The 115,343-nt window shown below is 44.4% G+C and carries 91 protein-coding genes, 2 tRNA genes and 1 riboswitch (1 of these 94 running past the window's edge); of the genes, 67 read left to right on the top strand and 26 right to left on the bottom strand.

Annotated elements, in window-relative coordinates; genetic code table 11:
* The 3 genes from Q1A18_RS15410 to Q1A18_RS15400 all read left to right on the top strand — a co-directional run.
* Positions 1–12: the end of a bifunctional riboflavin kinase/FAD synthetase gene (locus Q1A18_RS15410; protein ID WP_299582503.1), read on the top strand. Its footprint begins 942 nt before the window's first position; the window shows 12 of its 954 coding nt (coding positions 943–954); its start codon lies off the left edge, out of view; it ends in the stop codon at positions 10–12.
* 110 nt (positions 13–122) lie between these two features.
* Positions 123–1,544, top strand: coding sequence for an adenosylhomocysteinase (gene ahcY, locus Q1A18_RS15405; RefSeq protein ID WP_363322894.1), 1,422 nt, complete (start codon positions 123–125; stop codon positions 1,542–1,544).
* Positions 1,545–2,030 carry a hypothetical protein gene (locus tag Q1A18_RS15400; protein WP_299582497.1) on the top strand — a complete coding sequence of 162 codons (486 nt, stop codon included), beginning with the start codon at positions 1,545–1,547 and terminating at the stop codon, positions 2,028–2,030.
* Here the strand turns inward: Q1A18_RS15400 and Q1A18_RS15395 are convergent, their stop codons facing one another.
* Positions 2,031–2,465 carry a hypothetical protein gene (locus tag Q1A18_RS15395; protein ID WP_299582494.1) on the bottom strand — a complete coding sequence of 145 codons (435 nt, stop codon included), beginning with the start codon at positions 2,463–2,465 and terminating at the stop codon, positions 2,031–2,033.
* 76 nt (positions 2,466–2,541) lie between these two features.
* Between Q1A18_RS15395 and Q1A18_RS15390 the strand changes: the two genes are divergently transcribed.
* From Q1A18_RS15390 to Q1A18_RS15380, 3 genes are all read left to right on the top strand, one after another.
* Positions 2,542–2,976: a hypothetical protein gene (locus Q1A18_RS15390; protein WP_299582491.1), complete on the top strand. Its 435-nt coding sequence runs from the start codon at positions 2,542–2,544 to the stop codon at positions 2,974–2,976.
* Between the two features lie 151 nt (positions 2,977–3,127).
* The gene (gene greA, locus Q1A18_RS15385) at positions 3,128–3,601 is read left to right on the top strand and encodes a transcription elongation factor GreA (RefSeq protein ID WP_299582488.1); all 474 of its coding nucleotides are present in this window, start codon (positions 3,128–3,130) and stop codon (positions 3,599–3,601) included.
* A gap of 3 nt (positions 3,602–3,604) precedes the next feature.
* A complete protein-coding gene (locus tag Q1A18_RS15380; RefSeq protein WP_299582485.1) occupies positions 3,605–4,000 on the top strand; it encodes an HIT family protein in 396 nt (131 codons plus the stop codon).
* Between the two features lie 118 nt (positions 4,001–4,118).
* Here the strand turns inward: Q1A18_RS15380 and ruvC are convergent, their stop codons facing one another.
* From ruvC to Q1A18_RS15365, 3 genes are all read right to left on the bottom strand, one after another.
* Positions 4,119–4,673 carry a crossover junction endodeoxyribonuclease RuvC gene (gene ruvC / locus Q1A18_RS15375; RefSeq protein ID WP_299582482.1) on the bottom strand — a complete coding sequence of 185 codons (555 nt, stop codon included), beginning with the start codon at positions 4,671–4,673 and terminating at the stop codon, positions 4,119–4,121.
* The gene (locus Q1A18_RS15370) at positions 4,673–5,965 is read right to left on the bottom strand and encodes a S41 family peptidase (protein WP_299582479.1); all 1,293 of its coding nucleotides are present in this window, start codon (positions 5,963–5,965) and stop codon (positions 4,673–4,675) included. Before Q1A18_RS15370 ends, ruvC begins: the two co-directional genes overlap by 1 nt.
* Before the next feature lie 144 nt (positions 5,966–6,109).
* Positions 6,110–7,993 (bottom strand): tetratricopeptide repeat protein, encoded by a 1,884-nt coding sequence (locus Q1A18_RS15365; protein WP_299582476.1) that lies wholly within the window; start codon positions 7,991–7,993, stop codon positions 6,110–6,112.
* A 116-nt stretch (positions 7,994–8,109) separates the two neighbouring features.
* Here Q1A18_RS15365 and lipA point away from each other — a divergent pair, with 116 nt between their 5' ends.
* Both lipA and lipB read left to right on the top strand, forming a co-directional pair.
* Entirely contained in the window at positions 8,110–8,973 is an 864-nt protein-coding gene (lipA, locus tag Q1A18_RS15360) for a lipoyl synthase (RefSeq protein ID WP_299582473.1), read from the top strand.
* Between the two features lie 45 nt (positions 8,974–9,018).
* Positions 9,019–9,687 (top strand): lipoyl(octanoyl) transferase LipB, encoded by a 669-nt coding sequence (gene lipB, locus Q1A18_RS15355; RefSeq protein WP_299582470.1) that lies wholly within the window; start codon positions 9,019–9,021, stop codon positions 9,685–9,687.
* Between the two features lie 129 nt (positions 9,688–9,816).
* On the opposite strand, the gene Q1A18_RS15350 is transcribed toward lipB, so the two are convergent.
* The 4 genes from Q1A18_RS15350 to Q1A18_RS15335 all read right to left on the bottom strand — a co-directional run bounded on the left by Q1A18_RS15350 (position 9,817) and on the right by Q1A18_RS15335 (position 13,765).
* Positions 9,817–11,814 (bottom strand): monovalent cation:proton antiporter family protein, encoded by a 1,998-nt coding sequence (locus Q1A18_RS15350; RefSeq protein WP_299582467.1) that lies wholly within the window; start codon positions 11,812–11,814, stop codon positions 9,817–9,819.
* A gap of 189 nt (positions 11,815–12,003) precedes the next feature.
* Positions 12,004–12,624: a class I SAM-dependent methyltransferase gene (locus tag Q1A18_RS15345; RefSeq protein WP_299582464.1), complete on the bottom strand. Its 621-nt coding sequence runs from the start codon at positions 12,622–12,624 to the stop codon at positions 12,004–12,006.
* Positions 12,625–12,719: 95 nt separating this feature from the next.
* Positions 12,720–13,049, bottom strand: coding sequence for a multidrug efflux SMR transporter (locus tag Q1A18_RS15340; protein WP_299582461.1), 330 nt, complete (start codon positions 13,047–13,049; stop codon positions 12,720–12,722).
* A 50-nt stretch (positions 13,050–13,099) separates the two neighbouring features.
* Complete coding sequence (locus Q1A18_RS15335; RefSeq protein WP_299582458.1) at positions 13,100–13,765, bottom strand: Crp/Fnr family transcriptional regulator; 666 nt, start codon at positions 13,763–13,765, stop codon at positions 13,100–13,102.
* 122 nt (positions 13,766–13,887) lie between these two features.
* On the opposite strand from Q1A18_RS15335, the gene Q1A18_RS15330 reads away from it, so the two are divergent.
* Positions 13,888–14,337, top strand: coding sequence for an OsmC family protein (locus Q1A18_RS15330; protein ID WP_299582455.1), 450 nt, complete (start codon positions 13,888–13,890; stop codon positions 14,335–14,337).
* A 123-nt stretch (positions 14,338–14,460) separates the two neighbouring features.
* Here Q1A18_RS15330 and Q1A18_RS15325 read toward each other — a convergent pair whose 3' ends face one another.
* From Q1A18_RS15325 to ald, 4 genes are all read right to left on the bottom strand, one after another.
* Positions 14,461–15,336, bottom strand: a complete 876-nt coding sequence (locus Q1A18_RS15325) for a hypothetical protein (protein WP_299582452.1) — start codon at positions 15,334–15,336, stop codon at positions 14,461–14,463.
* Between the two features lie 23 nt (positions 15,337–15,359).
* Positions 15,360–15,566 (bottom strand): helix-turn-helix transcriptional regulator, encoded by a 207-nt coding sequence (locus tag Q1A18_RS15320; RefSeq protein WP_299582449.1) that lies wholly within the window; start codon positions 15,564–15,566, stop codon positions 15,360–15,362.
* 163 nt (positions 15,567–15,729) lie between these two features.
* Complete coding sequence (locus tag Q1A18_RS15315; protein ID WP_299582446.1) at positions 15,730–17,727, bottom strand: hypothetical protein; 1,998 nt, start codon at positions 17,725–17,727, stop codon at positions 15,730–15,732.
* A 319-nt stretch (positions 17,728–18,046) separates the two neighbouring features.
* Positions 18,047–19,159: an alanine dehydrogenase gene (gene ald, locus Q1A18_RS15310; protein ID WP_299582443.1), complete on the bottom strand. Its 1,113-nt coding sequence runs from the start codon at positions 19,157–19,159 to the stop codon at positions 18,047–18,049.
* Between the two features lie 248 nt (positions 19,160–19,407).
* On the opposite strand from ald, the gene Q1A18_RS15305 reads away from it, so the two are divergent.
* From Q1A18_RS15305 to Q1A18_RS15270, 8 genes are all read left to right on the top strand, one after another.
* On the top strand, positions 19,408–20,613 hold the full coding sequence (locus tag Q1A18_RS15305) for a pyridoxal phosphate-dependent aminotransferase (RefSeq protein WP_299582440.1): 1,206 nt from the start codon (positions 19,408–19,410) through the stop codon (positions 20,611–20,613).
* 318 nt (positions 20,614–20,931) lie between these two features.
* On the top strand, positions 20,932–22,437 hold the full coding sequence (locus Q1A18_RS15300; protein WP_299582437.1) for a glutamine synthetase family protein: 1,506 nt from the start codon (positions 20,932–20,934) through the stop codon (positions 22,435–22,437).
* A 42-nt stretch (positions 22,438–22,479) separates the two neighbouring features.
* Positions 22,480–23,868, top strand: a complete 1,389-nt coding sequence (gene glmM / locus Q1A18_RS15295) for a phosphoglucosamine mutase (protein WP_299582434.1) — start codon at positions 22,480–22,482, stop codon at positions 23,866–23,868.
* A 246-nt stretch (positions 23,869–24,114) separates the two neighbouring features.
* Positions 24,115–25,518, top strand: coding sequence for an efflux RND transporter periplasmic adaptor subunit (locus Q1A18_RS15290; protein ID WP_299582431.1), 1,404 nt, complete (start codon positions 24,115–24,117; stop codon positions 25,516–25,518).
* An 8-nt stretch (positions 25,519–25,526) separates the two neighbouring features.
* Positions 25,527–26,870 carry an ABC transporter permease gene (locus Q1A18_RS15285; protein WP_299582428.1) on the top strand — a complete coding sequence of 448 codons (1,344 nt, stop codon included), beginning with the start codon at positions 25,527–25,529 and terminating at the stop codon, positions 26,868–26,870.
* 20 nt (positions 26,871–26,890) lie between these two features.
* Positions 26,891–28,378 carry a TolC family protein gene (locus Q1A18_RS15280; protein ID WP_299582425.1) on the top strand — a complete coding sequence of 496 codons (1,488 nt, stop codon included), beginning with the start codon at positions 26,891–26,893 and terminating at the stop codon, positions 28,376–28,378.
* 5 nt (positions 28,379–28,383) lie between these two features.
* Positions 28,384–29,616, top strand: coding sequence for an efflux RND transporter periplasmic adaptor subunit (locus Q1A18_RS15275; RefSeq protein ID WP_299582422.1), 1,233 nt, complete (start codon positions 28,384–28,386; stop codon positions 29,614–29,616).
* A gap of 117 nt (positions 29,617–29,733) precedes the next feature.
* Positions 29,734–31,908: a DUF5916 domain-containing protein gene (locus Q1A18_RS15270; RefSeq protein ID WP_299582419.1), complete on the top strand. Its 2,175-nt coding sequence runs from the start codon at positions 29,734–29,736 to the stop codon at positions 31,906–31,908.
* Positions 31,909–32,026: 118 nt separating this feature from the next.
* Here Q1A18_RS15270 and Q1A18_RS15265 read toward each other — a convergent pair whose 3' ends face one another.
* The gene (locus Q1A18_RS15265; RefSeq protein WP_299582416.1) at positions 32,027–32,527 is read right to left on the bottom strand and encodes a thioredoxin fold domain-containing protein; all 501 of its coding nucleotides are present in this window, start codon (positions 32,525–32,527) and stop codon (positions 32,027–32,029) included.
* A gap of 14 nt (positions 32,528–32,541) precedes the next feature.
* Entirely contained in the window at positions 32,542–32,985 is a 444-nt protein-coding gene (locus tag Q1A18_RS15260; protein WP_299582413.1) for a helix-turn-helix domain-containing protein, read from the bottom strand.
* 981 nt (positions 32,986–33,966) lie between these two features.
* Here Q1A18_RS15260 and Q1A18_RS15255 point away from each other — a divergent pair.
* The gene (locus Q1A18_RS15255; protein ID WP_299582410.1) at positions 33,967–34,089 is read left to right on the top strand and encodes a hypothetical protein; all 123 of its coding nucleotides are present in this window, start codon (positions 33,967–33,969) and stop codon (positions 34,087–34,089) included.
* A gap of 395 nt (positions 34,090–34,484) precedes the next feature.
* Here Q1A18_RS15255 and Q1A18_RS15250 read toward each other — a convergent pair whose 3' ends face one another.
* From Q1A18_RS15250 to Q1A18_RS15240, 3 genes are all read right to left on the bottom strand, one after another.
* Positions 34,485–34,796: a hypothetical protein gene (locus Q1A18_RS15250; RefSeq protein ID WP_299582407.1), complete on the bottom strand. Its 312-nt coding sequence runs from the start codon at positions 34,794–34,796 to the stop codon at positions 34,485–34,487.
* Positions 34,797–35,205: 409 nt separating this feature from the next.
* On the bottom strand, positions 35,206–36,033 hold the full coding sequence (locus Q1A18_RS15245; RefSeq protein WP_299582404.1) for a hypothetical protein: 828 nt from the start codon (positions 36,031–36,033) through the stop codon (positions 35,206–35,208).
* 125 nt (positions 36,034–36,158) lie between these two features.
* Positions 36,159–37,103, bottom strand: coding sequence for a S41 family peptidase (locus Q1A18_RS15240; protein WP_299582401.1), 945 nt, complete (start codon positions 37,101–37,103; stop codon positions 36,159–36,161).
* Between the two features lie 942 nt (positions 37,104–38,045).
* On the opposite strand from Q1A18_RS15240, the gene Q1A18_RS15235 reads away from it, so the two are divergent.
* From Q1A18_RS15235 to Q1A18_RS15065, 35 genes are all read left to right on the top strand, one after another.
* A complete protein-coding gene (locus Q1A18_RS15235; RefSeq protein ID WP_299582399.1) occupies positions 38,046–38,624 on the top strand; it encodes a sigma-70 family RNA polymerase sigma factor in 579 nt (192 codons plus the stop codon).
* 56 nt (positions 38,625–38,680) lie between these two features.
* A complete protein-coding gene (locus Q1A18_RS15230) occupies positions 38,681–39,097 on the top strand; it encodes a zf-HC2 domain-containing protein (protein ID WP_299582397.1) in 417 nt (138 codons plus the stop codon).
* Positions 39,097–39,612: a periplasmic heavy metal sensor gene (locus Q1A18_RS15225; protein ID WP_299582394.1), complete on the top strand. Its 516-nt coding sequence runs from the start codon at positions 39,097–39,099 to the stop codon at positions 39,610–39,612. Before Q1A18_RS15230 ends, Q1A18_RS15225 begins: the two co-directional genes overlap by 1 nt.
* Before the next feature lie 489 nt (positions 39,613–40,101).
* Complete coding sequence (locus tag Q1A18_RS15220) at positions 40,102–40,599, top strand: hypothetical protein (protein ID WP_299582391.1); 498 nt, start codon at positions 40,102–40,104, stop codon at positions 40,597–40,599.
* 19 nt (positions 40,600–40,618) lie between these two features.
* Positions 40,619–40,810, top strand: a complete 192-nt coding sequence (locus tag Q1A18_RS15215) for a hypothetical protein (RefSeq protein ID WP_299582388.1) — start codon at positions 40,619–40,621, stop codon at positions 40,808–40,810.
* Complete coding sequence (locus Q1A18_RS15210; RefSeq protein WP_299582385.1) at positions 40,811–41,449, top strand: DUF2202 domain-containing protein; 639 nt, start codon at positions 40,811–40,813, stop codon at positions 41,447–41,449. It begins immediately after the preceding gene.
* 333 nt (positions 41,450–41,782) lie between these two features.
* Complete coding sequence (locus Q1A18_RS15205) at positions 41,783–42,964, top strand: hypothetical protein (protein ID WP_299582382.1); 1,182 nt, start codon at positions 41,783–41,785, stop codon at positions 42,962–42,964.
* Positions 42,965–43,364: 400 nt separating this feature from the next.
* A complete protein-coding gene (gene mdh / locus Q1A18_RS15200) occupies positions 43,365–44,291 on the top strand; it encodes a malate dehydrogenase (protein WP_299582378.1) in 927 nt (308 codons plus the stop codon).
* A 63-nt stretch (positions 44,292–44,354) separates the two neighbouring features.
* Positions 44,355–44,789 carry an aspartyl protease family protein gene (locus tag Q1A18_RS15195; protein WP_299582375.1) on the top strand — a complete coding sequence of 145 codons (435 nt, stop codon included), beginning with the start codon at positions 44,355–44,357 and terminating at the stop codon, positions 44,787–44,789.
* Positions 44,790–44,873: 84 nt separating this feature from the next.
* On the top strand, positions 44,874–45,281 hold the full coding sequence (locus Q1A18_RS15190) for a hypothetical protein (RefSeq protein ID WP_299582372.1): 408 nt from the start codon (positions 44,874–44,876) through the stop codon (positions 45,279–45,281).
* Positions 45,282–45,394: 113 nt separating this feature from the next.
* Positions 45,395–48,391, top strand: coding sequence for a protein translocase subunit SecDF (gene secDF / locus Q1A18_RS15185; protein WP_299582369.1), 2,997 nt, complete (start codon positions 45,395–45,397; stop codon positions 48,389–48,391).
* Positions 48,392–48,514: 123 nt separating this feature from the next.
* On the top strand, positions 48,515–48,955 hold the full coding sequence (locus tag Q1A18_RS15180; protein WP_299582366.1) for a twin-arginine translocase TatA/TatE family subunit: 441 nt from the start codon (positions 48,515–48,517) through the stop codon (positions 48,953–48,955).
* A 9-nt stretch (positions 48,956–48,964) separates the two neighbouring features.
* Entirely contained in the window at positions 48,965–50,002 is a 1,038-nt protein-coding gene (locus Q1A18_RS15175; protein ID WP_299582363.1) for a calcium/sodium antiporter, read from the top strand.
* Positions 50,003–50,034: 32 nt separating this feature from the next.
* Positions 50,035–50,688, top strand: a complete 654-nt coding sequence (locus Q1A18_RS15170) for an ABC transporter ATP-binding protein (protein WP_299582360.1) — start codon at positions 50,035–50,037, stop codon at positions 50,686–50,688.
* 127 nt (positions 50,689–50,815) lie between these two features.
* Positions 50,816–51,580 carry a TIGR02757 family protein gene (locus Q1A18_RS15165; protein WP_299582357.1) on the top strand — a complete coding sequence of 255 codons (765 nt, stop codon included), beginning with the start codon at positions 50,816–50,818 and terminating at the stop codon, positions 51,578–51,580.
* 83 nt (positions 51,581–51,663) lie between these two features.
* The gene (locus Q1A18_RS15160; protein WP_299582354.1) at positions 51,664–52,440 is read left to right on the top strand and encodes an NIPSNAP family protein; all 777 of its coding nucleotides are present in this window, start codon (positions 51,664–51,666) and stop codon (positions 52,438–52,440) included.
* Positions 52,441–52,721: 281 nt separating this feature from the next.
* Positions 52,722–54,020: a Na+/H+ antiporter NhaA gene (nhaA, locus tag Q1A18_RS15155; protein ID WP_299582351.1), complete on the top strand. Its 1,299-nt coding sequence runs from the start codon at positions 52,722–52,724 to the stop codon at positions 54,018–54,020.
* 235 nt (positions 54,021–54,255) lie between these two features.
* Positions 54,256–54,798, top strand: coding sequence for a DUF4251 domain-containing protein (locus tag Q1A18_RS15150; protein WP_299582349.1), 543 nt, complete (start codon positions 54,256–54,258; stop codon positions 54,796–54,798).
* Positions 54,799–54,888: 90 nt separating this feature from the next.
* A complete protein-coding gene (locus Q1A18_RS15145; protein WP_299582346.1) occupies positions 54,889–55,197 on the top strand; it encodes a hypothetical protein in 309 nt (102 codons plus the stop codon).
* 45 nt (positions 55,198–55,242) lie between these two features.
* The gene (locus tag Q1A18_RS15140; RefSeq protein ID WP_299582343.1) at positions 55,243–57,867 is read left to right on the top strand and encodes a beta-N-acetylglucosaminidase domain-containing protein; all 2,625 of its coding nucleotides are present in this window, start codon (positions 55,243–55,245) and stop codon (positions 57,865–57,867) included.
* A gap of 59 nt (positions 57,868–57,926) precedes the next feature.
* On the top strand, positions 57,927–59,222 hold the full coding sequence (locus tag Q1A18_RS15135; RefSeq protein ID WP_299582340.1) for a DUF3472 domain-containing protein: 1,296 nt from the start codon (positions 57,927–57,929) through the stop codon (positions 59,220–59,222).
* Between the two features lie 216 nt (positions 59,223–59,438).
* Positions 59,439–61,940 (top strand): glycoside hydrolase N-terminal domain-containing protein, encoded by a 2,502-nt coding sequence (locus Q1A18_RS15130; protein WP_299582337.1) that lies wholly within the window; start codon positions 59,439–59,441, stop codon positions 61,938–61,940.
* Positions 61,941–62,141: 201 nt separating this feature from the next.
* On the top strand, positions 62,142–64,046 hold the full coding sequence (locus Q1A18_RS15125) for a sulfatase (RefSeq protein ID WP_299582334.1): 1,905 nt from the start codon (positions 62,142–62,144) through the stop codon (positions 64,044–64,046).
* Between the two features lie 68 nt (positions 64,047–64,114).
* Positions 64,115–65,245, top strand: a complete 1,131-nt coding sequence (locus Q1A18_RS15120; protein WP_299582331.1) for a glycoside hydrolase family 43 protein — start codon at positions 64,115–64,117, stop codon at positions 65,243–65,245.
* Positions 65,246–65,272: 27 nt separating this feature from the next.
* A complete protein-coding gene (locus Q1A18_RS15115) occupies positions 65,273–66,808 on the top strand; it encodes an arylsulfatase (RefSeq protein ID WP_299582328.1) in 1,536 nt (511 codons plus the stop codon).
* Positions 66,809–67,074: 266 nt separating this feature from the next.
* Positions 67,075–67,614, top strand: a complete 540-nt coding sequence (locus Q1A18_RS15110; protein WP_299582325.1) for an RNA polymerase sigma-70 factor — start codon at positions 67,075–67,077, stop codon at positions 67,612–67,614.
* Between the two features lie 153 nt (positions 67,615–67,767).
* On the top strand, positions 67,768–68,676 hold the full coding sequence (locus Q1A18_RS15105) for a FecR domain-containing protein (protein WP_299582322.1): 909 nt from the start codon (positions 67,768–67,770) through the stop codon (positions 68,674–68,676).
* Positions 68,677–68,918: 242 nt separating this feature from the next.
* On the top strand, positions 68,919–72,338 hold the full coding sequence (locus Q1A18_RS15100) for a SusC/RagA family TonB-linked outer membrane protein (protein WP_299582319.1): 3,420 nt from the start codon (positions 68,919–68,921) through the stop codon (positions 72,336–72,338).
* Between the two features lie 12 nt (positions 72,339–72,350).
* Entirely contained in the window at positions 72,351–73,931 is a 1,581-nt protein-coding gene (locus tag Q1A18_RS15095) for a RagB/SusD family nutrient uptake outer membrane protein (RefSeq protein ID WP_299582316.1), read from the top strand.
* 24 nt (positions 73,932–73,955) lie between these two features.
* Positions 73,956–75,029 carry a LamG domain-containing protein gene (locus Q1A18_RS15090; protein ID WP_299582314.1) on the top strand — a complete coding sequence of 358 codons (1,074 nt, stop codon included), beginning with the start codon at positions 73,956–73,958 and terminating at the stop codon, positions 75,027–75,029.
* Between the two features lie 129 nt (positions 75,030–75,158).
* On the top strand, positions 75,159–75,947 hold the full coding sequence (locus Q1A18_RS15085) for a phosphatidylinositol-specific phospholipase C/glycerophosphodiester phosphodiesterase family protein (RefSeq protein ID WP_299582311.1): 789 nt from the start codon (positions 75,159–75,161) through the stop codon (positions 75,945–75,947).
* 153 nt (positions 75,948–76,100) lie between these two features.
* Positions 76,101–79,025, top strand: coding sequence for a GH92 family glycosyl hydrolase (locus Q1A18_RS15080; protein WP_299582308.1), 2,925 nt, complete (start codon positions 76,101–76,103; stop codon positions 79,023–79,025).
* 32 nt (positions 79,026–79,057) lie between these two features.
* Positions 79,058–80,209, top strand: a complete 1,152-nt coding sequence (locus tag Q1A18_RS15075) for an alkaline phosphatase (RefSeq protein ID WP_299582305.1) — start codon at positions 79,058–79,060, stop codon at positions 80,207–80,209.
* Between the two features lie 20 nt (positions 80,210–80,229).
* A complete protein-coding gene (locus tag Q1A18_RS15070; protein ID WP_299582302.1) occupies positions 80,230–81,690 on the top strand; it encodes a PA14 domain-containing protein in 1,461 nt (486 codons plus the stop codon).
* 82 nt (positions 81,691–81,772) lie between these two features.
* On the top strand, positions 81,773–83,404 hold the full coding sequence (locus Q1A18_RS15065; protein WP_299582299.1) for a trehalase family glycosidase: 1,632 nt from the start codon (positions 81,773–81,775) through the stop codon (positions 83,402–83,404).
* 180 nt (positions 83,405–83,584) lie between these two features.
* Here Q1A18_RS15065 and Q1A18_RS15060 read toward each other — a convergent pair.
* The 3 genes from Q1A18_RS15060 to Q1A18_RS15050 form a co-directional block, all read right to left on the bottom strand.
* Positions 83,585–83,659, bottom strand: a tRNA-Val gene (locus Q1A18_RS15060).
* A gap of 193 nt (positions 83,660–83,852) precedes the next feature.
* Positions 83,853–83,927: transfer RNA gene (locus tag Q1A18_RS15055), tRNA-Val, on the bottom strand.
* A gap of 87 nt (positions 83,928–84,014) precedes the next feature.
* Positions 84,015–85,316 carry a folylpolyglutamate synthase/dihydrofolate synthase family protein gene (locus Q1A18_RS15050; protein ID WP_299582297.1) on the bottom strand — a complete coding sequence of 434 codons (1,302 nt, stop codon included), beginning with the start codon at positions 85,314–85,316 and terminating at the stop codon, positions 84,015–84,017.
* 125 nt (positions 85,317–85,441) lie between these two features.
* On the opposite strand from Q1A18_RS15050, the gene Q1A18_RS15045 reads away from it, so the two are divergent.
* The 7 genes from Q1A18_RS15045 (at position 85,442) to Q1A18_RS15015 (ending at position 92,370) form a co-directional block, all read left to right on the top strand.
* On the top strand, positions 85,442–86,779 hold the full coding sequence (locus Q1A18_RS15045) for a PhoH family protein (protein ID WP_299582295.1): 1,338 nt from the start codon (positions 85,442–85,444) through the stop codon (positions 86,777–86,779).
* A gap of 60 nt (positions 86,780–86,839) precedes the next feature.
* Positions 86,840–88,141 (top strand): tRNA (N(6)-L-threonylcarbamoyladenosine(37)-C(2))-methylthiotransferase MtaB, encoded by a 1,302-nt coding sequence (gene mtaB, locus Q1A18_RS15040; RefSeq protein WP_299582293.1) that lies wholly within the window; start codon positions 86,840–86,842, stop codon positions 88,139–88,141.
* 26 nt (positions 88,142–88,167) lie between these two features.
* Positions 88,168–88,959: an inositol monophosphatase family protein gene (locus Q1A18_RS15035; protein ID WP_299582291.1), complete on the top strand. Its 792-nt coding sequence runs from the start codon at positions 88,168–88,170 to the stop codon at positions 88,957–88,959.
* A 110-nt stretch (positions 88,960–89,069) separates the two neighbouring features.
* The gene (locus Q1A18_RS15030) at positions 89,070–89,492 is read left to right on the top strand and encodes a hypothetical protein (RefSeq protein ID WP_299582289.1); all 423 of its coding nucleotides are present in this window, start codon (positions 89,070–89,072) and stop codon (positions 89,490–89,492) included.
* Between the two features lie 13 nt (positions 89,493–89,505).
* Complete coding sequence (locus Q1A18_RS15025) at positions 89,506–90,534, top strand: glycosyltransferase family 2 protein (protein ID WP_299582287.1); 1,029 nt, start codon at positions 89,506–89,508, stop codon at positions 90,532–90,534.
* Positions 90,535–90,604: 70 nt separating this feature from the next.
* Positions 90,605–91,570: a zinc transporter ZntB gene (locus tag Q1A18_RS15020; RefSeq protein WP_299582285.1), complete on the top strand. Its 966-nt coding sequence runs from the start codon at positions 90,605–90,607 to the stop codon at positions 91,568–91,570.
* Positions 91,571–91,728: 158 nt separating this feature from the next.
* The gene (locus tag Q1A18_RS15015) at positions 91,729–92,370 is read left to right on the top strand and encodes a hypothetical protein (RefSeq protein WP_299582283.1); all 642 of its coding nucleotides are present in this window, start codon (positions 91,729–91,731) and stop codon (positions 92,368–92,370) included.
* A 60-nt stretch (positions 92,371–92,430) separates the two neighbouring features.
* On the opposite strand, the gene Q1A18_RS15010 is transcribed toward Q1A18_RS15015, so the two are convergent.
* The gene (locus tag Q1A18_RS15010; RefSeq protein WP_299582281.1) at positions 92,431–92,865 is read right to left on the bottom strand and encodes an Hsp20/alpha crystallin family protein; all 435 of its coding nucleotides are present in this window, start codon (positions 92,863–92,865) and stop codon (positions 92,431–92,433) included.
* A gap of 246 nt (positions 92,866–93,111) precedes the next feature.
* Positions 93,112–93,209, top strand: a riboswitch (TPP riboswitch).
* 42 nt (positions 93,210–93,251) lie between these two features.
* On the opposite strand from Q1A18_RS15010, the gene Q1A18_RS15005 reads away from it, so the two are divergent.
* Positions 93,252–95,660 carry a TonB-dependent receptor gene (locus Q1A18_RS15005; RefSeq protein WP_299582279.1) on the top strand — a complete coding sequence of 803 codons (2,409 nt, stop codon included), beginning with the start codon at positions 93,252–93,254 and terminating at the stop codon, positions 95,658–95,660.
* Between the two features lie 68 nt (positions 95,661–95,728).
* On the opposite strand, the gene Q1A18_RS15000 is transcribed toward Q1A18_RS15005, so the two are convergent.
* Positions 95,729–96,271: a hypothetical protein gene (locus Q1A18_RS15000; RefSeq protein ID WP_299582277.1), complete on the bottom strand. Its 543-nt coding sequence runs from the start codon at positions 96,269–96,271 to the stop codon at positions 95,729–95,731.
* A gap of 139 nt (positions 96,272–96,410) precedes the next feature.
* Between Q1A18_RS15000 and Q1A18_RS14995 the strand changes: the two genes are divergently transcribed.
* Positions 96,411–96,755, top strand: coding sequence for a translation initiation factor (locus Q1A18_RS14995; protein ID WP_299582275.1), 345 nt, complete (start codon positions 96,411–96,413; stop codon positions 96,753–96,755).
* A gap of 242 nt (positions 96,756–96,997) precedes the next feature.
* On the opposite strand, the gene Q1A18_RS14990 is transcribed toward Q1A18_RS14995, so the two are convergent.
* Complete coding sequence (locus Q1A18_RS14990; protein ID WP_299582273.1) at positions 96,998–98,548, bottom strand: GH3 auxin-responsive promoter family protein; 1,551 nt, start codon at positions 98,546–98,548, stop codon at positions 96,998–97,000.
* Between the two features lie 290 nt (positions 98,549–98,838).
* Between Q1A18_RS14990 and Q1A18_RS14985 the strand changes: the two genes are divergently transcribed.
* On the top strand, positions 98,839–99,042 hold the full coding sequence (locus Q1A18_RS14985; RefSeq protein ID WP_299582271.1) for a transglycosylase: 204 nt from the start codon (positions 98,839–98,841) through the stop codon (positions 99,040–99,042).
* Between the two features lie 55 nt (positions 99,043–99,097).
* Here Q1A18_RS14985 and Q1A18_RS14980 read toward each other — a convergent pair whose 3' ends face one another.
* The 3 genes from Q1A18_RS14980 to Q1A18_RS14970 form a co-directional block, all read right to left on the bottom strand.
* Positions 99,098–99,319 carry a hypothetical protein gene (locus Q1A18_RS14980; RefSeq protein ID WP_299582270.1) on the bottom strand — a complete coding sequence of 74 codons (222 nt, stop codon included), beginning with the start codon at positions 99,317–99,319 and terminating at the stop codon, positions 99,098–99,100.
* Positions 99,320–99,538: 219 nt separating this feature from the next.
* Positions 99,539–100,459 carry a YihY/virulence factor BrkB family protein gene (locus Q1A18_RS14975; protein ID WP_299582268.1) on the bottom strand — a complete coding sequence of 307 codons (921 nt, stop codon included), beginning with the start codon at positions 100,457–100,459 and terminating at the stop codon, positions 99,539–99,541.
* Position 100,460: 1 nt separating this feature from the next.
* Entirely contained in the window at positions 100,461–101,561 is a 1,101-nt protein-coding gene (locus Q1A18_RS14970; RefSeq protein WP_299582266.1) for an AI-2E family transporter, read from the bottom strand.
* A 380-nt stretch (positions 101,562–101,941) separates the two neighbouring features.
* On the opposite strand from Q1A18_RS14970, the gene bamA reads away from it, so the two are divergent.
* The 4 genes from bamA to Q1A18_RS14950 all read left to right on the top strand — a co-directional run bounded on the left by bamA (position 101,942) and on the right by Q1A18_RS14950 (position 113,908).
* Positions 101,942–103,774 (top strand): outer membrane protein assembly factor BamA, encoded by a 1,833-nt coding sequence (gene bamA / locus Q1A18_RS14965; protein WP_299582264.1) that lies wholly within the window; start codon positions 101,942–101,944, stop codon positions 103,772–103,774.
* Between the two features lie 17 nt (positions 103,775–103,791).
* Entirely contained in the window at positions 103,792–107,676 is a 3,885-nt protein-coding gene (locus Q1A18_RS14960; RefSeq protein ID WP_299582262.1) for a translocation/assembly module TamB domain-containing protein, read from the top strand.
* A 710-nt stretch (positions 107,677–108,386) separates the two neighbouring features.
* Positions 108,387–110,789, top strand: a complete 2,403-nt coding sequence (locus Q1A18_RS14955; protein ID WP_299582260.1) for a glycoside hydrolase family 95 protein — start codon at positions 108,387–108,389, stop codon at positions 110,787–110,789.
* Between the two features lie 2,018 nt (positions 110,790–112,807).
* Positions 112,808–113,908 carry a hypothetical protein gene (locus Q1A18_RS14950; RefSeq protein WP_299582258.1) on the top strand — a complete coding sequence of 367 codons (1,101 nt, stop codon included), beginning with the start codon at positions 112,808–112,810 and terminating at the stop codon, positions 113,906–113,908.
* Positions 113,909–115,343 lie beyond the last annotated feature (1,435 nt).

Here is a 115,343-nt window from a genome sequence, read left to right as displayed (position 1 = left end):
ACAAAAATTTAAGCTACCCCGTACTTCCATGTATTAATCTGCGCTTAGACAACCGCAAACAATCTGGTTTCATTTGAGTTATTAAATGGAATAACTATCTTTGCGCCACAAAAATTGCACACATTATGACGATGATGACAGAGAAGAAAATTGATTATAAAGTAGCCGATATATCGCTGGCCGATTACGGACGTAAGGAAATTGAAATTGCCGAAAAGGAAATGCCCGGACTGATGTCTGTTCGCAAGAAGTTTGCGAAGGAACAGCCACTAAAAGGAGCACGTATTATGGGCTCTTTGCACATGACGATTCAAACGGCTGTTTTGATTGAAACCCTGGTTGAGCTGGGGGCCGATGTTCGTTGGGCAAGCTGCAATATTTTCAGCACCCAGGATCATGCTGCTGCCGCCATTGCTGCTGCCGGTGTTCCGGTATTTGCCTGGAAAGGCGAAACCCTGGCCGAATATTGGTGGTGTACGGAAAAAGCACTTGACTTTGGAAACGGGCTGGGGCCTAACCTGATTGTTGACGATGGGGGTGATGCGACTATTATGATTCACCAAGGATATGCCGCTGAGAAAGACCCATCCATTTTGGATGTGGAACTGGAAGCTGAAGATGAAATTGAACTACACAATACGCTAAAACGCATTCTGCAAGAAGATCCACAACGCTGGCATCGTACCGCTCCTGAAATCAAAGGGGTTTCGGAAGAGACCACCACAGGGGTGCACCGTCTGTATCAAATGATGGAAAAAGGAAGCCTGTTATTCCCGGCTTTCAACGTCAATGATTCGGTGACCAAATCGAAATTTGACAACTTGTACGGTTGCCGCGAATCCTTGGCTGATGGTATCAAGCGTGCCACCGATGTAATGATTGGTGGAAAAGTGGTGGTTGTTGCCGGTTACGGTGACGTGGGTAAAGGATGTGCCCGCTCTATGCGTGGATATGGTGCCCGTGTCATTGTAACTGAAATTGATCCTATTTGCGCCTTGCAGGCAGCCATGGAAGGTTTCGAAGTGAAAACCATGGAAGAAGCTTTGGATGAAGGAAACATTTTTGTAACCACCACCGGAAATAAAGATATTATTACGGCCGACCATATGGCAGGTATGAAAGACCAAGCCATTGTGTGCAACATCGGTCACTTCGACAATGAAATTCAGGTTTCCCGTTTGGAGAAATGGGCCGGAATTCAGAAAATAAATATCAAACCTCAGGTTGATAAGTATTTGTTCGAAGATGGGCATTGTATCTATTTGTTGGCTGAAGGGCGTTTGGTGAACCTGGGATGTGCCACTGGTCACCCATCGTTTGTGATGAGTAACTCATTCACCAACCAAACGCTGGCTCAAATTGAGTTGTGGAAAACCGACTACCCAACGGATGTTTATCGCTTGCCGAAGCACTTGGATGAAGAGGTTGCACGCCTGCATCTGGAGCAACTGGGTGTCAAGCTAACTAAACTCTCGAAAGAGCAAGCCGATTATCTGGGCGTTCCGCAGGAAGGTCCTTATAAACCCGAGCATTATCGTTATTAATTGATAGTACAGAAAGCAGCTTACGAGCTGCTTTTTTTTGTATCTTCGGACATGCCCGACAAAAAAGAACATGAAAACCAAGTTCTGCAGATCTTTCGAAATCTGATTTCCGACTTTCCAAAAGGGAAGGTGGTGCAAACAGAATCGCCTGATTTTTTGATTCGGCTCAACCGGAGAAAAGTCATTGGGATTGAACTGACCGAACTGCACGGTCAGACTTTTTTCGACAACCAAGGGTATTATAACGAGCCGGAACTGCTGTTGCAAAACATTGCGCATACCATCTCGGCCAAAGAAGAAAAAATTTACTTGTATCAGAAAGTCAAGCCGGTTGAATTGTGGTTGCTGATTCATCTGCGCTCGTTTCAGAACCAGTTAAGCTTTCATTATCGGAACAAGCTAAGCAACTGGGACTTCAACTCTTCGTTTGACCGCATATTTTTACTCGAAGAAACCAAGCGCGAACTACACGAAATAGATACCTGATTAATTGGTGATATGCAGCCTGCTTCCCGAAACACTCACGCGGTATTGCCGCAGGGGTTCTGTTGATGGCCCCGTTCCCGAGAGTACATAGCCACCATCAAGCAAATGGTATTGAGAGTCGCAACAGGAGCAGGTTCCGATCACATCATGGTCGTCTTTCAACCCACAGTTAAAGTCAATTTCGTACGGACAGGTCATGTCGTAGGCATAAAACGATACTCCGTTGTTAATCACCACAATACCTCCGTATCCTCCCTTGAAGTAGACGGGGTAGCCAACCGTATTTAAAGCATTGTTGTTGACCAGGTTTATGTAGAAGTTCACATCAACGTATGGAATGGAGGATTTAAAATCATCCTTACAGGCCGGAGCTGCCAGCAACAAAAGAAGTAGAAAAAAACTAAACCGGAGGGAGAGCCATTTTATGCCATTCATTTTTTATATCTTTATAAACCTAAACAAACGAAATGGCAAACTTATTTTGTCATTCCGCCAACAAAATTAAAAGAAAATGGAAGATTATATATTTATACTTATCGCCATCGTGCTTTCCATCTTTGGGGCTATGAACAAAAAGAAGAAGATGGCCCAAATGCATGAAGAGGAAGAAACAGATGATCATCAGCCATCTTTTTTTGAACATGTTTTTGATGATCCTGTTTTTAGAGATGAGCCTAAGCCAAAACCCAAACCGCAGCCGGTGGTGGTTGAGCAACCCAAAACAGTGACTCCGCCAAAGATGAAGGTGGAAAGGATTGAACGTCCTACATTACGGCCGACAACATTGAAAAAATCGGAAATCGGAGATGCGATTCATCGAAGTAAAATTGCTTCGGGTCCCATCACCGATGAATTGGACCCCGATGCCGAGAAGGACTCAATTTTGAATGATTTTTCACTGCGAAAGGCAGTTGTTTATGCTGAAATTCTGAATAGAAAGTACTAGAACGTTTTAGTTGATAGGTTTTTACGGCCTATTTCGTGTCGGAGTGCTCGTAAATACCAAATATTTTATATAGCTTTGCATAGCTAAAGAGTTCCGCTCGTTCGGAATTCTTTTTTCTTTTTATGTAGTCACACTAAAAAAGTGAATAACAATGGGAAAAGTGACCTTTATTACTCAAGAGGGCTTGAATAAATTAAAAAAAGAACTCGAACACCTCATGACTGTTGAGCGTCCTGCAATTTCAAAGCAAATTGGGGAAGCTATTGAAAAAGGTGATATTTCGGAAAATGCAGAATACGATGCGGCCAAAGATGCCCAAGGTATGCTGGAGGCAAAAATTGCCCAGCTCCGAGGCAAGATTGCCAATGCGCGTATTATTGATGAATCAAAAATTGATACGTCAGCCGTGCAGATTCTGAACAAAGTAACCATCAAGAACAAGAAAAATAATGCCATCATGCAGTACACCATCGTGTCGGAGCATGAAGCAGACTTGAAATCAGGAAAAATCTCCATTGAAACACCAATTGCTAAAGGATTACTGGGCAAAAAGGTGGGCGATGTTGTTGACATTCAAGTACCATCAGGTATCATTCCGTTCGAAATTATTGACATTGCACTTTAAGCTATGGCAAGCCTGTTTACAAAAATCATTTCAGGAGAAATCCCAGCCTACAAAGTAGCTGAGGATGAAAACTATTTAGCGTTTTTGGATATTTTTCCAACCGCCAAAGGACACACTTTGGTAATCCCCAAGAAAGAGGTGGATTACTTATTTGATCTGGATGATAACACCTACATCGGGCTAAATCAATTCGCCAAGAAAGTAGCTATTGGTCTGAAAAAAGCAATTCCTTGCCAAAAAATAGGTGTGATGGTGTTGGGCCTCGAAGTGCCGCACGCTCATATCCACCTGGTGCCGATGCAATCCGAGAAGGATTTGCTTCATTTTTCAGAAAAAGTGACAATGACTCCGGAAGAGTTTGAAGCCCTCCGGGAAAAAATTGCAAAAGAAATTGATTGAAAGAATCAATTAAAAAGATTGTACTGCCATTCTGTTTTCAGAATGGCTTTTTTTTGTCCCGAAGTAGAAGCCACATTGGAAGAAAAATGGTTGAAAACAAGAGCTAATGGCAGCTGCGTTATTTTATCCGACCGGGATTCTTTTTGACAAAATCGCCCCAGCCTTTGTATGATTTTCCTTTTGTCGGGCTGTTCAGTTGAAGGTAATGGCAAACAGCCACCGCTAAGGCATCGGTTGCATCCAGTTCGTCGGGCAGGTCATTTTCTTTAAACATATTCTTCAGGAAAAAAGCGACCTGCTCTTTCGAGGCCCGTCCCATTCCGGTAATCGCTTGCTTTACCCGAAGCGGCGCGTACTCAAACACCGGAATGTCTTTTTCCAGCGCAATGCCCATCACAATGCCTTGTGCTCGTCCCAACTTCAACATGGCCTGAATGTCTTTCCCAAAGAAGGGAGATTCAATGGCCAGTTCATCCGGCAAATATTCATCAATCAGATGTCGCGTTCGAATAAAGATTTGCTTTAAACGCAGGTAGTGATCCTTGAATTTTCCGGTTTTAACCACTCCGGTTTGAAGAATTACAGGCTTTTTGTTTACAATTTCAATTAAAGCATATCCCATGACCACTGTTCCCGGGTCAATTCCTAAAATCCGTTTCGATGTAACTCCCATTAATAAGCTCCTGTAATTTCTTGCAACCCACGTTTAAGTGGTAAGCCTTGCGGTTGTGTTTGTGTTGATTTGAGTGCGATGATCTCGTTGCCTGCAATAATATCGAGTGCTGTTTTTAAACAGGCTTCCGCCGGGTTCCCCCAGCCATGAAAAATGTCGTCGGCCACTTCATAGTTGACCGGAATGCCATTAAAGTAGTCGCCTTCGTTGTTGGCGTTGAGTATTTTTAAGGTAACCGGTGCCAGGGCCATGTTATATTCTTCGGATTCGAAAATATTCATGCCTACCGGTTTGCCGTATGTTCTTGAGCCGATGATTATCACTTCTTTGTAAGGAAACATGCCATTGATCACCATTTCGCTGGCAGAGGCCGATGCATCGGTCGTAATAAAGAAGAGTCGGTCAACATCAACCGATAAGTCGTTGCCACGGGTGCCGAAATTGAAATTGTCGTCGCTGTGCTTTTCATTGTAAATAACCTTCCCCAGGAGTTTATCTTCAACGGCGGATCCGCCTATTAATTCTTGCAGAAGAAAGGCAATTCCTGAATCGCCGCCACCGTTATAGCGCAAATCGACAACCAGTTCGTCAATCCCCTCAGCATTAAAAAACGTAAATGCCTCTTTCAATTCTTCTTCGGAGGGACTCAAGAAGCTTTCAAAAACCAGGTAGCCCACTTTCTTTCCGGCTGTTTCCTGAATACTGCGATGCAGGACGGTATTTATTTTATAATCGGTCCGGCTCATTGTGTGAGAAACAGTGCGGTTATCAGGGGTCGCAAAGGTAAATGTAATGGGGGCATCGGTATCAAAAGCAGCTCCCAGGTTGGAAATATTAGCAATCGGTACATCATTTATTTTCAGAAATTCCCAGCCGCGCTCAACGCCAGCCAGGCCCATGGGGGAGTTTTTGTAGGTGAAACGGACCATTAACCGGTTATCGGCTGTAAGGGCCATACCCACGCCAAATCCTTTGGTTTGCGCTTCTTCAAAAAGAGCCCGATAAGCATCGAGGTCGGTTACAAAACTCCAGCGGTCAAGTTCCTTGTAAACCAAGGCGTCAATCAAGCTTTCGTTGGAGCTGAAACTGTTTGGATCAAGTTCAGGAAGTTGGTCTAACCAAAAATACCAGTCCTGAAAAATATCGTAAATAAACGTTTTGCTGTTTTCAGTTGTCAGCTTCTCAACCGGTTCTATTTCCAGTATGGCATTTTCCTTGGTACAAGATAGCCCCAGAAGCAGCGCAACGACCAGAAAGACGCTTAGCAAACGCTTGATTTTTACAATTCTCATAAGATGATGTCTTTTGTTGATAAAAGGCAACCGGATTTTGCAAGTTGTACCCTTGCAGAACAAAGATGCCAAAAATTATTACGCCCCGTCCAGAAAAACAAACCAATAATCCGACTTGCTTTTAAAAACAAGTTCCAAGCTGGATTAGTTGAGTTCCTGTCCCTCCATCAAAAGCGTTTCTTTCGAAACTGACACATCGCCGCGCAGGCGGCGGTAACGCTCGCGGGCATCTTCCAAATAAATACTGCCGGGATACTGAACAAGCATTTGTTTGTAAAGTGCCGCAGCATCGCTCGCCCGGTTTAAGTGTTCCTCATACAGTTCAGCCAACAAAAACATCGCATCATCACCGAGCAGGTCGTAGGCAAATTCTGTAGTAATTTGTTCCAGCAAGCCGGCAGCTTGTTCAAAATCACCCCGTTCCATCAACATGCTGGCCTTTCGGAAGTACAGATCATCCAGCAGACTGTGATAGTTGTATTGGGCTTCAATGCTGTCCAGCACAGCCCATGCCAGCGAATCCTGTTTTCTGAATTGGTATAAATCTGCCCGGGAAAAAAGCTGCATGGGTGCTTCGGTGGTGTCCAGGGCGGTGTTGTTGCTGATAAAAACCGAGAGTTCCAAGGCATCATTGGCGATCAGCTTCGATGTGCTGGCTTTCAAAACATCCAGTTGCGCCTGGGCCCAACTCAGGTTTCCCATGTAATAGCCCAGCTTGGCTTTTTTCAACTTTACCTCATCTCCCAGCGGATTGTTTTTATTTGCGTCAATGATCTGCGAATAAAGTAAAACCGCTTCCCATAAGTCATCTTTCAATACATAAATGTCAGCCATTTCATTTTTCAACTGATCGCGCTGCAAAGGGCTAATGCCGTTTATGCCCATTTGATTTTCGATTAAGCTCAGGGCTTGCTCTGTGTTTTGCTGGTAGAAAGCCAAAAAGTGCGCATAATCAATGACTAGTGACGTGTTCTCGGGATGAAAGCCAATGATTTTAAATGTCGTTTCAAATTGGGTGGCGAGTTCGCTGGCATCGTGGAATTGGTTTGTCCGGCTCACAAATTGCTGATACTGCATTTTCATTTTTCCTTGATGAGCTTTGGTGTAAAATTCACCGGAAGAACCTTTTTCAATCAGGTAATCGTAAGCTTTGATTGCTTCTTCAATCCCATCATTGCCGGCAGCAATGCGCGCCAGGCTTGCAATTTGCGCATCACCCGAGCCAATCCGTTTGTCGAGCGCAATGGACTGCCGTAAAGCTTGGGGAAACTTTTTTTCCTGAATGAACAACCAAATCAGCAAATGATTGTAGCTCGTTATCTTGGGTTCCTGCTGAATCTGCCGCAGCAAAGCTACTCGAAATTCATTGCGAAGGGAGTTGTCCACATCCATCCGGAAAGCGGTTAACAGGCTGCTTTGTATTCTCCCCAGGTTGCTTTCATCCATTTTCAGTAAATCCAGGTATTCCTGAAACATCCGGCCATAGTTGCGTTGATAAAGGAAAATGCGTGCCAACTCAAAATGAAAGGATTCTTCGGGCAAACGTTCTCTGCCCAGCAGGTATACTTGTTGGGCATACTCGTATTCCTGACGACTTAAAAAGGCATTGGCCAGACGAATGTAGTCGCCCTTATTATTGGATACGAGCTCCAGAGCCTGTTTGAATTTTTGTTCCGCCTCTTTGGCTTGGGATTGCAGGGAAAGCAAATAGCCCCATTGCACCCAGAGGGACGGATCATTTTTTCGGTTTTTCAGTTGCGTTTTGATGGCTTTTTCAGCCTGTGGGTAATCCTTCAGTTCCAGCAGACAGTTCAGAAACATGTTGAAATAGTGCTCACCGCCCGACACTTCATAGATTTCGAAGTACAAAACAGCGGACTTGTCAAACTCCTGGTTCCGGTAGTATTGGTTGGCTAGCTGCAGTTTGTTGATATCCATCTTGAGTTGTTGCCCCAAGCTGGATTCGGGAACAAGCAGCATCAGGAAACAGCTTAAGATCAGTCCGTATTTGATTACCTTCACTTTCATTACTTACAAAAATAATAATCCATGGGGTATTGTGTTATTAAATCCGGAGTTTCTCTGCATTCTGCTTTTCAGCTCTTCAGGAAATCGCTAATTTTGAGCGAAAATTACCCAAAGACATGAGTGAATCAAGCCAAGCCCGGCCTCGTTTGCCGCGGTGGATGAAAATGAACTTACCCAAGGGGGAAAGTTATTCAAAGGTGAAAAACCTGGTGAACAAACATGAGTTACATACCATTTGCACCAGCGGAAATTGCCCCAATATTGGAGAATGCTGGAATCGGGGAACGGCCACCTTCATGATCTTGGGCGAAATTTGTACCCGCAACTGTAAGTTTTGTGGGGTAACCACCGGCAAACCATTGCCTCCTGATCCCAATGAGCCGCAGCGTGTGGCGCAATCCATCAAACTGATGCAGCTGAAACATGCGGTGATCACCTCAGTTGATCGTGATGACTTGCCAGACTTGGGTGCTGCAATTTGGGTTGAAACGATTCGGACGATCAAAGAACGGAATCCGGATACACGCCTGGAAGTTTTGATTCCTGATTTTCAAGGGAAGAAAGAATTGGTTTTACAAGTGGCAGCAGCCTGCCCTGAAGTTATTTCGCACAACATGGAAACCGTGGAACGCCTCACGCCTGCTATTAGGAGTGCGGCCAGGTATCGGCGCAGCCTTGATGTGATAAGCGCCATTGCCGAAAGCGATGCCGTGCCAAAGTCTGGAATCATGCTGGGGCTTGGAGAAACGGAAGCCGAAGTGCTGCAAACCATGGACGATTTGCTGACTGCCGGATGTAAGGTGATGACCATCGGCCAGTACCTGGCGCCAACCCAAAATCATATTCCGGTGGTGGAATACATTCAGCCCGATCAATTTGAAAAGTACCGAACAATTGGGCTTGAAAAGGGTTTTTCTTTTGTCGAAAGCAGTCCGTTGGTGCGCTCAAGCTATCGTGCCGAGCAGCATGTCACGGCTTAAAAAGGATTGATTCGGCCAAAACTGAATTTTGAAACATGAAATGCAATGGCAGATTTTAACTATGAAGATGTTGGTCTGAAAGACTATAAAGAGTGCTGGGATTATCAGGAGAGATTGCTGGAAGAAGTGCAGGCCGATAAGAAAGCAAGCAAGGCACCAAGTGAGCAAAATCATTTTTTGCTGGTGGAACACCCGCATGTTTACACTCTGGGCAAAAGTGGCGATGAGCATAACCTGTTGATTCATGAAGATTTCATGAGAAAAATTGATGCCACCTACTATAAGATCGATCGGGGAGGAGACATTACCTATCATGGACCGGGGCAACTGGTTGGCTACCCAATCATTGACCTGGAGTACTACAAGATTGGCGTGCGCGAGTACATTGAAAAAATGGAAGATGCCATCATCGAAACCATTGCGCACTACGGCTTGAAAGGTAGCCGGAAGGAAGGAGCAACCGGCGTTTGGTTGGATGCTGAGATTCCGGCTAAATCGCGAAAAATATGTGCCATGGGCGTACGTGTCAGCCGGTATGTGACCATGCATGGCTTTGCGCTTAATGTTAACACAGACCTGCGTTATTTCAATTACATCAACCCCTGTGGCTTTGTTACTTATGGTGTCACTTCTATCGAAAAGGAGCTTGGCCAAAAGGTGGACATGGATGAAGTGAAAGCCTTGCTGAAAAAAACGTTTAACGCCATTTATTGACGAGTTGATTTCAGAAAGCACGTTATGCACCGATTGCCACTGTGCGCTTATTTCGGAAGTGGTTTCCGACCTTCTGAGTTAAAAGAATTGCTTCGTTGGTCCTATGATTTTGGGAAATGACTTAAGCTGTTATTTCTGAATTTCAGGAATAGGCTCTTCCGAGCCAAACAGCTCAAAGGCCTTGGCGATCTGCTCCGGTCTTCCCATGATGTAAACGATATCGTCCATCTCCAGCTTCTTATTGCCATCGGGGTGCTCCAGCAGCTTATCCTTCCGGAGGATTGCAACCAGCGTTACGCCGAAGACTTTACGAAGCTTAATTTCCCGAATTGACTTTCCAATCACAAATGAACCTTCCCGAACTTTAAGGGCCATAATTTCCAGGTTGGGTAATTCCCGGAAAAGCTGATCGGACTTGTCGGTTTCCTCTCGGAAAATTCCATAATGTTCGTCCCGTATTTTGGCCGTTACCCGGTTGATTTCGCGTTGAGGAACGAGTCGTTGTTTCAGAATTCGTTCAAATAGCTCAATGGCTGTTTCAAATTCCTCCGGAATAACCTGGTTGGCTCCCAACTTATACAATTCTTCAATATCTACCACTTTCTTGGTGCGTACAATGATGAAAATGTGTGGATTCAGTTGCCGGATCCGGTCGACAATCGACATGGACACAATTAGGTTTCCAACAGAAATCACCGCGATGTCAGCCGTTTTAATGTGGGCTTTTTCCAGGATCGGTTCATTGGTGGCATCCCCGTAAATGACCATCTCGCCTTTTTCCTGTAGTTTTTTTACAATTCCCGGATCAAAAATAATGGAGATGTAGGGCATCTTCAGGTAGTTGGCCATTACCGATAGGTTTAACGAGCGGGAGTCTTTACCCACAAACACCACATGGTTCTCCAACTCCGGAACTTCAACCTGAGGAAGCGGGAATAAGCCGTCCACCCAAATTTTGGGTATGGGAAGTTTCAGCAACAGGTCAGCTGTTTGACGCGAAACCATCATCAACAGGGGTGTTACCGACATACTTATAATGGCAACAGCCAGAAACAGTTGGTAGTAGTAATCCGGAATGATTTCATACTTCAAGCCCGACTGCGCCAGAATGAACGAAAATTCTCCCACCTGGCAGAGGGCCAGCCCCACCATAATCGTTCCCCGAAAGGTATGCCCCAATACAAAGGCCGTTCCGGCCGCAACCAGCATTTTAATAAGCAAAACGAGCAAGACGGTGGAGAAAACCAGCAACGGATGGTTGGCAACAAAGCTGAGGTCGAGCAGTAAGCCAATACTGACAAAGAAAAAGCTGGTAAAGGTGTCTTTAAACGGAATGAGGTGCCCAAAAGCATTAGCACTGTATTCCGATTCCGAAATCATCAGCCCGGCCAGGAAAGCCCCAAAAGCCAGGGAAATGCCCATTTCGGAGGTTAGCAAAGCGACCGAAAGACAGATGGCGAAGATACTCATCATGAACAGCTCCTGGTTTTTGGTGTGGGCTACCAGCTGCAACACTTTGGGCATCAGCCAGCGGTTACCTACATAAACCAAGCCAACCAGTATGATTGTTTTTCCCAGAAGGGGAACCAGTTGAGAACTGGCATCGGAGGCCTCACTTCCGAGCATGGGCGTAAAAAGCAACAAGGGAATCAGAATAATATCTTGGAAAATAAGAATTCCCAATACGGTTCGGCCATAATTGGAGGTGATTTCAGAACGTTCCTGCATCAGTTTAAGCACCACAGCCGTACTGCTTAAAGCGGTGAGGAAGCCAACAAACAACGCTCCGGACCAGTTCAGGTTATAGAGCCGTGCCACCAGCATGGTAATGCCTGCCGTGAGGATGAGTTGCATGAAGCCGCCAAAAAATACGATTTTACGAATTCGTAATAAATGGTTGATGGAAAACTCCAACCCAATGGTAAACATGAGTAAAATAACGCCAATCTCAGCTAAAAGCTCAATCTGGTGATTAGAGCCAACAATACCCAGAAAATAGGGCCCCGTAATCACCCCTGTTAGCAAGTAGCCAATAATGGTAGGTATTTTAATCTTTGTAAATAAGAAATTTACAAAAGTCGACAAGGCAAAGATGATGACAATATCTTTTAATAGGGGGAGCTCCATGTTTCTAATTTTAATCTGAAAAAAAGGTGAAAGACACGCAGGCCAAACTTCAAGCTTTAAAGTACGACATTTTCTGAAAATATACTTTCTATCCGCTTGGCCGAAAATGGAATTTGGGTTTATTTTTTTTTATCTGAAAAACAATCATAACTATTTTGTGAATCAGAAGCAGTGTTCATTGGAGAAAGCTTAGACTTTTCGGAAACTACAAAAAACAAAATTCTGAACGGAGCTAAACGGTGTTTGGTGATCTACTGTAATGCATTTTATTTTTTCAAAAAATGTTTCCAGTCGTTCCGTCATTGCCTTTTCCGAATAACGCTTGATGGGAATACCGCTGCATCTATCGGGGCCTTGTTCCGAAAATGTACCAATAACCAAAACGCCGGAAGGATTAATGCTCTGCTGAGCTGTTTGCAGATAATTGGCTATTTCATCTTCCTGCGTCAGAAAATGAAAAGCTGCCCGGTCGTGCCAAAAGTCATAGCGCTCGGTTGGTTGAAAAGTCGCTGCATCGGCTACAATCCACTTCACCCGGGAGGCCCGTTCCTGCAGGCGTTCTTTTGCCCGGTTGATGGCTGCTTCCGAAATGTCCAGAATCGTCAGATTCTGATAACCGCGGTCGAGTAAGTGATCAACCAGCAAACTGTCGCCACCTCCGATATCAATAATTTTGGCTGTGAGCGGCACCTGAAACTGGCTGAAAAAATTCAGCGATGTTTGGGGGACCGATTCAAACCAACTGACTTCATTTGACGATTTGGTTTGATAGATGTGTTCCCAATGTTTTTTGCGGTCAAATCCATTCATGGTTATCTGGCGTCAGAATTTCAGCAAAAGTACGCATTTTGTTCAATAAATTAATTGGAGCTTCCCGCATTCTAGTCGGTAATCAGCGTGTTCGGTTAGCTTGAAACCACCTTTAACCCGATGATGGAGGCGATTAAGGTGCTGATAAAAAACAGGCGCCAAAAGGTGGCTGGTTCATGAAATACGAAGATACCGACCAGTACGGTGCCTACTGCTCCAATACCTGTCCACACCGCGTAAGCCGTTCCAATGGGCAAAGCTTGTGTTGCTTTGACCAGCAAAAACATGCTGATGGCTAAACAGACTAAAAAGCCCAGGTACCACCAGGCGGCTTCGTTGCCAGCGCTTTCTTTTGCCTTGCCTAAGCAGGCGGCAAATGCAACTTCAAACAAGCCAGCAATAATGAGTAGAATCCAGTTAATCATATTCGTTTTTCTTTTGTTTAATTCAAAAAAGACATGGGATGAAAACTTTGTTATCCGTAGTTGGAAATATCCTGAAGACGAACAGAATTCAATATTTCAATGGTGCGGCCTGTGCTTTTTACAAGGCCTTCTTTTCTGAAATCTGCTAAGTTTTTCAAAACACTTTCTTTGGAGAAACCAATCACTCGCGCAAGATCTTTGCGTGTCAGTGGAAGTTCGAAGGTGTGCTGTCCGTAACTTTTTTCAAATTCGCACAGCAAAAAGGCCAAGGCTCCTGCCGAGTTCTTCTCGGTCAGTTTCATGTGCCAGTTTAAAAAGTGCTCGTTGACTGTTGAAATGTATTGAATAAACAACATGGCAAAGTCCGTGTTCTGTTTGAGCAAACCGGAAAAGGTTTCGTAATTGAGGATGTCTACCGAACAATCCGTCAATGCTCTGGCGGAGAAACTGTAATGTTTGGTTGAATAGGCGCAGTTTATCCCGATAATTTCACCGGGAAAAAGAAGCATCAGTACCTTTTTGGTCTGGCCTTCATCCAAAGCTAACTCAACCGTACCAGTTTTTAGTAAATACAAACCATGAACAGGAGTTCCTTTTTTTACGACCAGCTCTCCGGCCCTAAAATCCAACTGTTTTGCTGTTCCTAAAAGTTCCTTTTTCTCGTCTTCCTGAAGTGCCCGAATACAGGCTTCTCCTGATGTATGTGTTGTGTTCATTGTTTTGCTTAATCCAAGGTGTAAAATTACATCTTCCTGTGTTTTCTAATACACTGCTACTTTTTTCCGCTGTGGTGCGTAAACCGGTAGCTTTGTAAAAATACAATTTTAAAACATTTCATATGGAAACGAGTCAGATTCCCACAATTGATTTTACGGTAGGCTCTACAACGAAATCAAATTCACAGTCAGAAATAAATGTGCGTAACTTCAAAGTTTTGGTCGACGAACCTTCAGATTTGGGAGGAACCGACAAAGCGCCCAATCCCGTTGAATACATTTTGTGTGGACTCACGGGATGTATCCATATTCTGGGTTTTAAAGTGGCTCAGGAACTGAATATGGAATTGGCGGACCTTCAAATCAGAGTGACTGGACAGCTCAACCCGATGAAGCTTTTTGGTATGCCAACCGAAGAGCGGGCGGGCTATCAAAAGATAGCTGTTGAATTGCACCCAACGACCAATGCCGATGAAGCAACCTTAGCACAATGGAAAACCATAATGGCTGAGCGGAGTCCTGTTCTGGATAACCTGCTGAATGAAACACCTGTTGAAATGAAGTTAGGTTAGCAACCGGCCAGTTTAGCTTCCCCTGTCCGGTGCTGGTTTGTCACGGAAATTCAGAAAACAAACCGGATTCAAACCAGCACCGGCAGGCTAGCCCATTCCGGACAAGAATTGTCTTTCTGTAAATTAATTGGAAGCAAAGTTATACATGGCTGAAATTGAAAAAATGAGCAGGACGATAAACAGGTAGAATGGCAACCACAGCATACTGATTATTCCTGTAATATTGTTGAAGTTGCTGAAAAACAAAACCAGCATGATGGGGATGGAGCTTAGCAGCGTAACAGTGGCTGACTTGTAAATGTCAAATCGTTGTTTTTCATCATACCAACCCGACTGCCGCCCGCGAACAGCATGGATGAACCAACCGATAAGAATCAACAGGTAGGGTAAAAATACAAACACACTGTATGGAATTACGATCCATTTGTAAGTTTGTGGATTGGTGCGCAAATAATATTCGGCAGTAACAAGCAACAGTCCTGTTAAACCGCAAACAATGCCGACAACATTTAAGGAGATAAACAGTTGTTCACTCGCTAAACTTAAGGATTGATTCTTGGATTTTTGCGCCTTTTTGAGTCTGATAAAATAAATCAGCGCATAGACGATAAATAGCCCGTGCAGGCTTTGCGCCATCCAAATGGCTTTCAGTTCTGAATTTATCGGGAAGCCTTGCGGGTATTCTTTGAGAATGTCAGTTAGTACTCCCCAATGGGGAAGTATGGCAATCAATGAGAGCGCGCCAATAATGAGTAAAAGGACTCCGGCTAAAAATGAATTTGCCTGCTTTTTTAGATTGAGAATAACGGACAGAATGATGGTGATATGGCTAAAGAACAACACCAGCAGGCCAATAAATAGCAGCATGACATAGGCTGCAGGTTGATCAAACCATTGGTCAATGTTAAAGTATTGAAAGGAGTTGTAGCTTAGCCAGCCTGCATTAATACTGCTTAAAAGTATGCTTGTCCAGATTGATGTATTCGCAAACTTTTTCATGTTGGTTTCTTTTAGAAGTAACCTTACTCTTCAGTGATGAAAAAAATATCTTCAACAGATTTATGAAAGAACTTAGCAATTTTTAGAGCTAACAGCGTTGATGGTACAAATTTCCCTTTTTCAATGGAATGAATGGATTGACGCGTTACGCCAACTTCGTTTGCCAATGCTTCTTGAGACATGTCGTCGTAATCAAAACGACAGCGCTTTAAATGATTTCCCAACTTCATTGTTGTCAATTATATGACAACAAAGGTAAAGTATACTTTACATTTATGCAAGAATAATTGACAAAAATAATTCAATATCTGATGAAGCTAAAAAGTTCCTCCAGAGGTGCTTAGGTTCTGCTTCCAACCGTTGCTGTTCAGAAGAAGGATGAAACTTTTGAGTTTATTTCGACAGCCAGTCTTTTAGTTTTCGGGCCAGGTGGAATACTTGCAAGCCCGCTTGCCCAAAGGTATAGGCCACGGAACCTTGAATCCATAAAAGCCCGGATGGCTTTTCGTTCGAATCGAATTTCGATTTCAGGAACTGAAACAGGATGCGGGGTGATAAATGGGTGATTATTTTTTCATTGTCATTGAGGTTGTTACCCACCTTGAATTTGTCGAAAATAATGGTTTCTCTTCTTTTAGGTTTTTCAATAAACAGGTAGAGCGAGTTGAGCCCGCAGGAGGTTATGGCTGATTTGGCATTGGTCATCAACCAATGAAACGTGGCGTACTCTTTAGCAAAAAAGACAATGTTCTCATACAGTTTATCAATGTATTCCTGGGCATACCTTCCCGAATTTTCTTTGGTATCAAATTCCGGATAAACCTTATCGTTTTTCTTTTTGTAAGCAATGGTGCTTCCATGAGTAGTCATAGCAAAAACCTGTTCGGCCACTGCCACAAAGCCACTGTTCAGTGACCGGTCGACTCTGGCCGACCATATAATTTCTTCCGGGAAAAAGCCAGCCATGTATTCACCGGCCTCGTCAGGAAGCAAACGGTCTTTGAAAACACCAAAATAATAGCCGAAAACCTGTTTGTCGCCAAGAATGGAATTAATTGATTTCTGGCAGGTTCTTGTCCAGCCTAAATCAACAATGGCAATGGATGAATCTTTATCCAGCATGCCTTCCTGGTCGAAATAGTCACGTGCAATTTCCCGCTGTTTTCTGGCTTCCTGAAGAATTTCAGGAAGGACATTTTTATGAGTCAGTAAGTCCAGGAAAAGCTCCACGTTTCCTTCGTTCAGCTTTTGGTCGTAAAAACTTTGGTCGATTGCAAAAGCATCCAGGCCGTCATTCAGCAAATGGACATCTATATTAATGCGTCGCATCATTTGTACGGGGGTTCGTCCAACAGCCCCACCCATAATTCGCCTGAATTCTTCTTTTGTTCCCTGATCAATTCCAGCCAGATAAAAGGTTCTTCGCGAACCGTACAAATAGGAGAATTGGATGTCAGGATAATTGGCACTAAACATTTTGGCTATTTGAAGGAAGATGTAGGCATCGCGCGCTAAAAAGTAAATTTTGTTGATTCCACGTTTGTGGGCATCTTCCAAAACCCCGGCAACAAAGGGCACAAAAAGAGGCGCAATCACATCTGAAACCATATCGGTGATGGCCGAGTTTTCAGAACAGAGGCGTATCGTTCGGGCAATTCCGGCCATTAGCACCCCTTGCAGCGGATTGTCAGACAAGGTTGCCGATTTTATCCATTCCAGCTCATAACGCGTATACTGAACTTGTCGTAACAGCTTGGTGCTAATCCCCTTTCGTTTCGGAACCAAATGATCGTTTTTTTTGTCGTCTCCGCAATGGAACCACTCCTTAAACCCGACGTTTTCTTTTTGTGCAATTAGCTCAAATAAGGCTCCGCTGTCTTTGGTCAGTCCAACTTCGTTTGAAACATAAAGTTTATCGCCTTCCTTCCAAAAACCATGTTCTACTAATTGTTTTTTTATGAAATTTGCTGGCAGGTACATGTCTGATATGTAGCAGACTGACTTGCCCTGATTGTGTAAGAAATCAATCGCCGACCGGGTTGACTGAATTGGACGCAATACTTTTTCTTCCAGTGAAAGTTCCAGTTGAATCAACCGTTCAAGGCCAAAGGATTCAAGAATGCCTGCGTTCAGCGAAGCGTAAATTTCCTGAATGGAAACATCTTCCCTGGACGAAGATTTCAGAGCGGCGAGAGCTTTCTTTTCTGCATTGATTCGGGCATTCACAAAGTCGTAAATAAGCACTTCGGGGGCGTCTTCGCCATACAATTCAAGCGCCATCAGGTAAAACACAATTCGTGGTTTTCCACAGGTTCGAATCAAGCAGGTGTCGAAAACATCAAACGAGTGAAATTTATAAGAGGCTTTTAAAAGATCTTTATTCTTTAGCATATTAGTCGGTGATAGAAAGTAAAAAAAATGTGTTGACGTGTTTTTTCAAAGGTTCTGTTTTTGGGGCGGTTCTTCTTTTTGGAAGCGAAGAACGGTTAACTTAAGTTTAACAAGGTATGCCTTTAAAAGTTTGTGTGAAAGGAAGAAAAATGAATGGAAAAATCAATTGGTTACAGGGCTGTTCGCTTTTCTGTTTGCGAATGATTATGTGCGGGGTAAACAACATTGGCGGGCGGTTCAAAAATGATTGATCGTTCCAAAAATAAAGGTGATGCTGAAAGCCAGCACCACCTTGCAAAATGAGATTGCCTTGTTGCTTTTACAAAACCGTTTCTACCGGAACGTGAGGAAGTTCAAAGGCTTCGGCCACTTCTTTGTACACAATTTTGCCTTCAACCACGTTTAGCCCTTTTCGCAACGGAAGATTGTCCTGACAGGCTTTTCTCCATCCTTTGTTAGCCAGCTGAATGGCGTTGGAAAGGGTGGCATTGGTCAGAGCCAGTGTTGAGGTGCGGGGGACAGCTCCCGGCATATTGGCCACACAGTAATGAATGACTTCATCAATCACAAAATTAGGATGGTCGTGGGTGGTTGGTTTGGTGGTTTCAAAACAGCCACCCTGGTCTACAGCAACGTCTACCATCACGGTGCCAGGGCGCATGGTCGACAGCATGTCGCGGGTGATTAGTTTAGGTGCTTTTGCACCCGGAATTAGTACTGCTCCGATGATGAGGCTGTGTGATTGAATCATTTCACGGATGTTGAATTCGTTGCTCATCATGGTTTTGACGTTGGCGGGCATGATGTCGTCCAGGTAGCGTAGACGTTTCAGGTTGACGTCCATGATGGTGACATCGGCCCCCAGTCCGGCAGCCATCTTTGCCGCTTCGGTACCTACAATTCCGCCGCCAATGATTAGCACCTTGGCGGGAGTTACTCCGGGTACTCCACCTAGTAAGACACCATATCCGCCATATGTTTTTTCGAGGTATTTCGCACCTTCCTGCACCGACATGCGCCCTGCCACTTCCGACATGGGAATGAGCAGCGGGAGCGAATGGTCGCTGAGTTCCACGGTTTCATAAGCCAGACAAACGGCTTCGCGTTCAATCATGGCCTGTGTCAGCACTTCCGACGATGCAAAATGGAAATAAGTATAGAGAATCTGCCCTTTTTTGATGAGTCCGTATTCCGGCTCAATGGGTTCTTTCACTTTTATAATCATCTCAGCAATGGCATAAACCTCTTCAATGGTTGGAAGTAGTTTGGCTCCTGCTGTCAGGTAAGTTTCATCGGAGAATCCGCTGCCAATACCTGCGGTGGTTTGCACATAAACCTCATGGCCGCATTTAATAAGCTCCGCCGTTCCGGCAGGAGTTAAAGCGACTCTGTTTTCGTTATTCTTAATCTCTTTAGGTACGCCAATTTTCATGTTTTTATCGTTTAGTTTGTGATTGTTATTTTCAAAAGTAAATGGTTAATTGCTTGAAAAACATGACAAAATCACAAGAAAACGCGCTGAATGCTCAACAACTTGCATCGCGTTTTAGCAGTTGGCAGTGAATTGACAATGTCGCACTCAAAAGATAGAAAAAATATCAAATTTCAACGAAAGGGGTTGTTTTTATTTAGGATTGATAATCGTACCTTTGGCGACTTAGCAAAAATAGTTTATTTAACATGCCAACAACATCAATTCGGGGAAACAGCATGCCTGACTCCCCAATCCGCAAGCTTGTACCACTTTCTGACCGGGCCAAGAAGCTGGGCCGAAAAGTTTATCATTTAAACATTGGGCAACCTGATTTGCCCACGCCGCAGCGAGCGTTGGATGCGATCCGGAATATTGACCGCAAAATTCTGGAGTACAGTCCGAGTGAGGGAATTTTATCGTTGCGCGAAAAGTTGGCGAAATACTATCATAAGTTTGTTATTCAGGTTGATGTGGAGGATATAATAATTACTGCAGGCGGAAGTGAAGCGGTTACTTTCGCGTTTATGTCCTGCCTTGATCCGGGCGATGAGATTATTGTTCCGGAGCCAGCCTATGCAAATTACGAAGCGTTTGCCATTGTTGCCGGAGCAGTGATCAAGTCTATTCCGGCTAAGATTGAAGAAGGTTTTGCCTTGCCCCCCTTGGAGGAGTTTGAAAAGCTGATTACCCCAAAAACAAAGGGGATCATGATTTGCAATCCGAATAACCCAACCGGCTACTTGTATACCCAGGAAGAGATGAATAAAATTCGCGACCTGGTTAAGAAGTACGATTTGTATTTGTTTTCGGATGAGGTATACCGGGAGTTTTGTTACACAGGAGCCCCTTATATTTCAGCTTTCCACCTGGAAGGAATTGAGCAGAATGTAATTCTGATTGATTCGGTTTCGAAGCGTTACAGCGAGTGTGGCCTTCGCATTGGTGCCTTGATTACCAAAAATGAGGAAGTGCGCAAAAACGTAATGAAGTTTTGTCAGGCACGCTTGAGTCCACCCTTGATTGGGCAAATTGCTGCCGAAGCCTCACTGGAAGAAACAGAGACTTACCTGATGGACTCGTACAATGAATATGTGAGCCGCCGTAAGTTCTTGATTGATGGGCTTAATCGCATCGAGGGCGTTTATTCTCCCATTCCGATGGGGGCTTTCTACACGGTTGCTCAATTGCCGGTTGACGACTCGGACAAGTTTTGCAGCTGGCTGCTTAGCGACTTTGAGTACGAAAATCAGACCATATTTATGGCACCGGCTTCTGGGTTTTACACAACGCCTGGCTATGGAAAAGACCAGGTTCGGATTGCCTATGTGCTGAACAAGGATGACCTTGGGAAAGCACTGAAAGTGTTGGAAGAAGCACTGAAGGTCTATCCGGGAAATACCCGCCGGAAGTAATTGAACAGCCTTGCTGGTTCCTGATCTCTGAAACTGATTTCTGTTAAATGCGCTGGCTTTTGCCCCTGGAGTTTGGTTTCAGCGATCCGGAACTGATTGTTTTTGAATACTTCCTTTTCTGGGACTTCCGATAACAGGAATATTATCTTTGCTTCTTCGTCCTTAGCTGTGCCTGCTGCGATTGGGAATACACGGCGTCATTTGATGCTTGATTCCTGCAACTCGTTTCCCGCAGGCTGCAATTGGTCATTCAAATTGATCTTCTGCTTTTTATTTCCAATTGGCATGACTACTTTTATGACTTAATTTTTGCATGCTATGTCATCAATTCAAAACAACCCCAACTTGTTGGTGCAATATCTTCAAAAGCCAGCTTCGGAATTTACCAAGGATGACTTGATTCGGTACATTGAAGAACGGGAAATTGAAATTGTTAATTTTCGCTATGTTGCTGAAGACGGTAAGTTAAAAACCATCAACTTTATGGTTACCGGGCATGACGAACTGGATATGATCTTATCTTCAGGCGAGCGGGTTGATGGAAGTAGTATCTTTTCATACCTCGAGGCAAATGCCAGTGATTTGTTTTTGGTGCCTCGTTATAAAACAGCCTTTTTAAATCCCTTTGCCAGCATTCCTTCGGTAGATATTCTGTGTTCGTTTTACGATAAGCATGGACAGCCGCTGGAAAGCTCTCCGGAAAATATTCTTCGCAAAGCGCAAAAACAATTCTACCGCGAAACTGGACTGACCCTTAAAATGATGGGGGAGTTGGAGTATTACGTGATCAGCGAGGCCGAAGAGGTGGTGGAATCATCGAGTAACGGCTATCATTGTGCCGAACCTTTTACCATGCATGAAAAACTTCGGGTGGAAGCCATCAAACTCATTGCGCAGTGCGGCGGTAAGGTGCGTTTCGTACATGCCGAAAATGGCCGGTTTACCCATGATGGAATACACTATGAACAGCATGAGATTGAATTTGCCCCCGTTGATCCCGAGGAAGCTTCGGATCAGTTGGTGATTGCCAAGTGGATTCTGCGCATGCTGGGTTTAAAATACAAGGTTAGTGTAACGTTTATTCCCAAAATTCAGCTAAACCAACCGGGAAGTGGCATGCACATTCACTTCTTGGCCGAGCAGAAAGGGCAGAACTGCCTGATTGAAAATGGTGAGTTAACCGCTACGAGCTTGCGCATGATGGCTGGTGTGTTGGAACTGGCACCGGCATTAACGGCTTTTGCAAACACCATTCCCATATCGTATTTATGCTCCATGCCCGGGCGGGAAGTTCCGGCATACGTTTGTTGGGGAAAGCAAAACCGGTCAACTTTGATTCGGGTGCCGCTGGGCTGGAACAACAAGCTGCCTTTGGGGGCTATGGTAAACCAGCAGGAACAGGCCAAGGTAGACTATTCGTTTCGGCAAACCATTGAGTATCGCGGAGCCGATGGATCGACCAATCCGTATTTGTTTTCAGCCGCTTTAATTGTCGGTTTTATCAACGGCTTGTCCGATCATGAGTCTGTTAAGAAGGCGGATGCTTATTACTGTTCTGAGAACTTATTTCTGACAAAAGGAAAGTCGGCAGAGGGAGAAAAACAGTTTGAACGCTTGCCTGGCTCGTGCTATGAATCGGCTTTGATGTTGGAGAAATTCCGGCACCATTTTGAAGCGGACTCCATCTTTCCCCAGTCAATTATTAATCATACCATATTAAAGTTGCAAGCCTTTGATGACCAGCATTTGATCGAAAACCTGCAACCATCTGAAGAAAATGAGGATTTGCAAAACTTGATTGGCGACTACTTGAATTACATGTAACTACATATTATCTCAATACAAAATTTTTCAAAATAGATTGGAATGACACTTATAAAATCGATTTCAGGAATTAGAGGAACTATTGGAGGAAAACCAGGCGATGGATTAAGCCCCCTGGATGTTGTTAAGTTTGGTGCTTCGTATGCCCGTTGGGTAAAAGAAGCAAGCGGCAAAGATAAACCAGTGGTGGTGGTCGGACGCGATGCGCGTATTTCAGGTCAAATGGTAGATGCTTTGGTTTGTGCTTCGTTAAACGGCATGGGATGCCAGGTTGTAAACATTGGGTTGGCAACTACACCAACAACCGAGTTGGCTGTGGTCAAAGAACAAGCTGACGGTGGTATTATTCTAACGGCTAGTCATAATCCTGCCCAATGGAATGCGCTGAAGCTTCTGAATGGCGATGGCGAGTTTTTGTCGGCTGAGGAAGGCGCTAAAATTCTGGCTTTTGCCGAAGCGGAGGATTTTAATTTCGCGGAAGTCTATGAGCTTGGAACGATTGAATATAAAGATTACCTGCAGGCACACATCGATCATGTGTTGAAGCTGGAATTGGTGGATACCGATGCGATTGCAAAAGCCAATTTTAAAGTCGCTTTTGATGCCGTTAATTCCGTAGGAGGAATTGCGATACCAGCCTTGCTGAAAGCGTTGGGTGTAAAGACCATTGTTCCAATCAACGAAGAAGCAACCGGACACTTTGCCCATGTTCCGGAGCCATTGCCCGAGAATTTGGTTGAAACCTGCAGTCTGGTTAAAGAAAACGAAATTGATGTTTGCTTTGTGGTCGATCCGGATGTTGATCGCTTGTCAGTTATTAGCGAAGATGGTTCGATGTTTAACGAAGAATACACCTTGGTGGCCGTGGCCGACTACATTCTTTCTGAAACTCCGGGAAATACGGTTTCCAACCTGTCGTCTACCCGAGCCTTACGTGATATTACCGAAAAACATGGTGGAAGCTATACGGCCTCAGCTGTGGGCGAAGTGAACGTGGTGAAGAAAATGAAGGAAACCGGTGCGGTGATTGGTGGTGAAGGCAACGGAGGCGTGATTTATCCGGCTTCACATTATGGGCGCGACGCGCTTGTTGGCATCGCCTTGTTTTTGAGTTTGCTGGCTAAGTCAGGCAAAACATGCACGGAACTTCGGAAAACCTATCCTGATTATTTCATCTCGAAAAATAAAATAGAATTGACTCCGGATATTGATGTGGATGCTGTTTTGGTACAGATGAAAGAAAAGTACAAAAACGAGCAGGTGAACGATATTGACGGTGTTAAAATTGATTTTGCCAATGAATGGGTGCACTTGCGCAAGTCAAACACCGAACCAATCATTCGTATTTACGCGGAATCAACAAAACCGGAAGCTTCACAGGAATTGGCCCAGCGAATCATTGGTGAAATCAAGGATATCATTTCCATTTAAACCTATCGGACAAATTGAAGTCTTATTACCTAAGAATGTAATCAACTATATTCTTAGGTAATATTAACTGATTTTAACGGCAAGTGGCATAATTGTTGTTAAATGAGATTATAGTCAGTAACTGATCCCTTTCTCATGAAAATGGAGAAAGGGCTATTTTTTTGCCATTAACCTACAATTGAATTCGTGAATTGAATAAAATCTCATCATAAAACTTACTGATAGACTGCTAATACATTTAGACTCATGAAAAACAAAAAAATCTTACTCATTGTCCTTATCCCGCTAGCATTAATTGTTGCCTATTTGGTATTTCAAGGCAGCGACAAGGTTGTTTCCGATATTACGGTAGAAGTTGCGAAAGGACCTTTCGAAATTCAAATTTATTCATCCGGTGAACTGGAATCCGAAAACTCGGAGAATATTACCATTCCCGAGAAAATGAAAGACCGGAACCTGCGGATTTATGAATTAACCATTACCGACTTAATTGACGAAGGAACCTATGTTGATTCCGGCGATTATGTTGGTACGCTGGATCATAAAGCCGTTGAGGAAAACATTAAAAATACGCAGGATCAACTGGAAACCCAGTTAACAGAACTTCAGGATGCGAAAATCGATTCGAACCTGAACCTGAGCAACCAGCGCGATGTAATTATTAATGCACAGCTGGATATGGAAGAGCGTAAAATTGTGATGGATGAATCCATTTACGAGTCGCCTTCGGTTCAGAAAAAAGCAGCGATGGATTATGATAAAGCATTGCGTAAATATGAGCAGGAAAAGAATGCCTATAAACTGAAGCGCGAGCAGGAAGAAAACCGCGTAACCCGGAGTTTTATCAACTACCGCCAAACCGAAGATCGCCTGAAAGAACTTCAGGTACTCTATAACTCATTGGAAATATTTGCTCCCAAGGCGGGTTTGCTTACCTACTACAAACATCCATGGGGCGAGGTGATTAAGGTGGGCTCGCGAGTAACCATGTGGAACCCGATTATTGCCACCATTCCTGATATGACCAACCTCATCTCCAGAACCTACATCAATGAAATTGATATTTCCAAAGTGAAAGTGGGCTTGCCTGTAAAAGTGGGTGTTGATGCTTTCCCGGACAAGGAACTTTCCGGCGAGGTGATCTCAATGGCCAACGTGGGGCAAAACATGCCTAACAGTGATGCTAAAGTATTCGAGGTGAAAATTAAAATTTTTGATGAAGATGCGGATTTACGTCCGGCCATGACGACCAGTAATGTGATTAAGGCGGTTACCCTGCAAGACACCTTGGCGATTCCATTGGAAAGCGTTTTTACCAACGACAGCCTTCAGTATGTTTACAAACTGCACCGGGGAGATGTACAAAAGCAAATTGTATCGCTGGGCGATGCCAATGAAAACTATGTGTTGGTTCAGGATGGCGTTGAGGAAGGCGATGTGGTTTACCTGGCCGCGCCTGAGGGTATTGATGAACTGGAGTACGAAGGCTTGGAGATTTATGCCCGCCTATTGAAGGAAAAGGAAGAGCGCGAGGCCGCGGAGAAATCGGCCAAGGATGATTTTGACAAAAAAGCAGGGGAGAAGAACTCGCAACCCGGCAATCCTTCCGCACGTGCCGGTGGTGTTTCATCAGGTTCAACCTCTAACTAGACAGCGCTATGTGGATAGAACGATATTTTCATGATGTGCTTATCGGGATCCAGGCAATCTTCGATAACCGCTTAAAATCAATGTTAACTGCTTTGGGGATTATTTTTGGTGTGGCCGCCGTAATTAGTATGATGGCCATCGGAAATGGTGCTGAGCAGGAAATTTTAGAGCAAATTAAAATGGTTGGAGTCAACAACATTGTGGTGACTCCTACCTCCGTAAGTATCGATGGCAGTGGATCGGGAGGCGAAGAGGATGGTGCTGCTGCCCGGTCAAAGTTCAGTAAAGGCTTGAGCCTGCTGGATGCGCAGGCCATCGCCGAAGTGATTCCGGCAGTCGATAAAGTCAGTCCGGTGATTTCGTTTAACTACTCGGCCATTCTGAATGGAAAGAGTAACCCCGTGGTGCTGGAAGGGGTTGATGCCAGTTATTTCGATGTCTTCAGCATCGGCTTGCAAAGTGGCGATGTGTTTAACCAAACACAAAGCGAACTGGGGCAGCCGGTGTGCCTTATTGGCGATAACATCCGGAATGTCTTTTTTAACCAGGAAGACCCGATTGGTAAAAGTATCAAGTGCGGGCAGGTTTGGCTGAAAGTCATTGGCGTTGTTGAAAAACGCGATTTTACGGCTTCAGCATCCGACGAAATGGGAATCAGCAGTTCGGACAACAAAATTTTTGTTCCGGTGCAAACCGTCTTACTTCGCTTTAAAAACCGCTCGCTGGTTCGGGCCGATGAAGTGGAACGTGCCAATTCGCGTCAGCGCAGTGCCGGCGGAACATCAGCCGATGAAGACAAGAACCTGAACCAGCTCAGTAAAATTATCATTCAGGTGAAGGAAACGGAACAGCTCAACGCTACAGCCAATGTGGTGAAACGTATGTTGTTCCGTCGTCATTCAGAAATGTATGATTTTGAGGTGACCATTCCGGAGTTATTGCTGAAGCAACAACAGCGAACCAAAAACATTTTCAACGTGGTATTGGGTGCCATTGCAGGCATTTCGCTGATTGTTGGAGGAATCGGGATTATGAATATCATGCTGGCGTCGGTGATGGAGCGAATCCGGGAAATCGGAACGCGTCAAGCCATTGGCGCTTCACAAAAAGACATCATTGTGCAGTTCTTGTCTGAATCAACCTTGATTAGTGTTTTTGGAGGAATCATCGGAATTATTCTTGGCGTGGCCTTATCTCAAATTATTACTGCCGTGTTTGATATTAAAACCATCGTCTCCTTTTTCAGCATTTTTATTGCCTTTGGCGTTTCGGCTGCGGTTGGAATCATTTTTGGTTATCTCCCGGCCAAGCAGGCAGCTGAAAAAGACCCGGTAGAATCACTCCGTTATTAACCTGAAACGACCAATATATTATGAAATCAAAATACATTTATACCTTACTCCTGTTTTTATCTATCTCTCTGAGCTCTTTGGCGCAGGAGCAACACCTGAAATTATCGCTGAACGCTGTTATTGAACTGGCCTCGCAGCAATCGCTCGATGCCTTTCGGAACGAAAACATGTTCCGGGCAAGCTACTGGGAATACCGGTACTACAAAGCCGACCGTCTTCCCAGCTTAACGCTGAATGCAACCCCGTTGGATTTTAACCGCTACCGTTCGCGGGAATATAACTTTCAAACCAATGAGGAAGAATACGTTCAACGCGAGTATTTGAACTCGGATTTTGGCCTTTCGCTGAACCAGAATGTGGGCTTAACCGGAGGTCGCCTGTTTTTGCGCTCCGACCTGGGGATTGTGAAAAACCTGGGTGACGGGCAGAAGGACTCCTATCAATCGACCCCCATTAGTATTGGTTATCAGCAGGATTTGAATGGCTACAACCGCCTGAAGTGGCAGGCTAAGATTGAGCCGCTGAAATACGAAAAAGCCAAGAAAGTATTCATCGAATCGCGCGAGGCGCTGGCCATCAAAGCCACACAACGCTTCTTTAGCCTGGTTTCCGCAGAAATCAACCTGTCGATTGCAGAGAATAACAAAGCCAGTGCGGATACCTTATACAAAATCGGTCAAGGGCGCTTTCAGGTAGGAACCGTGACACAGGATGAATTGCTGAACCTGCAGTTGCGACAACTACAAGCCGAGCAGGGACTGAATACGGCAAAGCTGGAATTGTTGCGCGCACAGGCAGACCTGAACTCTTTCCTGGGGTTGGGTAAGGAAACCAAAATTTCCTGCCTGGTTCCGAGTGAGCTCCCTCAGCTGGAAGTTCAGGCGGGATCGGCCATTGAACAAGCTTTGCAAAATAACCCCGAAATTCTGGATCAAAAACAACGCCTGCTACAGGAGGACCAACGGGTAGCCGAGGCCAAGTCGGAAACAGGCTTGAATACCAGTATCTTTGCGCAGTACGGTCTCGACCAGTCTTCCGATGAGTTTAAGAATGTGTATGACAATCCGGGGGAAAGCCAGCGTGTTCGCCTGGGCGTGAACATCCCGATTGTTGATTGGGGACGCCGTAAAGGCCGCTACCAAATGGCAGAATACAGCCGCGAGGTGGTGAAAGCTACCGTTCGTCAGGCTCGCATTGACTTTGAGCAGGAGATTGCCCAAACCGTTATGGAATTTAACCTGCAAGCTGCGCAGGTGCGAAACGCTGCTTTGGCTGATACCGTTGCCCGGCAAGGATTTGAAGTGGCTTTTCAGCGCTTCCTGATCGGGAAACTGGATGTGATCAACCTGAACCAGGCGCGCAACGACCAGGAACGGGCCCGGAAAGATTACGTATTGGCACTAAATGCTTACTGGCGCTATTATTACACCATTCGCCGACTGACCCTTTTTGACTTCGCTGAGGGGCAGCCATTATCGGAGGAATATGAAAACATTCTTGAAAACTAAGAGACATGAAGAAGCATAAGAAATTATTGATAAGAGGGATTCCTGTCTTGGTGGTGTTGCTGATCGCGCTGTTCTTTATTTTGGAAGAAACGGTGATGTCGGGTGGCAAAAGCTATTTGGTAAGAAATGGAAGTTTGGATGCCGTCATTGAAAGTGTGGGCGAAGTGAAGGGCGAAAAAGCCACTGAAATCAACATGCCCATGGCGATGCGTGATCGTGAATTGCGAATTTATCAGGTGAAGATTGTGGATTTGGTAGAGGAAGGCAAGATCGTGAAGAAGGGCGATTATATTGCGCAGCTGGATCAAACTGAAATATCGAGCCAGATGCGGGACCGGATGCAGGAAAAGGAAAAGGTGGATGCCGATTTGAAAAATGCGCGCATCGACAGTACCGTCCGGCTGACCCAGCTTCGCGAAGGAATTACTAATGCCTTGCTGGATCTGGAATACAATAAAATTGATTTGGAGCAATCCAAGTACGAATCGGAGGCCTACCAGCGAAAAACGCAGATGGCCTATCAAAAGGCCGAAATTGCGGTTGAAAAGAAACGCCGGGACTACCAGCTGGAGCAAAACCGGCGCAAGATGCAGGTTCAGCGGCATGAAAAACGCCTGGAGCGCCTGAATGACTTGATTGGCCGCTATCAGAAAGCCATTGTAGCAACCCGGATAACTACGCCGGAGGACGGAATTGTGATGTTTGGGACTTCATGGAACGGACGGAAGTTCTCAAAGGACGATGAGATCAGTATTTTTCGTCCCTTGCTGGCTACCTTGCCGGACATGTCTACGGTGATTTCCGAAACCTATGTCAAGGAAATTGACATAGCAAAAATCAGCAAAGGCGACAGCGTAAATATTACCCTCGATGCCTTGCCGGATAAATCGTATACCGGCGAAGTGGTTTACATTGCCTCCATCGGTGAAGATCATCAGGGCTTTGACATGAAGGTGTTTAAAGTGGTCATTCGCTTAAATGAGAGTGATGAGGACTTAAAACCCGGCATGACCTGTTCCAATCATATTATTGTTGATCATTACAGTGATCAGCCCGTTATTCCGTTGGAAGCTGTTTTTAGCGACAGCCTGCAAAAGGTTGTTTTTGTGAGACATGGCGGAAAAGTGACCAAGCAACCCGTTGTGCTGGGAGCCGAAAACAAAGGCATGACCGTGGTGCTGGAAGGTCTGCAGGAAGGCGACCGCATTTTGATGCATCCGCCTGAAGATATGCTTTAGCGATTGCTGATCGTTTGGTGTTCAAGTCCGAATCAAATTATACCATTTATAATTCGATTCGGACTTGTTTGTTTTTTGTACATTTACGATGCTAAACGAACCTGTAAACCTAACGTAATGAAAAAGATCCTGCTGCTGTTTGTCTTTTGGCAAGCCCTTGCCGGTACTGTTTGGGGTGTCGAAAAATCGAAGCCCGACAGCATTCAATCAACCTTTAACAAAGATTACATCCTTCAAGTCCGGAAAGCCCAAAGCCCCATTCAAATTGATGGGAAAATCGATGAGCCCGATTGGCACAAGGCCGACAAAGCCAATAACTTTACCCGGGTACTTCCGGTGGATACGGGCTTGGCCGACGCACAAACCGAAGTGGTGATGACCTACGATGACAAAGCCTTTTACCTGGGCTTTACGTTTTACGATTCCATTCCGGGCAAACGAATCATGGAGTCTTTTCGACGCGATTTTGTTTTTGGAAACAACGATAACTTCCTGGTTTTCTTTGACACTTTTCTGGATCAAACCAATGGCTTTTCGTTTGGAGCATCCGCTTCCGGAGCCAAATGGGATGGGATCATGTACGATGGAAGTGCGGTTAACCTGAATTGGGATTGTAAGTGGGAATCCAAAACCGTGCATTACGACGACCGCTGGGTGACTGAAATGCGCATTCCTTTTCGCTCCATCCGGTTTAAATCCGGAACCGACCGCTGGTATGTCAATTTTAGCCGGCTCGATTTGAAGCGCAACGAAAAATCGTCGTGGGCTCCGGTGCCCCGGCAGTTCCCAACGGCCTCGCTGGCCTATACCGGCGTGTTGGAATGGGAAGAGCCCCTGCCCAAATCGAAAACCATGTTCTCGCTGATTCCTTATGTGTATGGTTCGGTGGCCAAAGATTATGAGGCGGGCACCAAGGCCGACTATCGCAAGGATTTTGGTTTTGATGCCAAGATTGGCGTAACCACTTCCATGAACCTGGACCTGACCTATAACCCTGATTTTGCGCAGGCTGAGGTGGACGAGCAGGTAACCAACCTGGACCGCTTTGAATTGTTCTTTCCTGAAAAACGGCAATTCTTTCTCGAAAATTCCGATCTGTTTGCCGGCTATGGTTACGACGTGGTTACGCCGTTTTTCTCGCGTCGCATTGGACTGGATGCCCCGGTATTGTTTGGTGCCCGGCTGAGTGGCAAGCTGAATAACAACTGGCGGCTGGGGCTGATGGATATGCAAACCGAAAAGACGGCCTTTTTGCCCGCCCGGAATTTTGCGGTGGCCTCGGTGCAGCGCAAATTGTTTGCCCGCTCAAGTGTGGGGGTGATTTTGGTGAACAAAGAAAACATCAACGAGCCGGGCGGTGTGCAGGACTATAACCGGGTGGCCGGGCTCGACTACAATTTGGCCTCGCGCGACAATACCTGGAATGGCAAGTTCTTTTATCATCAATCCTTTGATGAGGAAGAGCACAGCCGGGGGCAATACGCGCAAGGCGCATCGCTGGAATACAAAACCCGGAACATTGGCTTTGGGCTGTCTCAAACCAGTGTAGGGGCCGACTACAGGGCCGAAGTGGGCTTTGTGCGGCGCACGGGCTATAACTTCCTGGGGCCTTCCTTCAACTATACCTGGGTGCCAAACAAGAAGATTGTGGCGCATGGTATTTTTGTGGAAAGTGAAAACTTTTACGACACCGATTTTGATAAGATCGATCACCAGCAAACCCTGGGTTACCAGTTTGAGTTTGAGAGCCGGGCCAAAGCCAAGTTCGGCTTCCTGGATTACTTTGTTCATCTTCAGCAGGATTTTGACCCTACCCACCAAAATGATGTTTTTTTGCCCGCAGGTTCTGAATACCGCTACCGCGGGGGCTGGCTCGAATACGAATCCGACAACCGGAAGAACTTCAAGTGGTCGGGTTCCTATACCAAAGGGGAGTTTTTTAATGGCGATATTGATTTGCTGGAAGGCATGGTGGGCTACCGCATTCAGCCCTATGTGAACTTTGCCATGAACTTAAGCTACAGCAACATTCGTTTGCCCGACCCGTTTGAAACCACCCGTATGTGGCTGGTTGGCCCCAAGCTGGATGTCACCTTTTCGGATAAAGTCTTTCTCTCCAGCTTTGTGCAATACAACGAGCAGATTGAAAACATGAATGTGAATATGCGGTTTCAATGGCGGTATGCGCCGGTGTCCGACTTTTTTGTGGTGTATACCGACAACTACTTTACCGGCGACTGGACCTCCCGCAACCGTGCACTGGTGGTCAAACTGTCGTATTGGTTTAATTAATACCTGTTGATAACTTTTGAAAGCTACGCCAAATGGGCGGTGGTGTGAGAGGCGCACTGGCGGACTATTAGTCCGTCAGCCGTCCACTCGATGTGTGTTGTTGTTTATTTGTCATCCATTATAAACCGTCTTTGGCAAATTGGACAAATTCCTGAATATCCATATATTTACTTTCCTTTTTTATTAGCTTGCTATTAGTATCAAAAATTACGAAGGTAGGAAAAGCTGCCTCTAAATGGTATAAATCCATAAAGTCAAGTTTTGATTTGTTTAACTTTTTATAGTCCTTAGTTTTCATTACGGCAGCTGGTCTTTTTAAATAGACTTTGGAGCATATGAAGTTTTCATTTATAAAATTTTGCAATGTTGTGTCTGAAAAGACATCGCGTTCCATTTTTAAGCACCAGCCACAACCGTCAGAGGTAAAATACATTAATAACGGTCTTTTCATTTTTTCCGATTCTTTCTGAGCATCGCTAAATTTGTCATATTTGAACTGAATTGAACGTGTGTCAATTTCAGTCTCTAAAGAATCTATTATTGCTTCTCTGTCTGTACAACTCCATGTTATTAGAAAAAAGAAAGCAAGTACAATTCGTTTAATTTTTATATAATGCATTGATTGCGTTTATTTTATTGATTCTTCTTTTCTATATAATTTCCGATAACCATACCAATTGCTCCGAATAAAATAGAAATAGTTATTGCTAATATCCCTTCCAGCTGAGTATCAGATGTAAATTTCATAAACATTAATATTATTCCAACAAGAAAGCCCAATGCTCCACCAATAATTGCAAAACCTATAAGATACCAAGGAATTCTAATCTTAATTCTGTCTGGATTATTCGGAACGGACTGAATTTTATCTATTTTTTCTTGCGGAAGATTCGAAAAATAATCCGATGACACATCTAAAGAGGAAGCAAGATTTTTTAATGTACTCCCTCTGGGTACACCTTCTCCATTCTCCATTCTTTGTATTGTCCGTAAGCTAAGTCCTGCTTTCTCACTTAGTTCTTCCTGTGATAATCCTTTACTTTCTCTTAGTTGTTTTATTCTAGTATGTGAATTCATTTTTATGATATAAATGAGATTGATTTTAGACAAAGGTAACAGCTCTGCTATAAAGATATTACGTCAAGTATAATAAATTAATACGTCATTTAAATGTCACAATATGGCGTAATTTTGACGTAAGAAATTGCGTTTATTTGACGCCCGCGCTGCCGCGCGATTGTATCGCGTGGCCTTTAGACGCTACGCTACTTTACAACGATGACATTATTCAATACCCCTTTTCCGCCTGAATAGTCCACAGCACTGCTATACAAATAATCTTCAGCTCTGAAAACCAATCCTGCTTCAACTGGATTATTAGGGATGTAATCTATTTTCTCATCAATAATTTTGATTAACCGCTCTACCCCCTTGTTTGAGCGTAGCGGTCACTAGGGCGAGCTGTTTTGAGTTTGTAACTCCTTTTACAATGTTGTTTGGCACATTTACAAATCCTTTTTCATCCGCATAGTTCCGCGCCGCACTGTAAATTGATTAAAAGATATTCATTGTTGTTTTTCAATGCAGTTGGTCTGTGTATTGTCGTTACAAACGACAAGCAGTTTACCCCTCGGCACCGCTTCGCTAAGACGAGGGAGAGTGTATTAGCAACCGTTGTTTCTCTTCTGTTATGTACTTCGCATGAATGCCAACATTCCAGTAATCCATCCATCGTCATAGTGTGCTGTTAAATTAGCACTAATAATTGATATTGCTAATCAGGTGTTTGTACGAAAAACAAACGAAGGATGAAATAGGATTGGAGGCTTGCTTGTGATGCGACTGATCAGATGACTCGTCGTTATCCAATCAGTAAGCTTCACCCACTAGCACCGCATTTGTAATCGGTGTCTCTCCCTGCCGAAATAGGCAAGTGGCGGCTTAAGTTTGCCAGTTGGGGTTGAGAAATTTCCAATGGGGCGCATTTCCCGACCAATTAAATCAAAGGAATAGCCAGTTGGATCGGTAATTTCCCCGATTAAATTTGAAAAATGGCCAATGGGAGCAGCGATTCCCACATGGGAAGTCAAAAAAATGGCCAATGAGGAGGTCATTGAAGCCAATGAATTCATAAAATTGACCAAGGGAAAGGAAAAATTGCCAATTGAATTGAAAAATTAGCCCGATGGGAGCATCAATTGAGGCTGTGGAGGGCCCGATCTGGCTAGGGGACAGTAAAATCAAGGGTTTTGGGATTTTCGCTGTTTCGGTTTCCTTTCATCGGAAGAGAAATGAGAAGCGTCGTTTATACGGAAGTCTTAACAACAAAACCACCTCGTCACCGGTAAACCGGTGCCACTCCTCCTTTGTTTCCAAGGAGGAGAAAAGAGCAGCCTGCACCTACCCGCGAACACTCGTAGACACGAACGTACGAACTCATGAAACAGTCAACATTCAATTCCTCCATTTCGCTGAAAGCATCGTCCGCCTTGATCTTTTCGTTCTTTTGGATCAAGTCCAAAGGACAAGTTTGCTTGAATGGTGTGTCGGAGAAAAGAAATTCAGGCTAGTGGTAGTTAGTCCATCTTTTGTTCGCGAACCAGCTTGCCGCTTTCGTCCCATTCTTTCCAGGTTCCAGCAGGAATACCTTCTTTAAATTTTCGTTCGCTTTTCTTTTGTCCGTTTTCAAACCACTCTTCCCATAAGCCTTCTTCAAATCCATTGAGATAAACTCCTTTTGTTTTTAATTGTCCATTGGAGTATTTTTCTTCGATACTTTCAAGCTCATTCACTGCTTCAAACTCCTTGTTTGATTTGAAATAATGATAAGTTGTGGGCATCAGCTGATTTTCTTCAACCAGGATCAAACTGTCGGGATCAAGTTTCAAAATTTTAAATTCGTTTGAACCGAGAGTGAGTTTATGGCCCTTGTGGGAATAGTTAGCTTTAAAACATTGATTCCCTTGTTTAAAGTCCGCACTTGAATTCGGGTTGAATCGAATAATTGTTTCTTGCTCACTTTCTTTGTTGTCGGAATCTTTCTTTTTCGATATAGGGATTATGGATGATTGAGATTTGATTGCATTTTCTTTTTTGGCTAATACCCATGTTCCGGTTAAATCATCTTTCGGATTGTTTTGCCCGCATGCATATAGCAATAGATAAATAATTAGGTTTAAAACTAAGACTGGTCGTTTCATAATTTACTTGTTTATCTGCTTTAGCGTTTTTACGATGTGGAATCTTAGGAGGACACACCTCTTAACCTATATGAGATTTCCAGCATGCAATAGTCATTCATTTTTTTTTATTGCATTCTTTAATTAATTCCTGGACATGTTGAGTTTTGTTTCCCAGCTTGACCGCTTCCTGTAAATCTCTCAATGCTTTCCTCTTATTGTCAGTCGCCAAAAATATTTCAGCTCTTGTTACATAGGCGTTGTCATACTCTTTTGCCATCTTTATTGACATGTTGATGTCTTTAAAAGCATTGTCATAATTTTTCATTTTCAGATGGACATCAGCTCTGTTATTATATAGCAGAGCTTCGTTGGGATGATTGGCTATCATCTCATCATATTTCTCTAAAGCATATTTGTATTCACCTTTGGAAACTTTAATGTTTAAAAGGTTTGTAAATGCTTTATAATTATCGGGATCAAACTGAAGGATTAGGACTAAATCATTTTCTGCTCCGATAGTATCACCCAGCAGTTTTTTGGTAAATGACCGATTAATTAGCAGTTCTTCATTCGTTGGCTTTAATGCGATAGCCTGGTTGTAATCCTCCAAAGAACCTATTAAATCATCCATTTGCCTTTTTAGAGAAGCCCTGTTTGCCAAAACTGAAGGAGTGCATTTTAATTCACAAGCTTTGTTATATGAGGTCATTGCTTCATCCATCTTTCCTAGTCTCCTTTGAATTGTTCCTAAATTCGAGTAGAGGAGATGTAGTTTATTATAGTTTTTATCAGCCAAGGAAATTGAGGCCAATGCATTTTCTTCAGCGCACTTATAATCTCCGGCATTGAAACATTCCTCTAACTTTTGTTGATAATCATCGATTGTTTGGGCATTAAGGTTTAGAACCGTCAGCAGTGAAATAATAAAGGTTAGTTTTTTCATATGATTATATTTTATAATTGGCTATAACGATTGGTGCATCTTGCGGGTCAGGTTTCGCCCCTATCCTTAATTATCTGGAGTTTGAACGGAAATCCGACCAGCAAGAGCTGTTGCCAGCTATGCTTTTAGGGCGTGCTTTTAATCCATGCAATTGCTTGGGGCAAACTTTCTTCTTCGGGGCATTCAACATCTGGAATTATCCCTTTTTGAATGATCGCTTTGTTTTTATCGCAATATTTTTCAACGGCCAAAAGCAGCTTGGCATTACTTTTAAACCCAAATAGCCGGCAGTGCGAGGTTAGCCCTTTGGTTTCGCTCCCGAAAATTCTGGACTTCTCCTGAAAATCAAAGGCAAGTGCAAGAAATTCGCCTGCACTTGACGTTTTCTCACTAACCAGTACGGCAATCTTTTTCCCTTTATTCTTGAGTTGTGACTCATAAATAAGACTGTCCATCTTAAATTCGCCAAAATAGAAATAGCCATCCTCACATCGAATATTCCGAAAGACGTTTTGGTTATTGCATGAGATTCCGATTAAGGAATTTTCAAAGAGAGGCGCGAGAGCTAAGCTTTCATTTGACATTTTGCCTCCCCGGTCTTTGGTTAAATCAATGATCCAGCCCGAAAGAGGGGCTGTGTTGTCAAGTTCCAGCAATGACTTTCTTATACTTAAAGCATATTGCCTCGATAGACTATCATTGGCCGTAAAACCGGGAAGTTTGATGTAGGCAATATCTTCGTTAATGATTCTCGATTCTATTGTTGGAACTGAAAAAGTGTCGATTGTTAATTTGTTGGGGGTGTGCGGATCAGCAAAAGAGCTGTGTCCATCATCAATAAGTGTTAACAAATAACCAATCGCATCATATACGGCGTCATTCGAGTTTAAATGAGTTATTGAATCTTTTATCGTTTCTTTTACCTTTTCCCAGTCTGTTTCATTCTTCTTTATCGATTCATTCTTAATAATGGAAAATGCCTGTTCGAAGAAGGGTTCATAGCTGGCTTGTTGCTCCCTTTTGCAGGAAAGCGATAGTATAACGAGTATTAGTAGAAGTTCTATTCTCATAGGTGTCTGTTAGATCTTTTTAGCTTTGGCCGATCAAGTTACAAAACTTTACAAAACATATGCATGAGTAAATTCAGTTTGTTCTTGGTCTTTACAATTGGTGTGTTCGATGAACAAGCTCGGACAGAGAGGAAAGCGGAAAAAGGAAACTGGAGATCGGGATGGTCAAAACTCTATTGTCCGACTAAGAGGATAAAAAAGCAGCTGGGATTCAAGGCAAACATAACAAATCGACAAACACACGAACGTACAAAGGCCAAGCTAGCAAAACCTAACTCCCCAACTTCACCACCAGGTGAAAAGGATTGGCTTACGAGGGTTTTGAAGCCGGAAACCAGGGAAGGAATCCGCGCGTGCCCTGCTAAGAAAACCCTGTTTGACGACCAACGGGAGGAGTTGGTTTTCGGGGAGTGACTGACCCGTAGTTTTCGTTCAAAAGCATCGTCCGCCTTGATCTTTTCGTTCTTTTGGATCAAACCAAAAGGACAAGTTTTCTTAATGCTGACAATAATCATCCTAACCGCAGAGAAAGCGCTAAGAGAGGAAAACACGAACTCAAGAAGTCACGAACGCAGGAACTAAAAAACACCTCTTTTCGCGTTGGACGAAACTCTATTGTCCGGCTCAGGCCGATTTCCCCGCCTGACAAGGAGGAGAAAAGAACGCATCGGTGAACGGTAACCCATAACCTGACAGCGTCAGAAGGTCCTGTCAGCGTTTAATCGAAACCGACAACTTCTGACCAGTAACAGATCCTGAAACATGTTCAGGAAGACGCTCAAAGCGGATAACCGAAGACACGAACGCAGGAACTCACGGAACTGATAACGGATAACTGACAACTGAAAACTCTCAACTGACAACCGCGAACTAAAAAAAGTTTATGAATGCACCGCAAGTTTTTTTGCTAACTTGTGTCTGGTAGGTAATGGACTTTGCCCCATGGATGAACGAGCGTTAATTCGAGCCATACAAAACGGAGAAGAACAAGCTTTTAAACAGCTGGTTGACAATTACCAGTTGCTTGTTCGCAACACATGCCTGAGCTTTGTGCGTGATCGGTACGATGCCGAGGATCTTGCCCAGGAAGTGTTTATGGAAGTTTTTCGATCGGCTTCCAAATTCAGGGGCGAGTCTAAGTTGTCGACCTGGATTTACCGCATCGCCGTCAATAAATCACTCAATTTTCAGCGGGACCATAAACGGCGCAATTTTTTCCAGTCGCTGGGTGATGCCTTGTTTGGTACCGAAAAGGTGCTGGAGGGAGCAATTGCCGCTGTGGAAGAGCATCCGGAGCAACATATGGTGAACCAGGAACGGAAAGAGCGGATTTACCGGGCCATTGAAGAACTGCCGGAGCGGCAAAAAATTGCGTTTAGCCTGAGTAAGCTGGACGACTTGTCGTATCAGGAGATTGCTGAAATTATGCAGTTGTCGCTTTCGTCTGTCGAGTCGTTGATTCACCGGGCCAAGCTCAATTTGCAGAAGAAGTTGTATGCGTGTTATAAAAAAGGCATTTAGGACAGCAAGTTTTTAACTTGTTTGGTGTCAAATAAACCAGAAGTAAGGAGGTTGAAATGAAACATCGAGCCACAAAAGAGAAGTTACTGTTTTTCCTGGAAGACACGTTGTCGGCTCCGGAAAAACAGGAGGTTGCCGAGCACCTGAGCCGCTGCACTGAGTGCCGGCAGCTGTTGGAAGAGTTGCGGAAGGATTGGGCCTTGCTGAAGCTTGATCAATACACCGAGAATGATCCTTATTTTTACACCCGGCTAAAAGCTCGGATGGAAAAACCGGTGACTTCAGTTGCTCGCCGGGTATGGCAACCGGCTTTGTTTGGGGTGCTGCTTGTGCTGGCGGTTAGTCTCGGAACGCTTGTGGGTAAGCAATTCTCGGCAGAACCAGTAGCCGATGTGCGCTTTACTTCGGAGTTGGTGCCTTTTGATGGATTGCAGGAAGAGCCGATTGAACAATTTTTACTAACTTTTGAGTGATGTTTACAAAAGCAAAAATATGGATGTGGTTGGTGATCATTCTGCTGGTTACCAATATTTCTACGATCATCTCATTCCGCTATTATTCACAGAAGGAAGCGCGGCTTCCGGCAAAAACGGAATCGGTGGTGGTGCCGGGCGAACAACGAACGCGCTTTTTTAAGGAGCAGCTTGACTTAACACCAGACCAGTTGGTGTTGTTTCGCGAGGCCAACCGGAATTTCAACCGGGAAGCAAGAGCGGTTACGGGGGAGATGGAGCGCCTGCGTGCCGAATTGGTTGCTGAAATGGTTCGGACGGAATCAGACACCTTGCGGCTGGAGCAGCTTTCGGCTTTAATTGGCGAGCAGCATAAGCTGTTGAAAACAATTACCTATTCCTTTTTTCTGGAGTTGAAAGCCATCTGCTCGCCGGAGCAGAATGAGCAATTGGCTCGTATTTTTCAATCCCTGATTTCTGACGACCAGAACATCCAGCTTCCACAGCGGGGTATGCGTCGCAAGGGGCGAAGGTAAGCGGGGAAGGCCGGAGTCAAGAACCAGGAGCCAGGACCGGAGTGGCTAAGGGCTGAGGTATTTGTGCTTCGACCTGCTTCATTCGTGCGTTATTCACAATCTGAATATCCGGAAGTCCGTTAGCCCGAAAAGCTTAGCTGTTTTAAAATACCCAGACAACGAACTACGGTATAATTCCCTCCTCCATTATTTTCAATCGGAAATTCAATCATTAAACGGCATTTAAATATTTTCTAAAAAAAAGCATGGCCCTGCGCAAGTTTTCCAGGCAAGCGGTGTCCTATTGGTAAAAACAGTAAATAACCGATTGCTGATGGAGGGGAAGAAATCTTAGGCGCCCGACCAATTCCCGAATGAGCAATTGAAAACAACAATCCATGTCGGATAAGAAAATACACGCAACAGCCGGATGTCTGAAAGGAACGGTGTAATCAGAAACGGAAAGTTGCTGGCGAATTTTCGGACCGGAACAATTAAAAAGTAATCAAGATGAAACGAATGAACTATTTAGTAGGATTGGTTTTGGCGATGGCCATGGCAACCAGTGTAAGCGGACAAACACAGTCTGGTAAAAATCTTCCATGTTTGAATGGAATCAGTAACCTGACAGCAGATCAGCAAAAGCAGATTGGGGAGTTGGAACAGACCTATCAGACTCAGATGGAAGCTTTCAGAAAAGAACGGAGAAGTACTTCAAGCCTGGAAGAAAAGCAGCAGGTGTACGAGAAGATGCAAAAGGCGAAAGGAACACACCGCACCCAGGTGCTGAACGTGTTGGATGAAGGACAGAAGCAGGAATACCTGGCTTTGCAGGGAAATGGAAAACGTCAGTTTCAGGCAAATCGCAATGGCAGAAACCGGCCATGCAATGGCGTGCGCGGAAATAGACGTGGAAACGGCCAGGGGAATTTTAAAGGCAAAGGCGGAGGCAATTGCCAGGCTGTTGGAAGAGGTCAGGGACGAAGTGGCCGGAATAGCAATTGGTAATCATTAACGAATGGAAGCCATGAAGAAAATAGCTTATATCATCGCGATAATGGTTGGTGTTCTGGGAGCATGTACCGAAAATGAAATGACGGGAGCAGAACTGAAGAGTGCGTCTCTGCTATCAGTTGCTGCGGATGGAAGCACTTCTGTTGAACTCACTCAGTTGAACGCTGTTTTGGCAGGTGAGGAAACAGAATTGTCGGAAGAATAATTGGCCGGACTGATCTGGATGCGTGAGGAGGAAAAACTTGCAGGAGACTTGTATCAAGCTTTTTATGGTTTGTACGATTGGCGAATCTTTGGAAATATCTCTCGCAGCGAGTCTACACATGTTGCTGCAGTACTGAGGTTGTTTGACCTGTTTGGAATTGAAGACAGTACGCCGGATGAAGTTGGCGTTTTTGCCAATGCCGACATTCAGAAATTGTATGAAGACCTGAAAACATCGGGAGAAGTTTCTTTGGTAGAGGCCTTGAAAGTGGGGGCTTATGTTGAAGAGTTGGATATCCTGGACCTGGAAGAGCGGTTGGAGGCAACAAGCAATGCCGATATTCAGCTGGTTTATGAGAACCTGCTGAGGGGATCCCGCAACCATTTGCGTGCGTTTACCCGGGTGCTGGCTCAAAACGATGTTTACTATCAGCCTTTGCTCTTGTCCGATGATTACTTCAATGAAATTGTTGAGGGAGCCATGGAAAGAGGTTCGCAGAACGGGAATTGTGCCTTGGGCTATGGATATGCCAACCGAAATGGTAACAACAACCGGGCTCAGTATAATTCCGAAGATTGTGAAGGCAATCCCCAAAATGGCGTTGGCGGACAACAAAAAAGATACCGGGGAGGAAACTAAATCAACTTCACAGCGGGTTGGTTTTTAGTAAATGGGGTTTGAAGCGTAGAAGTTTCAAGCCCCTTTTGTTTGGTGTGAAGCGGTTTCTGGTTTTTTAGCGATCGGTTGAGAGAAGTAAAGGGGCCTGGTTTTAATTTTGAACGGAATAGAGGAGGAGCTCAACTTCCTTGATTCGGGTGATTTAACCAACAATCGCTTCTCTAATGCGTATAGGATTATTACCTGATAAAATAAAAAGCCATGAAAACTTCATTTTTAAAAAAGGGAAGATTGCAGCCCGTTTTCCTCATCTTATTAACGTCAGTATTCCTTTTGGGTTGTCAAGGAAATTTTATGGAAGCTGAAGAAGAGTTGAACTTAGCGCTGAAAGATGCTCATATCACCGAGATTGACAGCGAGGGTGCCCTGCCGGATGGTGCAGCCTATGAAATTGTTCTTCCGGAAAGCTGGAATGCGCTGCCTCTTAAAATTCTAATTGTGTATGCGCATGGCTATGTTGATGTGACAAAGCCGGTAGCGCTGCCTGCCGATAAAATAGATGGGGTTGAAATAAAGGACATTCTTCTTAATGGCATCGATTATATGGGGCAAACATTGCCTGTAGGTTATGCTTCAACAAGCTACCGGGCCAATGGCTTGGTTGTGCTCGATGCTGTTGAGGATATTTTGCAGCTACGCAGTTTGCTGACGACTTTTTTTGAGCAGTCTGAATACGACGAACCAGCTGCTATGCTATTGGCCGGTGTTTCTGAAGGTGGGTTAATTACGGTACTAACCATTGAGCAGAACCCCGGATTGTTTGATGCCGCAATTGCCACTTGCTGTCCTATTGGTAATTTCTATGATCAGCTACAGTATTATGGTCATGCGCATGTGTTGTTTAAGTATTTCTTTGGGCCAAGCGTGAGCGGCATCAACATTGGAAGCCCACGGGGAGTTTCAAAAAATACCATGTACGCTTGGGAAGCAGGTGAGTTGCCTAGGGCTATTGCTGAGGTTCTTCAAAACGATTACAGGTATAATGGAGGAAATAAAATCAGGCAGTTTATTGCCTGTGCCGGTATTCCTGTGAACATGGCAACCCAGGCGCCGGAAGATGTCATTCGTTCATTGGTTGAAGTGTTGCGATTCCCCATCATGGCTACCAATGATGCCATCATGAGGCTGGGAGGAAATCCGTATAATAATAAATACCCACCCGTTCAATACGAGGGATCGGATAACGATCGCAAGCTGAACTTGACGGTGGAGCGTATCTGTCGTCCAAACTGGGAGCAGGCTAAAGAGGAAATCGCAAACTATGAAACAACAGGTCTGTTGTATACTCCGCTATTATACATGCATACTGAATTCGACCATGTCTCCTTGTTTAGTCATCAGGGAGAATATGCAACGAAGGTTGGTGCAAACCCCTTATTTATTCCTGTGCCGGTGTTGGATCGATATGGACATTGTAACTTCACAGTAAGTGAAATTCATGAGGCAATTGGAACCTTGTTAAGTGGAATGCCCTAATAGGGTTTTATGTATTTAAAATAAGACCCCATCTCTGGATTTTATGCCTCTTTTGATAGGAGCATTGATGAGCGAAAGCCTTGCTGAATGAAGCAACCTTTTTTTGTTCGGATGAACTTACAATTTGACAGCAAGCAGGAAGGTCCGGATAAAAAAATAAACGAAAAATAAGGCTTTGCTAAAAGTTCATTTGTGGCCGGAATAAAGGAGGTCGGATCATGATCCTATGATGCCGCTTTTAACCAGCCGTTTTTCAGAGATTATGTGCAGGTCGTAAGATTGAAACGATTTATCAATCAGTTATTAAATTGTTAACCCGAATCAATATTTTTAGGCTATTTGAAAATACATTTTATCTTTGTCAACGTTAAATTTTTTATAAAATAAAAAAGAAAAAATTATGAAAGTAACAGTTGTTGGTGCAGGTGCTGTAGGTGCTAGTTGTGCTGAATATATCGCCATTAAAGATTTCGCGGACGAGATTGTCTTGGTTGACATCAAAGAAGGTTTTGCCGAAGGGAAAGCCATGGACTTGATGCAAACAGCATCGTTGAATGGTTTCGACTCAACCATTACCGGAACGACAAACGATTATTCAAAAACTGCTGGTAGCGATGTAGCTGTGATTACAAGTGGAATTCCACGTAAACCAGGAATGACTCGTGAAGAATTGATCGGAATCAACGCCGGAATCGTTAAAACCGTTTCAGAAAATTTGATCAAATATTCTCCAAACGTGATCCTGATTGTGGTAAGTAATCCAATGGATACAATGGCTTACCTGGCGCACAAAGCAACTGGTCTTCCTAAAAACCGGATCATCGGTATGGGTGGAGCTTTGGATAGCGCTCGTTTCAAATTCCGTTTAGCTGAAGCGTTGGATTGCCCACAATCTGATGTTGAAGGTATGGTTATCGGTGGTCACTCTGATACAGGTATGGTTCCATTGATTGAGAAAGCCGTACGCAACAGCGTTCCTGTTTCAGAATTCCTGACAGAAGAAAAAATGGCTGAAGTTGTTGAAGCAACTAAAGTTGGTGGTGCTACTTTAACCAAATTGCTGGGAACAAGTGCATGGTACGCTCCAGGTGCTGCTGTTTCTGAATTGGTAAAAGCCATCGCTTTGGATTCTAAAAAGATGTTCCCTTGTTCAGCTTTGTTGGAAGGTGAGTACGGATTGAACGACATCTCTTTGGGTGTTCCATGTGTCCTGGGTAAAAACGGTATTGAGAAAATCGTTGAGATTGAGCTTTCTGACGCAGAAAAAACCAAATTGGCTTCCAGCGCCGAAGGTGTAAGCAATGTGAATGCTTTGCTTGAACTGTAGTAAATCGGATTTTATTATACTATATTTAGTGCCTCTGCATGTGCAGGGGCACTTTTTTTATATATGGCAAAAATACCTGTTGAGTTGATTGAGTTGGAGCACCAAAACTACCACATGTTGGTGCAGGGAACCTTTGAAGATGGAGAAAAAGGCTATTGGATTGTGGATAGTGGCGCGTCAAAAACCGTGTTTGACCGGCAGTTGGAGCAGTATTTTAGCTTGATTGAGCCGACTTCGGATGAAGAATACCAGAGTGCCGGAATCAGCGAAGGCATGGTAGAAACAGCTGTTGGGCAATTGGGGCCGGTGGCTTTCGGGAAACTCAAAATCAAAGAACAGAAAGTGGCGCTGATCAACCTGGACCATGTCAATGAAATTTACCGGAAATACCGCGATATCCGGATTTGTGGTCTGTTGGGAAGCGATTTGTTGAAAAAGTATCACTGCGTGATTGACTACAAGTACGAAACAATTTCATTTTCAAGGCCTCGGAAATGACCGGAACTGTTGTAAAATACGTGCATGTTTTCCATCGATATTTCCCAAAAATGAATATATTTGCGACCAGTTGAATAAAATCTGGTGAAAAGAAGAACACACATATCCAAAAAAATCATGCTGCGCTTGGTGGTGCTTCTGGCGCTTGTGGCCAGTGCGGTGGTGTTTGACTTGTGCCACGATCAGCTTCCGGAGCAGGTAGCCAGCCAAACGCAGGATACTTCGGAACACCTGTTTGACCAGTCTCAGGTGGCCTATTGTAACCCGTTGAGCAGTTTTAAAATGCGCACCGGTTCCGACCGATTGATTTCAAAAATATTATTCTCCAAGGGCCAGGATCGTTTCCTGTCGGCCTACCACAACCAGAAAGCGTACCATGTACTAAAGGCTGAATCGTTGAACGAACGATTGCCGCAAAGTGCCCGGATTCATTTTCTGGAATTCATGATTTGTCATCACGCCAGCTCGGATGACAATCCTCCTCTTGCTTAAGATTTTATTCGAATATTAATTCGTTTAAAGGGCTTGTCCTAAGTCCTTGTCGGCTCTATGGTTGACTTCATTCAAGAAAATAAATAAACACATACAATCTAAATTTTAGACAAATGCAAAACAAAGGATTAATCAGAACTTTTGCCATTCTACTGGCTTTGGTTTGCGTTTACCAGCTCACCTTTACATTTAAAGCGAAGCAGGTTGAACGCCATGCCCAGGAGTACGCTCAGGGCGATAAAACAAAGGAACGGAATTACCTGGACTCCATTGCCGGTGAGGAAGTTTATAACCTCTTAGGTCTGCGTAGTTATACCTACAAAGAAGTGAAAGCCCTGGAAATGAACCTGGGTCTTGACCTGAAAGGTGGTATGAACGTAACGCTGGAAGTTTCAGTGGTTGACTTGATCAAATCTCTGTCAAACTACAGCGCCGACGAAACATTTAATGCAGCCCTCAAGCGTGCACAGGAATTGCAGCGCGACAGCCAGGACGATTTCGTAACGCTTTTCGGACGTGCTTTTGAAGAGATTGATCCAAACGCGCGTTTGGCAGCCATCTTCAACACCCTGGAGCTGAAAGATAAAGTGAAGTACAACTCAAGCAACGCCGATGTGTTGCAGGTTATTCGTCAGGAAACGGATGCAGCCATTGAAAACTCATTCAACATTATCCGGACTCGTATTGACCGTTTTGGTGTAGCGCAGCCCAATGTGCAGCCATTGCAAACACGCGGTCGTATTTTGGTTGAACTACCAGGAGTTGACAATCCGGAGCGGGTACGTAAACTGTTACAAGGAACAGCGAACCTGGAATTCTGGGAAACTTGGGATAACAGCGAAGTGTATCCTTATATGATGCAAATCAACCAGCAGTTGAAAGAGATTCAATCGTTGGAAGCTGCAGGTGCCAAAACTGAAGAGGCTGCGCAAACAGAAGCTGATCAAACAGCGGATGACGCAACAAGCGAAGATGGCAGCTTGCTGGAAGAGTTGGAAACAGAAGTTGCTGACTCAACTGCCATGGATAATATGGCTGATATCAGAAAGAATTTCCCTTTGTTTGCCGTGTTAACGCCAAGCACAACTGCTGACGGACAATTGTTCCCCGGACCTGTTGTTGGTACAGCGCATGCCAAAGATACTTCTACAGTAAATACTTACCTGAACATGCCTCAGGTAAAATCAATTATTCCACGAAGCCTGCAGTTTAAGTGGACTTCAAAAGCCGTTGATGAAGGTGGAAACTATTTCCGTCTGATTGCAATTAAAGTTACCAGCCGTGATGGCCGTGCTCCACTGGAAGGCGATGTGATTGTAGATGCCCGTCAGGATTACGAACAATTTGGCAGCCGCCCGGAAGTAAGCATGACCATGAACTCGGAAGGTGCTAAGATCTGGGCTCGTTTGACAAAAGAAAATGTAGGCAAATCAATTGCCATTGTTTTGGATAACTATGTGCGCTCATTCCCCAATGTAAACGGAGAGATTACCGGAGGACGTTCAAGCATTTCCGGACTGGAATCGGTTGAAGAGGCGAAAGACTTGGCAAACATCCTGAAATCAGGTAAAATGCCGGCACCTGCCCGCATCCTTCAGGAAGAGATTGTTGGACCTTCACTGGGGCAAGAAGCCATTAGCAGTGGTATGTGGTCATTCTTCATTGCCTTCGTTTTGGTATTGGCCTACATGTTCTTCTTCTACAGTAAAAAGGCTGGTTTGACTGCCAACATGGCGTTGCTGGCCAACTTATTCTTTGTGATTGGTGTACTGGCTTCCTTGGGAGCAGTTTTAACTCTGCCTGGTATTGCCGGTATTGTATTGACGATCGGTATGTCGGTGGATGCCAACGTGCTTATTTTTGAACGTATTCAGGAAGAGCGCCGTGCCGGTAAAGGCTTGAAACTGGCGATTGCCGATGGTTATAAAAACGCCTATTCTGCGATTATCGATGGTCAGGTTACCACGTTGTTGACTGGTATCGTGCTTTACATGTTCGGTTCTGGTCCGATTAAAGGATTTGCGACAACCTTGATTGTGGGTATCTTCACTTCCTTGTTCTCTGCGATTTTCTTGACACGCTTGGTTTTCGAACGTCAGCTGGGTAAGGATGCCAAAATTACCTTCACCTCAAAAATGACGGACAAGTGGTTGAGACATTCCGATATCAAATTCCTGGAAAAACGGAAGATTGCTTATATCGTTTCCGGAACCTTGATTGTTATCTCTATTTTTTCCTTCGTTGTACGTGGGTTTAACTATGGTATCGACTTCAAAGGGGGACGTACCTACGTAGTGCGCTTTGACGAGGATGTGAAAGTGGCTGATGTGGGTAAAGCCCTCACCGCAGTTTACGGAGAAGCTCCTGAGGTGAAAACATTTGGTGGAGACAACCAGGTAAAAGTCACCACGGAATATAAGATTGATGATTTGACCGATGATGTGGATAACGAAGTAGAACAACTGTTGCTGAAAGGTTTGCAAGACGGTGGTTTCATTGAGCAAATGGATATGGATACCTTCATCGATGATCACCGGATGAGTTCTCAAAAAGTAGGACCAACCATCTCCGATGATATTAAGAACGATGCGTTGATTGCCATCTCTTTCTCGTTGATTATCATCTTCCTCTACATCCTTATTCGTTTCCGCAACTGGCAGTACGGACTGGGAGCAGTAGCTGCACTGGCGCATGATACCATTATTGTATTGGGAATCTTCTCCGTATTCTATGGATTGTTGCCATTCTCACTGGAAATTGATCAGGCCTTTATTGCGGCGATTTTGACCGTATTAGGATATTCGATTAACGATACTGTGGTAGTCTTTGACCGTATTCGTGAGTACATTGGATTACATCCAAAACGGAACCGCGAAGAAAACGTGGATGATGCCATGAACTCAACCTTACGTCGTACCTTCAGTACGTCATTGAGTACATTCGTGGTATTGCTGGCCATCTTCCTGTTTGGTGGTACATCTATCCAGGGCTTCACCTTTGCCTTGCTGGTAGGGGTGGTGATTGGTACTTATTCTTCGTTGTTCATTGCAACACCGATTTCGTACGATACCCAAAAAAGAGCGGTTAAAATTGCTGCCAAAAGAAAATAATTAACAGCGTTTTAGAAGGGAGCCCTGACTGGTTTAGTCAGGGCTCTTTTTTTTAAAGCGAAAAGTCACTTCGGTTACCGATGTACTGAACTTGTTTGTATATTTGTTGAAAATTTTGAAAAAATGACCCTGCATATGCTGTTTATTAGTGGTGGTGAAATTGTATTGGTGATGATGCTCGCGCTTTTGTTTTTTGGTTCAAAAGCTATTCCGGATATTGCCAAAACCCTGGGAAAGGGAATGCGTGAATTTAAGAAAGCAACCAACGAAATTAAGCGCGAATTTGAAGATAACACCGGCGATTTCAAACGGGATATCGATGATATTCGGTCAACGGTAAAAAGCGAAACTCAAAAAATTGGTCAGGATATCGACCAGGTTTCTTCACGGATGAAAGAAGAAACATCTAAACTATCGCATGAAGTTGAATCAATTTCAGCGCAAACCGCAGAAAAAACGAACAAGCTTGCTGATGAAGTTGAAAAAGCCTCCGTAACAAGCGAGGAGACGAATGCTGACCTTCCTGAAACGAACGACGAAAAATTAAAGGACGGAACCCTTTAACGAAAAATCATGCCAACTCTTTTATACAGTTTGGCAATGCTGCTTTGTTTTGTTTTACTGGCACGCATTGTTGACAAGTTTTTTGTTGTCTCGCTGGATCGTATTTCCAGCGATTTGAAGTTATCGTCTGATGCAGCCGGAGCTACCCTTATGGCTGTTGGCTCCAGTGCCCCCGAGTTGTTTGTAGCGCTTTTTGCTGTTCTGAAAAAAGGAAATCACGAGGCTATTGGAATCGGAAGCATTGTAGGAAGCGCCCTGTTTAACCTACTAGGGATAATCGGCATGGTGGCCTTGGTGCGTAAAACGGTACTAACCTGGCAGCCCGTTGTTCGTGATATCATGTTCTACCTGATTGCCGTTGCTCTTTTGTTGTGGGGCATTTTTGATGGCAGCTTTAGCATGTGGAATGCGGTTGCTTTCCTGATTGTTTATGTCATTTACGTGGTGGCCGTTGTACGCTGGCGAAAGATATTTCCGTATAAAGATCATGAATATACAGCTGATGAGACTACAGAGGCTGAGGATGAAGCAGAGTCTGCCAATGTGGTTGACAAAGCCTTGGGGCTTTTCTTTCCGAAAGCGGAGAGGTACTACCTCGTTTTCTTCATGTCTATTGTTCTGATTGCTGGTTTAAGCTGGGTGTTGGTCGAGTCGGCCATTCATATGGCTCATGTTCTGAACATTCCGGAAGCCATTATTGGATTGACCATTTTAGCTGTTGGAACTTCGGTGCCCGATTTAATTTCGTCACTTATTGTGGCCAAACAAGGGCGTGGGGATATGGCGGTCAGCAACGCCATAGGATCCAATATTTTTGATATTCTGGTCGGACTGGGGTTCCCGTTTTTGGTGGCGATGCTGCTTTATGGAGGAACAATCAATGCCGGAGGACAGAATCTGCTGGAGTCTTCATTTATTCTTTTTGCATCGGTGGTGGGCTTTGCCTTATTGCTGCTGCTTAAGCGATGGAAAATTGACTGGGTAACCGGCGCAGTGCTGTTGGGCTTATATGTCTTCTATTTGGCTCGCGAAATCATCTTACTTTAATTATCTTTAAAGCTCATTAAAAACTATTTCGTTTGATTGAGGTTCAAAATATAACCAAGTCCTTTGGTAAGCTTCAGGTGCTTAAAGGCATTGATTTGCATATTCCGCAAGGAAAACTTTACAGCATTGTTGGTCCTAGTGGGGCCGGAAAAACCACCCTGTTGCAGATTATGGGTACGCTAAGTAAGCCGGACTCGGGCGAGTTGGCTATTCGCGAGCAAGCTGTTTTTACGATGGATGAAAAACGTTTGGCTGCCTTTCGTAATCGGGAAATTGGTTTCGTGTTTCAGTTTCATTACCTGTTGCCCGAGTTCAATGCCTTGGAGAATGTCTGCATTCCGGCTTTCATTGCTAAAAAATCGAAAAAAGAGGCTGAAGCCAAAGCGGAGGAACTGCTTCATTTTTTGGGGCTGAAAGACCGAATGACTCATAAACCTTCGGAATTGTCTGGTGGCGAACGCCAGCGTGTAGCGGTGGCCCGGGCATTGATCAATGATCCGGCAGTTGTGTTAGCTGATGAGCCTTCAGGTAACCTGGACTCCAAAAACCGGGAAGATTTACACGATTTATTTTTTACACTTCGCGACCAGTTTAATCAAACGCTGGTAATCGTTACGCACGATGAAGACTTTGCGCGCCAATCGGATAAAATTATTCGTATGCGCGATGGCTGGATTGAAGAGTAGAAGTTAGTATTTCCATTGTTCGGGCGGGATTGAACAGCTCCTCGTATTTCTTGTTATGTAGTTTTGATGTTGCACAAGGCGCTCCAAAAGCGAGAGGGGCCAGCACACATTTGACTAATAAAGGAACATGGAAACATACGAAGAATTGCGCCAACTGCTGGATGAAAAGGCCAGTCAATATAATCACCCGGAATTTATAGCTTCTGATCCCATTCAGATTCCCCGCCAGTTTGCGCAGAAAGAGAATATCGAAATTTCCGGATTTCTCGCTGCTACCATTGCCTGGGGCCAACGGCCAACCATCATCAAAAATGCCTTTAAACTGATGGCCATGATGGATCAAAAACCCTACGAATTTTTAATGCATACTGAGGAACAGGATTGGGGCCACTTTCTAGACTTTAAGCACCGCACGTTCAATGGGGTCGACTGCCTGTTCTTTTTGCGTTCACTTCAAAATATTTACAAGAAGCATGAAGGCTTGGAGGCTGTTTTTACCAAGGGTTACCAAACAGATCAGTCGATGGCTGCGGCCTTGCGTTATTTTAGGCAGGTGTTTTTTGAAGTGCCTTTTGAGCCGCGCTCGCAAAAGCATGTTTCCAATATTGATAAAGGAGCTTCGGCCAAGCGGCTGAATATGTACTTGCGCTGGATGGTGCGTCAGGACGACCGTGGGGTGGATTTTGGCTTATGGAAGCAGATTCCGATGTCGGCTTTGCTTTTGCCGCTGGATGTCCACACGGGGCGTCAGGCACGCCAGCTCGGTTTGCTCACTCGCAAGCAGGATGACTGGAAAGCAGTGCTGGAATTGACCGAAAAACTGCGAGCGTTTGATCCGCATGATCCGGTGAAATATGATTTTGCGCTTTTCGGAATGGGGGCTTTTGAGTAAGCTGCAGAAGATGATTGAGTTATTGCGGATTATTCCGGGTGGTTTTGTATCTTCAAGTCGTTAACCTCTAAACCAAAAAACGAATGAAAAGACGAAACTTCCTGAAAGGCTCGGCCGTATTGGCCGGAGCTACCGTAAGCGGACAGCTTGCAGCGAATGTAGTCGCACCACCTTCTGAAAAGGAAATTTACGAATGGCGCGTGTATTATTTTAAAAATAGCGGACAGCACAATAAGGTCGGTCGCTTTTACCAGGAAGCTTTGATGCCGGTGTTGAATGAAAATGGCGTGAAAGTGGGGGCTTTTGGCGAGTATGGTAAGACTGATCCGCCGACGGGTTATTACTTGATGGTATATCCTTCCATGACTGAATACTTCCGAGTGAAGAAAGCGGTCTGGAAAAATGAAACTTTCTTAAAACAAGCAAAAGAATATTTTGACGAAACTGCGGAGTATGGCACTTACAGTCGTTTCGAGACTTATTTGATGGAGGCATTTGATGCCATCCCTCAGTTGCGTCAGCCTGATCAGGCACGCGGATTATTTGAATTACGGACTTACGAGAGTAATAACGAAGAAGCGGGGCAGCGTAAGATTAAGATGTTTAATCAGGAAGAACTGGCCCTGTTTGACCAGGTTGGCTTGCATGCCACATTCTTTGGTGAAATTCTTGCCGGGCCGCAAATGCCGGCTTTGATGTATATGCTTTGGTTCGAAAATATGAAAGAACGCGATGCCAACTGGAAAAAATTTGTTGGCAGTCCGGAGTGGAAGGTCATGAGCCAAAAAGCGGAGTATGTGCATACTGTTAGTGTGGTCAATAAGAAATTTTTGATTCCGTTGGAGTATTCTCAGATTTGACCAGGTGTGCAGAACGAAGATGCAGAAACTCCGAAATTGTTTTCTTGAATAAAAGAAGTGAATAGCATCATCATTTCAGTATTAAATCGACGTTATTTCGGAATGTTTTTGTGAACTTTTTCCCGATTTCTTTGATATGTTTATAGCGATAATTCATCATAAGTGATTCTGACTGGTCACCGTGAAAAGTTTTGCTTGCGGTTTGGCGATTTTGTTTTCACCAATTTTGTATAACGCTGACGATTGAACAGGCTTGAAACGTTGGCACAAATTCTTCATTCATGATTCAGAAAATAATAACACCTTTTCAGAAGTTTGTTAAAATTAAGAGTTTTAGCGGGATTCTCTTATTAACGGCTACCATTTTAGCGTTAGTTTGGGCCAATTCACCGCTAGCCCACCTGTACGAGTCGCTTTGGGACTACAAGCTGGGGTTTACTTCCGAACATTTTAGTTTGAATAAACCCCTGATCCTATGGGTGAATGACGGGTTGATGGCCATTTTCTTTTTTCTGATTGGTCTGGAAATCAAGCGTGAATTATTGATTGGAGAACTGAATTCAGTTAAAAAAGCTGCTTTCCCTTTCTTTGGAGCGATAGGGGGGATGATTGTGCCGGTGGCCTTGTTTCTTTTTCTTAATAAAAACCCTGAAACAGCGCAAGGATGGGGAATCCCGATGGCCACTGATATTGCGTTTTCGCTGGCCATTCTGAATGTGCTCGGGAAACGGGGACCTGTCAGCCTGAAGGTGTTTCTGACTGCCTTTGCAATTATTGATGATTTGGGAGCAGTTATAGCTATTGCCATTTTCTATACGGCCGGGATGCAGTGGTCATTGCTTTTGTATGCTTTTGGATTACTGGCCCTGCTCTTTATTTTATCTTCTCTGAAATTCTATTCCAAGTACCTGTTTTTTGCAGTGGGCGTTGTGGTTTGGGTATTGTTCCTAAAATCGGGTGTTCATCCAACCATTGCTGGTGTACTAATGGCCTTTACCATTCCTATTCGTCAACGAATTGATGTGCCCAACTACACCAGCAAACTGAAAGGAATATTGGAAGGATTGAAACTGTCGAAGTCAACTTCTACACCAATTTTAACCAATCAGCAAATTGAACAAATGGATGAGCTGGAAGACCTGACAGAAAAGGTACAATCGCCTTTGCAGCACCTTGAACACAGTCTGCATGGTTGGGTGGCTTATTTTATTATTCCTGTTTTTGCTTTGGCCAATGCCGGAATTTCAATTGGAATGGATGTGCAGTTGGATGTGGCACTGATTACTTCCATCGTCGTTGGTTTGGTTGTTGGAAAAACAGTGGGTGTAAGCTTGTTTGCTCTTCTCGGACAAAAATTGAAACTGGTTGATTTCCCTGATGGCGTGAACCTGAAGAATATTTTAGGCGTTGCCATGTTGGCCGGAGTTGGATTTACCATGTCCATCTTCATCTCAAACCTGGCTTTTGCTGATCCGATTTTGACCGATTCTTCCAAGGTCGGGATTTTGCTTGGTTCGCTGATTGCCGGTGTAGCGGGTTATGTTTTCTTGTACTTCAACGGGACGAACAAAACATCCTGACCTGCTTATTAGTCGATAAAATACATTTTGGGGAAAGCCTCCCGAAATAGAAGATAGATAGCCTGGTAGTTGAAATGCCAGGCTATTTTTGTTTTTGGGAGTTATATCGTAAGGTCATGTCTGTTCCTATTCTGGAATGGAAATGAGGTTAAATTGTGTTAACAGCTGGCGACATTCTATATTTTTGGAATAAAACTTGTATAGTGCTTATACATAAAAGGATAAGGAGGGTAAGATGAAAAAGCTAGTTGTAATTTTGTTGATACTTATGGTTTCGCCAGGAGTATGGGCGCAGCAGGAATCTGAAAGCTCAGCCCCTAGCAAAAAGGAAAAGCGCCAACTGGAACTGGAACAACAGTTTCTGCAAACCCAGGCTTTGCTCGAAAGCCGTGATTTTGTGCTTGAAGCTGATTTCCTGCAAGATCGCTATGGCAATCGAGTGTTCGTAAGTTCCATCATTAACTTCATTGCCATTGATAGTACCGAAGCTGTTATTCAGATAGGCTCGAACCACAGCTTTGGCCCGAATGGGCTTGGAGGGGTAACGGCTAAAGGAAGGATTACCAACTGGGAATTGAAAACCAATGAAAAGAGGAAATCATTCCGATTGACCGTGAACGTAATGACTAATATTGGTTTGTATGATGTTAATTTCTCCATCAGTGCATCCGGAAGAGCCACGGCATTACTTACCGGATTAAGACGAGGCAATTTGTCATTTGAAGGAACCCTGATCCCTCTTCAGGAATCATCTGTTTTTGAGGGGAATTCGATTTGAATCAGGACTTGAATATTGAATAGAATCGTTATCTTTTTGAATGAAAGGGTAACGATTTTTTTTAGGAGAAAGGATAGTTCTACAGTCAGAATGGTCGAATGCCATGGAGCTTTCAGAAGGCAGGGCTGGAAGCTCCAACGATACAAAAACCGTTTGCCCGTAGTTGGAACTTATGGAGAGGGAGTCGTGGCTCTGAGTAATCAGGTAAAAGTAGATCATGCGGCATGGAGAAATGTCACTATATTTGAAACTTTCTCCGGAGATGAGCTTAGCCGGATAACCATGGTAGGCACAGGCGATGCCAACAATCGGTCTACCTTAGTTGCCTACCCGGCAGGTGCACCCCGAATTGAGGCAGTTGCATTTGACGGTGCGCGAACGCTGGTTTACGGAGAATAGAAGAATACTACTATTATTACTCTTACTACTAATTATTGAAAACAAATGATGTTTAGAAAATGGAGCTTGTTGCTGCTTGGTCTGGAATTGATGGCAGCGACAAGCGGAAGCGCGACGAATGTGCAAGTGGAAGTTGAGGAGACGAAGTCAGGCGTGGAAGCCTTACTGGCAGATCAACTACAGTCCGGTTTCGACATGCCGGATATCTACCCGGTTCCTCAACAAGTGAATCTGAAAGGAGAAAATGTTTTACTGAAGAAAGGACGTACAAGTTGGAAATTAAGTGACCAGCTTGATGCGGGCAGCAGACAGCTGTTGCATGGCATGCTGGATGGTTTTTCAGTGAAAGTGGTGGCTGCTTTAGCTGGCGAACCGGGAACGAAAAACTACAATCAGGTTCCGGAACAGGCCGAGGGCTACTTTTTAGCGGTTTCTGCAAAGAAGATTATTTTGGTAGGACGCGATGCTGCGGGTGTTTTTTATGCCGCGCAAAGTTTGAGTCAGCTGTTGGAAAACACAGGAGATGGCTTGATCCTGCCGGCTGTTGAGATTGTCGACTGGCCCGATGTTGAATTTCGTGGTACTGTGGAGGGCTTCTACGGCAAGCCCTGGAGTCATGCGGACCGACTGAGTCAGCTTGAATTTTATGGAAAGTATAAGCTGAACACCTACATTTATGGGCCGAAGGATGATCCTTTCCACGGGTTTTCTGACCAATGGCGGGAACCTTATCCTGACGATAAAGCCGCTCAGATTACCGAGTTGGCCGAAACGGCCTTGCAAAACCAGGTCAACTTTGTTTGGGCCGTTCATCCGGGGAGAGATATTCACTGGACCGACACCAATGGCGACGGACTGATTGACGACTTTGTGGCTTGTTTGCACAAGTTTGAAATGATGTATGAGCTTGGGGTGCGTTCGTTTGCGGTGTTTTTTGACGATATCAGCGGAGTAGGGACTGATGCTTCGCGACAAGCTGAAATGTTGAATTACCTGAATGCGGAATTTGTCCGGAAAAAGGATGATGTTACACCGCTGATTATGTGCCCAACGCAATACAATCGAGTCTGGTCGGGTGGCGATTACCTGTCAATTTTGGGTGAGCAGCTGGATCACGATATTAACATCATGTGGACCGGCAATTCGGTGTGCGCCGACATTGAGCGCGATGGCATGGATTGGATCAATGCTCAGATTAAGCGGAAAGCCTTTATCTGGTGGAACTGGCCGGTGAGCGATTATGTGCGTACCCGCTTGCTTTTAGGGCGAACTTATGGATTGGATCCCAATAATTTGGGAACTTTTTCAGGCTTTGCTTCCAATCCAATGGATAAGCCGGAAGCATCGAAAATTGGCTTGTTTGGAGTAGCGGACTATACCTGGAATATGGCTGGTTTTCAGTCGCACCAATCGTGGATTGACGGGATTCAGCGTTTGTTTCCGGAGCTGCACAACGAGATGTTGCTGTTTGCAAGTCATAACAGCGACCAGGGACCAAACTCTCACGGCTATCGGCGTGAAGAATCAGTTGCCATTTTACCATTTACTTCGGCTGCCTTGGTTTCCAGCAAGGAAAAAGGAAGCATGACTGATTCTGTAAAAACACGACTGCAAGCCGAGTTTGATCATATTATTCAAGCTGCACAGCGACTTCAAAGTCTACTTCCGAAAGTCAATCCAGCGCTTTATGATGAGTTGGAGTACTGGTTGCTATCGTTTGAAGCTTTAGGGCGCGCCGGAAAAGAGGCCATGGCTTTAGCTGAAGTTTCAGCGGCGCAGCCAGAAGATATGTTTAGCCAAATCAATAAGGTGTTTGAGCATTTGCAGGCAATGGAGCAATACAGCCATCAGCAAAAGTTGAAAGGTGCTCCTGATCGCTGGGCTCGCGGGTGTGAAGTGGGGGGAACCGTGCTCATTCCTTTTGTAAATCAACTTTTTCAGCAATTGGCCCAGGAACGTTTTGCAAAATTTACGGGCAACCAGTATGCTGACATCGCTAACGACAGTCAGGAGCAATATCAGTTGTTGACTTCGGTTGAGGCTTTGAAGCGTGTTCCGGTGAGTCGTCAGGGGAAGTTTGTTACGATAAAACCCATGCTTGAAGTGATTGCCTTGCAGCCGGATGATTTTATAGGCATTGAACTACCGGACGGTATTTATGCCAACTACATTCACCTAAAACTGGACAATCCGGAAGTGAGCGAGCGCGGAGAAGTGCAGGTTTCAACCGATGGAGTGGAATGGAAAACCCAGCCAATGCATAGTGATGAAGCCGAGTTGCAAGCAAGGTTGGATCAGAAGCATCAAATCCGTTATATTCGTTTCCGGAATAAATCTGAAGAAAAGCTTGAGCTTAAGGTTAATCAATTTAAGGTAGATGTGCCGGAAGATGCACGTATCAACAGCGAAACGGCTCTATCTGATGGCGACTTGTTTTCTTTCTACACGGTGCCTCAATCAAGCGAAGCCTTGGTAATTCCAAAGCCGGAAACTGCCTCCGGATCACAAGTATGGGTTGTGGGTGACACCAGTGGTGTGGAAATTATTTATGCCAATGGAACACGGGTGCACTATTCGGATAAAACGGCAGATAAGAGTCAGAAAATCACTGGAGTTCGTATTCTCAATTCAAAACAGCCTACTCAGCTTCAGGAAATTATTTGGGAATAAACGCCAACCTGTGAATGATAATACAAATCAAACAAGTAGAAAAAACTAACAGTAAACATATGAAAAAGCAAAATCAGATTGTAAAAATGTTTGTAGCGGCTTTGGTGGCTTTAGCGCTTCAGGCCGGAATGGTGGCAAAAACGCTTCAGGCTCAGGTACTCATTCCAACCACCGGCAACAGCTGGGTGATCAATAATGGTTCGAAAACAACTGAAAACATTGGCCCGGATGGGATTCACATTCAGAATGGTTATTCTAAAGTATTTCGGACTTTTTTTTATGCTGAAGAAACCGGCACAATTCAGTTGGGAATTAGGGGCCACGTGATGAATGGAAAGGCGCGGCTAAAATTGGCAATGGGGGCACAGGAGAAAACGGTCGAGTTGACAAACGAAACGCCGACCATTCTTTGGGCAGGCGATTTCACGGTGAACAATCCGGGGTATCAACAGCTGGACATCAGCCTGCTTGATGGCGATGCAACTGTTCAAATCAGTGATGTGGCAGTGAACGGAGAGCCGACCGAAAAGGGATTCTATTTTGCGAAAGATGACTTTTACTGGGGCCGCCGGGGACCATCGGTGCATTTGCGTTATCTGGTTCCCGAAACGGTAAAGGATGTTACTTATTTTTACAATGAAATTACGGTTCCTGTTGGCGAAGATGTGATTGGCTCCTATTTTATGGCCAATGGTTTTGGTCAGGGTTATTTCGGTATTCAGGTGAACTCTGCCGAAGAACGTCGTATCTTATTTTCTGTTTGGAGTCCGTTTCATACCGATAATCCCAATGAAATACCGGAAGATCAACGAATCAAAATGCTTCGAAAAGGAGAAGGTGTTCATACGGGGGAATTTGGGAACGAAGGCTCCGGCGGACAAAGCTACAAGAAGTTTATGTGGAAGGCCGGAGTTACTTATGGCTTTTTGTTGAAGGGAGTGCCTAATGGTGATAATTCCACTACATTTACAGCGTGGTTTTTTGATCCGGAAGTAGAAGACTGGTCACTGATTGCCAGTTTTGAACGCCCAAAAACAGATACGTACCTGACGGGTTTGCACTCGTTTTTGGAGAACTTTATTCCGCAGGCCGGAACATCGAGCCGAAAGGTGCATTACACCAACCAATGGGTGGTGGATGCGAAAGGAAATTGGACTGAATTGAATCAGGCAGCCTTTTCAGCAGATGCTACGGCTCGCAAAAATTCGCGTTTGGACTATGCCGGAGGCCAGTTTGGCGATACCTTCTTCCTGAAAAATTGTGGGTTCTTCACCGGGGAAACGGATTTTGGCGCACAGTTTACCCGCGAGGCTAAAGGGAAGCACCCTGCAATTGATTTTAATTCATTGCCTTAATGCAAAACCAAGAGAGACATTCAGTAATAATTGTAGAAGCTTGCAAAATGTAGCTGAAGCTATGAACGCGGGACTTGTTGATTTTTAGTCAACTTTTCCCGCGTTTTATTTCAGATAAGCACTTCTTTGAAGGTTTTCTATTGAATGAAATTATCCTATTTTTAAAACTTTATTTTCAAATCCTGTTTGACTAATCGATATAAAAACACGAAACGAATGATTAAAATAACAATGAAACACCTTATGCTGATAACCTGTTTATTGGCACTTTTGGGGCCTGTTCAGGCCCAAACAACCTATACCAAAGGCTTGTCGGTTTGGTTTGATGAGCCGAATGATCTGAGTGGAAAAGCCATTTGGTACAGTGGTGATGAAAGTCGCTACAAAGGGGAGGACAAACCCATATCTGCTGGAAATGCAGCCCGAAATGCTGATCAGGACTGGGAATCCAAATCGTTGCCTTTGGGTAATGGAAGCCTGGGGGCCAATGTGATGGGATCGGTTGCCACTGAGCGCATCACTCTGAACGAAAAAACGCTGTGGCGAGGAGGTCCCAATACGGCTAAAGGAGCAGCTTATTATTGGAATGCCAACAAGCAGTCGGCTCATTTGCTAGACGATATTCGTCAGGCTTTTGTTGATGGCGACCAGGCGAAAGCAGCCCGCTTGACCCGTGAAAACTTCAATGGTCTGGTGCCTTATGCATCCGATGCTGAGAAACCGTTCCGCTTTGGCAATTTCACAACCATGGGGGAGCTGTACATTGAAACCGGAATTGATGAAACAGCGATAAGCGATTATCAGCGCATTCTGTCAGTGGACTCGGCTTTGGCTGTGGTGCAGTTTCAGGCCGATCAAATTCATTATCAACGACGAACTTTTATTTCTTATCCGGACCAGGCGATGGTCATCCGGTTTTCGGCCACTGAAAAAGGGAAGCAAAACCTGAATTTGAGTTATGCCCCCAATCCGGTGTCGGAAGGTACGATGCAGGCTGATGGACAAAACGGATTGGTTTATACCGGCCGTTTGGATAACAATAACATGCAGTTTGTGATTCGGATTCAGGCTACTGCGAAAGGCGGAACTTTTTCGAATGCGGATGGTAAGCTGAAGGTAACCGGAGCCGATGAAGTGGTTTTTCTGCTTACGGCAGACACTGATTACCAAATGAATTTTGATCCGGACTTTTCAGATCCGAAAACCTATGTGGGAGTTGATCCGCTTGCAACCACTCAAAGCCAAATGAAACAGGCAATGAGCAAAGGGTACGACCAACTTTTTAGCAATCATTACCAGGATTATTCCACGCTGTTTAACCGCGTTCGTTTGAACTTGAACCCAACGACAGAAAGCCCGATGTTGCCAACCAACAAGCGTTTGGAGCGTTACCGTGCGGGAGAAAAGGATTTTCACCTGGAAGAATTGTATTACCAGTTTGGACGTTACCTGCTCATTTCCAGCTCGCGGCCAGGTAATTTACCAGCTAACCTGCAGGGGCTTTGGCACAATAATGTGGATGGTCCATGGCGGGTCGATTACCACAACAACATCAATGTACAAATGAACTACTGGCCAGCCTGCGCCACCAGTTTGGATGAATGTATGCTGCCGATGATTGATTTCATTCGCACGTTGACCAAACCGGGTGCCGAAACGGCCAGGTCCTATTTTGGTGCTCGTGGATGGACTGCTTCCATTTCAGGAAACATCTTTGGTTTTACGGCTCCGCTAACCAGCCAGGATATGTCGTGGAATTTTAACCCAATGGCCGGACCGTGGCTGGCGACCCATGTTTGGGAGTATTACGATTATACGCGCGATAAACAGTTTCTGAAAGAAACAGGCTATGAGCTAATCAAAAGTAGTGCGCAGTTTGCGGTGGACTATTTGTGGCATAAGCCTGATGGAAGCTATACCGCAGCGCCGTCAACGTCTCCCGAACATGGCCCGGTTGATCAGGGAACCACCTTCGTACACGCAGTGGTTCGTGAAATCCTGTTGAATGCCATGGAAGCCAGTGAGATTTTAGGAGTCGACAAGCAGGAACGCAAGCAGTGGGCTGAGGTTTTGGAAAGACTGGCTCCTTATCAAATTGGGCGCTATGGTCAACTGATGGAGTGGTCGGAAGATATTGATGACCCGAAAGATAAGCACCGCCATGTGAACCACCTGTTTGGCTTGCATCCGGGACATACGATTTCGCCTATTGCGACTCCCGAACTGGCAGAAGCTTCGCGCGTGGTTTTGGAGCATCGGGGCGATTTTGCTACCGGATGGAGTATGGGCTGGAAGCTAAACCAGTGGGCGCGCCTGCACGATGGCGATCATGCCTATAAATTGTATGGCAATCTGTTGAAAAACGGAACGCTGGATAACCTGTGGGATACGCATCCTCCGTTTCAGATTGATGGAAACTTTGGCGGGGTAGCCGGAGTTACTGAAATGCTGCTACAAAGTCACATGGGCTTTATTCATTTGTTGCCTGCTCTTCCTGCGGCCTGGGGAAGTGGATCAGTCAGCGGACTTTCGGCACGCGGTAATTTTCAGGTTTCATTGGAGTGGAAGGATAACCAACTCTTGCAAGCCACAATTATTTCAAATGCTGGTGAAACTTGCACGGTTCGTTATCTTGATCAGGAATTGACTTTCAAAACAAAAAAAGGAAAAAGCTATAGCATCCGCCAGCGTGATGGAGCATTGAAGCTGGAAAACTAGTCCTCAGAATGGAGGAGATGATTTTAGAAGTTGAGGCTTAAAAGCCCGGCGAAGAAGAGAAGCATTTTTCCGATGCTTCTCTTTTTTTTAGATCATCCTGTTAAATAGTTCGGCTTTAAATTGATCAGAATCAATTAATTTAGCATATTTATTTCAATTTAATTTGCTGAAATAAAATAGCCTGAACTAAAGTTACCTCCTATGAACCTCACTAAACCACCGAGAATACTGCTTTGGATACCGTTGCTAGTTGGAAGCACAGCATGGGCACAGCCCAAACCCAACATTTTGTGGATCACCATCGAAGATACTTCGCCCCAATTTATTGGATGCTATGGCAATGAAGATGCCCGGACACCTGTCATTGACCGGTTGGCCGGCGAAGGCGTTCGTTTTACCAATGCGTTTTCTACCGGAACAGTTTGTTCGCCCAGCCGATCAGCCATTATAACCGGCGTGAAGACCTATAAAACAGGCACCGGAAATCACCGGAGCAACTATCCGGTTCCGGAGTTAATCAAAGGATTTCCTTATTACCTGAGGTCGGAAGGTTACTACACCACCAACAACAGTAAAACTGACTACAATGTAGCCCGGGCTAAGGATTTTATAAAAGAAGCCTGGCATGAAAGCTCGGGCAAGGCGGGCTGGTGGAACCGACAGCCGGGACAGCCTTTTTTTGCCGTTTTTAACTTGGTAGATAGTCACCAATCCCGAACTATGACAGAAAGTTATGCGTGGTATGAACAGAATGTGCTGGAACATCTGGAAGAAGCAGAACGCATTGGCGATGACGATTTTGAGATGCCACCATTTTACACGGATAACCCTGAAATGCGCAGGCAGATGGCCCGTGTCTATAATTCCATCAAACTAACGGACAATAAGATTAAAGCTTTGTTGACCCGGCTGGAAAAGGATGGATTGAAAGACAGTACGATTATCTTCTTTTATGCCGATCACGGAGAGGGCATTCCGCGCGGGAAAACCAATGGGATTAACCTGGGGTACCGGGTGCCATTTGTGGTTTGGTTTCCTGAAATGTACAAGGATCTTTCGCCATGGGGAACGGGCGTGGTTACCGATGAGTTGGTTGATTTTACGGATCTGGCACCAACGATGATCCGTTTGGCAGACGGGGAGCCGGCTGCCCATTTGGAAGACCGAAGCTTGCTGGGGGCCAATCGCTCTGAAAAGGCCGATTACCTGTTTTTATCTTCAGATCGCTCAGACAATGGAATCGATAAAGTGCGAACAGTGACGGATGGTAAGTTTGTGTATTCCCGAAATTTCATGCCGTTTATGCCTGAAGCCAGGTACATCCGCTACATGGAAATTGGGGAGATTAAACAGCAAATGCGCAAGGACCTGGCTGAAAACAAACTGAATGACTTGCAGCAAAGCTTGTTTGCAGAACGATCCGCTGAATTTTTATATGACATTGAAAATGATCCTTGGGAAACCAAAAACCTGGTTGCTAATCCTGTTTTCAAGCCTGTTTTGGAGCAAATGCGTAGCCAGTTGAAAATGGAGATTCTTCGTGCTCGTGATGTTTTGCTTTTGCCTGAATATGAAATTGGCTTGATTTCAGAGACAACAACGCCTTATGAATTCCGACTGAATGATCAAAACTATCCGGTTGAGGAAATCTACAAGGCTTCTTCCTTGTCGGGAATGCGAGGCAAAAAGGTGGCTAAGCAGCAGTTTGAATTGCTTCAGTCCGATAATAAAATCGTTCGCTATTGGGCTATGATTGGCTTAAGGTCGCAGCACTCGGAAGATTTGAAAGCATTCGAGCCTGAAATTGTTGAGGCCATGACAGACAGCTATCCTCCCGTGGCAATCACGGCTTCGGCCATTGCTTTTCAGCTTTTTCAAAATGAATTGGCAGAAAACCGGCTGAAACAATTTTGCCTCAGCAACAACATGGACCTGGCCTTGATGAGCCTGAATTTCTTGCTATATGTTGACAATAAACAGCCATTTGTGGAGGTCGTCAAGGCGGTTCGTGAAAAGAAGACAAGTATTTATAACGTGAAGGCGGCCTGTGCTGACTTTTTGGGGAGTTTGGGGCTTATCCCTAATAATACCGATTTCAGACAATAGCGAGTTTTGCAATAGAATTAAGAAGGATAAACGATGAGCAGACTTAAAAACTTAACTAATTTTAGAAAGTGAAATTATCCAAAGAACTAACGACCCTGACTTTTGTTTTGCTGAGTTTGTTTTGCTCGGCTCAAAACAACAAGCAACAACACTTCGAGCCCGGAGCAATTTGGCCCGATAACAACGGTGTTCATATCAACGCACATGGAGGCGGCTTGCTGGAGTTTGAAGGAACCTACTATTGGTACGGCGAACACAAGATTGAAGGCAAAGCCGGTAATCAGGCCAAGGTGGGGGTGCATGTTTATTCTTCCACCAATTTGTACAGCTGGAAAGATGAGGGAATCGCTCTTCGGGTTTCCAATGATCCTGAGAGTCCGATTGTGAAAGGATGTATCATCGAACGTCCGAAAGTTATTTTCAATAAAAAGACGGGCAAATTTGTGATGTGGTTTCATCATGAATTGAAAGGAATGGGGTATTTAGCAGCAAAAACCGGCTTGGCCGTTGCTGACTCACCTATTGGTCCATTTACCTATCAACACAGTGTCAATCCCAATGCGGGGCAGTGGCCGATGAACTTTACGGCAGAGCAAAAGCAAATGCGTTTTCCTGAAGATTTGAAGAGCTGGTCGGAGGAATGGCTCGCTGCCGTTGCTGATGGCTTGTTTGTTCATCGTGATTTAGAGAAAGGACAAATGGCCCGTGATATGACCCTTTTTGTGGATGATGACGGGAAAGCCTATCATATTCATGCTTCGGAAGAGAATCTGACCTTGCATATTGCTGAGTTGAATGAGGAATACACGGACTTTACCGGGCACTATGTTGCGGTATTGCCTGCCGGGCATAATGAAGCACCGGCTATTTTTAAGAAAGACGGCAAATATTACCTGATTGCTTCTGGTTGCACGGGGTGGGCGCCCAATGCAGCCCGCTCGTTTGTGGCTGACTCCATTTGGGGGCCGTGGAAATCTTTGGGGAATCCCTGTCGGGGAACCAGTGTGCAACAACAAACTACCTTCGATTCCCAGAGTACCTTTATTTTTGAAAATCCGCATAACTCGGGTGAGTTTATTTTTATGGCTGACCGTTGGAGCCCTGAAAATGCCATCGACGGACGCTATATCTGGTTGCCCATCATGTTTGAAAATGACAAACCCGTTATTCACTGGCAGGGAAAATGGAAACTGAAATAAGCACTAATTATTCAATATTAACAAGAAATGAAAAATCTACTACTGACTACTACTTGTATGGCTGCGGTTACCGCCTGCACAACAAGTGAAAAACAAGCCGCAGAGCTTAAACCCAACATTGTTGTAATTTACCTCGATGATTTGGGCTATGGGGATGTGAGTGCCTATGGAGCCACTCAGCTAAAAACGCCCAACATGGATGCCCTGGCGAATGGAGGCGTTCGGTTTACCGACGCTCATGCCACCTCGGCGACCTGCACACCCAGCCGTTTTGGCTTGTTAACCGGCGTGTATCCCTGGAGAAACAAGGATGCTAATATTCTTCCGGGAACGGCACCTTTAATTATTGATACCGCACAGGTAACTATTCCTAAAATGCTTAAAAAACAAGGTTATCACACCGGAATCGTGGGGAAATGGCACCTTGGCCTGGGAACCGGAGTGGTTGACTGGAATGGGCATATCGCTCCCGGACCAAATGAAGTGGGGTTTGATGATGCTTACATTATGGCTGCTACACAAGACCGGGTTCCAACCGTATATATCGACAATGGTTATGTGGATAATTTGGATCCTAATGACCCGATTGAAATCAGCTATCAGCACAACTTTGAGGGTGAGCCAACAGGAAAAGATAATCCGGAATTGCTGACCATGAAATGGCATCATGGACATAACAATAGCATTGTGAATGGCGTTCCGCGTATTGGATTCATGAAAGGCGGGGAAGCAGCCAAATGGAGCGATGTGGACATGGCTGACCATTTTTTAGCAAAAGCTCAGGAGTATGTGCGAAAGCATAAGGATGAGCCCTTCTTCTTGTATTATGCCATGCAGCAACCGCACGTGCCACGTACGCCACATCCTCGTTTTGTAGGTTCAACCACCATGGGCCCCCGTGGGGATGTAATTGTTGAGGCCGACTGGTGTATTGGTGAATTTGTTAAAACACTGGAAGAAGAGGGCTTATTGGAGAATACGCTGATTGTATTGAGCAGTGATAACGGGCCTGTAATTAATGATGGTTATTATGATGATGCCGTTGAGAAACTTGGAAGTCATACGCCGTCAGGTCCTCTTCGGGGTGGAAAATACAGTTTGTTTGAAGCGGGTACACGCGTGCCGTTTATCACTTACTGGAAAGGTAAAATTACACCTCAGGTATCTGATGCTCTGCTTTGCCAGATGGACTTGTTAGCTTCTCTGGCTTCCTTGGCTGACACGGAAGAGAAGACAACCGATAGTCAGGATTTATTACCCGTGTTGCTTGGTGAAAGTGCTGCCGGACGGGAGGAGTTGGTGCTTGAAGCCACTAGCCGTACTGCCCTGCGTAAAGGCGACTGGCTGATGATTCCTCCTTACAAAGGACCAGCAAAGATCAAGAGTGTCAATATTGAGATTGGAAATTCGAAGGATTTTCAACTGTATAATCTGAAAGATGATTTGGGACAGCAGCAAAATCTGGCTCAGGAACAACCGGAGAAATTGGAAGAGATGCTTGAAGCCTATACTGCACTCCGCGGTGTTGAAAAATCGAAAATACAACCAATCGAATTAAAATAACTAGCTGTAAACGAATTAAAAGCTTATTAATACCATGGGGGAGACCTCATGGTATTTTTTTTGATATGCGAAACAGATTGTTTGTATTTTGGGATTCTTAGTGAAATTTTCTCATAGGTGTTCAAAATCCTGAAAAGAAAAAGAGCAACTAAATAGTTGAAGGTTAGTTGACGTCTTTCTTTTTCCTAGAATTGTCAGTTGTGTGTTCCAGAATTAATATTGGCGAAGGCAATATTTTCTTATTATTGTAATCCATTCGGAGGTTTGTGAGAAAAAACGACAAGATAGAATCTTTCCCCAATGCTTTGGACAATTATAGCAGCTTTCAACAGTTGTTTGAAAGTTACTACGGACGCTTGTGCGCTTATGTATTTAGCCTGACCCACAATCATGCAGCGTCTGAAGATATTGTGCAAGAGTTGTTTATTCGTTTGTGGAATGACCGGGCTCGAATCTCCATTCAGGAAAATATTTTAGCCTATTTATTTCGGGCATCGCGTAATTCAGCGTTGAATTACCTACGGGGCGAAGCCAATCGTGATAAGCAGATAAAAAAGCTGAATATTCAGGACAGCATGGTAGATCGGAATTTTTTGGAAGAAGAAGAGTTCGTCTCTTTTTTGGAAGATTGTATTGACGACTTGCCTGAACGTTGTCAACAGGTATTTCGAATGAGTCGGTTTGAAGGCTGTAAGCAAGCAGAAATAGCTGATCAATTGGGTACTTCGGTTAAAACTATTAAGAATCAGATTTGGAAATCGCTTCAATATCTTAGAACCTGTCTTGAGGCGAAAGACGCTTTTTAGCTTTTTCTTAAATTTTTTTCATTTCGAAATAGGACCTTTTTCTTTTAGGGGTGTCATACTTATAAATACCGCAAAATGACATCGTCCAAAAAAATAGAAAATCAGCTAGTTGATCATTTAACTTCGGAAGGAGAACCCAATAACCCTGAAGAATTGAAAAGCTGGCTGAACGAGTCAGATGAGAACCAACAAGAGTATCGGCATTACCAAAGGATATGGGAGGCATCTGGAAAGTTGGGTAGAGCTGGTAAATATCAGACTGGTAAGGCATGGCCCAAAGTTGATAGTCAAATAAAATGCAAGCAGCACAGAAAGGCTCGATTTATTCGCTTTAGTTATGCGGCTATGGGGGCAGCGGCATCTTTAGTGTTGGTTCTTGCACTGGCTTTTTACACTGGACAGTTTTCGTTGCAACAAAACAACATGCAGTTAACCACTGCTTATGGAAGCCGCACTGAAGTTGTTTTACCCGATGGCTCTAAAGTGAAACTGAACTCCGGTTCTGAATTACAATACCACTTTAATCCATTAACAAAGACCCGTGAAGTAGCACTGAAGGGAGAAGGGTTTTTCCAGGTGGCTAAAAACGGTCATTCTTTCCATATTCAAACGCCGCAAGGAATGGAGCTGAAAGTTTTGGGAACTACTTTTAATATTTCGGCTTATCCTGAGGACAAGGTTGTTCATACTGCTTTGGTTGAAGGGAGTGTTGAGCTCTTGAACGCAGAGAACCAAAAGGTCGTTTTAACTCCTGGTCAAATTATGACTTTTAATACTAGAGATCAATCTTTCTCAAAAAAAGAAGGCAAACTGTCTCACATTGTTGGATGGACTGAGAATAAGATCTATCTCGACCGTACCTCTTTAGAAGCAACCAGTGTTTTGCTGGAGCGTTGGTTTGATGTATCAATTCGGATTATTCCTGAAGAATTGGGAAAAGACATTCACTATACGGGTGTTTTGGAAGAAAAAGATATTCGAGATGTGCTGCACGCTTTAAGCGAATTGAGTGAGATTAAATATTCAATTGAAGGAAATGAGATTCTGGTTCGAAAGCGATGATAAACGGAACGGATTGACGAAAAAGACAACTAAGTATCAATTCAATATTAACGAATAAAAAACCATAACATATGAAGCAAAAAGAAAGACCAAAATCCGGCAAAACTTAATAAGCCTGTAATGTTTTTGTAATAGACCTAACTTAGATTTGCCCGGCAGATGAAAAAACCGAAAGGCCTGCCCGCCCTCCGGTTTTAAAGATCAAATAGTAATAAGTTATTTAATCAAATCAACTCAAAAGTATGAAAAAAAAGTATGAATTGGGGACTTCCCATCGGGTAGTCTTAAAAAAACTCATGTTGATGACTAAGCTAACAGTATTCTTCGTACTCGCGTTAAGCCTGAATGTGTTTGCCTCAGTGTATTCGCAGAATACAAAGCTGAACCTGAATTTGGAGCAAACCTCAATTAAGGAAGTTCTGCAGACAATTGAAAGTCAGTCTGACTTTCGGTTTATTTATGAAAATGAAAAATTGAATTTGGATCGGAAGGTAAACATTCAAGTGGCAGGCCAGTCTGTCACTGAAGTGTTGAATCATCTTTTCGAGGATCAGAATATTGGTTATACGATTACTTCGAGTAATCTGATCATTATAAAACCGGATTCGGGGCTTGGCACGATGAGCCAACAAGCTCATGACGTTAGTGGTAAAGTGATTGACGAAACGGGTACTCCACTTCCTGGTGTTTCTATTGTTCTTAAAGGAAGCACTACAGGTACAGTAACCGATATGGATGGGAACTTTACTCTTTCGGGATTAACTCCTGACGTGATTTTGGTTTTTTCATTTATTGGGATGGAAACTCAAGAGGTTTTGGTTGGTAGTCAGCGCATTTTCAACATTACACTAACAGAAGAAACGGTTGGTATTGGCGAAGTTGTCGCTATTGGTTATGCCAATGCCCGCAAAGAGGACCTTTCTGTTGCTGTTGCCAATATTAAAATTGATGACAGTTTTAAAGGCAGGCCGGCATCAATAGGAACAATTTTGCAGGGAGAAATGGCTGGAGTTCGGGTGGTACAATCCGGAGATCCTACCGGGGGGGCAGATATTAGCATCCGGGGGCGTGGAAACCGAGGTGGTGACGGAGTGCTGTACATTGTTGATGGAGTGCCTAATGCTCCATACAATGCTGCCGATATAGAATCCATTACGGTGCTTAAAGATGCGGCTTCGGCTGCAATTTATGGAGCCTATGCAGGATCAGGAGGTGTAATTATTATAACTACGAAGCAGGCCAAAGCAACAGACTTAGTTGTGGATGCCAATGTGTGGACTGGTTATCAAACAGCCTGGAGCTTGCCTGATGTCCTTAATGCCGAGCAGTTTAATAAAGTATGGAAAGATGCGTCAACTGCTGCAGGAACAAATATTCCGGCAGCTTATGATCCTTTGCAGTTCCCTTATGGAAATATAACACGAACAGACTGGCTGGATGCAATTTTTCGCTCAGGTCATATGCAACATTATGACGTAACCCTGCAAGGTGGCTCAGAAGCAGTTAAGGCATTAGGATCGGTTAGTTATGATAAGACGGAGGGAACACTGATTACAACATATTCTGAAAAACTTACTGCTCGCTTGAATGTTGACTTTTTACTAGCGGACTGGGCTACTTTGAGCCAGCGATTAGTGTACGACTTTGGAAATGGGAAAAGTGGTATTGGTGGTGGGCATACAGGAGTTGTTTTTGGAGCGATGGCTTACCCGCGTTATGCAACTGTTTTCGAATACGATGAAGATGGTAATAAACTGCCTGGGGGAACAATGCCTCGCTGGGCGCTGGAAGAAGGGTTTAGTGTTGAAGCTGACCTGTTTAATCCAGTAACTCAATTAGAAAATTCAAGGCAGCATAACCCGTCCAATAGGTTGTTTTCTTCTAGTATCTTGTCTCTTAAGCCTTTGTCAGGCTTAGAGTTTAACTCAATGTATTCCTATGATTTGACAAATACCAGAAATGAGTCATTCACTAAAAAGTTTACGGCACCAGGAAGAACCGTTGACGAAAACTATAGAAGTATTGCTAACACGATGCTGACTCGCTGGAATTGGGAGAATACACTTTCCTTTACAAAGGAGTTTGATAATAAGCACATTGTTTCTGTTTTAGGTGGATTTACAATGAATTATCTGACTCAGCGCTATAATGCGACCTATACTCGTGGATATGATTTTGAGAATGAAAATTATACAATTTTCCCGAACGCAGGGGATTGGTCATATGCTAAACCCGATGAATCTATTTGGGAAGAGTCAACTGTTTCTGCGCTGGCAAGAGCTTCTTATTCATTTAGTGATCGTTATTTTTTAACCGCAAGTGTCCGTCGTGATGCTTCGTCTAAATTAGACCCTAACAATAATTCCGATATTTTCCCGGCATTATCTGCAGGATGGAAATTATCATCTGAACCATTTTGGGGAAAATCAGATAATCTTAGCTTTTTGAAGCTACGTGCAAGCTGGGGACAGGTCGGAAATATCCGCTCTGTAAGACGTTTTATTTATGCTCCACCTTTGGCTATTGGAGACTATGGTGTATTTCTGGGACCAGATATGGATAATCATGTTTTTGGTATCTATCAAAGTACAATTCCTAATGCAAATCTAAAATGGGAAAGGACCGAGCAAACGAATTTGGGTGTTGATTTAGGCCTTTTCAAAAATTCACTCAATGTTTCGTTTGACTATTTCTACAAACTCACCAAAGACTTAATTGAAACGATGCCTGTTCCTTCTGTGGCAGGAGTTGCATCTCCTCCGGAAGTTAATATTGGTCAAGTGGAGAACTACGGATGGGAGATGTCGGTTTCCTACCGAAAACAGCTTGGAGAATTTGCTCTTAATCTGAAAGGTAACATCGGACATGTCAAGAATAATGTCTTGAATATTGGAGACCGTGAAGTGATTTCGCATACAGATGATGTCAACTCTATGAAACCTTTGCAATCCACCGTCGGACAGCCTTGGTATTCTTATTACTTGATTGACTCAGAGGGAGTTTTTAAATCACAGGAAGAGATCAATAGTCACGCTTGGACAGATCCGGAAACAGGGAATTCGAAACTGATACAGCCCAATGCAAAACCGGGAGACTTAAAGTATCGTGATGTTAATAATGACGGATTAATCAATGATGGAGATCGGGTATACATGGGAGCTTATGATTATCCTGATTTTTCTTATGGCCTTACCTTAGGAGGAAGCTGGAAGAACTTTGAAGTAAGTATGTTCTGGCAAGGAATTTCAGGAGTCAAAATTTTCAATGGAGTTAAGGCAATGTCTTCTTCCGGATTAAAAGGGTGGAATATGACAACCGATATTTTAGACTCCTATGAATATGATCCAAACTCTGGAGTTCCAAGATTGTCACTGATTGATGACCCCAATGGTAACTATTCACTAGTATCTGATTATTTCCTGGAGAAAGGAGATTATATCCGTCTGAAGAATTTGAATATTTCTTATACCATTCCAAGCAAAGCATGGAGCTCAATGGGGCTGAAAAATCCTCCATCAATGCGCCTGTACCTGAATGGAGAGAACCTTTTAACCTTTACTAAGTATTCAGCTTTTGACCCGGAAGTTGGTAATCGAGGAATTGATGCTGGTCGTTTCCCGGTGTCAAGAATGTATAGTGTTGGTATCAATGTAACTTTTTAAAAAAAGATGAAAATGAAAAAGAATTATATACTATTAGTCCTGATTTTTTCAGTGACTTTAGCTTCCTGCGAAAAGTTCTTAGAGTTTGAGCCCTATGGGCAACCCAGTAGCTTAGGAACATTGACGGATGGTCAGGCCATGCAAACCGTGTACGCACTTTATGAATGGCAATATAATGAAGGAACAACCGGACGTGGATTTTTTTGGTATGAGAATGCCAGTGATGATATGGTTACCGGTCGCTCTCAGGCTCAGGCTCAAAATATTAAGAACTTTGTTGATAACGGATCATCTTCTCGTGATGTACGCGATAATTGGCCTAAGATGTATCAAACCATCAATTATGCCAACCAGATCATCAAGCAAGTTCCTGGTTCGGAGAGTATTTCCGAAAATGTAAGAGATTTGGTTGTTGGAAATGCGTATTACTGGCGAGGATTTGCCTACCTGTGGATTGCTCCCTGGTATGGTGATAATGGTCCCAATGGAGGTATCCCAATTGTGACAGAAGAAACCCCTGTGGAGGAAATCGATGTACCTCGCCCGGCTTCGATCCTGGAAAACTATGAATTGATCATTTCCGACCTTGAAAAAGCAGGCGAATTATTGCCATGGTTTGATGAGTTACCTGCTGACCAATGGGGTCTGACACACAAAACAGCAGCATGGTCAATGGCTGCCAGAGCTGCTCTCTATGCCGCGCAGTATGATCCTTCATATTATGACAAGGTGATTATGTATGCCGATCGGGTTATTAATTCAGGCAAACATGCTTTGCAATCAACCTATGCTGATGTTTTTGAAATTGAAAATAACTGGGGACCTGAATATATTTACAGTGTGACCAGTAATGAGAATGATGGAGCTAAATGGCCTGGGATTTCTTTTCAAAATGGAGGATTTGGATACTATAACACATGGGGATATTTTCAGCCTACAAAAGAACTCTATGATGCATTTGAACCGGGAGATGAGCGTTTGAAGAAAACAATTATAGCTCCGGGCGATACCGTTGATTTTGTTGGGAACCAAATTATTTGGCAAGTGAATCCTTCATCTACATCCAGCCCAACTGGAATGACTTTGGGAAAATGGCTTGCTCCTTTTCGTGGTGCAGATGCTATCGGTACGCGTGTCAATCCAAACGGGAATAATATGACTACTCGCTTAAATGTTCATTTGATTCGTTATGCAGATGTTCTTTTAATGAAAGCAGAGGCTTTAATATGGAAGAATGGGGAAGGCGATCCTGTGGCAAAAGAGTTACTTAATGATATTCGTGAGCGCGCAGGTTTGGCACGAAACTCTCAGGCAACAAAAGCTCAACTGAAAAACGAAAGAAGAGTTGAGTTAGCGTTTGAATTTGGCTCTTGGCGTCATCTGGATTTAGTTCGGTGGGGAGATGCTAAAGACACCTATTCTCAACCATTACATGGGTTTAAAGTAAACCTTGCCGGAAGCTCAATTGAGTCATTGGAAACAATTGAGGTTTGGCCTGCCCGTAATTTTGATCCAACGATCCATCATGTTTTTCCGATTCCTACACGGGAGATTGCAACGAGTAAGAATTTGACTCAGAATCAAGGGTATTAATTTTCAATTTAAAAAAGAACTGAAATGAAAAAAGATATTGTTTTTTTATTGATAGCTCTGGTAAGCATGTTGGCTGGTTGCGATATGTCTGATTATTCGTTGCCAGAGCCAGATGGCAGACTTTTAGGGGTAGAAGTTAGTTTGGATCATGTTGATCCGCGCACCGGAGAAACTGAAACAAATATATTTGAAGACTTTTATCGCAAGGATGATCAGGTTCAGATTGCAATAAGCTCAAGCAAAAAGATTGACAAGATTGATGTTGTTAATTCGTTAAGCAAGAGTGTTGTTCAGTCGATTGAGGTGGGAGGCAATACTGCTTCCTTTAATTATGCAGTTGAAGCGATGGGGATTCCCTTTGGACAAAGTGGTGATTTGGTTTTTCATCTCTACTATGATGATGCCGGAGAAAATGGGTTTAGCTTTCCAAGTATCCAGTCTTATGCTTTTACTGTAATTAGCGACATTCCTTCAATTGTAAATTTCAGAAAATCGGATGGGAGTGAGGTTGAGCTGCGGGCAAGCGATGTTAATATAGATAAGTATTACGAAGATTCTTCCAAAGGGCTTGTTGCACAGTTCAAGCCCGATGTAAACTCTTTTCTGGATTTGGAGGATAGTCCGTTATTGAAATTTGGAGCAAACAAAAATTTCTCTGTAAGTTTTTGGGTGCAATCTGATCATGACACAAGTGACCCGGCTATGATGGGAACTTTAGATTGGAATAGCTCTGATAATCAGGGCTGGTTGATTGCATGGAGAAATGGTAGACTTCGTATTGTGATCGGGGATGGTAATGGAACAAAGACTGATTACCGCCAGGATGATAATGATCCTTCTTTAGTTGGTCCGGAATGGCATCTTGTTGTAGTGAACTTTGACCGTGCAGGTGATTCTGAATTATTTATCGATGGAGAATTAAGGGCATCGGCTCCAATGGACCCAGTTGATATTGATAACGGAACAACTGTGAAAGTCAATCAGGATGGAACCGGGGATTATGGCGAAAAATTAGGGGCAAAATACAGTCAAATTACATTCTATGATTATGTGTTAACTTCTGATGAGGTTGCTAATCTCTATCAAACAACTAAATAGCTGAAATGAAGAAAATGAAATTGCGGATGACTCTACCCGCAATTTCATTTCTCTTACAGGTTTTATCAATGTTCTACTAACCTTAGCAATGCATGGCTTTATAGCCATCAAAAAAAACAATTAAATCCTATGAAGTCTTGGTTAACAGTTGCTTGGCTATTGGTTAGCTGTGTGACGGGAGCTCAGCCTGTCGCTCATGCTCACAATGATTATGAACACAAGCGTCCTCTATTGGATGCGCTTTCCTTTGATTTTCGAAGTATCGAGGCAGATATTTATGCTATTGGTGATTCTCTCTTCGTTGCGCACGATTTTGATGAAATAAAACCTGGAAGGACATTATGTACCCTTTATCTGAATCCGCTACAGAATTTAATTCAGGAAAACGGAGGTTCTGTTTATGGTGACGGACACTCAATTTATTTGTTGGTTGATATCAAGGATGATGCGGTCAATACATATCAATTGCTTCATGAAATATTAGAAGATTACGGGGACTGTTTGACGGTTGTTAAAAATGGAAAACAAACGCAAAGGGCAGTGCAAGTAGTTGTTTCAGGAAATCGTCCAATGAATTTAATGGCCAATCAGAAAGTTCGCTACGCGGGTTACGATGGCCGTTTGAAAGATTTAAAAACGGGAGTTGAGGCTCAATTGATGCCTTGGGTAAGCGATAGTTGGACCGACCATTTTTCATGGAATGGGAAAGGGGAATTTCCTCTCAAAGAAAAAGAGCACTTACGGCAACTTGTTGAACAGGCTAAAAGTAAAGGTTGCCTGCTACGTTTTTGGGGAACTCCTAATAAAACGGAAAGCCAGCGCGTGGCAATATGGAAAGAGCTGAAAGATGCTGGTGTTGCCATTATTGGTGCCGACGATTTGAAAGGACTACAAGAATTTCTACAGACAAGCAAGTAAGTCTTTGGTACATGCTAAATGCTGATGAACGAATTTTACGAGTTTAGTTGACCCCAAAAAAATATTTACGGTTCGGCAGCGTGCCAATTTCAAATCAAGAGGATAGGCAGGACGTAAAAACATTGCAAACTACAAATCAGAAAATAACATACAATGCATACGAAATTCAGTTTAATCATTTTATTTATTGCCTTAATCGGATGCAAGCAACAAACTCCGGTTGAATCTGTAGATCCGTTTATCGGAACAGATTTTCATGGACACACCTATCCGGGAGCAACAACTCCTTTTGGTGCTGTTCAGCTAAGTCCGGACACACGGCGAGGGAACTGGGATGCTTGCTCAGGATATCATTACAGCGACAGTGTGATTTATGGATTTTCGCACACACATCTTAGTGGAACAGGAGCCATCGATTTGGGTGATATTTTGATTCATCCAACAACGTTGCCGTTGAATCTGAAGGCAAAAGGATATATTTTTTCAGCACATACTTTTTCTCATCAAGAGGAAGAAGCCTCGCCGGGCTATTACCGAGTAAGTTTTACGGATGATGCCATTACGGCTGAGCTGACTGCAACTCCTCATGTTGGCGTTCATCGCTATACTTTCCCGGAATCGTCAGCTGCCAAGCTGGTTGTTGATTTACATCATAGCCTCGATAATGAGGCAATTGAGCATTTGGAACTTAAGCAGTTGAACGAGAGTGAAATTGCAGGAGCTCGTGTAACTACGGGCTGGACGCCCAAACAGCACATCTATTTTGTTGCTCGTTTCTCAAAACCATTTGAAAGCCTTCAGTTTGTGTCGGATGGAAAGCAGATGGACAACTTAACCCATTTGGAAGGAGATAACCTGCAAGCAATTGTCAACTACGAAACCCAAGCGGGCGAAGTAATTGAAGTTGAATTGGGAACTTCTTTGGTGAGTATTGAAAATGCTTTGGAGAATTTGAATGCAGAAACCGATGGATTTGATTTTGATGGCAGGAAGCTGGAAGCGGAGAAGAGTTGGGCTGATGCTTTGTCGGCAGTTCAGGTAAAAGGAGGAACTGAAGAGCAGCAACAAGTCTTTTACACTGCTCTGTATCATGCCATGGTTGTGCCTAATGTTACTTCTGATGTCAATGGGGAGTATCGGACTCATGACGGCATGATCAAGAGGTTACCACAAGGACAGAAAATGTATTCAACTTTGTCGCTTTGGGATACCTTCAGAACTTGGCATCCGCTGATGACCTTAATCAACGAAGAGCTTACGGAAGATATTATTCGGTCGATGTTGACGATGTACGAAGCGACAGGCGAATTACCAATTTGGCCTTTGTCTTCAGGAGAAACCGGTACGATGATTGGTTATCATTCGGTGTCAGTTATTACTGATGCTTATTTGAAAGGGATTCGTGGCTTCGATGCCGAAAAGGCATTTGAGGCGATGAAAGTCTCCTCAAATAGTTCTAGAAAAGGCGGAAAATATTACGTGCAGAATGGGTTTATTCCTGCCAACATCAAGAAAGAGTCGGTTTCCTGTTTGCTGGAATATGCCTACGACGATTGGTGTATTGCCCAAATGGCAAAAGCTTTAGGCCATGAATCTGACTACCAGGAATACATGCGAAGAGCTCAATCTTACGTGAATGTGTTTGATGGTAGCACTGGTTTTTTCAGGGGAAAGCGGGAAGATGGAAACTGGGAAAATCCGTTTAACCCTTTCGAGGCTGGGAGAGCTTATACCGAAGCCAATGCGTGGCAGTATCGCTTTGCTGTTCCGCATGATGTCAATGGTTTGATCCAGCAAATGGGTGGAAATGAGTTGTTCTCAAAAGCTCTGAATGACCTGTTTTCCGAGTCCGGAGATGTGTTGACTGATATTCCGGATATCACGGGTTTGATCGGTCAGTATGCTCATGGAAATGAGCCAAGTCACCATATGGCTTACTTGTATTGTTACATCGGACAACCGTGGAAAACCCAGGAAATGGTTCGTCAAATCCTGCAGGAGATGTACAGTACGCAGCCAGACGGGATTGTTGGAAATGAGGATTGTGGACAGATGTCTGCCTGGTACTTGATGAGTAGCTTGGGCCTGTATCCGGTAACTCCCGGATCTGGCGAGTATGTGCTGACCGCTCCATTATTTCCAGAGGCAAGCATTCAATTACACAATGGCAAGGCCCTTCAGATCAAAGCGAATGATCCGAAGAAAAATACCTACATTAAATCGGTAAAGTTTAACGGACAAGCTGTTGACGAGACTTTCATTACGCACGAAATACTGATGCAGGGAGGTGTGCTTGAATTTGAATTGGACAGCCAGCCCAATAAAAATTGGGGAGTGAAAACAGAAGAGCATCCTTATTCCATGTCGGCAGGGCAGCAAGTCTCTGTTCCTTACGTGAAAAACGATCTGCATTATTTTATTGACGAAATCAACTGCGAATTGGGCTGCCGAACAGCTGGTGCCGAAATTAGATACACGCTGGATGGCTCTGAGCCTAACGAAAGCTCTGCGAAGTACGAAAAGCCCTTCAAAATTGACCGGGACATGAAGCTCACAGCAAAAGCATTTAAAGTAGGTTATAAGCCTAGCCCGGTCTTTTCAGTGCAAGCCGTTAAAGCTGTTTTCAGAAAGGCAGACCGACAGTCGGCTACCCATCAGGGGGTAACCTTCAAATATTACGAAGGCGAGTTTTCAACTGTTGATGATTTGGCATCTGCTCCGGTCGTTAAAAAGGGTTTTCTGGACAAGGTAAGTATTCATATTGCAGAAAGAGAAGATGACTTTGGGCTGGAATTCAACGGGTATATTGCTATCCCTGAAGATGGTGTTTACGAGTTCTATACCGAATCAGATGATGGAAGTACCCTGGCAATTGGCGATGCGACAGTGGTTTACAATGATGGATCGCATGCCGCGATTCGGGCAACAGGAAGGATTCCTTTGAAGGAGGGCTTGCATCGTTTTCAGCTGCGTTATTTCGAAGACTATGAGGGCCAGAAATTGGATTGGGGCTGGAAAAAGGCTGGTGAAGAAAAATGGCAGGCAATCAGCAAAGAGTCTTTGTATGTAAGGAATTAAGCGTTAGAATTACTTTTGAAAAAATAGAAATAATGAAATCAATCAAATTCATTTTCGGAATACTCAGTTTTCTTTTAATTGGACAAAGTGGACTGAGAGCTCAGTATGCTAATCAAGAGCAAGCTGATAAATTAAATTACACCGTTGAACAGGCTTATGAAACGGTTCAGGTGAAACCGGTAAAAGGGAAGAAAGTAAAAAATGTCATTCTGATGATTGGAGACGGAATGGGGCTCACACAGATTTCCATGGCTTGGGTGGCCAACCAAGGGAAATTGAATGTGGATAACTTTCCATACACTGGTTTGGCACGAACCTATGCCGGAAACAAGTTGATTACTGATTCGGGGGCTGCGGGAACTGCCATGGCAACAGGACAGAAAACAAGGTACCATTCAGTTGGGGTTGATATGGACGGGAATCCGCTAACTTCTCTAACTGACTTGGCTCACGAAAAAGGCCTTGGAACCGGAGTGGTGGTCACTTGCGGATTAACGGATGCGACACCGGCTGCATTCTGCTCTAACCATGCCGATCGTGAGCAACTGGAAGCGATTGCGGCTGGTTACCTGAATTGCAATGTTGATTTTATTTTTGGTGGCGGACGCACCGATTTCAATAAGCGATCGGACGAACGAAATTTGCTAAAGGAAATGGAAGAACGTGGCTACCAGTTGGCTGATTCATGGGCTGAAATTGAAGATTACAAGGGCGAAAAGCTCTTTGCAGTTGTTGATGACGGTCAGCTGCCTTTAGCGAAAGAACGTGGAGATGTGTGGCAGAAGGCGGCGTTGAAAGCAATCGATGAGTTGAGCAAGCACAAGAAAGGCTTTTTTGCCATGTTGGAAGGCTCACGGATTGATGACTGCGGCCACTGGAATGATGTGCCTGCCTTGATGGGCGAAATTTTTGACTTTGATCAGACCATTGGAAAAGTATTGGAGTGGGCTGAGAAAGACGGAGAAACCTTGGTGGTGGTGGTGGCTGATCACGAAACCGGAGGCTTGACCTTGCTGGACGGTAGCATTGAGGCAGGGCAGGTTGAAGGCCATTTTTCTACAGGAGGCCATTCAGGAATTGTCATTCCCGTTTTTGCTTATGGCCCGGGCGCGAGTGAGTTTTCCGGTACTTACGAAAACACGGACGTATTTCGGAAAATCGCTGAACTTCTAAAATTGCAGTAAGAAATCTTAAAACTAATGGTATGAATACATTCAGAATAAAAACCATGGCAGCTTTGGTCTGCTTGCTGGCTTTTGTTGTTACTGCAACTGGCCAACAAGAAAAAGGTCAACTGAAATTTCATCAGGATAAGTCATTCAAAATAGCACAATTCACAGACCTTCATTGGGACAATGGATCGGCAAATTGCTCAAAAACGCGGACAACAATTGAAATGGTGCTAAAAACGGAGAAACCTGATTTGGCAATTCTTACCGGCGATATTGTTACCAATATTCCAGCAAAAGAAGGTTGGCAGGCCGTGGCAACTCCATTTATTGAGACAAAAACACCTTGGGCTGTTACGCTCGGCAATCATGATGCAGAACCCGGAATTTCACGTGATGAGATTTTTGAGCTTCTGGAAACGATGCCCTACTTTGTTGGTAGCAAAGGGCCGGAGCTAACAGGTTGTGGAAATTATGCACTTGAAATTAAGTCGTCGGAAAGTGACCAAACGGCGGCAGTACTCTACTGTTTCGACTCAAATTCGTATTCCACCAACCGCAAAGCGAGTGACTACGATTGGGTTCATTTTGACCAGATTGGCTGGTATCGTACCCAGAGTCAGCAGTTCACTACACAAAACGCTGGAAGTCCGCTTCCTTCGCTGGCTTTCCTGCATATTCCTTTAATCGAGTATAAGTTTATCGAAGACAAGGAAAGTACCGTTGGTAGGCGTGAGGAAGGTGTTGCTTCAGCCGATCTAAACTCGGGCTTGTTTGCTTCGTTGTTCGAGATGAAGGATGTTATGGGAGTCTTTGCCGGGCATGATCATGATAACAATTACATCGGTATTCATAAAGAGATCGCACTGGCTTTTGGCCAAAGAACCGGAGCTGATGCTTATGGCAAATTACCTATAGGGAGCCGGATTATTCAGCTGGCAGAAGGTGATTACCGTTTTGATAGTTGGATTCGGACGGATGAAGGGGTGTCATTTAAGTTCAATTATCCTTCTGGATTAACCTATGACGATAGCAAGGTAGAGTACTTTCCAGCAGTTTCTGTAAAAGGGGTAAAGCCTGGCGCTGCTTATCGTTATTTTGAAGGGGAATTTAAGCAAACTGAAGAGCTGAAAAAGGCCAAGCCAGTTGCAAGTGGCGTGGCAAGCTCTATTTCGTTGGAGCCCGCCAAGCAAGATGATTATTTCGGATTGGAGTACACAGCTTATCTGAAAATAGATAAAAAAGGAGTTTACCGTTTTTACACCTACTCCGATGATGGTTCTCGTTTATATATCGATAATCAGTTGGTCGTTGATAATGATGGTTCGCACAGTGCCCGCCGAAAAGATGGACAAATTGCGCTGGAAGCCGGCTATCATGAGTTAAAGGTGCTTTATTTTGAATCGTACATGGGCCAGGAACTGGAAGTTGGAATTTCCGGTTTAAGTATTCGGGAAACGCCTATCCCAGGCGACATGCTTTTTTATAAGAAATAATTGTCATTAAATCGCAATCAGGGAGGATTTCACCTTCCTGATTTTCTACCTTTTTTTAAGAACCCTAAATCGATAAAAACCAATGAAGACAAACCGTCGTAATTTTTTAAGAGCAGGAGTGCTGGCCGGTACATCTGTTGTTTGTTCTCCGCTGGCAAGTGCCGGAAGCGATAGTGCTGAACGGAAGTCTCCTTATAAACTACCCTACAAAAATACCTACGTTAAAAACTCTTTTGTTGCTGAAAACGAGTTCCGAAGGATGGACCCTCAGTTGATTGATCCTCCAACTTTTTCAGAAGCAAAAAACGTTTTGCCTGAGCCATTCTGGGATGGAAACAAAGAGGCCATTGATATGTATTGGAAGGCTTGGAAAATTGGAATTGGCCACACCCGGAAGCCACTTCCTGGTTCTGGCTTTGTATCCAGTTATCTCGATACGGCATACAACGGCAATATCTTTATGTGGGATTCGGCCTTCATTACTTTGTTTGCCCGCTACGGAAGCCGCTTGTTCCCATTTCAACAAACCTTGAATAATTTTTACTCTCTGCAGCATTTGGATGGTTTCATTTGCCGTGAGATTATGGAAACAGGCGATGATGCTTTTCACCGATATGATCCAGTGAGCACCGGCCCGAATATCATTCCGTGGAGTGAGTTGGAGTATTACAACCATTTTGGCGATTGGGATCGGGTGAACCTGATTTTTCCAGCTTTAGCAGCCTATAGTCGCTGGTTAAGGTTGAACCGTACCTGGCGCGACGGCAGCTATTGGACTAGTGGTTGGGGAACGGGAATGGACAACCAGCCAAGGGTTCCGCGCGAGTACAACATGATATACAGCCATGGGCACATGGTGTGGCTGGATGCCTGCCTGCAGCAGTTGATGGTTGATCGCATTTTGCTCAAGTTTGGTTTTGTGCTGGAGCGTTGGCAGGAAATTGAAGATATCGAAGATGAAATAGGTGTGCTGTCGGCCTACATTCGTGAGCATCTTTGGGATGATAAAACCGGCTTCTTGTACGATCGCTTTCGTGATGGCAGTCTGAGCCAGATGAAAGGGATTGGTGCTTATTGGGCTTTGCTGGCCGATGTGTTGGAAAAAGACCAACTTGATCGCTTGGTTGAGCATCTGGACGACCCCGCAACCTTTAATCGTAAGTTTCCGGTTCCTTCACTTTCTGCGGATAACGAGAAATACCAAGAGGATGGTCGTTACTGGCAAGGTGGAATTTGGGCGCCAACAAATTTCATGGTGATTAAAGGACTTCAAAAAAATGGCTATCGCGACAAAGCGTTCGACATTGCCTTTAGGCATCATCAGCATATTCTGGAAGTGTTTAAAAAGACCGGGACATTTTGGGAGTATTATGCGCCTGAGAGTGCTAACCCCGGTTTGTTAGCTCGCCCTGACTTTGTTGGATGGACTGGCCTGCCTCCAATAGCAGTATTGATTGAAGGTGTGTTTGGAATCCAGGGAAACTTTCCTGAAAAGACCATCCACTGGGATGTGAACTTAACAGAGAAGCATGGTATTGCTCGTTTCCCAATAGGTCCTGAAGGAATGCTGTCTTTAACTTGCTTTGAACGAAGCTCGAAACAACAACGCCCGAAAATTGAGATTGAATCGAACATGGAGCTAAAACTAAAATTAAGCTGGCAGGGTGGCAAGGAAGAGTTTGCAATTCAAAAAGGAATGAATCGTATTGGCTAAGCTAGTCTTAAGTCTATCAGCTTAGCTTGCAGGTAAAGGCCTGTATTGCTTGTGTGTAAAAGGAGGAATGTCGAAAAGATATTTCTCCTTTGTTATTTGTGTTTTTGATCCGAAATTGTTTTTGGTTGTATTTTTAGAGCATAAAAAAAGAGAAATACCACTTGGATATTTCTCTTTTTGTGGGCGGTGAGGGATTCGAACCCCCGACCCTCTGGGTGTAAACCAGATGCTCTGAACCAACTGAGCTAACCGCCCGAATGTTTTCTGAACTCACCTCTTTTTCAGAAAGGCGTTGCAAATATAGAGTCTTTTTTTGCGATACCAAAATAACTTTGAAAATAATCGAAAAAAAATGTCAGAGACTCGGAGTCGCCTGTGTTTTCTGTATTCTTCAGGATTATTTGAGGCATAAAAAAGAGAAATACCACTTGGATATTTCTCTTTTTTGTGGGCGGTGAGGGATTCGAACCCCCGACCCTCTGGGTGTAAACCAGATGCTCTGAACCAACTGAGCTAACCGCCCGAATGTTTTCTGAACTCACCTCCTTTTCAGAAAGGCGATGCAAATATAAATCCTTTTTTCAGGCGAGCAAAAGAAAAATGGAAAAAATTAAGAAAAATAATCAGCCACCACAAAGGTACTTCCGCCAATGTAGATCAGATCTTCGGCTTCGGCCTGTGCTTGGGCTTTTGCAACTGCTTCTGAAACAGATGGAACGACTTCTCCTTGCAGTCCAAGTGAAGCTGCTTGGTTGGCCAGGTCAGCTGCAGGAAGCGCTCTGGGGATACTGGCCTGGGTGAAATAATAGTTGGCTTGTTTAGGCAGAATCGCCAATGCCAAGTCCAAATTTTTGTCGTTGACCATGCCTAATACAATATGTAGTTGCTTCCATGGAGTCGCATGCATTTGTGCAACCACCGCTTTTAGTCCGGCTTCGTTGTGCGCCGTATCACAAACCATCAACGGATTGTTTCCAACGACTTCCCAGCGGCCCCGAAGTCCGGTATTGCTCGATGCATTGGAAAATCCCTCATAAATTGCTGACCGGGGAATTTCCCAGCCCTGTTGGGTTAACAGCTCAAGTGCTTTCAAAACCCCGGAGGCATTTTTTTGTTGGTAGTTGCCAAGTAAGTCCATTTTCAGATTCGGGAAAACAAGTTCTCCGTTTTGCTGAAAATTGAAAAGTTGTTTTCCTTCTGGCAAGAGCATCGAATAGCCTGCTTGAAATTCCTGATCGGCAAAGGAGATGGGGCTGTGCTTATCGTGGGCGACTGCCTCAAATACGAAATTGTAGGCATCGTTGCTTTCAGAAATGACCACAGGTACATGGGGTTTTATAATGCCTGCTTTTTCAGCTGCAATCTGCTCAATGGTATTGCCCAGCAAGGTGGTATGGTCGAGGCTTATGTTGGTAATAAGTGCCAGTTCAGGATTAACAATGTTGGTTGAATCCAGTCGTCCGCCCAAGCCAACTTCTACAATTGCAAGGTCAACCTGCTGGTTTCTGAAATAATCAAAAGCCATGGCCACCGTAATCTCAAAAAAGGAAGGCTCTAGTTGCTGAAGTTCTTTTGATTGGCGGAATTGATCGACAAATGCGACCACTTGCTCTTCCGGAATCATTTCGCCATTAATTTTAATTCGTTCCCGGAAATCAATTAAGTGGGGCGAGGTGTAAAGACCAACTTGATAGCCGGCTTCCTGCAAAACCGAAGCCAGCAAGTGGGAGCTTGACCCTTTCCCATTGGTGCCGCCCACATGGATTGTTTTAAACTCCTTGTGAGGATGGCCAAAAAATTGGTCTAAAGCCAGCGTATTGTCCAGAGTGTTTTTGTAGGCTGCCGGCCCTGTTCGCTGGTACATGGGTAAGCGCGTATATAAAAAATCGAGGGTGTGTTTATAACTTGTCATTGCTAATCATGTATTTACCGAAAAATGAGTTTAAGGTGTTGATAAGATTTGCTTTGTTTTGAGTCCTTCGATAAGTGCATGTCAGCTTTTTTTCGTTAAATTTAGCAAAAGCAAAACTTGGAACTATGGCAGCAAAAAAGCAGATCGACACCAAAGTATTTGTACTCGATACAAATGTCATTTTGCACGACCACACGTGCATTTACCAGTTCAAAGATAATGATATCATTCTTCCGTTAACGGTGCTGGAAGAACTCGACAAATTTAAGCGAGGAAATGATCCGATCAACTTTCAGGCACGGGAATTTGTGCGAATTTTGGATGGCGTTGTAGGAGAAAAGTTGTTTAATGGCGGAATTCAGTTGGGCGAAGGGCTTGGAAAACTGATTATTGCAACCGGCAAGCCTTTCACCGAAGCCATGAAGCAATCGTTCAAAGAAGATATTCCTGATCATCGGATTTTGGCGGTGGCCGAATATGTGAAACACGAAAATCCCAACCGCCAAACCATCCTTGTTTCCAAAGATATCAACTTGCGGATGAAGGCCAAATCGTTGGGTATTCTGGCTGAAGATTATCAAAACGATAAGATTAAAGATCCTCAGGTGTTTGAAAAAAGCATTAGTGAAGTGGATAACTACAAGGATCAGTTGATTGACCGTTTGTACAATGAAGGGACGCTTCCTTATGCCGAGTCGGAGGTTGACAAAGAACCGATGGCCAATGAATACTTCATTCTGAAAGGAAATAGTTCAAGTGTGCTGGCTCGCTATAACCGCAACTCACAGCGGCTTGTGCGCGTGGAGAAGCGCGTGGCTTATGGCATTAAACCACGCAATGCCGAGCAAACCTTCAGCATCAACTCGCTGCTGGATCCGGACGTTAAACTTGTTTCGTTAACCGGAAAGGCCGGTACGGGGAAAACCCTGCTGGCACTGGCTGCCGCCTTGGAACAAAACAAACAGTATGAACAGATTTTGCTGGCTCGCCCCATTGTGGCCTTGAGCAACCGCGACCTGGGGTTTTTGCCGGGAGATGCTTCTGAAAAGATCAGTCCATATATGCAGCCGCTTTTCGATAATTTATCCGTCATTAAGCATGCGTTTAACCCGCGTAGCCAGGAGTATCAGAAAATTGAAGAGCTACTGAAGGAAGAACGCTTGCTGATTACGCCCCTGGCTTATATCCGGGGACGGAGTTTATCCAACGCTTTTTTTATTGTGGATGAAGCTCAGAACCTGACACCGCACGAAATCAAAACCATTATTACACGTGCCGGAGAAGGAACCAAGATGGTCTTTACCGGCGATATGCAGCAAATTGATTCGCCTTACCTGGATATGAAATCAAACGGATTGGCATACATGACCGATAAAATGAGGGAGCAGGAATTGTTTTCACATGTCAACCTGGTTAAAGGAGAGCGAAGTTATTTAGCTGAGTTGGCTAGCGATTTATTGTAAATCACGCTATTTCGCCGGATTTTTATACTTTTGCCCGATTATTTAAACGAAAGGGATTTCATGGAGTTTTCAGGCAAAAAAGCAGCGTTTTTTACCTTGGGCTGCAAGCTCAATTTTTCAGAAACGTCAACCATCGCACGTCATTTTGAAGTGAAAGGTTTTGATCGGGTAGGGTTTAAGGAGAAGGCAGATGTGTATGTGATCAATTCTTGTTCGGTAACTGCCGAAAGCGATAAAAAGAGCCGGAATATGATTCGTCAGGCCATTCGGCGCAATCCGGAGGCTTTGGTGGTTGTAACGGGTTGTTATGCACAGTTGCAGGCTGATGTAATTGGTGAAATTCCCGGGGTGGACTATATCCTGGGAACCAATGCCAAGTTCCGGATGACGGATTTCTTTGATGATTTTAATAAACGTGAACAGCCTTTTCGTTTGCTTCAGTCGCAGGCTAAAAACCGCGATTATTATCACGCCGCCTCCTGGGGCGATCGCACACGCAGCTTCCTGAAAGTGCAGGATGGCTGCGACTATTTTTGCACCTACTGTACCATTCCCTTTGCCCGTGGGCGGAGCCGAAATGACACCATCGTCAACACGGTGGAAAAAGCACGGGAAACCGTGGGCAATGGCATCAAGGAAATTATACTGACTGGGGTAAACATTGGTGACTTTGGAAAAAGTACGAATGAAACCTTTATTGATTTGTTGAAAAAGCTGGATGAAGTGGATGGCCTGGAAAGGCTCCGGATTTCATCGGTTGAACCCAATTTGCTGACCGATGAAATCATTGATTTTGTGGCTGGCTCGAAACGCATTGCCCCACACTTCCACCTACCCTTGCAAGCCGGATCCAACGAGGTGTTGGAGTTGATGAAACGACGTTACAAACGCGAATTATTTGCTGAACGGGTAGCCAAAATCCGGTCGGCAATGCCCGATGCGTTTATTGGTGTCGATGTTATTGCCGGGTCGAATGGCGAGACCGAAGCACTTTTTCAAGATGGCTATAACTTTTTGATTGATTTGGATGTTACGCAATTGCACGCGTTCCCTTATTCGGAACGGCCGGGAACCAAAGCCTTGGAGTTAAAGCCTGTTGTTCCGGTGGATGAGCGTAAGGAAAGGACCCGACGTTTAATTAAGCTGTCGGAAAAGAAATTGCGGGCTTTTTATGAAAAAAATGAAGGGCAAACGCGTTCGGTTCTTTTCGAAAATGAAACCACCGGAGAGCTGTTGCACGGTTTTACCGACAATTACATTCGGGTCGAAACCCCTTTCGATTCCCGTTTGGTTAATCAGGTTCGGGAGGTGAAGCTTTCAGAAATAAATGACGGGGGGAATTTTGAAATTGAACTGATTTAGCCCAATTTCAAACTAAAAACAAAGAGATGGAATTAAAGACAATTTGCCAGTCTATTGAAATATTGGCCCAGGAAGTTGGGCAATTCATTCGTCAGGAACGACTTAAAATAACCAACGACGACATTGAATTGAAAGGCAAGGCCAGCCTGGTAACCTATGTGGATAAGAATGCCGAGGAAATGATTGTGAGTGCGCTTCGGAAATTGCTCCCCGAAGCTGGTTTTATTACCGAAGAAGGCACAGCATCGGCCTCGGGCGAGCAGTTGAAATGGGTGATCGATCCGTTGGATGGAACAACCAACTTTATTCATGGAATTTTTCCTCATTCGGTGTCTATTGCCCTGATTGACGGTGAGGAGCCCGTGGCAGGCGTGGTTTATGAGATTGGGCAGGATGAGCTTTTCTCGGCCTGGAAAGGTGGTGGCGCCTGGCTTAACGGGCAGGCCATTTCGGTGTCGAAAACCGAAAAGCACGAAGATACCTTGCTGGCAACGGGTTTTCCGTATTATAACTTCGACATGCTGGGCAATTACCTGAAGTTGCTGGAGTTTTTTATGATTGAAACCCGTGGAATGCGCCGCATGGGCTCAGCTGCTGTGGATTTGGCTTATGTGGCTTGCGGCCGCTTTGATGGCTTTTTTGAGCATGCTTTACATGCCTGGGATGTGGCTGCGGGAATCATTATCCTGAAAGAAGCCGGCGGTAAGGTTTGCGATTTTAAGGGGGGAGATGACTTCCTGTTTGGAAAAGAAATTGTGGCTTCAAACAAAAATTACTTTCCGGCCTTTTTTCAGAAGGTCAATGAATTTTTGGGATAGTTTTTCAACACAAGGTGTTGTACATAGTCGGGCAATAGAGTAAATTGCAGAAAAAAGCAATGATGGCTGAAAAAGAAATCGCCTTACTGAGACAGCAAAAAGAAAAGCTGATGGAAAAGAGTTTTGATCTGGAAGCCTGGAAGAACCAGACCATGCTTTTTTTGCAACGCATATTTGGTGCCGACCACAACATTGTAAAAATGATTGGCGCCCTGAAGTATGATTATTCCAGTTGGACTTTACGCGACGCTACCGGGAATGAAAAGACGGATGATCCGGTAAAAATGCAGGCCGATGAGATTTTGGAAGCAGCCATTATGGAATTGGAAAGCCTGGGCTTGCCGCAACCTGAATCATCGGTCGAAAAAGCCTGGGAATTGATGGAAGAAGAGCTAACAGGCAAACAGTTTAAAGAGATAAAAGCCATCATCGAGTCGGGCAAAAAAAACAAACTGGCCAAGGTACAGGAAATGCTCAATCGGCTTGAAAAAGAAAACCTGATTAGTATCCTTTCCCGGATTCTGATTTCCTGACTATATTTGCGGCATGAATTCACCGCGTGTTGCCATTGTTATTCTCAACTGGAATGGTCGGAAACTTCTCGATCAATACCTCCCCTCTGTTATTCAGTATAGCCATGATGAAGGTGTCAGCGTCGTTGTTGCTGATAACCATTCCGATGATGATTCGTTAAGTTTCCTTCAGGAAAATTATCCTCAGGTTGAGCTTTTGCGATTGGAGGAAAATTATGGCTTTGCCAAAGGGTACAATGTGGCTCTTCAGCAAATTGAGGCCGACTATTACATTTTGCTGAACTCAGATGTAGAAGTTACAGCCGGGTGGGTAAAACCCTTGATCGATCGGATGGAAAGCGATCCGACAGTTGCTGCGGTGCAGCCCAAAGTGCTGAGCTGGAAACGCAAAGATGAATTTGAATACGCTGGAGCTGCCGGTGGTTTCATCGATAAACTGGGCTATCCGTTTTGTCGCGGGCGAGTTCTGAATGTGTTGGAAAAGGATGAAGGCCAGTTTGATCAAGTGACTGATATCTTCTGGGCTACCGGTGCCTGTATGGCCGTCAATGCCCGTTATTTTCACGAGGCGGGAGGATTCGATGCTGACTTCTGGGCGCACATGGAAGAAATTGACTTATGCTGGCGCCTGAAAAACAGAGGTTATAAAATTCAGTTTACTCCGTACAGCCGGGTGTATCACCTGGGGGGTGGAACGTTGGCTTACGATAACCCGAAAAAGTTATTCCTGAATTTTCGAAACAGTCTGTGGTTGCTGTATAAAAACCTGCCCCGACGCAAATTCTACAAAGTGTTGGTGGTCCGCATGATTCTGGATGGCGTAGCGGCTTTTAAGCTTTTGTCTGAAGGAAACGGAGGTGGCTTCGTGAGCGTGCTGAAGGCGCATTATGCTTTTTACCGATCACACAAGCAGCTTCGCGCAAAACGCAAAGCGCTGAGGAAGGCAGCCACCCCTCAGTGGCATGATGAAGTGCTTTGCAAAAGCATCATTTGGAAATTTTACCTGCAAGGGCGGAAAACCTTTCGCGAGATGAGTCGCTAAAATCCTTTCATCAACTTTATGCTTAATCGCAAATCCTTTGTATCTTGATTGAAATTAATAGGATTTCATCATGGCATTACTTCACGGATTTAATATTTTTCCTGCGGCAAAAAAGCTTGAGCATGTCTCCGAAAATCAGCTTGATCAGCCTGTTCCGGAACAGACTTACCAGTGGCTGCAATTCGATTTAAACAGCCCGAATACGCCCCAAATACTTCGCTCGCTTAAAGGCATTGATGAATTGTTTATCGATGCCTTGCTGAAAGAAGAAACACGCCCGCGGATTTCGGTATCCGGTGATGATTTGTTGGTAATTTTGCGTGGGGTGAACCTGGCTGAAGGGGCTGATCCGGAAGATATGGTGGCTATCCGCATGGTAATTACCAGGAATCGGATTATCAGTTGTCAACGGCGGAGTATGATATCGGTAAATGATGTCATACAACAGGTTGAAGCTGGAAATCCTCCCAAATCAACAGGCCATTTCTTGGTTTTTCTGTGCGAGCGCCTAATCTTCCGCATGAGTGATGTGATGGAAGATATCGAAGATCGTTCAGCTGAAATTGAGGAGTTGGTATTGGATGATGAAGAGCATGATTATCACAATGAGATTCATAATGTGCGACGCCAGATTATTCAGTTGAAACGTTTTTTGGTCCCCCAGCGTGAGGCGTTGTTACGGCTTCAGTTGGAAAAAACAAGTTGGTTGACCGTTAAGCAACAACATCGTTTCCGGGAGATTACCGATCAGCTTATCCGTTTTCTGGAAATGCTGGATGCCGCGCGCGAGATGGGGACGGTGAGTCAGGAAACGCTTTATAATCGGCAAAATGAGCAGATGAACAAACGCATGTATGTGCTTTCCATTGTGGCTGCTTTTTTCCTTCCTCTCGGTTTTTTTACGGGTTTGCTTGGCGTGAACCTGGCAGGTATTCCCAAAGCGGAAAGCCCTGTGGCTTTCCTGGGATTTATAGTGATTCTTTTGGTGGTGGTGGGGTTTCAGTTTTGGTTGTTTAAACGCAACAAGTGGTTGTAAACAACTATCGGAATCCAATTTTCTGTAGTAGTTGCCGAAATTGTTGGTGGTCGTTTAAGTGCAAGCCTGTTTAAATAATTTGGAAGTAAACTTACTTTTTTATTTTTGTTAACTTCGAATGCACTTTTATCCAAAGTTTCATGTTAATAAGAAAGTTGTTGATCATACTACTCGTTGTCGTTTGTTGCTCTTGCGCTGTAAAGCATCGGACGCTTACACGTGTTCAGGATTGGTCGTATCCTGTGGGGCAGATGGATGACCAGTTGAGTTTTAGTTATGTTGATAATATTCTTGAAAAAACCAACAATAAGCAAGGAGCACGGTGGGCAAAACGAAAAAACATTCATGTTGTCAGCATTCGTTTAATCAACAACAGCAAGCACCCAATCCATGGAACGCAACTTTCCTTTTTTAATGGTGATGAACAGGTGGAGCTAGTGCACAATGAGTGGCTTGCCAAAAAAGTCAGGCAGCGCTTTTCTCCATTGATGGTTTTGTTTTTCCCCATCGCCTTAATCGAGCAGGCAATTTATGAACGTGCGGCTGATAATGAGTATGACGATGGGGTTGAGCATGAGTCAATCACCATGTCTTTTGCGGAGCAAGTTGATGATTTTCGGATTAAAGAAAACTCAACATTAAAAGATGAGTTAATGAATTTTCAACTGGCGAACCAGATTTTAATGCCAGGAAAACCGGTTTACGGGATTATTGGGGTGCGTAGTAAGTCAGAATTAAAAACCTTGCGGGCGGTATGCCGTAACAGCAATTTCGAGATTCTTTCCAATCAGTTGCAATAAAAAAAAGCCCCGCCGTTTGGCGAGGCTTCAGAATTACTAACTAAACTAAACCTTTTGGGATCATGAAATTTCAATCATGCGAGATACTTGTTTTTTCAGTTCTTCCCGTTTGGGAAGTGTGATTTTCAGTACTCCGTTTTTGTGTGTTGCCTTGATTTTGTTGGCATCCACACCTTCCGGAAGCCGGAATGACCGGCTGAATGAAGAATAGTTAAATTCGTTAAAAACCACTTTTTCGCCATCCTTCTCTTCCTTGGTCTCTTGTTTCTCAGAAGAAACGGTCAGAATATTGTCTTTCAGATCAATGTGGAAATCTTTTTTATCCAGTCCTGGTGCTGCAACTTCAATTTCGAAGTCATTCTTTTTCTCATAAACATTTACGGCTGGATTTGAGTTCCACTCGGTTCTATCAAAAACATCATTCCAAATATTTCTTCCAAAGAAATCGTCCAATAAACTTGGAACACTTTGCTTGTTTCTGATTAATGGTAACATAACTAAATCCTCCTTTATTTTTGTTTAACTTCAGCGTCTACACTTAGTCTCCAGCAAAGCGCATTCCAGTTTGTTATTAAGCGCAGAAGTCTGTAGTTATGATAATTTGTGTTGTCAAAATGTCGTTTTTGAAGTCAAATTTTCATCTTTTAAGCGGTTGGCTCTGAATTATTTTCAGGTTTTAGGGAAGCTGGTTGGACTATTTAGAATGAAGAGTTTGTTTTTTCTTCCTACCTTTGCGGCAACATTTACGCAATGGGGTGTCCAAAATTTTACGGACTGAGATCATACCCAATGAACCTGATCCGGTTAGTACCGGCGTAGGGAGGGCGAAAGGAAATCTATTCCTACCTCATTGGTTATTATTTAACCAAAATTATCACAAAATGAAACGTTTAGGATTAATGCTGCTTTTGCAGTGTTTGTTTGTGTATTCATTCGCACAGTTTTCGGTTTCCGGAAAAGTGATGAATGAATCGGGAGAGAAACTGGTTGGCGCTAATTTGGTGCTGTCCGGAACTTACAAAGGAACATCGGCTGATGTTGATGGAGCTTATAAGTTTGAAAATGTGAAAGCCGGAAATTACACGCTTCGGATTTCTTACATGGGCTACGAAGCCCAGAGTGTCAATTTGAAAGTGACTAAGAATGTTGTTCGGGATGTCGTTTTGGTTCCGTTGGATATTCTTGCTGAAGAGGTGATTGTTTCGGCAACCCGGGCCGGAGCTAAAACACCGGTTGCGGTTTCCGATTTAAGCCGTGAGGATATTGAAGCCCAGGCAGCGGGACAAGATATTCCTTACCTGCTAGGATTGTCACCATCGGTTATTACTTCGTCGGAAGCCGGAACCGGCATTGGCTATTCTGCTCTTCGGATTCGAGGAACGGATCCTACCCGAATCAATGTTACAATCAATGGAGTTCCGCTGAATGATTCCGAATCGCAGGGAGCTTTTTGGGTGAACATGCCCGACTTTGCCAGCTCGGTTGATAATGTTCAAATTCAGCGTGGGCTAGGAACTTCCACTAACGGAGCTGCCGCTTTTGGGGCCACTATCAATTTCCAAACCGAAACGTTTAATGGAGATCCATATGCGGAAGCTCAGAGTTTGGTCGGTTCATTTGGAACCAACAAAAACAGCATAAAAGCAGGAACTGGACTTATTGATGGTAAGTTTACAGTTGATGCGCGCTATTCCAAACTCAATTCAGATGGTTATGTAGACCATACGTTTGTGGATCATGAGTCTTACTTCATCAGTGCGGCTTACTATACCGAAAAGAGCCTTATCAAGGCAAACATTATTAGCGGAGATCAGCGTACCGGAATTAGCTGGTGGGGAAATCCAAATCCGGAAGAAGACCGGAAATATAATCCGGCAGGAGAGTATACCGACGAATTTGGGAATAAACAATACTACGAAGATCAGACGGATAACTATTTCCAGGATCACTACCAGGTATTTTATTCCACCCAGTTAAGCGCGTTTACCAACCTGAATGTGGGCTTGCACTATACGGCAGGAGAGGGCTACTACGAACAGTACAAGGAAGATGAGGCTTATGCCGACTATGGTTTGGAGAATGTAACGATAGGTGGAGAGACCCTGGAGGAAACGGATTTGATTCGCCGGAAGTGGTTGGACAATGACTTTTATGGAGCCACTTTTTCGTTGAATTATAACCGGAATAAACTGGATGCCAGTTTGGGGGGTGCCTGGAATAAGTATGATGGCGATCACTTTGGACAGATTATTTGGATGCGCAATGCCGGAACCACTGAAAAAGACCACGAATGGTATTTCAATGTGGGCGAAAAAACGGACTTCAACGTTTTTGGAAAGTTGAACTATCAACTGGCTAAGAAACTTAATGTTTACGGAGACTTGCAATATCGCAGAATCAATTACGAGATGAGCGGGCAGGACGACGATCTGATTGCTTTGGATCAGACGCATGAATACGATTTCTTCAACCCTAAAATGGGCTTGTTCTATGATTTGGCTCAAAACCAGGAGGCTTATTTTTCCTTTGGTATTGGGCATCGCGAACCCACCCGGACGATTTTTAAGGAAGCAATAAAAGAAGATATTATCGTATTGCCAAAATCCGAAACCTTGTATGACTATGAATTGGGGTATAACTTCAGCGCTACCAAAGCCGCTTTTGGTGTCAACTTGTACTACATGTATTACCACGACCAGTTGGTTCCCACGGGTGAGAAAAACAATGTTGGAAACAGCATTATGACCAATGTGGATAAAAGTTACCGCGCCGGAATTGAATTTGTTGGCGGGGTGAAAATTCTCCATAATCTGAACTGGGATTTTAACTTCACCTTGAGTAGTAATAAAATCAAAGACTACGTGGAGTATGCGACCTACTATGATGAAGACTGGAATGAAAGCGAAGGAGCCAAGTATTTAGGAACAACCAATATTGCTTATTCTCCCGAAACCATGGGAAGCAGTATTTTGGCCTATGAACCGGCCAGGATTCTTAAATTCAGCCTGATCACAAAGTATGTGGGCAAACAGTACTTTGACAATACTTCCAGCGAAGACCGTAAAATTGATGCGTACCTTGTGAATAACCTGCGTGGAGACTTGACCTTGAAAGAATCTTTCTTCAGCAAAATCAACTTATTTGTTCAGGTTAATAACCTGCTGGATGCGGAATACTCAAACAATGGTTATGGGGGCAATTGGTATGAGCAGGGGGTAGAAAAAACCTGGGCGTACTATTATCCACAAGCCGGAATTAACTTCATGACCGGTTTGACGCTGACTTTCTAGTTGTTACAAGAGTTTTGTTTAAGTTATAGGTAGATGATAACCCTTGAATCAAACCAATGATTCAGGGGTTATTCTGTTTCAATCTGCGATAAGTTGCTGGTCTTTGCGCTATAGTATAATGGAGCAACGGTTACCTTGGGGTAACGACGTCGCAGGCGCCGGGCTTCAGCCACCAGGAAATCAATGGAATTTCCAATTTCAAAAAAGGGGGAGAGGTTCTCAAAATGCATTTGTGCCGTATCTTTCTCCCAGCCGGCATTGGCCGCCATGCCTTCAATAAATTTATCTTTACGATCTTCCAGCTGAACCATCTCGCAGTTGTCGTGCGCAATCAGGGCAATGTGGCGAACACCTCCAACGCCAATAGCATACGAAACCTGGAATTCATGGTAAAACAGGTTAGCACCCCCCGAGCGGATAATGTAGGCAAAGTTATCCGGAACCCACAGGTTTTTCCGGTTATCCATGCACATGCCAATCAGCATTTGTGGATTTTTATACGAACAAAAAGTCTTGTTTAAATTTTGGTATTCCAACAATAAACCAATAGGGGTATTTTGGTATTGGGGCAAAATATCTTTTTTGTCTTTTACATCGATCAGCTGTGCCATTCCTTTTCGTTCTATTTTATTAACTACAGCAACCGCGCCGGCTCCTAAAGGTTCAAAAAATCAAAATAAAAAGAATGAAGGGCTGTCGGCGGTCATCCGTTTTTTCTTGTTATTTTTGAGGGAATAAAGGCAAAAGATTATGGCAAAAGATTGGAAAGAGCGTTTGGGAGTGGTTTATTCAACCAATCCTGATTTTGGCTATAGCAAGGAGGAGGACTCGGAGCAGGAAACACTGGCACCGGGCAAGCAGGATTTGCGGGTGAGCCTGGACAAGAAAAACCGCAAAGGCAAGGCCGTAACCTTGGTGACGGGTTTTGTTGGACAGGAAGATGATCTGAAAGCCTTGGGCAAACTGCTGAAGTCGAAATGTGGTGTTGGCGGTTCAACCAAGGATGGAGAAATTATGGTGCAAGGCGATTTTCGCGATCAGGTTATGCAAATTCTTCAAAAAGAAGGCTACAAGGTGAAACGTTCCGGAGGCTAGCGCTTAGCCAGACAGAGACGATTGGAGCCGGTATAAAAAATGAAAACAGGCTGGTGGAAACTCCTCCTGCCTGTTATCAGATCTAACTAAACCAACTAAATACTCAATTAACCTTTTCTCCACTCAAATCATTTATCAAATTTGTTTTCATGTGACTTGTTCTTTTAAGTGATTTTAATTTGTTTGTTTCATTTTAGACCGAAAAAATGACCTGAAATATTGATTTTATTTTTGGTTGATTTCTAAGTTATTGATTTGTAGTTGTTTTTGGACGTCCATTGTTTGACGAAATTTTCCCATTCCCTGAAGCGTTTTTGATCCATCACCCGTTCCATTTTCACCTGCCCCCCTTTTTTCTGTTGGTCAGCATTCCAATCCAGAAAGCACGATTTGGGCAGGGTATGCACCTGCACACCTTTAAGCGCTTTGGAGCGGGCCACCCGGTAGTTCTTATTGACTTGCTTAAGCCTGTTATCCAGCGCTTCGGCCAAGTGTTGCGGGTCAACCGGACTATCGCAGGCCAGGTACCAAACATGGTGAAACTGGCCATCAATTCGAATGGCCGAAAGGGTAAACTCCGGAATTTTAATGTCGAACAGGTCTTCCAGTTCCAGGATGGCCCGGTTCATTTTATCGACAGAAAGTTGGGAGCCAACGACATTCATAAAAAACTTGGTTCGCCCCGTGATCCGGATTTCTGCCCGGTCAACGTTGGTAAACGCGATGGTATCTCCAATCATGTAGCGCCATAAACCGGATACGGTACTGATCACCAATACATATTCCACTCCTTCTTCCACTTCAGTCAGGTTCAGCGCAGGAGCATCGGCTTTCAGAGTTCCTTCATCGGTCATGTTTTCCGGCGTAAACGGTACAAATTCAAAATAGATCCCATTGTCTACCAACAGTTTCATGGAGCGGGTATCCGGACGTTCCTGAAAAGCGATGAAGCCTTCCGATGCAAAATAGGTGTCGATGATGGTAATCGGGTGGGCCAGCAAGGCGTTGAATGTTTTTTCGTAGGGCTCGAAGGCCACGCCTCCGGTGGTATACACTTGCAGGTTGGGCCAAATGTCGTGAATGGTATTGACGCCGTGGTAATCAATCACCCTTTTTAGCATGAGCTGCAGCCAGGAAGGGATGCCGCTTAATGCCCCAATATCCCAGTCGCGGGCGCGTTTGGCTATTTCAAGAACCCGCTCATCCCAGTCGTTGATTCTTGAAATCTCTTCCCCGGGACGGTAAAATCCTTTAAACCAGGTAGGAATATTACTGGCACTTATTCCGCTAATTTCACCTTCCAGGTAACCGTTGCGTTCATTGAGTTGGGTCGAGCTGCCAAGCATCAGCACCTCCTTTTCAAAAAAAGTAGCCGGCAAATTGAAGTTGGCCGTTGCCCCAAGTTGTTTAATCCCAGCCAAACGGATGGCATTCAGCATGTCTTCGCTAACGGGTATTCGTTTGCTGCTTTCACCGGTGGTGCCCGAACTTAGCGCAAAGTAGGCTGGCCTTCCCGGCCAGCTTACATTTTCCTCTCCTTGCTGCAGGCGGTGAAACCACGCTTCTTCCATTTGATGGTAGTCAAAATAAGGAATTCGGAAAGCAAAGGCTTCGGCCAGATTTTGGGCATAAAGCAGGTCTCCTAGCCGGTAGTGCTGTCCAAAACGGGTGTCTTTAGCTTTAACAAGCAGCTCGTGCAAAACCTGAAGCTGTTTGGCATGAAAATCAGACTTGGAGCTTACCGCGTAGCTAAGTTCAACGGCCTTTTTTATAATTGTTCCTATAATTGCCATGAGTAATCAAATTGGTTCTTTTTACCGCCTTTGCAAATTGAAAGCCAAAAAATAAATCTCCTGAAAGGCTTGGTTTTAGGCCTTTTTATTGATGAGTTTGTGTGAGGAGTGACGACCTCAGGTTGGGGAAGTTTAGAACCAACTAGCCGAAGAGCCTTCCGGGTTTTAGTTGCTGAAGTTTGAAAGGGAGTCGGGCTTGGTTTTGTTGATTACCTGTGTTTTAGACTATGGCGCGTTAAGTGTGGCATGATTTTGTTGTGAGAGAAGCTTGAACATAAAATCGAATCAAGATGAAAATTGTAGGATCAGTTTTGTTAATATTAGGAATCATTGGTCTTGTTGTGTTTGGAATACAGGCTCTTAATGATTCAGAGACTTTTAGTGTTTTAGGGGCTGAAGTGGCCGTGAGTAAAGCCAATTGGACGCCGGTAATCATTAGCGCTTTTGTATTGCTTGTTGGTTTTGTACTGACTTTAGTGCGCAAAAAGAACTAGTATTTGTATGCAAACCCGTGTGGCTGTTAGTCGCTTGCCCATCCCATAGCAACATTTAATCTCTATTTTCCTGCCTTTTTCGGCCTGTTAATCTGGATTTTATTCCATCGAAGCCGGATACAGCTTTCGTCTCCTTATCCTTTCTGTCAAAAATCAAGGGTAGCAAAGCCGTACCCTGCTTTTTTATTCTCCTCCCCAAGGGTATCGCTTCTATACCCATGGGGAGGAAAGCAATACCCTTGGGGATATACATGATGCAGTTGGGTATGATGACCATCCCCTGTTGCTTTGAGGTTAAAATTATGGGGAGAACGATGATCTCTTAGGGGATATCAATGGTGTACTTGGGTATGATAGATATCCCCTAAGGGATAATGTTGAAAACCTTGGGGAGCAAACCGATACCCAAGGGGAGCAAGAGTATACCCTAAGTTTGGAGAGCTGTATCCTTGGGTTTTATGGCAGAGGTACATGTTGCTCAAGAGGGAAGTCACCATCAGCGTTCAATGGGGGTGATTTCAAACGAAATGGCATAAGAATGGGGCGTGTTGTTGTGCCCATGGAACCTGGAATACTGGCGACTGAGTTGGACGCCAAAGTAAAAGATGAGCGACATGAAGTAGATCCAGAGTAAAATGATGACCAAGGAGCTGGCAGTACCATAAACAGCTCCTAAATTGCTGTTGCTAATGATTAAGCCGACTATGGATTTTCCGATGACAAACAATAAGGCGGTGAAAAAGGCGCCATGCCAGGCCGCACTCCACCGAACTTTTAGGTCGGGCAAAAAACGGTAAATGAGTGCGAAAACCGAGGTGACAATAGCCAGCGAGAAAGCGATATTGACCAGATGGGCGAGGAACACAAAGTCGGGACTGAAATAGGTTTTTAAAAAATCTTTGAGGAGGCTGATGGCCGCATCGACCAGCATGGATGCAAGAAGAACGAAGCCCAGGCACAGAATAACTCCAAATGAAAACAGCCGGTATTTGGCTAGTATGAGGATGCCTTGTTTGAGCTTCGATTTAACTTTCACCCGCCAAATGTAATTGATGGAATCCTGCACCACACTAAACAAGGTTGTGGCCGATATCAGAAAAAATACCCCTCCGATGATGGCACCCACGCCGCTGTTTTCCTTGAGCTGGTAATTTTCAATGGCTTTGGATAGAAACTGGGTGTTTTCTGGTCCGATGAAAAGATTCAACTCTTCAAAAAGTTTGGCGCTCACGGTTTCATCTCCGGTGAAGTGGCCAAACACTGAAATAATAATGATCAGAATTGGTGCCAGGGAAAAAATGGCAAAGTAAGCGGTTGTTGCTGCCAGGTTCACGGGATTGTTCGCGATGAACTGAATCGAGGCTTTGCGGAATACTTGCCAGGTTGATTTCGTTTTTCGCCATACTAACTGTTTCATGTCACTTTCGTTTAATGCGTTTTTTCCAGATACGCTTAACAGAGAGTTGATGCTGATCTACGCCGCGGTCGCTGATCAGAAAGGCGTAAGGTTTGAGTCCATCGATATTACGCATGATAATTTTTAAAATGGCCAGGCAGGGAACAACAATCAGCATGCCTGCCACGCCCCAAATCAGGTTAGCAAACAAAAGGCTCAGAATGATTGATAGCGGATTAATTTTGATGTTGCTGCCAACAATGTTGGGCGTAATCAGGTTATTCTCCAAAAACTGAATGACACTAAAAAGGATGAAGATTTGTAAAATGGGCTCAAAAGGATTGGCTGAAGTCAGTAATACGTAGAGAATAGGAATTAAGCCGCCAATAAAAGTACCAATGTAGGGAATCAGGTTTAATACAGCAGCCAGAATTCCAAATGCAATAGCGTTGGGAATACCAATGATTAGTAGTCCTGTAGAATTCAGAATGGCTAAAATTAATACCACAATGAGCAGCCCGCTCATGTATTTCGTTGTTATCGTGGAAACTTCCCGCATAATGTGCAGGGCCTTTGCCTTATTGTCTCGGCCAACAATTCTGAAAATGAAATGAGCCGTTTTCGTTCGGTAAAACAGCAAGAAGAAAGTATAAAACGGAAGCAGTCCCAACAAGATAAGCGTGTTGGTTGTCATGGCAAACAAGCTGCCAACAGCGGATTGCCAGGAAGAAAACAAGCTGTCAGTAGCCTTGGTAAGGTAATGATCCATGGTGACCGGATTGATGCCTGCTTTTATTTCAAGCATATGTTGTACGGTATCAATTTTGGCATCCATCTGTGTTTTCAACTCGCTCAGGTTGATGGTCATGTTCGAAAGTTTAGCCGATATGAACAGACCAGCAGTCATCAAAATCAATAGGGTGACAAGAAGAACTACAACAATAGACAGTCCGCGGTGAACACCCCGCTTTTCAATGGCCCAAACCAACGGATAAATGGTGTAGGCAAGAAAGATGCTGATGGCTAAAGGAATCAGAATGTCCTTGGCCAGAATCAGGACAATGAAAAAGATTGTTAAGATGAATAGCTGTGCTGCAAACCGGATTAGTGCTTGATTTTTCATGGCTCGTTTGTTAAACGTAAGACAAAACAGAAAGAATTGTGCCAATCCCTTGAGTTCGGTTAAAATGCTTTCAATAACTTGCTTCAGGAAATGCGGCTGCGCTGAGAATCCCCGTTTTTGGGGAAGGGTGTAGAATTTTATCCCCGAACAAAATGCCTTATGCGGGCAAGTAAATGGATCGGAAAACTGGAACAAAATTGGTAATGCTGGTCATTGTTAGCCGGAAGTGAACAAAAACAGCAAATTTTTTTTTTATGATCAGACAATTACTCTAAATTGCCAGAATAAACCAGGCGACAGGTCTTGCCCTGAATACTCAGGTTGCTTTTAGGTGAAGCGAAACAGGCCGTCGGCCTACGGGAAGGATGAATGGTTGGAATATGATTAAAACATGTTGGTTAATTGGTATTTTTTGGATTAGCTGTTCCTTGGGATTGAGGTTGGCAGCTCAGGAGAACTATGAAGTGCGCAATGTGAGCTTTCATGGCAATAAGACCCTGGAGGAAGATTTCCTGCTCGATCAGCTGGCCTTAAAAAAAGTGTCCTACGTGGAGAAACTGATCACGAAAGCCACCCCTTTCCTGTACAGCCAGCGTTTGGTTGATCTTGATATGGAACGCCTGCGACGAATATACCAGAGTGAAGGTTTTTTGAACACCCGGGTTTCGCTGGCTCCGCTGGAAATCAACGAAAAAAAGCGAACGGTTAAGGTTGTCGTGCAGATTGAAGAAGGAGAACCGGTGCTGGCCGATAGTGTGGTGATTCGGAGTACCCGTGAAACCCCCAGGATCGATAAGGACTCGCTGACCAGGAAGGTTTTCAAGGAGATGAAATTGCTGAAGGGCAAGCGCTTTCGGGATGAGTGGATTCAACAGGATTTGCAGGTGATTGAAAACGCTTTTCGAAACCTGGGCTATGCCTATGTGAAGGTAGACTATGCTTTAAATCTGAAGCCGGAGCAATTGAAAACCGGCATTGTTTATTCGGTTGATCCGGGACCGGTTAGTCAGTTTGGCGAAACAAGGGTTCAGGGAAATAAACATGTTGATGAGGCTCTTATCCGCAAACAACTTAACTACAAAGAAGGCGAGTTATACAATAAATCCCTCTTGACCGAGACTCGTGAAGACCTGTATTTTTTGCAGCTGTTTCGTGTCGTTTCGGTTTTACCGCAAAAGGATGCAAGCACCGAAAAGAACCCAATTCCTGTTTTTCTATACGTGGAAGAAGCTCCGCGCTTAAGTACCCGGGTGGGAGTGGGCTATGGCACCGAAGATAAGTTTCGGACTTTTCTGGATCTCAATTACCTGGGCTTTTTGGGAAGCGCCCGGCGCATTAATCTGTATGCCAAGCATTCGGCTCTTGAGCCTTATCATGTAAGCTTGAAATGGATTCAGCCTCAGTTTATCGGAACGAAAAGTACCATCTCGCTCAATCCGTTTATAAGCCGGAATTCGGAACCGGGCTATGAAACCCGCACCTATGGACTTAATGTGCCAGTGACCTATCATTTTAACAAGCATCTGAACAGCACGGCCACCTATTACTATGAAAAAGTAAAGCAGCGAGTGGAAGAGGGCGATCTGGAACCCATTGGCGTGGAAGGCGATCAATTTACCTATACGAAGTCGGGTGTTTTGCTGAGTGCTGTGTTTGATAATTCCACCCCTAAATTTACACCCCGTCAGGGCTTTAACTTTTCCTTGGGGCTTAAGGTGAATGGCCGTGTTTTTGGCGGCGATTTCAACTACACCCGGCTTTGGGCTGATGCACGGCATTACCAGAAAATGGGCCGTTTTGTCCTGGCTCTTCGGCTGATGGCTGGTGGAATCAACTCCATTGATAGTCATGGTTTTATTCCGGTTGAGGATCGGTTCTACTCCGGTGGAAGTAATTCAGTACGAGGCTGGAACCGGTCGGAGCTGGGGCCTAAGCGGGAGAGTGGCACGCCCTTGGGAGGTAATAGTATTTTGGAAAGCAATATTGAGGTGCGCTATCCGCTGTTTTGGCGGTTTAGCGGGGTGGCTTTCCTGGATGCCGGAAATGTGTGGCAACAAGCCTACACCTACAAGTTGAACGATCTGGCCTATGCGGCCGGAGGTGGTTTGCGCATCGATACACCCATTGGTCCGGTGCGGCTGGATTTGGGTTTCCCGGTATGGAACGAAAAGCGCAGTCCACAATTTTTCATTAGTGTGGGGCAGGCCTTTTAGAAAGAACGAATTGGAGCATGAGAAAAGTGATCAGATATAGTTTGCGACTGCTGGGATATTTTTTCCTTATAATCTTGCTGCTTGTGCTGTTGGCGGGCTTGCTTATTCAACCCAGACCTGTGAAACAGAAACTGGCCCGTGTGGCTGGAGAGCAGGTTTCTGCAGTTCTCAATGGGCAACTGAGCATTGGCCGTTTAGAGGGGAACTATTTTACCAACCTGCGCCTGGAAAAGATTTTACTGTTGCAGGAGCAGGATACGGTGGCTTTCATTGAGGAACTATCGCTGGATTACAGCCTGTGGCCTTTGCTGAATCAGCAGTTGCAGGTTCATCAAATACGAATCAGTCAGCCTTATTTTTATTTGAAGCAGGAAGCTGACTCGAGCTGGAACGTACAGCATCTGGCTAAGCCAACAGCAGAGGAAGCTGATACTGACACGACGAGCTCGTCAAGTGCCTTTTCCGTTGAAATTGCCCGATTTGACCTGGTGGATGCCCGGATTCAGATTGACGCGGCGGATACCATTATTCCCCGTAGCATTGATCAGCTAAATGCGGGCCTGAGCCTGACATTCTCTTCCGAAAAGCAGCAGCTGAACCTGAGTCAGTTGTCGTTTAAAACCCAAAGCCCCTCTTTGGAATTGCAGCAACTGGCGTTTCAGCTTAACCGAAATTCAGAGACAACCAGCCTCAGGAACCTCCGGATCAAGACCGCCCGCAATCAACTGAGTGGACAAGGTCGGCTGGCGGAAAAGACCAGTAAGGAGGGGAGTGTTCAACTGACTACGGAGCCTCTGAATCTGCAGGAGTTTGAATTCCTCCTGCCCGGGCTAAACTTGCCGGCCAGCCCGGTTTTTTCCCTCGATGCTTCCATGGAAGAAGGAGGCGGCACGGCCAGTTTGGAGTTGTTGGATGGCAAGCAGCAGATTCATCTGGATGTACACGCCCCTAACCTAGGAGCTTTTCTGTTCGAACAGGCAGATGTTCCGTTGGAGTATGAACTGGAGAGCCAGCTTACGCAACTGGATTTGGCTTACTGGCTGGGCGAGGCTTTTGCAAATTACCTGATTGATGGGCAACTTCGGCTGAACGGCCGGGGAACGGATCCTAAAACGGCGCAGGTAGAACTGGACGGTCAGTTTAACGATCTGCTGCTTGCCGGACACTCGCTGGCGGACTTATCGTTTGGCTTTGAGCTGAATGGCGGACACCTGCGTGGGAGGATGCAGGGCGAGGGGGCGTTTGGAAGTTTTCAGCTGCAGCCGGATATCCGCCACTTGCTGGATGAGCCGGTTTATGGCATTGGTTTGCAGGTGACTCATCTAAACCTGGCGCCCCTGGCCGGAAACGACAGCCTGCAGTCGGATCTCAATTTAACGGCGCAGCTCGAAGGGCGTGGTTTCGATCCGAAAAAGATGCAGGTGCAAGGGCGTATAGCTATGCAACCGTCTTCTTTTCAAAGCATGCAGCTCGATAGCCTGCTGGCTGAACTGACGTATGAAAATGAAAATGTGCTGATCGATTCCTTGGTTTTCAATATTGACGAAATGCAGCTTACGGCACGGGGAAATTATAGTCTGAATGCTGCATCGGACCTTTTGCTGGCTGTTTCGTTTGACGGGCTGAATGGGTTGAAAAGCTATTTGCCGGTGGATAGCCTGTTTGCCAGTGGACAGCTGCAGGCGCATTTGTGGGGGATGCCCGACTCGCTCAATCTGGAGTCAACCCTGGAGGTGAACAACACCTTGTATCAAACGATCAACCTGAAACGCCTGGAGGTGGACGCACGCGGGGTGCTTTCTAAAGCGGACACAACGGTACAGGCAAGTGTGCGAGCCTATCAGTTGACGCAGGATCAGCTTCAGGTGGATTCCCTGACTTTGGATGCCCGGGCTACTCCGGATTCAGTTTGGGTGGATGGACGTGTGGTGGCCGAAAAGCTGATTAGCGGCTGGCAAGCCGGGGTGAAGCTGGGCGATCAGTTGCGCCTGAGTTTGGCCGATTGGTGGATTGACTTTGGGGAGGAGCACTGGAGCTTGCAAAATGCACCGACTCTTTTTGAAATGGACTCCGTCAATTATCGGTTGAACTCCTTTAAAATGGCTTCGGACGCTAGTGATTCGAGCCAGTATGTGATGGCACAGGGGCAGATCAGCCGCCAGGGAGAGGAAGATTTTACGCTGGATATTGGCAACATCGACTTAACGCGCTTGTTGGCTTTGGTGGATCAGGAAGTACCCGCCTCGGGTACCATTCAGGCTAAGCTGAAAGTGTCAGGAACGGCAGATGCTCCGCTGCTTCAGGGACAGTTCGGCTTGGAAAATGCGCTGCTGAACGATTATCGGTTTACCCAGTTTGGCGGCAGTTTCAATTATGCCCAAAACCTTCTGGGGATGGAGGTGCAGCTGGTTCCTCAGGATAGCGGAACGATCGCGTTTACCGGCTCGGTGCCTTTGGGGCTGCGACTGGATAGCATGACGGTTGATTTTAGTTCGAAAGAAGCTGTTCAGGCTAAGCTGACCATTGATAAGTTTCCCTTGGCCATCTTGCAAACACTGGACTTTGGGCAGGAAATTGCGGGTTATATTGAAGGCCGGGTGGATGCCAAAGGTACGCTGGAGTCACCCGATCTGAGGGGAGGTTTGCAGTTGCAAAACGCATCACTTCGGATGCCTGATTATGGGGTGGACTACCCCGAAATTCGCTTCGGAATTAAGTTTGAAGAGGAAGAAGTGCTGCTCGACACCTTGCTGATTCGCTCGAAGGATGGTAAGTTGACGGGGTCGGGACAGATTGGCTTTAGTTCTGACTTTTACAAAGGTGATATTCGCGACTCACGCGTCAAGCTGTTGTTTGATCGGTTTAATCCGGTTAACCATAAGCAGTTTAACATGCAGGTTTCGGGGCAGGCGAGTCTCGAAGGAAACAAAGAGGATGTGCAATTTGATGGCGATCTGAATATTCCGAAGAGTGAGCTTTACTTACCTGCCATTTTTAACCTGATGGGGAAAATGACAGAACCTGAATTGCCTCAGCCAATTTTGATGCGGGAGCTGGAGCGAATGGAACAAACGAAGAGCGACTCGCTGCCTACAGCTGTCGTTGATTTCCAACCCAAAGACACCTTAAGTTTTGATTACTTTGATAACCTGACGGGGGAAGTGCGCTTAAAAATTCCGAAGAATACCTGGATCAAGAGTGAAGATATGCACATTGAATTGTCGGGAGACCTGAAAATGATTAAGCACCGCGACTTTTTTGAACTGTTTGGAACGGTTGATGTGGTGCGCGGACAGTACGATTTGTTTGGGCGTACCTTCATGATTGAATCCGGAACCATCAGCTTTCAGGGAGGCGAGGAGCTGATGCCACAAATGAATATTACAGCCAATTATGTTTTCCGAAATGCGGAGCGTATTCAGCAAAAACTGCAAGTGGTCATTAGCGGGACGGCAGAGGAGCCTGCGGTGAACTTCACCCTGGATGGTAGCAGTATTACGGAAGGCGATGCGCTGTCCTACATTCTATTTGGCCGAAGTATGAATGAGCTAACCATGGATCAGCAGGAGAATGTAAGCGGCGCGGGCAACATGGCCGGGCAGGCCGCAGCGTCCATCCTGTCGTCGCAATTAACCAACTTTTTGGGCAATAAGCTGAATGTGGATTACATTGAAGTGAAAAGCGAAGGCAACTTTGAAAATGCCACCGTGGTAGTGGGCAAGTACCTGACCAACGACTTGTTTGTAAGTTATGAACAGCGCTTTGGAGAAACCAACCAGAAAGATATGGCCAAATACGAGGTGAGACTCGAGTATGAGCTTTTTCGTTTCTTGTTCTTCCAGCTCAACAACTCGTCGAACGACAGTGGTTTTGATATGATCTTTAAGTTTACCGGGGAGTAGTTTCAGTTGACAGTTGTCAGTTTGGTACTCGTTACTCAGTTCTCGCTACTCTAGGGCTGTTAAAATTAACTGCCGGTTTTTTCGGATACTCAGCTATTCGGATTCTGCGTGAGTTCGTACGTTCATGCCTTCATTGATCTTGTCCTTTTGGCTTAATCCAAAAGAACGAAAAGATCAAGGCGGACGATGCTTTTGAACGAAAACGACGGATCTGTCACTCCCCGAAAACCAACTCCTCCCGCTGGTCGTCAAACAGGGTTTTCTTAGCAGGTCCTGCGCGGATTCCTTCCCTTGTTTTCTGTTTCAAAACCCTCGTAGGCCAAGCTTTCCACCTGGCGGTGAAGTGGGGGAAGCAGGTTTTGCGCCTTCGCGGTAAAGTACTCGCTACTCAATTCTCGCTCCTTTGCGGTTAAAATTGATTATTGGATGTTTTGAATGTGCCTGACTTCGTGCGTTCATACGTTCGTGACTTCTTGTATTTGCTTCTTGATTATTTAGAATTATGATGAATTATTTTGAAAGAAGCCTCGGAATAAATGGCATTGAGATAGATTTTGATAACTTGTGGGGCTAAATTAACCGACCGAATAGCGGAATTCGAAAGAGAAATTAAACCAATGTGTTAGAACAATACCGAGCATGTTTAGAAATAATATGGTGCGTCATTTTTGGACGTTGTTAACAGGTATTGTTAATAAAAGAAAAAGAACATGATGAAAAGAAACCTACGTTTGGGTGTATGGTTACCGGTGCTGGCCATATGCTTATTGACAGCTTGCAGTAAAAGCACGAACAGTCCAGCGAATAAGGACCATGTGTTGTGGTACCAGCAACCTGCGTCCGATTGGTTCGAGGCATTACCCCTGGGAAATGGGAAACTGGGAGCAATGGTGCATGGCGCCCCCGAAAAAGAAAAACTTCAGTTGAATGAGGAGGCCTTGTGGGGAGGTTGCCCCGAAGACCCGATACCTGAAAATGCCCAAGTTCATTACGCGAAATTTCAGGAGCTCAACTTGGCGGGCCAGTATGACCAGGCCTTGGAGTATGGTATGCAGCATCTGGCAGTTTCTCCCACTTCCATCCGATCTTATCAAACGCTGGGTGATTTATTCATCACATTTGGTCAGCACCAAAATGCGGAAGAATACAAGCGTGAGCTGAATTTACAAACGGGCATAAGCACCGTTCAATACCAAATTGCGGGCAAGCGGTTTATTCGAGAATCGTTTATTTCAACCAAGTACAACACCCTATTCTATCACTTTAAAAGCCTGGACGGTGAGCCCGTAACTAGTGAGCTGAACTTTGAACGGGAAACGGATGTCAAGCAATTCGTAAAAGGTAACCAACTGATTATTGACGGGCAGATTTTTGACGATCCGAATGGCTATGATGATAATCCGGGAGGCTCGGGTGAAGGCGGTTATCATCTTAAGTTTGCGGGAATGGTATCCGTGAAAAACCAAAACGGAGAATTGACTTCGGCAGGCAATCAACTGATTGTTGAAAACGCGGATGAGTTTACAGTTCTGGTTACTGCGGCAACCGACTATAATGCCGACCTTATGAATTTTGACCGGACGATTGATCCTTTCGCACTTTGTGAGCAATCGATTGAAATGGCTTCGGCCATTGATTACGAAAAGGCGAAAGCCGAACACATAGCCAATCATGCTGCCATTATGAACCGGGTACGCTTTGACATTGCGCCTGCCGATGGCGATACCATTCCGACCGACATTCGCTTAGCAAACCTCAAGGAAAGCAAGGAAGACAAGCACCTGACGGAATTGTTTTTCCAGTATGGGCGCTACCTGCTGTTGACCAGTTCGGGCGGCCAATCAGCTCTTCCGGCCAACTTACAGGGAATATGGAACAAGGAAATGTGGGCTGCCTGGGAGTCTGACTTTCATTTAAACATTAACCTGCAAATGAATTATTGGCCCGCCGACGTTTGTAACTTAAGCGAAACCATGCGTCCCTTATCGGCCTTCATGCAAAACCTGTCGGAAAAAGGGAAGGTGACCGCCTCCAAATTTCTGGATACCGAGGGCTGGATGGCGCATCATGTTTCGAACCCCTTTGGACGGACAACGGCCAGCGGTTCTACCAAAGCATCGCAGGTGAACAATGGCTATTGCTTTCCTTTGGCTGGCGCCTGGATGTCAATCACCCTTTGGCGTCATTATGAATTCACGCAGGATCAGGCCTACTTAAAAGACCAGGCTTACCCGGTGTTGAGTGGTGCGGCCCGGTTTATTCTCGATTTCCTGCAGGAAAATGAAAAAGGCGAACTGGTGACGGCTCCTTCTTATTCGCCCGAAAACAGTTACATTGATCCGAAAACCGGGAAGACGCTTCGAAATACAGTGGCGGCCGCCATTGATATTCAGCTTATCCGCGATGTTTTCAACGCTTGTTTGCAGTCCGAAAAAATATTGAATCAGCCAACCGAACTGACCCCTTTGATTACTGATGCGCTTCAAAAGCTGCCCACGATCAAAATTGGCAAGGATGGCACCATTCAGGAATGGTATGAAGATTACGAAGAAGCAGAAGTTGGACACCGGCACATTTCGCACTTGTATGCGTTATACCCGTCCAACCAAATCAATAAGAATACGCCTGAGCTGTTTGAAGCGGCCAAAAAAACCTTGGCCAAACGATTGTCGGCCGGTGGTGGCCAAACCGGATGGAGCCGCGCTTGGATGATTAACTTTTACGCCCGCTTATTTGATGGCGATGAGAGTAATAAACACATTTACCGGCTGATTGAAAAACAAATAAGCCCCAACCTGTTTGACTTACATCCGCCTCATATTTTCCAGATTGACGGCAACCTGGGAGCCACTGCCGGAATTGCAGAGATGCTCCTGCAAAGTCATACCGATGAAATACGCTTGCTGCCCGCCCTGCCTTCCTCCTGGAAAGATGGCGAAGTGAGTGGTTTATGTGCCCGGGGTGGCTTTGAAGTAGCTATGAAATGGGAGAATGGAACGTTGATTGAAGCCTCGCTGCTCTCGAAGAATGGGAATAAGGCCTGCATTAGCTACGAAGGGAAACGAATTGAGCTGGAAACCGAAAAAGGACAAACCTATCGGCTCGAACTTTAATTGACAGAAGGGGCGGTTGAGCTTGTCAGCCTGCCCCGCTGCTTTTGTTAGTTCTCAGTTCCTGAGTTCATCAGTACATATGATGCGTGCCTCCGTGTGTTCCTTTCTTCGCGTTTCCTTGCTGTTAAGGAGAGTGTTGTCAGTTGTCAGTTGTCAGTTTGGTCCTCGTTACTCAGTTCTCGCTACTCTGCGACTATTAGAAGTTGATTGTCAGATCTTCGGATGTTCAGATTGTCAGCTAGTTGAATTGTGCGTGCGTTCGTGCCTTCATTGATCTTGTCCTTTTGGCTTAATCCAAAAGAACGAAAAGATCAAGGCTAACGATGCTTTTGAACGAAAACGACGGATCAGTCACTCCCCGAAAACCAACTCCTCCCGCTGGTCGTCAAACAGGGTTTTCTTAGCAGGTCCTGCGCGGATTCCCTCCCTTGTTTTCTGTTTCAAAACCCTCGTAGGCCAAGCTTTTCACCTGGCGGTGAAGTGGGGGAATTGGGTTTTTAATGTTCCTGAGTACTTAAGTTCACCAGCGGCAAAGGGCATGGGTGATCTTCTTCTGCCTTCTGTCTGATTACTTGATTCTGTATTCTTTGCGGTTAATTAGGAGTGTTGACAGTTGTCAGTTGTCAGTTGTCAGTTGTCAGTTTTCAGTTTGGTACTCGTTACTCAGTTCTCGCTACTCTGCGACTATTAGAAGTTGATTGTCAGATCTTCGGATGCTTAGATTGTCAGCTAGTTGAATTGTGCGTGCGTTCATGCCTTCATTGATCTTGTCCTTTTGGCTTAATCCAAAAGAACGAAAAGATCAAGGCTAACGATGCTTTTGAACGAAAACGACGGATCAGTCACTCCCCGAAAACCAACTCCTCCCGCTGGTCGTCAAACAGGGTTTTCTTAGCAGGGCCTGCGCGGATTCCCTCCCTTGTTTTCTGTTTCAAAACCCTCGTAGGCCAAGCTTTTTACCTGTCGGTGAAGTGGGGGAATTGGGTTTTTAATGTTCCTGAGTACTTAAGTTCACCAGCGGCAAAGGGCATGGGTGATCTTCTTCTGTCTGATTACTTGATTCTGTATTCTTTGCGGTTAATTAGGAGTGTTGTCAGTTGTCAGTTGACGGTTTTCTGTTTGGTACTCGCTACTCTGCGACTGTTAAAACAGACTGCCGGATTTTTAAGAAACTCAGCTATTTAGCTGGTCGGATTCTGCGTGCGTTCCTACGTTCATGCCTTCGTGTGTTCATTAATCTATCCCCAGCTGAAAACAGCTCTTTTTATCCTGAAAGTACCTCTTCCCAGTGGCAAAGTACCTCTTTCTGACACCAAAGTACCCTTTTTTATCGCAAATGTACCCTTTTCTGGTGCCGAAGTACCCCTTTCTGTTACAAGTGGGCCTCTTTTTGTGACAAAACAACCTCTTTGTTTTTGAAATGCACCTGTTTCTGATATTAAGGGAGGTGTTTTTCTGTCAATTTGTATGATTCAAGAGTGGTTTCGTACCATAAAGCACCGGCTGGAACGGATTCGCCCTCCGGTTTCAGTTAAGCAGGGATTTACAGGCTTTAAACGCTTCGTCTTTTAAGCAGGCGATACAAAATGCGGAAGCTTTGGATGAAAGCAGGTTCCTGTGATGGAATGCCAATTAAAGGACATGACCAGGATTCCAATTACTGATCCGCAACTTAATTGTTTAGGTAAAGGGAATTACATGTTCTAAAGAGATGAATTTTCCTTAGTCATCATTTTTTGTCATTAAAAACGACAGACAGCAGGCCTCTCGTTAACACATCGCTCAAGCGAGTGGCCGTTAAGAGCAAAAAACAAGAAAAAGGAAGAACTGGAAAGAACGGTTCAAAAAACATTTATTAAATTTCAATCCTAAATAACACAATGAACACAGCCATTATCAACTATTTAAATGAAACTTTTTCAAAAGAGCTTTTAAACATGATTTATCGCGGATAAAGAATTGATTGGAGCCCATGCACAAAAAAAATACCATTCAAACAAATTATAAAGGTGAATAATATGATAAAAAAACAGCATTATCCTCAGATTATAGTTGTTGCTTTCGTACTGATTTTGGGTATTTGTGCATGCAACTCCAGCAGGAATCACACCGAAAAGATTTTTATCAAAGGTGTATATGGCAATCCGGGTACCTTATTGGATGCCGGCTATACTTTTGACGAATTGGGCCTCAATGCAATAGTTGTCAGAAGCAGTTCACTCAACGATGAATTGTACAATGCCGCACTTGAACAAGGGTGCAAGGTTTTTGTGGAGTTTCCCGTATTACTCGGAAAGCAATATCTTGAAAACAATCCGCACTGTTGGCCGATAGAAGCGAGTGGGGAGCAATCACCCCCTGCTGACTGGTTTATGGGTATCTGCCCTACTTGCCCGGACTTTAAGGCCGATAGAAGGCAGCATCTTCAACGTATTCTTAACCAGTTTAAGGTGGATGGTATTTTTCTTGATTATTTGCATTGGCATGCTCAATTTGAGACTCCCGAACCAATTTTACCTGAAACTTGCTTCTGCGAGCGTTGTACCGGTTTATTTTCGAGTAAATACAATATTGATATTGCGGAGGAAAATATTTCGGATATTTCCAATTATATCTTGTCTTACCATGAAAAGGAATGGAGAGATTGGCGCAGAAGCATATTAACCGAGTGGATAATAGATTTGAAGCAAATTTTAAAAAGTCACCAACCAGAATCCTTATTAGGCTTATTTTATTGCGCTTGGTATCCTGATGAGTATGATTCTGCCCTTTATCGCATAATGGGTATCGATATCCATGACTTTGCCAGAGAAGCTGATGTTTTGGCTCCGATGCTGTTTCATCATATGAAAGATCGTCCTGTTAATTGGATTGGAGAATATACAACTTGGCTGGATTCGTTAACTAACTCAATACGCCCTGAAAACAAGCCAGAAATTTGGCCCATTGTGCAAGCACATAATAGTCCGGGCGAAGTCAGCCCTACTGAATTTCGAGAAGCAATGCTGCAAGGGAGCTCATTTCCTGCTAGCGGAATTATGATGTTTTCGGACAGAGCTTTACTTCAGGACCCACGAAAAATAGACATTATGAGAGAATTCTATTTGGTGGAGCCTTAATAATAATTCAATGAAGATTGAAATCGATCCTTGTTTTCGGTTTCAAAACCCTCGTAGGCCAATCCTTTTCACCTGGCGGCGAAGTGGGCAAATTAAATTCTGTAAGTTGTATGTCTTCGTAATTGATTAGCTTATCGGAAGGCTTGTAAGTACCGGCTTTTCTCCTCCTTTTTGGCCAAGGAGGAGTGGCACCGGTTTACCGGTGACGAGGTGGTTTGCTTATACTCGCTAGTATATGGACCCAGTTCTTTTTCTCATCGTGAAGATGGAAACAGAATCTCTTCAACTACCTGATTAAGGCTGCACAGCTTATTTCAGAACTCGCCCCAAGCCTGCCTTGCAGGCTTTTCCCCTCTCTTTTGAAGAGAGGGGAAGAGTCGGTTTAATCCGCTAGGATTGAAAACGACTCCGGGGAGAGTTTGATTAAAACAAAATCGGTTCCCCAATCACTGTTTACTAAATGATTCTCCTGAGGTGTTTCTTCCTTGGCTCTTTGCCCCATGTGTTCTGCTCTTTTCCATCAAGCAACCTAGTCCTTTTGGCTTGAGTCGAACAGCAAGGGTTCGTTGCTAAATCCATATGCTTGCTTGTCTGAAAAGTTGTCGGTTTGTAATGACTTCGGTGAATCCCAGCTACTCCTTTCTCCTCCTGGCCAGGAGGAGTACTTTCGCCCAACGCGAAAGGGAGGTGGTTGTTGGGCTATTTAATTCGTTTTTCACCTGGCGGTGAAGTGGAGGAAGTACTCAAACTTGTTTTTTGTGTAAAGTGTCCTCCTTTCAATCGAAGTCAGCCACTAATGCCTAACGTTTCCTCTGCTTTTCGTGTGCTTTTTCGTGTTAGGAAAGTCAAAAACGGCTCTTTCTGCCAACTTTAATTGGTAAATGTGTTTACCAGAGCGGTAAATGACCTTACCAGACAGGTAAATGTGTCTACCAGAGAGGTAAATGAGGCTACCAGACAGGTAAATGGGTCTACCAGAGAGGTAGATGTGTTTACCAGAGAAGTAAATGACCTTACCAGAGGGGTTGACATGCCTACCAACGAGGTTTTTGACCCAACCAAGCCATTTTGGGCCCTTTTTATAAAAAAATAGGGCGGAACTGTTCAAAAAGCGGTGTCAGTTGTATCTTTTTTGGCTGAAAATGTGCAAAAAATGGTGTCCATGGTATGGACGTGCGTGTTTTTTGTTTAGAACGAAAATAAAAAGGTGCTTACGGACGCATACATTTTGTAAAGTTTTGTAACTTGATCAACCAAACCTAAAAAAGAAAAAAACAATGACAGTACTAACCAACGGACACCCACCGCACACAATCAGCGTTTTAATCAGTAAAAACACATCTAGCTAAAGCGAATATATCCACAAGACTGTGGATATACAAGTGTTGAACTAAACCCCGCGATGCGGGCTGGGCTTTGATTGTGCAGGAAATGG

It is taken from the genome of uncultured Sunxiuqinia sp. (assembly GCF_947495665.1).
Lineage (GTDB): Bacteria > Bacteroidota > Bacteroidia > Bacteroidales > Prolixibacteraceae > Sunxiuqinia > Sunxiuqinia rutila.
This window is presented reverse-complemented; position numbering and strand designations above follow the sequence as displayed.

Coding starts and splice junctions, on each gene's coding strand:
- Q1A18_RS15070 (WP_299582302.1), top strand. CDS start 80,230: ATGAATACATTCAGAATAAAAACCATGGCAGCTTTGGTCTGCTTGCTG.
- Q1A18_RS15345 (WP_299582464.1), bottom strand. CDS start 12,624: ATGAATGGATTTGACCGCAAAAAACATTGGGAACACATCTATCAAACC.
- Q1A18_RS15300 (WP_299582437.1), top strand. CDS start 20,932: ATGTCATCAATTCAAAACAACCCCAACTTGTTGGTGCAATATCTTCAA.
- Q1A18_RS15230 (WP_299582397.1), top strand. CDS start 38,681: ATGAAACATCGAGCCACAAAAGAGAAGTTACTGTTTTTCCTGGAAGAC.
- Q1A18_RS15365 (WP_299582476.1), bottom strand. CDS start 7,993: ATGAAAGTGAAGGTAATCAAATACGGACTGATCTTAAGCTGTTTCCTG.
- Q1A18_RS15080 (WP_299582308.1), top strand. CDS start 76,101: ATGCATACGAAATTCAGTTTAATCATTTTATTTATTGCCTTAATCGGA.
- Q1A18_RS15235 (WP_299582399.1), top strand. CDS start 38,046: ATGGATGAACGAGCGTTAATTCGAGCCATACAAAACGGAGAAGAACAA.
- Q1A18_RS15005 (WP_299582279.1), top strand. CDS start 93,252: ATGAAACGTTTAGGATTAATGCTGCTTTTGCAGTGTTTGTTTGTGTAT.
- ruvC (WP_299582482.1), bottom strand. CDS start 4,673: ATGGGAGTTACATCGAAACGGATTTTAGGAATTGACCCGGGAACAGTG.
- Q1A18_RS15160 (WP_299582354.1), top strand. CDS start 51,664: ATGAAAAGACGAAACTTCCTGAAAGGCTCGGCCGTATTGGCCGGAGCT.
- Q1A18_RS15285 (WP_299582428.1), top strand. CDS start 25,527: ATGTGGATAGAACGATATTTTCATGATGTGCTTATCGGGATCCAGGCA.
- Q1A18_RS15225 (WP_299582394.1), top strand. CDS start 39,097: ATGTTTACAAAAGCAAAAATATGGATGTGGTTGGTGATCATTCTGCTG.
- Q1A18_RS15100 (WP_299582319.1), top strand. CDS start 68,919: ATGAAAAAAAAGTATGAATTGGGGACTTCCCATCGGGTAGTCTTAAAA.
- Q1A18_RS15090 (WP_299582314.1), top strand. CDS start 73,956: ATGAAAAAAGATATTGTTTTTTTATTGATAGCTCTGGTAAGCATGTTG.
- lipA (WP_299582473.1), top strand. CDS start 8,110: ATGAGTGAATCAAGCCAAGCCCGGCCTCGTTTGCCGCGGTGGATGAAA.
- Q1A18_RS15305 (WP_299582440.1), top strand. CDS start 19,408: ATGCCAACAACATCAATTCGGGGAAACAGCATGCCTGACTCCCCAATC.
- Q1A18_RS15280 (WP_299582425.1), top strand. CDS start 26,891: ATGAAATCAAAATACATTTATACCTTACTCCTGTTTTTATCTATCTCT.
- Q1A18_RS15340 (WP_299582461.1), bottom strand. CDS start 13,049: ATGATTAACTGGATTCTACTCATTATTGCTGGCTTGTTTGAAGTTGCA.
- ald (WP_299582443.1), bottom strand. CDS start 19,159: ATGAAAATTGGCGTACCTAAAGAGATTAAGAATAACGAAAACAGAGTC.
- Q1A18_RS15000 (WP_299582277.1), bottom strand. CDS start 96,271: ATGGCACAGCTGATCGATGTAAAAGACAAAAAAGATATTTTGCCCCAA.
- Q1A18_RS15115 (WP_299582328.1), top strand. CDS start 65,273: ATGAAAAATCTACTACTGACTACTACTTGTATGGCTGCGGTTACCGCC.
- Q1A18_RS15020 (WP_299582285.1), top strand. CDS start 90,605: ATGGCATTACTTCACGGATTTAATATTTTTCCTGCGGCAAAAAAGCTT.
- Q1A18_RS15035 (WP_299582291.1), top strand. CDS start 88,168: ATGGAATTAAAGACAATTTGCCAGTCTATTGAAATATTGGCCCAGGAA.
- Q1A18_RS15010 (WP_299582281.1), bottom strand. CDS start 92,865: ATGTTACCATTAATCAGAAACAAGCAAAGTGTTCCAAGTTTATTGGAC.
- Q1A18_RS15255 (WP_299582410.1), top strand. CDS start 33,967: ATGGGAGCAGCGATTCCCACATGGGAAGTCAAAAAAATGGCCAATGAG.
- Q1A18_RS15050 (WP_299582297.1), bottom strand. CDS start 85,316: ATGACAAGTTATAAACACACCCTCGATTTTTTATATACGCGCTTACCC.
- Q1A18_RS15290 (WP_299582431.1), top strand. CDS start 24,115: ATGAAAAACAAAAAAATCTTACTCATTGTCCTTATCCCGCTAGCATTA.
- Q1A18_RS15390 (WP_299582491.1), top strand. CDS start 2,542: ATGGAAGATTATATATTTATACTTATCGCCATCGTGCTTTCCATCTTT.
- Q1A18_RS15025 (WP_299582287.1), top strand. CDS start 89,506: ATGAATTCACCGCGTGTTGCCATTGTTATTCTCAACTGGAATGGTCGG.
- Q1A18_RS15130 (WP_299582337.1), top strand. CDS start 59,439: ATGATTAAAATAACAATGAAACACCTTATGCTGATAACCTGTTTATTG.
- Q1A18_RS15270 (WP_299582419.1), top strand. CDS start 29,734: ATGAAAAAGATCCTGCTGCTGTTTGTCTTTTGGCAAGCCCTTGCCGGT.
- Q1A18_RS15030 (WP_299582289.1), top strand. CDS start 89,070: ATGGAAAAGAGTTTTGATCTGGAAGCCTGGAAGAACCAGACCATGCTT.
- Q1A18_RS15215 (WP_299582388.1), top strand. CDS start 40,619: ATGAAGAAAATAGCTTATATCATCGCGATAATGGTTGGTGTTCTGGGA.
- Q1A18_RS14950 (WP_299582258.1), top strand. CDS start 112,808: ATGATAAAAAAACAGCATTATCCTCAGATTATAGTTGTTGCTTTCGTA.
- Q1A18_RS15135 (WP_299582340.1), top strand. CDS start 57,927: ATGAAAAAGCAAAATCAGATTGTAAAAATGTTTGTAGCGGCTTTGGTG.
- Q1A18_RS15260 (WP_299582413.1), bottom strand. CDS start 32,985: ATGAATTCACATACTAGAATAAAACAACTAAGAGAAAGTAAAGGATTA.
- Q1A18_RS14985 (WP_299582271.1), top strand. CDS start 98,839: ATGAAAATTGTAGGATCAGTTTTGTTAATATTAGGAATCATTGGTCTT.
- Q1A18_RS15320 (WP_299582449.1), bottom strand. CDS start 15,566: ATGAAGTTGGGAAATCATTTAAAGCGCTGTCGTTTTGATTACGACGAC.
- Q1A18_RS15140 (WP_299582343.1), top strand. CDS start 55,243: ATGATGTTTAGAAAATGGAGCTTGTTGCTGCTTGGTCTGGAATTGATG.
- Q1A18_RS14975 (WP_299582268.1), bottom strand. CDS start 100,459: ATGAAACAGTTAGTATGGCGAAAAACGAAATCAACCTGGCAAGTATTC.
- Q1A18_RS15165 (WP_299582357.1), top strand. CDS start 50,816: ATGGAAACATACGAAGAATTGCGCCAACTGCTGGATGAAAAGGCCAGT.
- Q1A18_RS15315 (WP_299582446.1), bottom strand. CDS start 17,727: ATGCTAAAGAATAAAGATCTTTTAAAAGCCTCTTATAAATTTCACTCG.
- Q1A18_RS15045 (WP_299582295.1), top strand. CDS start 85,442: ATGGCAGCAAAAAAGCAGATCGACACCAAAGTATTTGTACTCGATACA.
- Q1A18_RS14980 (WP_299582270.1), bottom strand. CDS start 99,319: ATGGTCATCATACCCAACTGCATCATGTATATCCCCAAGGGTATTGCT.
- Q1A18_RS14955 (WP_299582260.1), top strand. CDS start 108,387: ATGATGAAAAGAAACCTACGTTTGGGTGTATGGTTACCGGTGCTGGCC.
- bamA (WP_299582264.1), top strand. CDS start 101,942: ATGATTAAAACATGTTGGTTAATTGGTATTTTTTGGATTAGCTGTTCC.
- Q1A18_RS15075 (WP_299582305.1), top strand. CDS start 79,058: ATGAAATCAATCAAATTCATTTTCGGAATACTCAGTTTTCTTTTAATT.
- Q1A18_RS15245 (WP_299582404.1), bottom strand. CDS start 36,033: ATGAAAAAACTAACCTTTATTATTTCACTGCTGACGGTTCTAAACCTT.
- Q1A18_RS15220 (WP_299582391.1), top strand. CDS start 40,102: ATGAAACGAATGAACTATTTAGTAGGATTGGTTTTGGCGATGGCCATG.
- Q1A18_RS15240 (WP_299582401.1), bottom strand. CDS start 37,103: ATGAGAATAGAACTTCTACTAATACTCGTTATACTATCGCTTTCCTGC.
- Q1A18_RS15175 (WP_299582363.1), top strand. CDS start 48,965: ATGCCAACTCTTTTATACAGTTTGGCAATGCTGCTTTGTTTTGTTTTA.
- mdh (WP_299582378.1), top strand. CDS start 43,365: ATGAAAGTAACAGTTGTTGGTGCAGGTGCTGTAGGTGCTAGTTGTGCT.
- Q1A18_RS15150 (WP_299582349.1), top strand. CDS start 54,256: ATGAAAAAGCTAGTTGTAATTTTGTTGATACTTATGGTTTCGCCAGGA.
- Q1A18_RS15350 (WP_299582467.1), bottom strand. CDS start 11,814: ATGGAGCTCCCCCTATTAAAAGATATTGTCATCATCTTTGCCTTGTCG.
- Q1A18_RS15180 (WP_299582366.1), top strand. CDS start 48,515: ATGACCCTGCATATGCTGTTTATTAGTGGTGGTGAAATTGTATTGGTG.
- Q1A18_RS15145 (WP_299582346.1), top strand. CDS start 54,889: ATGGTCGAATGCCATGGAGCTTTCAGAAGGCAGGGCTGGAAGCTCCAA.
- Q1A18_RS15275 (WP_299582422.1), top strand. CDS start 28,384: ATGAAGAAGCATAAGAAATTATTGATAAGAGGGATTCCTGTCTTGGTG.
- Q1A18_RS15380 (WP_299582485.1), top strand. CDS start 3,605: ATGGCAAGCCTGTTTACAAAAATCATTTCAGGAGAAATCCCAGCCTAC.
- Q1A18_RS15395 (WP_299582494.1), bottom strand. CDS start 2,465: ATGAATGGCATAAAATGGCTCTCCCTCCGGTTTAGTTTTTTTCTACTT.
- Q1A18_RS15330 (WP_299582455.1), top strand. CDS start 13,888: ATGGAAACGAGTCAGATTCCCACAATTGATTTTACGGTAGGCTCTACA.
- secDF (WP_299582369.1), top strand. CDS start 45,395: ATGCAAAACAAAGGATTAATCAGAACTTTTGCCATTCTACTGGCTTTG.
- greA (WP_299582488.1), top strand. CDS start 3,128: ATGGGAAAAGTGACCTTTATTACTCAAGAGGGCTTGAATAAATTAAAA.
- Q1A18_RS14990 (WP_299582273.1), bottom strand. CDS start 98,548: ATGGCAATTATAGGAACAATTATAAAAAAGGCCGTTGAACTTAGCTAC.
- Q1A18_RS15335 (WP_299582458.1), bottom strand. CDS start 13,765: ATGAACACAACACATACATCAGGAGAAGCCTGTATTCGGGCACTTCAG.
- Q1A18_RS15370 (WP_299582479.1), bottom strand. CDS start 5,965: ATGAGAATTGTAAAAATCAAGCGTTTGCTAAGCGTCTTTCTGGTCGTT.
- Q1A18_RS14960 (WP_299582262.1), top strand. CDS start 103,792: ATGAGAAAAGTGATCAGATATAGTTTGCGACTGCTGGGATATTTTTTC.
- lipB (WP_299582470.1), top strand. CDS start 9,019: ATGGCAGATTTTAACTATGAAGATGTTGGTCTGAAAGACTATAAAGAG.
- Q1A18_RS15085 (WP_299582311.1), top strand. CDS start 75,159: ATGAAGTCTTGGTTAACAGTTGCTTGGCTATTGGTTAGCTGTGTGACG.
- Q1A18_RS15125 (WP_299582334.1), top strand. CDS start 62,142: ATGAACCTCACTAAACCACCGAGAATACTGCTTTGGATACCGTTGCTA.
- glmM (WP_299582434.1), top strand. CDS start 22,480: ATGACACTTATAAAATCGATTTCAGGAATTAGAGGAACTATTGGAGGA.
- Q1A18_RS14995 (WP_299582275.1), top strand. CDS start 96,411: ATGGCAAAAGATTGGAAAGAGCGTTTGGGAGTGGTTTATTCAACCAAT.
- mtaB (WP_299582293.1), top strand. CDS start 86,840: ATGGAGTTTTCAGGCAAAAAAGCAGCGTTTTTTACCTTGGGCTGCAAG.
- Q1A18_RS15325 (WP_299582452.1), bottom strand. CDS start 15,336: ATGAAAAAGTTTGCGAATACATCAATCTGGACAAGCATACTTTTAAGC.
- Q1A18_RS15265 (WP_299582416.1), bottom strand. CDS start 32,527: ATGCATTATATAAAAATTAAACGAATTGTACTTGCTTTCTTTTTTCTA.
- Q1A18_RS15205 (WP_299582382.1), top strand. CDS start 41,783: ATGGAAGCTGAAGAAGAGTTGAACTTAGCGCTGAAAGATGCTCATATC.
- Q1A18_RS15195 (WP_299582375.1), top strand. CDS start 44,355: ATGGCAAAAATACCTGTTGAGTTGATTGAGTTGGAGCACCAAAACTAC.
- Q1A18_RS14970 (WP_299582266.1), bottom strand. CDS start 101,561: ATGAAAAATCAAGCACTAATCCGGTTTGCAGCACAGCTATTCATCTTA.
- Q1A18_RS15095 (WP_299582316.1), top strand. CDS start 72,351: ATGAAAAAGAATTATATACTATTAGTCCTGATTTTTTCAGTGACTTTA.
- Q1A18_RS15065 (WP_299582299.1), top strand. CDS start 81,773: ATGAAGACAAACCGTCGTAATTTTTTAAGAGCAGGAGTGCTGGCCGGT.
- nhaA (WP_299582351.1), top strand. CDS start 52,722: ATGATTCAGAAAATAATAACACCTTTTCAGAAGTTTGTTAAAATTAAG.